The organism is Microbacterium sp. A93, from assembly GCF_051842835.1.
Window position 1 is genome coordinate 1 of the sequence record NZ_JBPXMT010000009.1, and the last position, 112,987, is coordinate 112,987.

Sequence of the window (112,987 nt, forward strand, 5' to 3'; positions counted from 1 at the left end):
CGGCCTGACCCAACAGCGCGGGCGCAGTGACCCCGATAGAAGCACTACCGGATACCTGCGCCCGTGCTACCGGATCGCTACACACCCGCTACCGAAAGAGCCGTCTATACAAACGTGTCCGGATCCATCGCCACGTCAGGGGCTACTGGCTCCTCTCGAACGCCGGCGCCCATTTGTTCGACCACGCGTCTGACCAGAACCTGTACGTCTGACTGGGCTTCCGTCCGCACGCGATTTCGGTAGTTCTCCAGAATCCACGCCCATGACTGATGGGTTGCAACAGAGTTCGACGTTCCCCTCCGGACAAACACCGTGCCAGCATGGAATACGGCTTTGGGCCGGCCGTTACCTGTCCATGTGCCGTCTTGGGAAATTACAGCGGGGAGGCCGTCCGGGGGAGGGGCAACATATATGAGGACCATCGGTCCCGTACCTGATCCTGTCCGGACCTGGGGATGAAATTGGGCCCTGATATCGACGTGGCTGTCGACGTAGCCCCTGACTATTTCCCCTAGGCTGGCAGAATCAAACATGGCCTTCTTCGGAGGTTCGATTTCGGAGACCAACTGCCCGTCATCGGTCGCGCCTACGACTATGTATCCGCCGCCGGGGAGGTTCATCATGGCGGCGCAGTCCTTGACGAAATCCAGCTTTTTCTTCGGCTCTGCAAGGACGAGCGTTTGCTTGAAGTCGAGCGCCGAGAATTCGGCTCCAGCATTCAAGAGTTCGTAGAGCTTCTCCTCATCTACCCGTCCATCACAAACGAACGGAAGTAACTGCCCGGCGAGATCGAAGCGGTCTGTCGCCGCGCCATTGCCCTCTGCAGCACTGCCTTGCATGGTCCCCCTGTGCTCGCGGATCCTTCCTAACTTACAAGTTAGGGATGCATAGCCGGCTCGCTCTATGTTCTTGGGTGTGTCTCATCGCGGATCCTGTTGGTCATAGAGTTTCCGGTTGCTGAGCTTCTCGAGTCGTCTTCCGATGGACCTGATGGCTGCCTTCTTTCGCCGGGCGTTCGCCCGGGACCGACTACCGTGGTGGGGTGAGCACGAACGAGTCATCCGCCGAGAACCCCCGTCCCGACGACCACGGGGCAGACCACGGAGCCCAGGTCTCCTCGATGTTCGACGGCCTTGCCGACCGCTATGACCTGATGAACCTCGTCATGACCTGGGGTCAGGAACCGCGCTTCGTCCGCCGGACCGTTGAACGCGCCGAGCTGCCCGACGCACCCGTCGTCCTGGACCTGGCCACCGGCACGGGCGACATCGCCCTGGAGGTGCTGCGGCAGTACTACGGTGCCACCATCACCGGCGCCGACTTCGCACCGGAGATGATGGAGGTCGGCAAACGGCGTCCCGGCGGCGAGCAGATCGACTGGGTCGAAGCCGACGCCATGGACCTGCCCTTCGCCGAGAACACCTTCGACGCCGTGACCCACGGCTACCTGCTGCGCAACGTGGCGGACATCCCCACCACGCTGGCCGAGCAGTTCCGGGTGCTCAAGCCCGGCGGGCGCATGGTCGCCCTCGAGACCTCCCCGGCCCCGGACAACATCATCAAGCCCTTCTCCACCGCCTACATCAAATACGTGGTGCCGCAGATCTCCAAGCTGATCACCCGGAATCCCGATGCCTACGAATACCTCTCCGCCACGAGCCGGGGCTTCAAGACCCCCGCGCAGATCCAGGGTCTGCTCGAGGACGCCGGATTCACCGACGTCGGCCACGAGACGTTCCTGTTCGGCACCTTGGCGATCCACTGGGCCACCAAGCCCCTCTGAACCTTCTCCCCCTCCATCACGGCACCAGTTGGTGTCGACTCCTCTGGCGAGTCTCGACCTGCAGCGCTCTCATGATCGGGGGCGGGGATCGGCCGTTCACCTTCCCCGCCTGCAGATCTAGTCTGGGATGAAGGCCGGTGCCCTGGCATCGGCTCGCTCTGGGAGGCATGTCATGCATGAGAACGAGAACGATAAGGTCCACCCTGTGGTCCGTGACAAGACCGGGTTGTCCCTCGGGTATCGCCTGCTCTGGAAGATCCGCTACGCGGCCAACGACGTCTACGGCCCGGCGAGCCGGCAGGCAGGCCTGAATCCCCGTGAGGGGCTCAGGGTGGAGCGCGCGCAACGGGTCGCGGCGGGCTATCGTGCCCAGGGCAAGGAACCGCCCCCCGCCGTCCAGCGCGCGGCGGGTGATGTGGACGCGCCCGCGTCCGAGAGATCCGAGTTCCTGGGCCACCACGGTCAGCCCCCGAAACCGTTCCAGGAGGGCTGGCGTTACATCATGGTGGATGAGGACGGGAATCCCGTGGACCCGGAGCAGACCGTGCAGACGGTCAAACGGACGCCCCAGCCCGAGGACCCGCCCCAGTCCGACGATCCCAGACCGCGGACGGACGATCCACCGCAGTCCGACAATCCCAGGCCCCAGACCGACGACTGACCGGCTGCCCGCGTGGTCCGGTGGTGGCGCTACGGTGCCCCGGGGTGGACGCGCTCCATCAGCGTCGCCATGAGCCGCTGCAGTTCGTGCACCTCATCGGCGTCCATCCGCAGCCGCCGCTTCATCTGAACGGTCTGCTCGGCCTGGCTGCGCAACGCACGCCCCTGCTCGGTGAGGGAGAGCGCCAGGCCGCGGCCGTCGTCGGCTCGGGCATGCCTCTAGGATGCCTGATGTGCCCGGCAGGCGGGCGGACGGTGCCCGGCCTCCCCGTGGCGGCGGCGGAGGGAGGCAGCATGGTGGTGGACCCGCAGCGGGTGGACCGGCGGAACGCCCGACGGCGGCGCGTGAAGACCGCGGTCCTGATGACCTGCGCGGTACTCGCCTTAGGCCTGGCGGTCCTGCCCCATCCGGCGATCACCGTCCCGTGGTTCGTGGTGCCGCTACAGTCCCTGGTCCCGGTGGTGTGCGTGGTGGTTGCAGCGCTGGCCGTGGTGATGGTCGTGGTGCGCCAGCACTGGGCCGCACTGCTCCTGCTGGCCGGCGTGCTGGCGGGACTGGTCCCGGCACTGGTGCCGATGGCGCCGCCCGAGGCTGCGAGCGGTGGTGGCGAGGCGGCAACGGAATTGACCCTGCTGAGCCTGAATGCCGAGTACGCCGGTGTGGACCCTGCCGCCCTGGCGGCGGTGATCAAACAGAACGAGGTGGATGTGCTCGTCCTGGTGGAGGCGGACGAGGGGCTGCTCGCCGGCTTGCGCGCCCGGGGTGCCCTGGACGGGCTGCCGCACCGCACGGCGGAGATTCCGGAGACGCCCCAAGGCGGGCCCGCCGGCGGCGCCGTGATCCTCTCGGCCCACCCGTTGCGGTCCGAGGGCGTGGTGCCACGGTTCGCCGGGTACCGTCATTTCGACCAACCGGTCGCGGTGGTGCAGGACCCAGGTTTGGGGCCGGTGCGCGTGGTGGGCATCCACCCGGTGCCGCCGATCGGGGCTGACTTCGTGCCCTCCTGGGATCAGACCCTGCGTGGTCTGGACGGCTGGCAGGCGGGCCGGTCGGATCTGCCCCTGGTGTTGGCCGGGGACTTCAATGCGAGCGGAGCCCACCCGCAGTTCCGTGCCCTGGCCGAGGGGTTCACCCCGGCGGCCGCCGCGGCCGGGCCCTGGCCGGGTCCGACCTGGCCGGTGGGCTCCTGGGCGCCGCCGTTCACGCAGATCGACCATGTGTTGCTGCGGGGCCTGGTGCCGCAAGACTACCGGCGGCTGACGTTGGTCGGGACGGATCACCGGGGCATCCTCACCACGGTGACGGCGGGTGGCCCGTAGGCGTGCCGCTCCGGAAGGTCAGGCCGTGGCGCTCAGTCCGCGGAGGGTGCGTTGGCGCGGAACAGCTCGGTCATCGCGTCCGCCACCAGTGCTGCCCGCTGCTCACCGAGCACGTCGATGAAGGCCGCATGGTTGATGCGGGCCGTCAGTGCGGTCAGGCGGTCGGCGAGTTCGCGGCCCTCCGGGGTGAACTCGAGGAAGGTCACCCGACGGTCGTCCGCGCAGGCGGCCCGGATGACGTACCCGCGGTGGGTGAGCTTGTCCGCGAGCTTGGTGAACCCCCCCGTGGAGAAGGAGGCCGCCTGGGCCAGTCGGGCCATCGGCGCGCGGTGCCCGGGCTGGCGGTGCAGGCTCAGCAGCACCTGCGTCTCCGCCGCAGTCAGGGAGAACTCCTCGTCGATGGCGTCGTGGATCCGGCGGTTGGTCACCTCGAAGCCGTTGATCACCCTGCCCCAGAGTTCCACGGCGCGGTCGTCCTGGGCGTGCTGCTGGGCTGCCGGTCGCCGGCCCGTGGTACTCATGACATATCCCCTTCTCGTCATTCCTTTCTTCACAATACCTTTCCAGGAAGCAGAATGGCAGTACGGCGCCCCACCGAAAGACCACATGATCCCCCGGAGGAGAACACCATGAGCAAGAAGGTCCTCATCACGGCCGGCGCAGGGGGCATCGGCTTCGCCACCGCCACCGCGTTCGCCGCGGAAGGCCACCGCGTGCACATCGCGGACATCAACGCCGAGGCCGTGGCCCAGGCCGTCCGGTCCCACGCGAACATCACCGGCTCGGTCACCGACGTATCCCAACCCGAGTCCGTGGAAGCCCTGTTCACCGGTTTGACGAGGGAGCTCGGCGGACTGGACGTGCTGGTCAACATGGCCGGCATCGGTGGACCGACCGTCCCCGCCGAGGAGCTTGCGGCCGCCGACTGGAATGCGATCCTGGGCGTCAACCTGACGGGCACCTTCCTGGTGACGCAGCGGGCGATCCCGCTGCTGAAGCAGTCCGAGGCCGGCACCATCGTGACCATGTCCTCCCTGGCCGGCCGCTTCGGCTACGAGAACCGCATCGGCTACTCCACCACCAAGTGGGGGCTGGTCGGCTTCGCCAAGACCCTGTCCCTCGAGCTGGGCCCGGATGGCATCACCTCGAACACCATCCACCCGGGCGCCGTGGCCGGCCCCCGCATGGACCAGGTCCTGGCCGGCCGCGCCGAGGCCAACGGCACCTCCCTGGAGGACGAGCAGGCCAACTCCCTGCAGAACCAGTCGGTGAAGCAGTTCGTCAGCGCGGCAGACATCGCTGCGCTGATCCTCTTCCTGGCCGGCCCGCACGGCCGCACCATCACCGGACAGCAGCTGCCGATCGATGGCGGTTCCAAGGCGGCCTCCTGATGACCCGGCCGGTTCCGCGGATCACCGCCTTCACCGCAGCAGTCCTCGTCTTCGGTGCGGTCAATGCCCCCACGGTGCTCTACGCGGAATGGCGCGCCGACTTCGACTTCTCCGCCACCGTCCAGACCCTCATCTACGCCATGTACGTGGGCGGGCTCATCCCCGGACTGCTGCTCACCGGCCGGTGGCTCCAGCGGCGCAGCCCCCGGACGCTGATGGTCCTGGCGGCGGCCGCCTCCGTGCTCGCCGCCCTGGCCCTTGCGGTGGCGGGCGGGGCGGGTGCCCTGTTGGCGGCCAGGTTCGTCCAGGGCCTGGCTCTCGGGGTGGTGATGACGGCCTCCAGTGCCGCACTCTACGGGGCCGTCCCACCGCGGGCGCGGTCCTACACCGCACTGTTGGTCACCCTGTCCGCCCTGGCGGGGGCCTGCCTCGGGCCCGTGCTGGCCGGCGTGGTGGCAGACCTCTCCGGGGGCACCACCCTGCCGATGCTGGCCGCAGCCGCCGCGGCGGCCGCCGTCCTGGTCCTGTTGCTCGTACACGGCCACTCCCCGGCCCCACCGACGACGTCGGCCCCCGCCGGTCCGTCCACCGGTCACCTGGTCCTGGGGGAGACCGGGGCGCTCGCCGTGGTCCCGGCAGCGTCCAGTACGCCGCCACCCCCGGCGGTGCTGCAGCCCCGAAGCCACCTGATGATCAGCCTGACCGCCGGGACCAGCTGGTCCATGGTCGGGATGTACCAATCGGTCGGACCGGGGCTGATCGAGTCGACGCTGGGCATCGAGAGCCTGACAGCCCTGGGCGGGATCGTGGCCGCGGTACTGGCGGTGGCCGGGATCGTGCAGGTGTCCGCCCGCAACGTGGCCATCCAGCAGGGCCGCCGGCTGGGACTGTCGTTCCTGCTGCTCGGAATCGGTGGCTTTGTCGCCATGCTGCTGACGGGGCAGGTGTGGTGGGTGCTCATCGCGGCGGCCGGGGCCGGCGTCGGGCATGGGTTCACGTTCTTCAGCGCCACGCAGGAGCTCGGCGAACTCAACCGCCGCCAGCCGCTGAAGGCAGCCGCGTCCTTGAGCCGCTACTTCACGATTGCCTACCTCTGCCTCGCGGCGTTCACGCTGCTGCTCGGGATGGTCGGGGACCTGTGGGCCATGGTGCCGGCCGCGGTGACCCTGATGGGGATCCTCGCCACCGGGTGCGTGGCGATGCTGTTCTCCCGCAACACGCCAGCCTCCCCCTGATCACGAGAGCGGTAACTGTCGACTGGCCTCGGCGATTCTGAACGCCAACTGCGGCCGTGATCGGGTGGAGGGGTGGCGGGGTCATCCTGTGGGTGGACCCGTGGCGGTTCAGGATCGGTCCCGGCTCCGACGACGCGGCAGGGGTGCCACGGCGAGAGTGAAGACATGATGAATCGACCCGCACCCCCGCACCCGCCCCTCCTCACCGCCCGGGGCCTGAGGAAGTCCTACGGCACCACCCATGCGCTGGACGGGGTGGACCTGACCGTTGCGGCCGGGGAGTCCGTGGCGATCATGGGTCCCTCCGGCTCCGGCAAGACCACCCTGATGCACGTCCTCTCCGGAATCCTGACGCCCGACGCCGGCTCGGTCCAGTTCACCGATGCCGGCACCCAGTCCACCGAGACGGTGGAGGTGACCTCCCTGAACGAGGAGGCGCGCGCGAAGCTGCGCCGCGAACGCCTCGGCTTCGTCTTCCAGGACGGGCTGCTGCTGCCAGAACTCACCGCCCAGGAGAACGTGGCCCTCCCGCTGATGCTCTCCGGGGTGCCCCGCGCGGGCGCAGAGTCCCACGCCGCCCAGTGGCTTGCTGCCCTCGGCCTGGACGGGATGCAGGACCGCCGTCTGGGGGAGCTCTCCGGCGGCCAGGTCCAGCGCGTGGCCATCGCCCGCGCCCAGGTGGCGGACCCGCACGTGGTCTTCGCCGACGAACCCACCGGAGCATTGGACTCCGCCACCTCCGCCTCGGTGCTCGGTGCCCTGCTCGACTCCACCGTGGGCCGCGGCCGCACCCTGGTGATGGTCACCCACGATCAGGCCACGGCTGACCGTTGCTCCCGCCTGGTACGGGTGCAGGACGGTCGGATCGTCGCCGACTCGGCCGCCGACACCACCACTATCACCGTGGGAGGTGCGCGATGAGGAACGAGACCGTCCGTCCCAGCACGCAGGCCGGCCTGCAGTCCAGCACGCAGCCCGGCCGCCCGGCCGGCGTTCAACCCGGCACCGCGCCCACCGGAAACCTGGGCGCCCTCCCGGGCCGGCCGCCGTCGGGCACGGGCCGCACGCCGGTATCCGGAACCGCCGCGGTGCTGAAGCTGTTCCTGGGCAAGTTGTTCTCCGACCGCCAGGTCTGGGGGCTGCCGGTGACCGCGTTCGCGATCGTCGGCACGCTGGCCCTGCTCGTGGCCGGCGGCGCCTCCTCCTTCTGGATGATCACGGGGGACCTGGCCGGCTTCTACCTGATGCTCTCCGTCTTCGCCCTGATGCTGCTCGTCTTCCCCCTGGTGGGCCTGGCGGGGTCCGCCGCCCGGCTGCTGGCCCGGCGGCGGGACGAGCGGCTCTCCTCCCTGCGCCTGCTGGGCGCCGGGACCCTCACGGTGCGGACCCTGGCCGTGGCGGAGTCCGTGGTGCTGGCCGCCGTGGGGCTGCTGATCGGCGTGGTTGGGTACCTCGTGTTCATGCCCCTGGTCGGGCTCATCCCCTTCGCGGGGCGGCCGATCGGCCTGGACGGCATGTGGCTCGGGACCGGGTGGCTGTTCGCCGTCGTCGGCGCCCTGCTGCTGATGGCAGCTGTCAGCTCGATGGCCGGGCTGCGCCGCATCGAGATCACCCCCTTGGGGGTGCGCACCCGGCAGCAGGCCGCAAAGGTCCACTGGGTCCGCGTGGTACTGGCCGTGGCCGGGCTGGGGATCGCCCAGGTGCTGCTCAACGCCTACGGGGCCGGGGACATGATGGTCGTGCTGATCATGCTGCTCGTCGGGTTCGGCCTGCCGATGCTGGCCCTGCACTTCATCGGCCCCTGGCTGGTGGGCCTGGTGACGCGGCGGACCTGGCGCCGCGCGGACACCGCCGAGAAGCTCGTGGCGGCCCGGAACGTGCTCGAATCCCCGCAACAGGCCTGGCGGCAGATCGGCGGCCTGGCGGTGACCACCTACATCGGCGTGGTCGGCGGCGCGGGCATGGGCCTGGCGAACGCGGTCTCCGCCGAGGGTGCGCGGCCCCAGGACCTGATCCTCGTCAGCGATCTGCAGACCGGGGTGCTGCTGACCATGCTCATCGCCTTCGTGCTGACGGCGTGCTCCGTGGGCATCACCCAGGCGGCGCAGGTGCTGGACCGGGCCGAGATGTACCGGGGCCTGGGCCGGCTGGGCATGACCGAACAGACCATGGAGGACATCCGCCGCCGCTCCGTGATGGGGCCGCTGTGGATCGTGCTGACCTTTACCCTCGTGGCCGCCGTGGTGACCACGCTGCCGGTGATCGGCGCGGCCATCATCTTCAGTCCAGTCTCCGTGGGCCTGGTGGCCACGGCCCTGGTGCTCGGCGTGGTGCTGGTCCGCCTGGGTGTCACCGCCTCCCGCCCCGCACTGCGCGGGGTGCTGGCCGAGGGCTGAGCCCCAGGCCACCACACGGTCGTCTGGACCAGCTCATCGTTCTGTCCCACGCTGCTCAGTCCGGTTGGCTGGACTCAGCCGCTCTCCGCACCAGGTCGTCGTAGACGGACGGGTCATCCGAGTCGACCACGAGGAATCCGGCACCCGGCTCGCCGACCTGGTGCATCTCGATGCCGGGGTTGTGGATGTCGCTGCCGTCGGGCAGGAAGAAGTGCGGGCTTCCCTGCACGGCATCCCGGCGGTGGAGGTAGGTGCGCATCATGGGTCCGCGGGCGCGGCCGTCATCGAGAGCCTCGCGGAGCCGGTCGACATCCACGTCCCGGCACCCGTCGGCGATGTCGAGGATCTCGTGCCGCATGCTGATGCACCGGCTGTCCCGCCAGAATCCCAGGCGCAGCGCCATGTCGAGCTGCTCGGCGGCCGTCGGTGACTGGTCCTTGGCGGCATGCACCGCCTCATTGGCGGGCAGGCTCGTCACCGGAAACTCCGAGGGGTCCCGCTGCCACGGTTTGAACTCCAGTTCCTCGGCCAGCGCACCGACCACCGGCTTCTCACCCTCGATGATCTTCGTGTTGAGCGCCATCTGGTTCACGTCTTCGAGCAGGAACAGCTGCGGGTCGAGGAAGAGCCTGCCGTCGAGACCGGCAGCGCTGCGCGCCCGGTAGAAGCGGTGGAAGGCGATGGTCGACCAGCCGCACATCACATCCGTGAAGGCCACGACGGTCGCGGTAGGAGCTGAGGGCTTGTCCATGGGCCCACCGTAAACCCCCGTGCAGCCCGCCGCACCCTTCCAACGACCGTCTCTTGGCGTCTCAGTTCACGGTGCTCTCGCCCAGGTCCACGGAGTCGGTGTGCTCGGTGCCGTCAGCGTCCGTCCAGGCCAGCGTCACGGTGTCACCCGGGTCCAACGAGCCGACCTGATCGGAGAGTTCAGCGGAATCGGCGACTTCGGTGCCGTCCAAGGCCGTCACGGTGTCACCGGCCACCAACCCCGCGGATTCGGCCGCGGACCCCGGGGCGGCCTCCACCACGAGGGCTCCCTCCACGCCGGGTGAGTCCGTCACCGTGACTCCGAGGGCGCCGGAGGCGCCGACCTGCACGCTGTCCGACTCCGTGCCGGCCACGATCTGGTCGGCGATGTCCAAGGCCTCGGTGACCTGCAGAGCGAAGCCGTTGACCTGCTCCGAGGTCTCCCCGACAGAGGCCGCCGTGCTCATCCCGACGACCTGGCCGTCGTCGTCCACCAGCGGGCCGCCGGAATAGCCGGGGACCACGTCCGCCTCCGTCGCGATCAGCCCGGTGAGGTCCTCGGTGTCGCCGAGGCTCTCCGCAGAGATGGACTGGTCCAGACCGGTCACCGCGCCGGAGACGGCGGTCAGGTACCCCTGACCGGAACCGTTGCCCACAGCGGCCACGTCATCCCCGGAGTCCACGCCGGAGGAGTCGACGCTGATGGTGTCCAGGCCGCTGGCGTCCTGCAGCTGCAGCACCGCGACATCATGGGCGGCGTCCCGGCCGACCACGCTGGCCACGAGGGTCTCACCCGTGTCCGCCACGGTGACCTCCACCTCGGAGGAGCCGTCCACCACGTGGTAGTTCGTCAGGGCCAGCCCATCGGCACTCACCACCATGCCCGTGCCGGCCCCCTCGCCGTAGGTGGTCTCCGTGTTGATCATGAGCACGCCGGGGGCGTCCTGGACCTCGACGCCGGCATCCACCGGGGTGCCCTCGGTACCTTGGGTGCGGTCTGCCTCGGCCGGTGAGGTCTCCTCCTCGGGCACCTCGATGCCCTCATGGACGTGGTTCAGGGACTCGGCCAGGGTGGCCGGGTCCGCGACGGTCTGCGCGGAGAACCCGCTCCCCGCGGGCTGTCCACCGGGCAGGCTACTGCCGGCGGTCGGGGAAGAGGCGACGGACGGGGGCGTGTCCGTGGTGACGGAATCGGCCACCACGCCGCCCACGGCGCCGGCCACCAGCAGTCCGGCCGCGGTCATCGCGGCCACGGACCCACGGATCCGGCGTGGCTTCTTCGGGGTGCAGTTCATGGCGTACTCCTGGGAGTCGGCTGTTTCTTGATCAGTCCACACACCACCACCGCAGTCTCCGCGCCACGTGTGCCGTTCCTGTGATCCAGCTGTGCAGGGCGTCCAGGAGCGCTCGGTCCGGCCCGGCCTTCTCCGTCGGACCGGGGCATCCAGCAGGAAGTTCAAATCTCAAGGAATGAATCGGGTGGGCCCGGGCGTTCTCCCTGACGTGACCGAGAACCCTGTGCCCCAGAATCCTGCCGCGCTCGCGGCCCCGCATCCCAACCCGTCCACCGAACGCGCCGACTCCGTGCCCGCCGGGACGCTCGAGTTCGGCCTGCACACCTTCGGGGACGTGACCCACTCGGTGGAGAGGCAACCCCTGAGCCACCCCGAGGTGTTGCGGAACGTGGTCGCCGAGGGCGTCATGGCAGACCAGTCCGGTGTGGACGTCATCGGCATCGGCGAGCACCACCGCCCCGACTTCACGGTCTCCTCACCCGAGATGGTGCTCTCCGCCATCGCCGGACAGACCGAGCACATCAAGCTGATCTCCGCCGTCACGGTGCTCTCCTCGGACGACCCGGTGCGCGTCTACCAGCGGTTCGCCACCCTGGACGCCGTCTCGAACGGCCGGGCCGAGGTCTCCCTGGGCCGCGGCTCCTTCATCGAGTCGTTCCCACTCTTCGGGTACGACCTCAAGGACTACGAGATGCTCTACGAGGAGAAGCTGGACCTCTTCTCCCACCTGCGCACCGAGCGGCCCGTCACCTGGCAGGGCAACACCCGTTCCGCGCTGCAGCGACAGTCCGTTTTCCCGACGACGGCGCACGAGTTCGGCCTGCCCACCTGGGTGGCCGTTGGGGGCACCCCGACCTCCGTGGTGCGTGCGGCCACCTATGGCATGGGGCTCGAGTTGGCGATCATCGGCGGGGCACCCGAACGGTTCCGACCCTTCGCCGAGCTCTACCGCCGGGAGATCGCCGCCCGCGGCTTCGACGAGCGCCGCGTGGCCCTGCACTCCCACGGCTTCGTGGGCGCCACGGACGAGGAGGCCGCCGAGCGGTACTACCCGCACTGGGAGGCCTCCATGCGCAAGATGGGCGCAGAGCGCGGATGGCCGGCTCCGTCTCCGGCCCAATTCCAGCAGGAGATCACCCACGGCGCTCTGCACCTGGGGTCCCCGGAGACGGTGGCCCGCAAGGTGGCGGCCAGCGTCCGGGCGCTGGGCGCCGGCCGCTTCGGCATGAAGTACGGCAACGGCTCCCTGCCGCACGAGTACATGATGGAATCGATCGAGCTCTACGGCTCGAAGGTCAAACCCCTCGTCCTGGACATGCTCTCCGGGTCCTGACCCACGGCACCACGAGTCCTGACCCACGGCATCACGAGAGCGCCAACTGTCGATCCGTTCGGCGTGTCTCGACCTCTGGCGCGGTCGTGATCCGGGGGTTTAGGAGGTGCGGTGGGTGCGGAGGGCGGCGGCGATGACCTGGACCAGGTGGCGTCCCTCCAGCCCGGCCAGGTCCGCGACCTGGGTGCGGCAGGAGAAGCCGTCGGCCAGGATGGGCTTGCCCGGGGAAGCCTCCGCCTTGGCCAGGATGCCCTTCCGGGCGATCGTCTCCGAGACCTCGTAGTGGCCCTGCTCCATGCCGAAGTTCCCGGCCAGCCCGCAGCAGCCGTTGGACAGCTCCACGTCCACGCCCATGGACTCCAGCAGGCCCCGGTCCGCGGCGTAGCCCATCACCGCGTGCTGATGGCAGTGCGGCTGGGCCAGCAGTTCCGCATCCCCGGCGGTGACCTGCGGCGGCATCCAGTCGCCGGCGGAGACCTGCTCGGTCAGCAGTTCGGCCATGGTCCGCACCGAATCCGCCACCTGCCGGGCCCCGGGCTCGTGGGGCAGCAGCTCCACCAGGTCTGAGCGCAGGGTCGCCGTGCAGCTCGGCTCCAGCCCCACCACCGTCCGCCCGGCCCGCACGTGAGGCAGCAGGATCTCCACGGTCTTCCGCAGCTTCACCTTCGCGGCGGTGAGCTGGCCCGTGGAGATCAGCGTCAGCCCGCAGCAGGCCTGCTCCCCGGCGGATTGGCCCACCACCTCGGCCACGCAACCCGCCGCCGCCAGCACCTGGAGGGCGTCGGCGGGGATCTCGGGGGACAGGGCGTCGGAGAAGGAGTCCACCCACAGCACCACGGGCCTCCCGGGGAGGTGCCGCGCACCGGAAGGTGCGCGGCCGGCGTCGTCCGCCGGGGTCGATCCGGCCTTCGCAGCCGCCTCCGACCAGCGGAACGGGGCCTTCGGCAGCGGCGGCAGGGACCGCCGGGGGTCCGCCCCCATCAGCGTCATCATGGCCCGCCGCACCACGGGCACCCTCCCGGCCGCGTTGACCAGCCCGGCCATCGGCGCCGCGAGCCGCAGCCAGAACGGCAACCGTCCCAAGGTGTAGTGGGACAGCGGCCGCACCTTCCCGGCGAACCGGCGGTGCAGGGATTCGGACTTGTAGGTGGCCATGTCCACGCCGGTGGGGCAGTCGGAGGCGCAGGCCTTGCAGGACAGGCACAGGTCCAAGGCCTCATGCACCTCGGGGGACTCCCACCCGAGGGTCACCACCGATCCGTTGAGCATCTCCTGCAGCACCCGGGCCCGCCCGCGCGTCGAGTCCTTCTCGTCCCCGGTGGCCAGGAAGGACGGGCACATGAAGGTGCCCTGCTCCCGCAGGTCCGCCCGGCACTTGGCGATGCCGATGCACCGGTGCACGGCATCGGTGACGGAGCCGTCGTCGTGGGCGAAGGCGAAGCCGTCCGCCGCGCCCTCCGTGGCGGAGGCCGGCCGTCGCAGGGAGGCATCCAGGGGATCTGGGTCCACCAGCACCCCCGGATTCATCAGCCCCGCAGGATCCAGCAACGCCTTGAACTCGGCGAACGCGGTCAGCGCCTCCGGGGAGTACATGACCGGCAGCAGTTCGCTGCGCGCCCGCCCGTCCCCGTGCTCGCCGGAGAGGGAGCCGCCGTAGCGGGCCACCAGGGCGGCGGCGGCCTCCATGAACTCGCGGAGCTGAGCCGTGCCGGTGGCGGTGCCGGCGTCGAAGGGGAAGTCGATGCGCATGTGGATGCAGCCGTCCCCGAAGTGACCGTAGGCCAGTCCGGACAGGCCGCGGGAATCCATCAGCGTCTTCAGCTCGCGCAGGTAGTCGCCGAGATGCTCGGGAGGCACGGCGGCGTCCTCCCAACCAGGCCAGGCCTGCGCACCGGTGGCGGTCCGGACCGCGAGCCCGGAGCCATCGGCCCGGATCTGCCAGAGCCGGGAGGCCTGCGGGCCCGAGGGCAGCACCACCGCCTCCAGACCATGGGCCTCGGCCACCATGGCCTCGGCGGCGGCCACCGCCGAGGCCTCGTCCGCCCCGCCGACCTCCACCATCAGCCAGCCCCCACCGGCGGGCAGGTCCGGCACGTCGGCTCCGGCAGGGGAGCGGCGCACCACGTCCACCATCTCCCCGGACAACCCCTCCAGCGCCAGGGGACGGTGGGGCAGCAGGTGGGGGACATCGTCCGCGGCGGCGGCCATGTCCGGGTAGCCGATCACCGCCAGTGCGGGTGCCGGCGCACGGGGGACCAGGTCCACCTCGGCTTCGAGCAGCACGCCGCACGTCCCCTCGGTCCCCACCAGGGCGGCGGCCAGGTCCCGACCGTTCTCCGGCAGCAGGTGCTCGAGGCTGTAGCCGGAGATCTGCCGGCCGAACCGCCCCAGCTCCGTGCGCAGCGTCTCAAGGTGCCGCTGGATGAAGGGTTCCAGGCCGGGCACCTGGTCCACGCCGTCCTGTCCCGGGACCACGTCCAGGATCCGGCCGTTCGGCAGCAGCCACCGCAGCCGACGCACGTTGTCCGCGGTGCGCCCGTAGGCCAGCCCGTGGGGCCCGCAGGCGTTGTTGCCGATCATCCCGCCGAGGGTGCAGCGGCTCGCCGAGGACGGATCCGGGCCGAACCGCAGCCCGTACGGCGCCGCGGCGGCCTGCAGGTCCGTCAGGATCACGCCCGGTTGCACGACGGCGGAGCGGGCCTCGGCGTCGATGGAGACGATGCGGTTCAGGTGTTCTCCCACGTCCAGGACCAGCCCCGGCCCCACGGCGTTGCCCGCGATGGAGGTGCCCCCGCCCCGCGGCGTCACGGGCAACCCGTGTCCGGCGGCGATCCGCACCGCCGCGATGACATCCGCGTCGTCCAGCGGACAGACCACCACCTCGGGGGCCACGCGGTAGTTGGAGGCGTCCGAGCTGTAGAGGGACCGGCGCAGCGGCGAGGTGTGGACCTCGCCGCGCACCTCCCGCTCCAGCTGGCGCACCACGTCCTGCAGGGTATCCCGGGTGACGGATCGGACGGCGGTGTCCACGTGCATGGGTCCTCCACAGGGTCGGTACAGGGTCGGGCAAGGTCGGTACAGGGTCGGTGACGGTGACGGCGGCGGTCGGTTCCAGCAGGTCCTTCTCCTGCACTGTGCCGGACGCCGCAGGTCATCACAAGGGTGTGAGGTCCTGCCGGAAGTACCCCGGGCAGGCCATACTGGTCCTATGAGTGATCCAGCCAACACTCCGGCCCGCCCCGCACCCGTGTCCCCGCCCGACTGGAAGCCCATCCTCGCCGCCCTCGGCAATGAGGCCGCCCGCAGTGTCTTCGCCCTGGCGACCCTCGGTGAGCTGGATGCGGAGACCCGGGCCGGGTTGAATGCCAAGGAGCAGAAGTCCGTGGTCGGCTGGATGTCCCTGGGGATCCTGACAGAGGACGAGGAGGGCGCCGTCACCGTGGACGGCTCCGCGGTGCGGGCACCTCTCACCGCGCCCGCCGCCACCGGGGCAGGGAGGGCGCGGGCCGGCGTCGGGAAATTCCTGGTGGCCGGGCGAGGACCGCGGATCGAGGCGATGCCGGCAGGATCGGCCGAGCGCGCCGAACTGTTGGCGTGGGTGCGCGACCACGCACTCGCGTCCGACGAGGTCCTGAGCGAGGAGCAACTGAACCAGCGGCTGCACGTCTTCCACCCGGATGTGGCGATGCTGCGGCGCTACCTGGTGGATGCGTCCCTGCTGGAGCGCACGGCCGCAGGGACCGAATACGCGATCCCGGCCGACTCCCGGATCCACTAGCCCGCCCTCTGCAAGCTGCAGGTCGTTGGATGCGGGGGTCAGACGCGGGGGTCAGACGTGGGGGTCAGGCGACGGCCTTGCGGATCGCGGCGCGTTCGGTGCGCCGGTCCCACCACCGGGAGACGAGGAAATAACCCGCGACCCAGGTGCCCAGGGCGGTCACGAGCCAGACCACCAGCGGGGCCAACACCCAGGCGCTCGCCCCGTCGATGGTGAGCCCGTTCGGCATCAGGGTGGCGATCCATATCGCCAGGAACGTCGAGACCAGCCCGACGCCTCCGAGGATGGCGGAGGCATACTTGCGGGCCAGGTTGAACACGAAGGGCGCCAGCAGAGCTTGGGCCAGGACGAAGACGAGAACGGCGGTGATGAACCCGGAAGGCTGCATCGAGACGCCGTCGATGAGGGCGCCGGCCAGCAGGAGTCCGACGGCGGCCATCACCAGGTTGATGCCCGCGTGGATCAGGAAGCGGATCATGGCGCGTACTCCTCGGGGATGAGGTGGGAGCGGCTTCAGGGCCGTCTGGGCGCACAACTCGTGTGCTCGGTGTGTCCATCACAGACCTCCCCGCGCCGCCGGTCAAGAACGCGCCGCCCCCGGCCTGAACCGTGATGATCTGGACTGCTACTGCTGGGCGGCCAGCGCCTCCCTGACGGTCCGGACCACCGAGAGGGCCGTCATCCCGGACGTCTTCGGGTTCTCGGGGCTCGGGGCCGATTCGAAGGTCAGCTCGATGCGGCCGGCCGGACCGGTGGCGAGGATCTCGTGCCGGCTGCGCTCGGCCTCCGGATCGGCGACCAGTTCTACCCGCACCCGGTCGAGGGAACGGGCCAGCAGCGTCGCGTCTTCGGCTTGTCCGGCCTGAGGCCCGACGCCGGCCCCGGCACCGGGTATGGGAGGGGTTCGGCCTCGCGTGGCCCAGGCCAACCCGACCGCCACATTGACGTTGGCCGGGAACTGCTCGATCGCGCCGGCGGGCCCGCCGGCGAACACGGTCACGGGGCCATCTCCGGGACGCAGCGCCCGCAGCTCGGCCTCCTGTTGATCGGTCATCCACGGCCGGAGCAGGGAGGTGGGGAGCTTGGAGGTGCGGATGCGCACTGCATCCAGCCCGCCGGCGTCGGCCGCGGCACCGAGCACATCGAAGCCGCCGATCGCCCCGTTGGTCACCCAGAGTCGCCCCGGTCCGGTCAGCAGTCGGCGTGCGGTCTCCGGGTCTGCCAGCGCGCCCACGCTGGTGAGAACCACATCGATCCCGGCGGCGATCACGCCCGGCCCGTACTCACCGGCGGGCTCCACGCCGGCGCACTCCACCACCAGGTCCGCCTCCGCCAACGCCTCGGCCCAGGTGGGGCAGTCCGTGTCCGCGCCGGTGGAGGACAGCTCGACCCCCGGGATGGCCCGATCGCGATGGGCGGACACCTCCCGCTCGGCCGCGCACAGCCGCAGCACGCCGGCCTCCCGCTCCGGGGCAAGCAGCGTGGCCACGTGGCGGCCGATGGCACCGAAGCCCAGCAGGAGTACCCGGGCCGGGACGGCGGGTGAAGCGGTGGGTGAAGCGGGGACGGGGAAGGCGGCAGGCGTCATCCCCACAGTCCACACCACGGGCGTCCCGACGCAGGGCATGTTGCGGCCCAGAACGACGTGCCGATCAGATCATGGTGCGGGCGGCCTGCTGCACGGCGGCGGTCAAGCGGTCCAGGGCCGCGGTCCCGGCCGACCAGCGTTGCCAGTGCAAGTCCACCCGGGACTGGCCGAGTTCCGGGATGGTGACCAGGTCCGGGTGGGTGCCCTCCAGGACCCCCTCAGGGAGCTGGCCCGCCGGGATCATGCCCCAGCCCAGTCCCGCGGCCACGGCGGCGTTGAACCCGCCCACGGTCGGCACCTGGTGGCGCGGGGGCTCGACGGGCTCGCCGCCGACGGCCGCCCGCCAGGCGGCGAGCCGGCTGCGTTGCAGGTTGTCCCGGGTGCCGAAGTCCTGCACGGGCACCGCCCCGAAATCCACGGTGCCGTCCTCCCCGCGGTACCTGTCCAGCAGGGAGGCGGCCGCCACCGGGTGGTAGTCCATGGTGCCCAGCTCCATGGAGATGCAGCCGGACACCGGGGCAGGGTGCTCGGTGATCGCCGCGATCACCGAGCCGGAGCGCAGCAGCTCGTGGGTGTGCTCCTGGTCCTCCAGGTGCAGCTGCAGCACCGCGTCATCCCAGGTGGCGGCCTGCCGCAGCACCTCCACGAACCAGGTGGCCAGCGAGTCCGCGTTGACCGCCACGGACAACACGGTGCGCCCGCCCGTGCCGCGGCCGAGGGAGCGCCGGGTCTCGTCCTCCAGCACGGCCACCTGCCGGGCGAGTCGCAGCATCCGGTCTCCGGCCGACGTCGTGCCCACCGGGACGGTGCGGGTCAGCAGCACCTGGCCCGCGTCCTTCTCCAAGGCCTTGATGCGCTGGGAGAAGGCGGAGCCGGAGATCTGCAGGGCGTCGGCGGCGGCGTCGAAGGTGCCCTCGTCCACGGCGGCGGCCAGGGCGCGCAGGTGATCGGTGTTCATGAAGCAAAGCTTAATACCCTGAAGGATATGCAGGTGGAACGGAAGGTGCAGGTCAACCTACCGTGATCGCTGTGACGATTTTCCTGATCGGTCTGCTGACCTGCCTCGCCCTCATCGTGGCCATCGGTGCCCAGAGCCTGTTCATCATCCGACAGGCCATCCGGCGCGACCACCTCGTGCTGGCACTCGCCGTCTGCCTGGTGGGCGATGTCGTGCTGATCACGGCTGGGACCGCTGGCGTCGGCGTGATCGCCGAGAACGCCCCGTGGCTGCTGGAGGTCCTCACGTGGGGCGGTGTGGCCTACCTGCTCTGGTTCGCGTTCTCCTCCTTCCGCTCAGCGTTCGGCGCCCGCCGCTCCATGACCGTGGACGAAGGCGAGGAAAGTGAGCTTGCGCTGGTAGGTGCCGGGGCCGGCGTCGGGCCTGGGGCCGGGAACCGGCAGGGGAGCGGAGGCGGACCGGCGACCGGGACGTTGGCCGTGGTCGCAGAGCGGCAGCGACTGTCCGTGCGGATGGAGCGCTCCAGCTCCACGCGGCGGGCGCTGAGTCCCGTGTGGACCGTGGTGCTGACCGCGCTGAGTGTCTCGCTGCTGAACCCGCATGCGATCCTGGACACCGTGGTCATGCTGGGCACCCTGGCCAACTCCTACGGTGCGGAGAAGTGGGTCTTCGCCGGCGGCGCGCTGGCGGGCTCGGCGATCTGGTTCCTGACCCTGGGGTTTGGCGTCCGTGCTCTGGCCCCGCTGCTGGACACCCCGCGGACGTGGAAGATCGTGGACATCGTGGTCGGCTCGGTGATGGTGTTCATCGCGGGGAGCCTGGCCTTGGGGTGATGCGGGATCAGATCCGCCGGCCCGTGTGGTCGTTCGTTCTGCCGCAGATCAGAATGCCAACTGTAGGTGCATGAGCCAAGGAGTTTCCCGGTCCCCGTGCGCCCCGGGAAATTTTCCCACAGGCTGTGAGATATCCGGGTCCCAGTTGAGCCACTCGGCGGAGAAAGCATGCCGAACAGGTTGATCTACGGGAGAGGTCTTTTCATCCTCGGGGATGCCGCGTGCAGGTCCTGGTGTGGCGACAGCTGGCGGCAAACTTTTCATGGAAGAGAGTGTCGAGCGAGAGTCGCAGATCGCGCCGCATCTGCTTAGCCACTGGGTCAGCTGCTGGTTTCGGCGTCCAGCTGCCTGCCAGCTGATGGTGATAAGTTTTGTGTCTCAGACATCGCCCCCCTCTGAGCTTCGGCTCAAGGGGGCGATTTTCATTATTCGTTATCTCGGTGATGCGTGGAATACACGAAGGAATTCAAAGATCGCGACGAAGCGCTCGCCTTCCTCACTCGCGTTGGGTACTTCCGTTCAGGCGCGTACCGATATGTCTTTCGGCAACTGCTGCCAGCCGACCAGATCGATGAGCGCCTTCACCAGTACCGGTCAGACGACTACATACCCGGTGCGAGCATGGCGCATGTCATGAAGCTGGAGGCTTTCGACTTCAAGCTAGCCCGGGTCTGTCAGGAGGGCCTCCTGGAATTCGAGGTTCGCCTGAGGGCTGCAATAGCCCACATGCTCGCGGCAGAGAACGTTGCCGCCCATGCGTCGAAGAATTTTCTGGATGCGCAGAATTGCGACAAACCCAGTGGTGACCGTACGAAGTTTGAAGCGTGGACGGCTACCTGGCGAGAAGCCGTTCGTTCCGGTGCCGAAGACGAAGACTTCATCAAGCACCACCTGTTGAAGTATCCGCAGCAGCCTGTGCCTATCTGGGCAGTCACCGAGGTGCTGAGTTTCGGAAATCTGCCGTTCCTCTTTGAACTCATGAAGACTTCAGATGCGCGCGAAGTGGCCCGCACATTCGGGTTTGTCCACCCTCGCGCCTTTGGTGCTGTGCTTCGCATGATGGTCGATTTTCGGAACGCCTGCGCCCATGGTTCCCGTCTCTTTAATCGAGCTTTCAAACGAACGCTGTCGCTCAAGTCGCACGAGACTCATGGCGACTTACTTTCGCACCTGCTCGAGCCGAGCTTCACGGCCACACCCAAACCGCATCAAAGGGTTTACATCTACGCAGCCGCTCTTGCGTTCATGCTCAGGTCACACACGAGCGGCACAGGCTGGCACCTGTCCTTCAAGACTCAGGTCAGGAAACTCAACATCGAGCTTCAAGCGCCAGATGGGTCCCAACTCATATCTCCGTACGTGAGCATGGGATTCCCCGCCGACTGGACGGAGTTGGACCTCTGGAAGCCAACGCCCTCAAGGGAACTGTAACCTGATCCGGCCGCGCATTCCTCGTGTTGGGAAGAGACCTCGCCCCGGCGCTGTTGCCCCTGATGATGGACACGTCGTCAACAAGGAGCGTTTCATGAGAATCGGCATCATCGGAGCCACCGGCATGGCCGGCCAGGAGATCTACCGGGAAGCGGTGCGCCGCGGAGAGGAACCCGTGGCGCTGGTCCGCGACGCCGCCAAGGCGAGAGAGCTGCTGGGGGCCGAGGCCGCCGTCGTCGAGAAGGACGCCTTCGACCTGACGGCCGCGGACCTGGCGGGCTTCGACGCGGTGGTGGATGCCTTCGGCACCTCGCCGGACCAGGCGCATACCCACAACGACCTGACGCGTCGGCTGGTGCAGGCCGCACCGACTACGGAACCCGGCTCCCCCCGCCTGCTGTTCATCCTCGGCGCCGGGTCCCTGACCAACCCGGAGACCGGCCAGCTGGCGATCGAGGACATCCGGAAGGCGCCCGGTTCCGAGGCCTGGATCAGTATCCCGGCGGCGGCCCTGGAGCAGCTGGACTACCTGCGCACCGTGGACTCGGCGGAGTGGGTGGGCGTCTCCCCGCAGATGATGTTCACCCCGGGCGAGGCCACCACCCCGCAGGTGGGCCAGGACGAGTTGCTCACCGCTGCGGACGGGGGATCCCACACCACCGCCGGCACCATGGCCGTGGGCATCCTTGACGAACTGCAGAAGCCGTCCTACCGCAACACCCGGTTCACCGTCTCGGACGCCTGATCCCCTCAGCGGCGCTGGGAGGGCTCGTGGCCGCGGGCGTCGAAGTCGTAGGCGCCGGGGCCGCGGAACCGTTCGGCGGGTACCGGCCTCCCGGCCATGGCCATGATGAGGTCCTTGGCGGTGCCCTCCACCTCCGGGCCGGCGCCGACCCAGTGGTTCACGTCCCGGGCCACGAGGGTCAGTCCGCGCGCGCGGGCCTTGGAAGGGACGGTGAAGTTCGAGGACTCGAAGAACTCGAGCAACGCCACCAGGACCTCCTCCGAGTAGTCCCGGTGCAGGCCGAGGGGTTCGCGGATGTCCTCACCGTGGATGACCACCTCACCCAGCCAGGCCGGCAGTTTCCCGGTGGGTGAGACCGTGGAGTCGATGGTGCCGCGGAACCGTTCGAGGGTGTCCGCCGGCGTGGGGCCCAGCCGCTCCTCGAGCCGGCGCTGGTTGTGCGTGTCCGCGTTGAAACCGGCCCCGACGATACTGCGGATCCAGGCCCAGAAGCCGATCGAGGCCCCGGCGGTCAGGTGCGCCACGACCTCCTCCACGGTCCAGGCCGAGGACAGGGACCTCCGCTGCCACTGCTCCTCCTGAAGGCCCGCCAGATCCTCCGCGAGGGCGGCACGTTCAGTGTGGATGAGCTCCCAGAGGTGGTTCACCCTCTCACCCTAGGACACCCCGCTACACTCGGCCCATGGATCAGCCCGAGGACCCCGCGACCCTGTCCCAGCTCCCACCGGCCACCCTTCCGTTCTCCCAGGTCAACGTGTTCTCGGCGGCACCGCTGGCCGGCAATCCAGTCGCCGTGGTGCACGCGGCCGACGGCGTGGGTGCGGCGGAGATGGCCGCCTTCGCACGGTGGACCAACCTCTCCGAGACCACGTTCCTGCTCGCGCCCACGGACCCCGCCGCCGACTACCGGCTGCGGATCTTCACCCCGGGCGGCGAGCTGCCCTTCGCCGGCCATCCCACGCTCGGCTCGGCGCATGCCTGGCTCGCGGCCGGCGGCCGCCCGGCCGCCGAGGGGCGGGTGGTCCAAGAGTGCGCGGCGGGCCTGATCACGCTGCGTCAGGACCGCCCGGACTCGCAGGATCACGACGCCGGCCGCCTCGCCTTCGCCGCCCCGCCCCTGGTGCGCTCCGGTCCGATGCACCCCGCTGAGGTGGACCGCGCCCTGGCCGAGGCGGGGCTGGAACCGGAGGACCTGGTGGACGCCGCCTGGGTGGACAACGGTCCCGGCTGGATGGGCCTGCTGCTCACGGACGCCGCAGCGGTCCTGCGGGCGGCCCCACAGCCCGGGTCTGAACTGAAGATCGGCCTCGTGGGACCGCACGTCTCCGCCCAGACCCCGGCCGACGTCGAGGTCCGCGCCTTCGTCCCCGGTCTGGGGATCCCGGAGGACCCGGTGACCGGCAGCCTCAATGCGGGACTGGCCCAGTGGCTCATCGGCACGGGGCGGCTGCCGGCGCACTATGTGGCTTCCCAGGGCACGGCCCTGGCGCGCGCCGGACGGGTCCACCTGGATCAGGACGCCGCGGATCCTGCGACCATCTGGGTGGGTGGGGACTGCGTCACGGTCCTTCACGGGACCCTGCGCCGGTAGGCCGGCCGGTAGGTCGGCCGGTAGACCAAAGTCTGCGGCCCGTGAGAGCATGACGCCATCGTGGAGCAGCTGCCTCACCGGCTCCGGTGCCGGTCTCCGCACTGCACCTGAACCGATCGGAAAGGATCGCTCTATGACGACTCATTACCACTCCCCGGAAGACCTCGACCAGCTGCGCGAGTACAAGGAACTGGCCGGACCCGAGTTCGCGGCCTATGCCAAGTTCGACGGGAGCATCGGCCGGGAGGGCGGTGCGATCGACCTCCTGCACCGTGAGCTCATCGCCGTCGGTGTCGCGATCTCCTCCCAGTGCCCGTACTGCATCCAGGTCCACGTGGGGCAGGCGAAGAAGGCCGGTGCCACCAAGGCCCAGATCGCCGAGGCGAGCATGATCGCCGCCGCGCTGGGAGCCGGCGCAGCGGTCACCCATGGGACCCTGGCGTTCCGCCTCTACGACGAGGCCTGAGCCGCCCCGTCCCGGTGGTCGGGGCCTACCGCCGGGCGCCCGTTCGGCGCCCCGACCGCGCGGTGCAACACGCCCCGCTGTCATCTTCAACCTTTTCGGCGCGGCCGCGAGAAGATGGGGGGATGCAGAACACAGTTCCGGACGGATCCAGCGTCACCCAGCCGATCGAGGTGGCCGCGGTCGTTCTGTACCGTCCGAACGGTGAGATCCTCACGGTCCGGAAGACCGGCACCACCATGTTCATGTTCCCCGGCGGCAAGCACCAGCAGGATGAGACGCCCCTGAGCACCGCCCTCCGCGAGCTGGCCGAGGAGACGGGGCTGACGGTCGCCTCGGAGGATCTGGAGTACCTCGGAGCCTGGGACACCCCGGCCGCGAATGAGGACGGGCAGCAGCTGCACTCGGAGGTCTTCGCCCTGCTGCGGCCCCTGGCCCGCAACGAGGTGCCCACGCCGGACGCGGAGATCGAGGAACTGGCCTGGATGGACCCGGCCGCGCCCCAGGCCCCCGCCGGCTACGGGATGGCCCCGCTGTTGCTGGCCGTCTTCGACCACCTCAAGGACCGCCGCCCTTTCTGACTGGCCGTCACCTTCTGACCGGCCGCCCTTTCTGATCGGCCGCCCTTTCTGAGCGGCGGAGCGGTCTCCGGTTCAGCCCCTGACGGCACCGCCATGCGGATCATGCTCGCGCAGGAACCGGTGCTGGACCCGGGCATCGACCACCAGCAGGAGGGCGACCACCGCAAAACCGGCCACGGCCAGCAGGGCGGCCGGGCCGGCGTCGTCCCCGGGTGCCGTCAGGGCCCGCGTCTCGTCCTGCCAGGGCCACAGGGTCCGCAACCCGCCGACCATGACGCCCGTCAGCAGGGCCAGGGTGATGGTGTGGTGGTGGTCCAGCAGCCACTTGAGCAGCTTCACCACCACCACCATGCCCAGCACCATGCCGAGCGCGAAGACCCCCAGATAGGCGAGGTCGAGCTCGTCCACGGCGCGCAGCGTGGGCTCGTAGAGGCCGAAGGTCAGCAGCAGGAACGAGCCGGAGAGCCCCGGCAGCACGAGCGCGGACACGGCCACCATGGCCGCGGGCACCAGCACCACCGGATGGGCCTCCACGGAGGCGGGTGGCAGGGAGACCAACAGGAAGGTGGAAACCGCGGCGAGCGCCCCGCCGATCAGGTGGAGCGGCCGCAGACGGGCCTCCGAGGGGTCCTTGCCCACGGCCACGCGGCGGAACCGCTCGGTGGTCAGGCCCTGCAGCATCATCCGGAACGGCACCGCCACGGAGGCCAGCACCATGCCGAAGAACAGGGCGCGCATCATCACGGGGTGGTTGTCCATGGCGTCGGCCATGGGTCCGGCCACGGTGAACACGGCCAGCACCATGGCGATCCCCACGGGGATGACCACGCGCCAGTGCACCCGGGCCAGGTGTTCGGCCGCACCGGTCCGCCGGTCCGGGCCGGTGATGAGATGGCGTACGGCGGAGATCACGTGGGCCGCCGAGTCGATGATGTGGTGGTAGATCCCCACCACGAGGGCCACCGTGCCGCCGGAGACGCCGGGCACGGTCTCCACCGCGCCGATCAGTGCGCCGCGGATCAGGTTTCCCAGCCACGACGTCGGCCGCTCGGGTGGGGCGGTCGGCTCGGCGGGGGGTGTGGAACGGGACATGACGCGGGAGACCTCCGGGGATCACTGCAGGCGGCGGGCGGCCAGACGGCACCCGAGTCTACCGACCGGGCGGATGGGGGCGTGCACGGCTCACGGCAACGGTGACCGGGCCGCCAGGAGGGCGCGCGTGAACGGGGCGGTCGGCTGGGCCCACACCTGTTCCACGGGTCCCCGTTCCACGATCTGCCCGCGGTGCATCACGGCGACCGTGTCGCAGACCTGTCGGATGACCGCGAGATCGTGGGAGATCAGCACCAGGGCGGTGCCGGTGCGCTCCTGCAGCTCGGTGAGCGTCTCCAGGATCGAGGCCTGGACCGTGACGTCCAGGGCGGAGACCGGCTCGTCCAACACCAGCACGGCCGGTTCGGCGGCCAACGCCCGGGCGATCGCCAGGCGCTGCCGCTGGCCCCCGGAGAGTGAGCGGGGGCTCCGGCCCAGCACGGAGGCGGGCAGCCGCACCAGTTCCAGCAGCTCCTCCGGGGTGCGGGCGCCGCCCGAGACCTTCAGCGCCGTACGCAGGATCCCCCCGCCGTTCCAGCGCGGGTCGAAGGAGCCCAGCGGGTCCTGGGGGACCAGCCGGACGAGGTGGCGCCGGGGCCGGCGCCGGCGCTCGGGCAGCTCGCTCCACGGCTCACCCGCCAACTCCACCCGGCCCGCATCCGCCTGTTCGGCGGCCACGAGGATCCGTGCCAGCGTGGACTTGCCGCTGCCGGATTCCCCGACCACCCCCAGTGCCTGACCGCGGCGCACGGTCAGGTCCACGCCGTCGAGGGCATCCACCGCGCCGCCGCCGGGCAGCCGGTAGCGTCGGTGCAGCCCCGTGGCGCGCAGCACCTCCGGGGCCTCGTCCGCCACCGGTGGCCGCTGGCGTGCACCCCGCGGGACGGCGGCCAGCAGGGCTTGGGTGACGGGGTGGGAGGGACGGCCCAACACCTGGTCGACGCCTCCGGACTCCACCACGCGGCCGCCGTCCAGCACCACCACGTCGTCGGCCAGCCGGGCCACCGCGCCGAGATCGTGGGTGATCAGCAGCACCGCCGTCCCCTCGTCCCGCAGCCGTCCGAGCAGTTCGAGCACGCCTCCGGCCACGGTGGCGTCCAGGGCGGTGGTCGGCTCGTCGGCGACCAGCAGCTGCGGCTCGGACACGATCGCCGAGGCGATGAGCGCGCGCTGGCGCATGCCGCCGGACAGCTCGCCGGAACGCTGGGCGGCACGGGTCGCGGGCTCATCCAGGCCGGCGTGCTCCAAAGCCTGTAGCACCCGGCGCCGCCGCTCGGTCCGGCTCATCCCGCGCAGCTGCAGGGACTCGCCCACCTCAGCCTCCACGGTGCGCAACGGATCGAGCGACTGCAGGGCGTCCTGCAGCACGAAACCCACGGCCGGCCCACGGAGCCGCCGCCACTGCCGTTCGCCCGCGCTGATGACGTCCTGACCGGTCACCGTGAACCGCTCGGCGGACACCGTGGCCGGGGCGCCGCCCTCCCCGGCCAGACCGACGACGCTGCGCGCCAGCACCGATTTGCCGGCACCGGACTCGCCGACCACGGCCAGGCACCGCCCCGGTTCCAGCCGCAGGTCCACGCCCTGCAGCACCTGCCCGACGCCCGGGAAGGCGACGGTGAGCCCGGCGACGTCCAGGATCGCGCTCATGCCCGCGCTCATACCGGCGCCACCCGGCTGAGGCGCCGGCCGAGCATCGTCAACGCGGCCGCAGCCACCGTGATCGCCAGGCCCGGCGCCACCGTGAGCCACCACGAGGTGGTGAGGTGCAGCCGGCCGGCGTTGAGCATGGCCCCCCACTCGGGGGAGGGCGGCAGGGCACCGAGGCCGAGGTAGCTCAGGGCGGAGACCCACACGATCGCTTGTCCGATTCCCAGGGTCCCCACGGCGATCAGCGGCCACATCGTGTTGGGCAGCACGTGCCGGCCAAAGGCCACCGGCGCGGACACCCCCTCCAGCCGCGCGGCGGTGACGTACGGGCTGTGCACCACCGAGCGGGCGCGGGCGCGCAGGATCCGGGCGTACCCGGGGGCGGTGGCCAGTCCCACGGCGAGCACCGAGGGACCCACCCCCGCGCCGAGCACGGCGACGAGCAACAGTGCGAGCACGAGGCTGGGCAGCGCGAAGAGCACCTCGATGACCCGGCTGAGCGAACCGTCCAGCCAGCGGGGGCCGAGGGCGGCGCCGAAACCCAGCAGCAGCCCGAGGCTCAGGCCGATCGCGGTGGCTCCGGCCCCGACCCCCAGGGACTGGCCCGCCCCGTGCACCACGCGGGTGTAGACGTCCCGTCCGGAGGCATCCGTGCCGAAGAGGCCGCCCGGCCCGGGCGGCTGGTAGGCCTGCGCCGGCGAGACCGCCGTCGGGTCACCGGGGGCGAACAGGCCCGGGACCAGGGCGGCCAGCAACATCAGGAGCACGACGCCGGCGCTCACCATCCCGCCCGGCCCCAGATTCGTGGCCCAGCGCCTGGCCCACCCACTCACGCGATCACCTCTGACGAGGGTGCCGTCCGGACGGCCTCGACCCGGCCGCGCAGGCGAGGATCGACCACGCGCTCGAGCAGGTCGGCCACGGACATGACCACCACGTAGCCCAAGGCGATGACCAGCACCACGCCGATCACCAGCGGCACGTCCCGGGCATGGGTGGCGTCGATCAGCAGGCGGCCCAGGCCCGGCCGACCGAACAGCGTCTCGACCACCACGGCCCCGGAGAGCAACGAGCCGAACGCCCAGCCGGACAGGGCGATCGCCGGCAGGGCGGCATGACGCAGCGAGTGCCGCCACAGCACCCACCGCTCCGAGGCACCCCGGGTGCGGGCCGTCGTCGCGAAGGGGGAGGTGTGCGCCTCCTCCAAGCCGTCCCGCATGACCTGCCCGAGGAAGCCGGCCACCGGGACGGCCAGCGTCACAGCGGGCAGGATCAGTGAACGCAGGGAGTTGTCGCTGCTCGTGGCGGGCAGCCAGCCGAGCCCGCCGGCGAAGAGCGCGATCAGCACGGCCCCCAACCAGAAGTGCGGCATGACCGAGGCGACCACCTCGCCGCCCCGCAGCAGGCCCATCGCCCGGCGGGCGAGCGGGCCGCGGGCGCGCACGGCCAGCGTGGCGACCGCCAGCGCGATGACCCAGGCGAGCACCAGCCCGAGGCCGGCCAGGGCCAGAGTGCCGGGCAACTGGTCTCCGATGAGCTCGGAGACGGGCCGGCGCCGCGCGTACGAGTCGCCGAGCTGGAAGGTGACGGTCCGGAGCAGCTGCAGCAGGTACTGCACGATCAGCGGCTCGTCGAGGGAGTACTCCTGCCGCACCCGGGCCATCGACTCATCGCTGGTCTGGGAGCCGGGGCCTCCGAGGATCGCCTCGGAGGGGTCGCCGCCTGCGGCCCGCAGGGCGAAGAACACCACGGTGGCCACGACCCACGCCACCAGGGCCGCCGCGGCCAGGCGACCGAGCAGCCAGCGCAGCACTGTCACGGCAGGACGGCCCCGGCCGCGCTCGCGTCCCGCGCAGTGATTCGCACGGCGCCGGTCATCCCTGCGTGAGCCGGGCGTTGATGAAGGTGGGGGTGGACACCGTCCCGAGGGTGGTCACGCCCGCCACGCCACGGGTGAGGAAGTGGTTCTGCTGGTCGTACAGCGGCAGGATGTAGTAGCCCTCCAGCACCTGCTGCTGGGCCTGCTCGTACAGTGCCGCGCGCTCGTCCGGGTCGGTGATCCGGGCGGCTTCCTCCAGCAGCGCATCCAGCTCCTCGCTGGTGACCTGGGAGAGGTTGGCGAAGTACCCGCTGGGCGCGGGCTCGGTGCCGGCGGAGTGGTAGAGGGTCCGCAGCACGTCAGGGCCGACCTTGGTGTACGGGGCGCTGACCGCCTCGTAGTCGTTGTCGCCGCCGTCCTCCGGTGCGGCCAGAGCGCCGTACCAGGCGGAGAGGTCCAGCGGGGTGAGGATGACCTCGAAGCCCACCTGACGGGCGTTGGCCTGGATCTGCTCGAAGAGGGCCTGCTCGGCGGCCACCGACTGGTTGGTGCTCACCGGGAAGCGCACTCTCAGGCGCTCGCCGTCCCGGACGCGGTAGCCGTCCGCATCGGTCTCGTCCCAGCCGGCCTCGTCCAGGAGGCGAGCCGCGGCCTCCACATCGGTGCCGAAGAGCGATGGGTCGCTGTAGGCCATCGGCTCCACGCTGGACAGCGGCGAGTGGGAGCGGGTGGCCACGCCCTGGTAGAGCGCCTCGATGCCCGGGTCCACGTCGGCGGAGCGGACGAAGGCCTCCCGCACCCGCTCGTCGTCGAACGGGGCCTGCCCGGAGTTCAGCTCGATCCGGTTCACGGATCCGGGCCGGGGCGCGTCCAGATGGCTGAACTGATCGCCGGATTCGGCCGAGACGATCGCCTCCGGCTCAGGGTTGTCGATGACGTGGACCTCGCCGGACTGCAGGGCCGCCCAGCGGGTGGCCGGGTCCGGCAGGAACCGCCACTCGATGCTCTCCAGGTGCGCGGGACCGCCGTGGTCTGCCTCCGGACCGTGGGAGGAGTAGTCCTCGTTGCGCTCGAGGAGCACGTGCTGCTGCGGGACCCCCTCGCTCACGGTGAAGGGGCCGGTGCCGATCGGGGCGGCGCAGTTCTCCTCCATGCCCCGCTCGAGGCCGGCGGGGGACTGGATGGCGGTCCACTGCATGCTCAGCGACTCCAGCAGCGCGGAGTCCGGTTCGCTGAGGTGGAAGCGCACGTGGGTGGCGTCCACCGGCTCCACCTCCGCGATCTTCTGCACGGCGAGGAAGCCGGTGGAGGAGGCGGTCTCCGGGTCCTGCAGGTGCTCGATGTTCACCTTGACCGCCTCGGCGTCCAGCGGCGTGCCGTCGGTGAAGGTCACGTCCTCGGCCAGGGTCAACTCCCACGTGAGACCGTCCTCGCTGACCTCCCACCCGGTGGCGAGCCAGGGCTGGATCTGTCCGTCCGCATCCCGGCCGACGAGCGGCTCGAGGTACTGGGTGCTGATCAGGGCCTGCGGGTAGTTGCCGCCCACGTGCGGGTCCAGGCAGGTGGGCTCGGCATCCCCGGTCGCATAGACGAGGGTGCCACCCTGAACGGGTTCGCCCCCACCGGCGGCGCCGTCGGAGCCGGTCTCGCCGCCGCCACAGGCCGCGAGCACGAGCGCCAGCACGGCCGCTCCGGTGGCCAGGCGGACTCCGCGTCGGATGGAAACGGGGGACAGCCGGGCAGCGGCCATAGGTTTATGCACCTTCACTCGTGATTGACACGTCAATCGTAGTCCAGGGGCCTGCGGCGGATTCATGCGGCGTCACGCCGGTCCGGTGCCGGTGGCACGGGCCCGCTGGTGACATGGGTCCTCTGGTGACACGGGCTGTCCTCCGGAACCGTCCGCGGGGGATGGCGGCCGGAGGCGCGACGATGCGACCATGTCCCGCATGCCCAGTGAACCTCCCGCCACTCCAGCCAGCGGCCCCGCCGCCACCCCGCCCGACACGCGACCGCCCAGCGGTGCCGAGGACGACGGCGGACTCCAGGCCGTCCTGCATCACTATCTGCAGTCCGCGCGGCGGGACCTGCGGTGGAAGCTCGAGGGACTCTCCGAGCGCCAGCTCCGCACCCCCCTGACGTCCACCGGCACCAACCTGCTCGGGCTGCTCAAGCACGTGGCCTCGGTGGAGGTCGAGTACTTCACGGACTGCATGGGCCGGCCCTCCGGGATCCCGATGCCGTGGCTGGCGGACGACGCCGAGCCGAACGCCGACATGTACGCCTCGGCGGAGGAGTCCGCGGCGTCGGTGTTCGCCTTCGCGGACCGCTGCGCCGCAGCGTCGGACGCGGCGATCGCGGAACTGGACCTGGCCGCCGTCGGGCACGTGCCGTGGTGGACGAACGGGACCGTGACGCTGGGCCGGCTACTGGTGCACATGGTGGCCGAGTACCAGCGGCACCTCGGGCATGCGGACATCATCCGGGAGCTGCTGGACGGCGCCGCCGGCCTGGCCCCGGGCAACTCGAACCTGCCTGGGGACCAGGAGGGCGCGGACCGCCAGTGGTGGGACGGCTACACGGCGCGGTTGAGGGCGCTGGCGGAGGCCGCGCCGGACACTGTGCCGGGCACCTGAGCCCGGGCACCTGAGCCCGGCCGGACGGGGCCTACTGCACCGGCACCTGAGCGATCTGGAAGGTGGCCCCGGCCGGATCCACCACGGTGGCGAGCCGGCCGAACGGGGTGTCCATGGGGCCGTCCACCACGGTGCCGCCCAGCTGGCGGACCTGTTCCGCGGCGGCGTCGGCATCCTCGACGATGAAATAGGCCCGCCAGAAGGACGGAGTGCCCTCGGGGAACCAGGCGCGCGGTGCCCCGCACAGTCCGGCCGTGGCGGCCTCGCCCGGATGGTTGTTGGCGTAGTCCACGTCCTCGCCTCCGGCCTCCTCGCCTCCGCCAGCGAGCGAGGTCGGTTTTCAGCCCCACACGGAGCGGTAGTACTCGGCGTCGGCGGCGAAGTCGAAGCTCATGACCTCGAACCAGACCGGTGCCCCGGCCGCCCCGTCCAGCACGAACCCCTCGAAACCGTCGGACTGCCACAGGCCCACGGACTCGCCGCCCGGGGTCGTGACGATGCCCATGGAGCCGAGTCCGGGCATCGGCATGGCGGGGACCACCACGTTGCCGCCGGCCGCCGCGGTGTCCGTGAGGGTCTTCTCGATGTCATCACTCTTGAGGTAGATGGTCCACGCAGAGCCCTGGTCCGGATAGTCGTCCTGCATGGACATGGCCCCACCGACGTGGGCGCCGCCGTTCGTGATCATGTGGTAATTGCCGTAATCCGGCCCCATGTTCTCGAACTCCCAGCCGAACAGGGTCTCGTAGAAGCCCTGCACCGCCCGCAGGTCCGGGACGCCGAGGTCCACCCAGACGGGCGAGCCTGCGGTGATAGGGGTGGACGTGGTCTGGGAGTCGGGGTTGTTCTCGGCCATGGTGGTCTCCTAGGGCAGGTTCTGGTGCTGGTGGTCGGACGCGGCTGGAGGGAGTGTTTCAACCGCCGGGCCTCAGGCCCGGGAGCAGACAGGGCAGGGCGCTGAGCAGCGGGAACTGCCAGGGGGCGGCGAAGTCCAGCCCGATCCGCACGGTGGCGGAGCCGGTCAGCGGCTGGGGGTGGACCCCGACGGCGGGGCGCGGGTTGGCCAGGTGCTCCACCGGTTCCGCGGTGGGCGGGACGGCGGTGGCCAGCAGCCACGGGGCGGCGGCCATGACGGGCAGCCGGAACGCACCCTCACCGAGACGGAGCACTCCGGTCACGGGCAGCCCGGCCGGCGACGGCGCCGGGTAGAACCCGATCCAGATGAGGGCCTCCACCCCGGGTCCGCCCCGCAGCCGGGGCGGCAGGTGCACGGTGCCCTCCACCGTGCCGACCTGGCCGGTGGCCGGGTTCGGCAACCCGGCGGCCACGTGGACCTCGGTGACACCGGGTGGGTAGAGGGTGAAGGGGCTCGGAGTCGACAGGGACAGGGAGACCGCCAGCCGGCGGAGTTCCGAGGGGGCCACCCCCACCTCTTCGCGGAAGCGGCGGGTGAACGTGCCGGGGGAGGAGAACCCGACCTCGTGGCAGATGTCCACCACCGAGTGGTCCTGGGTCAGGAGCAGTTCCTTGGCCCGGTGGAACCGCACGCCCGCGAGGAAGCGGTTGGGCGTGACGCGCAGGCTCTCGGCGAACATGCGGGTGAAGTGGAACTGGCTGTAGCCGGCGGCATCGGCCATGTCCGCCACGGTGATGGGCTCGGTGGCGTGCTCGGTGATGAAGCGGGCCGCCCGCCGGGACGCCGCCGCGTGGTCCCCGCTCTGGTCTTTCACGGACCCAGTGTGAAGCCCGGTCCGCAGTGCTGTCATCATGTCGCTCGCTGCCTGTTCCCTGCTGGGACCGTTGATCCCCGCTCCGCCCGTGCCGCCAGGCGGTTCAGCCCTCGGGCATCTCCGAGGACATCCAGATGATCTCCCACTGGTGGCCGTCCGGGTCCGTGAACGTGCGGCCGTACATCAGGCCGGCGTCCACCATCTCCTGGGCGGGGTTGGGGTCGCCGGGCGGGACCTCGGTGGCGCCTGCGGCCAGGGCGGCGTCCACGAAGGGATCGACGCTTTCCTTGGACTGGGCGTCGAGGGCGACGATGGCGCCGCTGGCGGCGTGGGGGTCCGCCACGGGTTTTCCCTGGAGGAAGCTGGCGTAGAAGTCCCGGGCCAGCAGCATCACGGTGACGTGGGGACTGAAGGACAGCGAGACGGCGTTCTCGTCCGAGTAGTCCTCCGAGATAGGCACGCCGACCGTCGTCCAGAACTCGCGGGCCGCCGCCACGTCCTGGGTGGGCAGGTTGAGGTACATGCTGGTGCCGATGTCGCTCTGGTCCATGGCATCGACCCTAGGACCGGCCCGGAACCCGTTGCGACTCCGATCCTGCGCAGCTCGGTCCAAGTTCCCCAGTTCCTCAAGGTCCCCCGCGGCGCCGAGATCGAGTAGGGAGGACACGCTGGCATCAGCACGATGATCTCAGCGTGTCCTCCCTACTCGATGGGTCGGTCCAGAGGCGCGGTGTGATGGGTCGGTCCGGAAGGGGCGACGCGGGTCAGGCCATGGCCAGCCCCTGCACCGGAGCCAGCTTGGCGGCCCGCTGGGACGGCGCCACGGAGGCGAGCAGCCCGGCGAGCACGGAGACGGCCACGATCACGGCGAGCTCCCACCACGGGACCACGGGCCAGACGATCGACTGGCCGATCCCCGCGGCCATCGGCCCGAAGACCGTGTGGGCGCCCATGCCGCCGTAGAACGTTCCGAGGGCACAGCCGATGAGGGCAGCCACCCCGGAGATCAGCACCGCCTCCAGCGCCAGCATGCCGCGCAGCCCGCGCCGCGTCAGCCCCAGGGCGCGCATCAGCGAGTTCTCCCGGGAACGCTCGATCGCGGACAGGGACAGGGTGTTGGCCACGCCGATCAGGGCGATCAGCACGGAGACCGCGAGCAGTGCGGTGACCACCATGAGCATGCCGTCGATCACCACGGAGAACAGCAGCCGGATGCTCAGGTCCCCGGAGATCTTGTCCTGCGAGACCCCGGCCGCCTGGGCGACGTCCGTGTTCAGCTGCTGCAGCCCGTCCATGGTGACCCCGTCCGAGGCGTCGAGCCAGAGCTGCGGAGCCGCGGACTCCTGGCCGGCACCCTGACCGGATCCCGCGGTGGTGTCCTCCTCCAGGCCGATGGAACGGGCGTCCTCGAGTGTCATCACGGGGCTGATGGCGGACGAGGCGCTGTGGATGACATCCAGTTCCACGGAGCCGGTGGCCCCAGTGACGGTCAGGGTATCCGCCTCGATGGTGTTGGGCACCAGGATGGTCCCGCGCTCGCCGAGACGCTCGGTGGCGTCTCCGGCGGGCATGCCCGAGACCACGGAACGCAGTTCGTCCGGGTCGGCGGCGAAGACGGGAGCTCCTCCGGCCTCCGCACCGGCATCGGCAGCCGTGGTTCCGGCCGGCAGTAGGATTGCGGCGGAGTCGATGCCGTCCACGCCGGTCACAGCCTGCTGGGCGGTCAGGGCCGCGGCGGCGTCCAGGCCACCGGCATCAGCGCCTGCACCCGGCTGCTGGGCGGTGGCATCCGCACCGTCCAGGGCAGCTGCGGCGCCCTCGCCGCCGACGAGCTGAACCTGCAGGTCCACCGGGAACTCGGCAGCGAAGATCGTGTCCATCTGCTGCTGGGCGGTGCGCCCGCCCGTGAGCATCATCGCCACCAGGGTGGTGCCGATCAGCAGGGCCGCCGCGGTGGAGGCGGTGCGTCCCGGGTTGCGCACGGAGTTCAGCCGGGCCATCCGGCCGGGGACACCGGCCGGCTTGGCGGCCAGGCCGGCCACGGACACCACGGCCGGCACGAACAGGATCGCGAGCATCAGCACGCCCACGAAGGACAGGGCACCACCGGCCACCGCGATGGCCAAGTTCGCGACCGCGGCACCCCAGACCAGCCCGGCCAGCCCGGCCAACAGGAACAGGGACCCGAACACCAGGCGGACGACGCCGGCTCGGTTGCCGACCGCTGCATCCTCCCGGGGGCGCATGGCCTCCAGCGGGGAGACCCGGGTGGCGGCCAGCGCGGCGGAGAACGAGGCGATGATGGTCAGGACCATGCCCACGGCCACGCAGGCGATCAGGTCCCGCGGGTTGACCTCGAAGGTCAGGAACCCGAAGCCCTGGTTGGTGGAGCCCCACGCCACCAGGGCGGCCACGATCCCGCTGGCCAGGGCCGAGCCGATGATGGCCCCGACCACGCCGATGATGCCGGCCTCGGTCAGGACCGCACCGCGCACCTGCCGGCGGGAGGCACCCAGGGCGCGCTGCAGGGCCAGATCGCGGGAGCGCTGGGCCACCAGCACCGAGAAGGTGTTGGAGATGACCAGCGCCGTCACCAGCAGGGCGATCACTGCGAAGGCCCCGAGGACGTACACGAAGATGTTGGAACCGGTCATCTGGGCGACCTGTTCCTGTGCCTGTACGTCCGGGGTGGCCACGGAGGCCTCCATCCCCTCTGCCGAGGCGAACTCCAGCAGAGCGGCCTGCACGGTGGCGAGGTCGGCCCCGTCCGCCAGCCGGATGAGGACGTGTTCGGCGTACTCGCGGCCCAGCATCTCCTCGACCTCTGCCGCGCCGGCCCCTTCCTCGCCGGCCGCGGCACCGGCCCCGGACGTCAGGGCCCGGACCATGTCGGCCCGGAGGGCTTCGGCCAGGGCATCGTCCATCTTCAGTTGGATGGCGCCGATCGCGTTGGGGTCCTGGGAGACCTCGGTCAGCCCGGTCACGGTGACCCTGCGGCCGGCCGCGTCCTCGGAGCTGCCGGACATCAGGAAGGTGGTGGAGCCGACGTCGAGCCCGAAGTTCTCGGCGGTGCGCTCATCCAGGGTGATCTCGGTGGTGGACCCGGCGGCCGGGTACGCACCGGTCACGAGGGGCTCGGCCACCAACGAGGTGTCCTCGGGGACCGTGGAGGCGAGGGCGTAATCGGAGTCGGGACTCCAGGTGCCCTGGCCCTCGGCGTCGGCCGGGCGCTGGACGCCCACGGCCGTGACCACGTGGGCATAGGCCTCCTGAACGCCCTCGACGTCCTGCAGCGGACCGGGTTCGGGGGAGGAGCCGGCCACCTCGGCCAGGGACTCCATGGTGCCGAACGTGTCAGCGGCCCCGGCGGCCGGGGCCATCACGAGGTCGGCCTTCGAATAGGTGGCCCCCAGTGAATTGCGGAGGCTGGCCGTGGAGGAAGATCCCACGAGCAGGGCGGAGGCCAGGAAGGTCACGCCGATGGTGATGGCCAGCAGTACCGAGATGTAGCGGCGGGGCTGGTCCCTCAATTGGGACAGTGCGAGTTTCAGCATGGCTCAGGCGCCCCCGACCATGTTCAGCTTCGCCAGCGATGCCAGAACGTTCTCCGGGGTCGGATCGGTGATCTCCCCGGCGAGCTGACCGTCGGCGAGCAGCACCACGCGGTCGGCGTAGGAGGCGGCCGAGGGATCGTGGGTGACCATGATGATGGTCTGGCCCATCTCCCGGGAGGACCGGCGCAGCAGGGAGAGCACCTCGGCGCCGGTGACGGAGTCCAGGTTGCCGGTGGGCTCGTCACCGAACACCACGTCCGGCCGGGTCAGCAGGGCGCGGGCCACGGCCACGCGCTGCTGCTGCCCGCCGGAGAGCTCGTGCGGCTTGTGCTTGAGGCGGTCGGTCAGGCCCAGGATGCCGACCACATCGGCCATCCAGGCCCGGTCCACCGGCTTTCCGGCCAGGTCCAGCGGCAGCACGATGTTCTGCTCGGCCGTCAGGGTGGGGACCAGGTTGAAGGCCTGGAAGACGAAGCCGATGCGGTCGCGGCGCAGCCTGGTCAGCTCGGTGTCCTTCAGGCCGGTGATCTCCTGGCCGCCCAGCATGATCGAACCGGAGTCCGCGGTGTCGAGGCCGGCCAGGCAGTGCATGAGGGTGGACTTGCCGGAGCCGGACGGTCCCATGATGGCGGTGAATGCCCCGGCGGCGAAGTCCACGTCCACGCCGGCGAGGGCATGCACCGCGGCCTCGCCCTTGCCGTAGGTCTTGAAGAGCCCGCGGGCGGAGGCGGCTGTGGAGCCGCGCGAAGCGGCACCGGAGGCGGATGAACCGGCCGCATGGCCGGCGTCGGGCGCTCGATGGTCAGGGGAGGTGGTGGCGGTAGTGGTGTCCATGCAAGCCACTCAACCGGATACGTGGCCGCCGCGGATCCACCGACGGGCCTGTTCCGTGGCCGTTCAGGGTCATCCTCCGGGATGACTCGGGGTCATCCCGGAGCCTCCGGCAACTGAGTAGCAAGGAGTGGCCCCGCCCGGGTGATTCCAGGGCCAATCCGTGGGACTCAGTTCGTGCGGGTCGGCTGGTCGCGGCGTCCGGCGTCACCACCGCAGACCGGTCCGACTGAGGCGGGGGTAGCATTCGCTGGGGCGGCGCCGGGACCGGCGGCCGCCACATCACATCATCTCGGTGAAGGGGGAGGCCGTCAGTGGATGTCCTCATGGCGGCACTGCCCATTGCGTTGACGCTCGGCCTGCTGCCGACCAGACTCCCCGCCTGGGTGGCCCCCGGCGCGGGCCTGGCGGCCGCCCTCCTGATCGCCGTGACCTGGTTCGGTGCGCCGTGGGTGGCCCTCGGCGAGACTTTCGGCGGCGGCGCCTGGACCGTGGTGGAGGTCCTGGCGATCATCGGCGGCGGGGTGCTGCTCTCCCGGGTCATGGACCGCACCGGCGCGCAGCAGCGGATCGCCATCTGGCTCTCGGCCGGCGGCGGCCCCACCGTGGCCTCAGCCCTGCTCATGGTCACCGGCGTGGTGCCCTTCATGGAATCCGTCACGGGCTTCGGCGTCTCCGTCATCATCGCCATCCCGCTGCTGCGGGCCCTCGGCTTCACGCCCCTGCGCGCCGCGCTGCTGGCCCTGTTGGGCCTGACGGTGGCGCCCTGGGGGTCCATGGCCCCGGGAACCCTGCTCGGCTCCGAGATCGCCGGGGTCTCGCTGATGGACATGGGCCTGGCCTCCGGTGTCTTCAACGTCCTGCCCTTCGTGGCCGGCGGCGCGCTCGCCGCCATGGTGGCCGGCCGCGGCTCCCACGAGGTGGGGGCCTTCCGCGGGGAGGCCGACGCCAAGGCCTATGCCACGTGGGCGGCCATGGGATTCGCCGCCGGGCTGGTGCAGAGCACGCTGGTTATGCTGAGCAACCTGCTGCTCGGCACCGCCGTGGCGGGCGCGGTGGGCTCCCTGCTGATGTCCGCCGGCTGGGCCCTGGTCATCAGCCGCGGCCGGCTCCAGCCCACCCCCTGGCGCTCCCTCGCCCCCTACCTGATCCTGCTGGTGGGGACGATCGCCGGCCAGGTCCTCGAACGGACGTTGTTGCCGAACGCTCTCGGCGCTGTGCTGGGCTCCCCGGCCCTGTGGTCCATCACCGGCGCCGTGGCCGGTATCTGGATCCTCAGGATGGAGAGTCACCACCGGTGGATGCTGCCGCGGGAGACGGGGCGGGTGTGGCTGGGCGCCGCCGTCCCAACCGGCCTCTACCTGCTCCTCGGCTACGCCGTCTCCGGGGGCGGCCTGGCGGAGAGCCTGGCCACCGCGCTGACCACGTTGGGCGGCGGATACCTGTTCCTGGTTCCGTGGATCGGCGGGCTCGGCGGCTACATCACCGCGTCCAACACGGGGGCGAACGCGATGTTCGGCGGCACCCAGACCGCCGCCGCCCATGCCCTCGGTGTGGACCCCCTGTGGGTGATGGCCTCGCAGAACTCGGCCGCGGGCCTGGGTTGCCTTACCAGCCCCGCCCGTATTGAGCTGGCCTACCGGCTGGCCAGCCAGGAGGACCACGCGGACCATCCCGGCCCGCGCGTGACCCGCGGCAACCTGCTGCGTGTCACCCTGCCGTTCTTCCTGGTGTGCCTGGTGATCTGGGCCTTCGCCGGACTGCTGTTCCTGCCGACCACCGGGTAGGTCCGGAGAGTGGGGCCCCGGCGTGACGGCGGCGGCCTACGGCTGGGCGATTCCGGTCCGGTAGGCCGTCACCACGGCCTGCACGCGGTCCCGGGCGCCGAGCTTGGCCAGCACGCGGCCCACGTGGGTCTTCACGGTGGCCTCGGAGAGGAAGAGACCTGCGGCGATCTCCTGGTTGGAGTCCCCGCGCGCCATCAGCCCGAGCACCTCGCGTTCGCGCGGCGTCAGGGAGTCCACGGCCGCCGACTCCCGCTGCCACCGCTGGTCCGCCGCGTTCTCCCGCCGCAGGGTTGGGGCCATGTGGTCCAGCAGCCGGCGCGTGGTGGACGGGGCGATCACCGCGTCCCCCCGGTGGACGGTGCGGATCGCGGCCAGCAGCTCCTCCGGCGGCGCGTCCTTGAGCAGGAACCCCGAGGCGCCCGCCTCGATCGCCTCCAGCGCGTACTCGTCCAGGTCGAAGGTCGTCAGGACCACCACGCGCGGGCCCACCGCGGCAGGCGCGGGGCCGGCGTCGTGCTCCTCGGGAAGCAGCGCCCGGGTGGCGGCGATGCCGTCCATCTCGGGCATGCGGATGTCCATCAGGACCACATCCGCACCGCGCACGGCGGGGGAGGCCACGGCGTCGCGGCCATTGGAGGCCTCCGCCACGACCGTCAGGTCCGGCTGTGAGTTGACGAGCATCGCCAGGCCCGAGCGGACCAGCTGCTGGTCGTCCACGAGGGCCACTCGGATGGGGTCCTGCTGGTGATTCACGGTCTCTGTCACGCTTCCATCATCTCCTGTGACTCAGATCTCCTGGTACGGCACCGTCGCGTGCACGGCGAAACCGCCGCCCTGCCGCGGGCCGGCCGCCACGGTGCCGCCGAAGAGCCCGATCCGCTCCCGCAGTCCCACCAGTCCCTGCTGCGAGCCCTGGGTGGACGGGGAGGCTGCCGCGCCGCGGCCGTTGTCCTGGACCTCGATGACCAGCCCCTGGCCCGTCCAGCGCAACCGCACGGTGGCGGCCGCGTGAGTGCCGCCGTGTCGGACGGTGTTCGTCAGTGCCTCCTGCACGGCGCGGTAGGCCGCGAGCTCCCCACCGGCGGGCAGGGCGCGTCGGGCGGTGCCCTCCACCGTGAAGTCCACCGTCAGGCCCGTCAGGCGGATGGTCTCCACGAGGGCCTCGAGGTCCCCCAAACCCGGCTGCGGATGGAACTCGGTGGCCTCGGGCCCGCGCAGCACCCCCAGCAGCCGGCGCATCTCCCCGAGGGCCTTGCGCCCCGTCTCCGAGATGGTGCCGAGGGTGTCCACCGCCACCCGCGGGTCCTGGGCGCCGGCGTACCGGCCGCCGTCCGCCTGTGTGATGACCACCTGCAGGGAGTGGGCCACGATGTCATGCATCTCCCGGGCGATGTGGTTGCGCTCGTCCGCCGCTGCCAGTTCCCGCTCCTGGGCGGCCTCCACCTCGAGCTGCCGGGCGCGGTCGCGCAATTGCTCCATGGCGAGTCGGCGGGTGCGGGCGAGGTCACCGAAGGCCCAGGCCGCGAGCACGATCGCCGCAGCCCCCACGGCGAAGGATACGGCGATCACGGCCTGCTGGGCGGGATCGCCATACATCGACATGTTGTTGGAGATCAGATCCGCACCCGGATCCAGGAAGGAGGGTGGGGCGTAGGCGATCTTCGCTCCGTTGAGCACGGCACCCGCCAGGGCCGTGCCGATGCCCGCCAGGGACGCCCAACGGGGGGCGTTGACGGCGAGGTTGTGGACCATCATGGGCACGGCGACCACCGAGGGCAACAGCTCCGGACCGAGCAGCAGCTGCAGCACGCAGAAGAACGCGGTGATCCCCGCCGCGAGCACGGGCCTCCACCGCCGAATGGCCCACGGGGCGAGCTGGCCCACGGAGATGAAGAAGGCCAGCAGCATCCAGGGCAGGCCGTCCACGTCCGGGACGGAGATCGGCGCGGCGGCCCCGATGGACAGGGTGGAGAAGGTCAGCACCAGCAGGCACGCCACCAGCACGTCCGTGATGACCGGGTGGGTGCGGAACCAGGAGTCGACGCGGCGCAGGGGATTCACGGGGTCAGGGCCTCCAGGATCTCCTCCGCCGGGGCGGTGCGGGTGCGCGCGGCCCCGACACCGGCCCACAGGCTGACGGATTCCGCATCACCGATCGCGGTGGCGGCGGCGCGCAGCGGCTGGGTGAGGTCGTTGACCTCCGGGTAGGCGGCCGGGGCGTCGGCGTGCTCGCGCATGAACCGGTTCTCCAGCCCGCGGGCCCAGCGCCCGGAGTAGGCGCGGGTCAGCGCGGTGCGGGCGGAGCCGTCGTCGTGGGTGAAGCGGGTGCCGGCGGCGGCCTGCTCCAGGGCCGCACGCTGCAGGGCGGAGGTGCCGGCCTGATCGGCCAGCAGGAAGGCTGTCCCGCACTGGGCCGCGGTGGCCCCCGCGGAGAGCACGGCGCGCACCGACTCCGCGTCCATGATCCCGCCGGCGGCGAACAGCGGAACCGAGGGCCCGACGGCGGCCCGCACCTCCGCCACCAGGTCCACCAGGGCGGTGGTCCCGGGATCCGCCGCGGGATCATGCACCGAGCGGTGACCGCCGGCCTCGGGGCCTTGCACGCAGAGCAGATCGGCCCCGTGCTCCAGGGCCCGGGTGGCCTCGGAGACCGTGGTGACGGTGACCCCCAGGGCGGAGCCGGAGGCGTGCAGTCGTTCGAAGATCTCCGGGGCGGGCAGCCCGAAGGTGAAGGTCACCAGGGACCAGCGGCCGGCTTCGGCGGCGTCCAGCTTGGCGTCCCAGCCGTCGGTGGCGTCCGGGTCCAGGGCGTCCGCGGCCGGCAGAACGGCGGGGTCCAGGGTGAGGCGCGACGCCTCGGCGAGCAGGCTGGAACGGTACGCGGCCACCTCGGCCGCGCGCCGTCGTCGTGCTGGGGATCCGGGCGCTGTGCGCTCCGCGGGGATGGCGGTGTTGGCCGGCTCGGGGACGAAGAGGTTCACGCCGAAGGGCGCCGTGATGGCCTGCCGGACCGAGTCCACGTCCTGGGCCAGTTTCTCCACCGGCCGCATACCGCCGGCCAGGAATCCGATCCCGCCGACGGCGGACACGGCCGCCGCCAACTGCCACGTGGAGGGGCCGCCGGCCATGGGCGCGGCGACCACGGGCACGGCGGGTACTGGCACGGCGGCCACTGGTACAGCGGGGGCCGCGGAGGAAGCCGGAGACGACTGAGACGACTGAGACGACGGGGGCATCGAAGAAGTCCTCATGGGTGGATTCTGGCACGCCGCACGATCGCCAGGGTGGCGGCGGCGACCGCCAGGCCCACGGCCACCATGATGACCAGGCGGGTGCTCTCTCCCAGGGTCGTCAGAAGGCCGAGTCCGCCCCCGACCGCGACGAGGGTGATCAGCAGGGCCAACAGTGCGGGGGCGTGGTCGGGCAGCTCGGTGCTGGACTCCGGCGGGGCGGAGGTGGAGGTGGCGGCTGCGGGGGCATAGGCGGGTGCGTGGCTCATGCTCTCTACCGTGCCCGCTTCAGGGGGTGTCCCAGAAGCCACTGCAGGGTGAACCTGCCGGCCAGCGTGTACGACTCCAGGATGACCCCGCCTTCAGGATGACCCCACCCCTCACCTTCAGTCGAGTTGGCGTGGGTGTATTGCCGAGACACCCACTCCAACTCGACACAAAATGCAGGAGGTCAGAGGATGCCGAGCATGCCGGCCTCGGGGGAGACGCAGGCCATGGGGTCCACCGAGGCCGTCAGCGCCGGGTTCCGGTTCAGCAGCGGCACGGTCCACTTCTCGCCGGGGTGCATGGTCTTCTCCCGCCCCTCCACGTTGAGGTGGATGGGCAGGGCGGAGCCCTCGAGCAGCTGCAGGGTGATGCAGTACTGGGTGATGCGCACGCTCAGCGGCTGGCGGCGGAACCGGATGGTGAACTGCACACCGGGCACCTCCAGGGGCAGCAGGGGGTGCAGCCACAGGGTGTCCGAGCGGGTCTCCACCCCGGCATAACAGCGGATGACCATGTCCACGGTGCCGGCCATGGCCCCCAGGTGGATGCCCTCCCGCGTGGTGCCGCCCTGGGTGTCCGAGAGGTCCGCCTCCAGGGCCTCCTGGAACAGCTCCCAGGAGCTCGAGCGGTCGGTCCGGGCCGCCACCCAGCCGTGGACCAGGCGGGACAGGGTGGAGCCGTGGGAGGTACGGGCCAGGTAGTAGTCCACCGTGGCCGTGAAGTCCTCGGAGGTGAAGTGGTAGCCCATCCGGTTCAGGATGCCCTGGAGCTCCTCGGAGGAGAACAGGTAGGCGAGCATCAGCACGTCCGCCTGCTTGGAGAGCTTGTAGCGGTTCGTGCTGTCACCCTCGGCCTGCAGGATCAGGTCCAGCCGGCCGATGTTCCCGTACCGGTTCCGGTAGGCGGCCCAGTCGAACTCCTCCAGGTCCTCGTAGCCATCGAACTGGCTCATCACGCCACCGTCCTGGAACGGCACACGCAGCTTGAGGCCCATGTCCGCCCACAGTGCCAGCTCGTCCTCGAAGACGTCCAGCCACTCGGTCAGCGGATCGTCCAGCCCGTCGAGCCACTGCACCAGCCGCACCGTCTCGGACAGCACCCAGGACAGCAGCACGTTGGTGTAGGCGTTGTTCCGCAGCCCGGATCCCGGGGTGTCCGGGTAGCCGTCGTGGTACTCATCCGGCCCCATCACGCCATGGAGCTCATACCGGCCCCGCTCCGGGTTGTAGTGCGCCATCGAGACGAAGAATCGGCAGATCTCCACGAGCATCTCGGCGCCGTAGTCCGAGACGAAGGTCTCGTCCTGGGTGGCCTCCACATAACGCAGCACCGAGTACGCCACGGCCAGGGAGACGTGCCGCTGGTGGTGGGAGTTGTCCGGCATCCATTCTCCGGAGCGCTCGTTCCACAGCTCGGTGGGCGTCTCCTCGCGGCCGTCGGAGCCGGACTGCCACGGGAACATGGCCCCGCGGTACCCTTCGGCGCGGGCGTTGGCCTGGGCCTCTCCGAGCCGACGGTAGCGGTACATCAGCAGGCCGCGCGTCAGATCTGGCCGGCGCAGGGTCAGCATGGGGTAGATGAAGATCTCGTCCCAGAAGATGTGGCCCCGGTAGCCCTCGCCGTGCAGGCCACGGGCGCCCAGCCCCGCGTCGAGGTCGCTGCGGGAGCCGAAGGAGGTCTGCAGCACGTGGAAGGTGTGCAGGTTCAGGGCCAGCTGGTGGCGCTGGGTGGTACCCGACCGCATCAGGACCTCCGTGGCCTCGAACCGGGTGGCCGGCGGCAACAGGTGGCCCTGCTGCTCGGGTGCGGGATCCAGCCGTACCGCGAAGCGGGACCAGTTCACCCCCCACATCTCCTCGTGGTAGGTCAGCAGCTGACGGAAGGAGCCGGTCCGTTCGATCCGCTTGGCCGCGTTGTGCCACACCGTGGAGATCGCGTGGTCGTGCGTGTTGGCCACCGCCGCGATCTTGTCGAACATCACCGGCACTCCCTCGGCCAGCTCGATCTCGATATCATGTCCGGCCACGAGGGGGCCCAGCTCCACCGGCGTGCGGACCGGTTCGGGCGCATCGGCGGGGTATTGGAAGCGGGTCCGGGCCGCCGTGGCCACGTGGACGCCGGACTGGCTGGTCACCGTCTCCAACAGCACGGTCTCACCGTCCAGTTCACGGGACTCAACCGGCTCCCAGTGGTCGGCGGAGAGCTCACGGTCATCCGCGACGTTCTGGTTGGCCACGCGACCGTCGATCATGGAGCGCACCGTGGCGGTGCCGGACCAGTCCTCGGCCACCACCGTCAGCTCCATGGCGGCCAGGTGGTGGCCCGCGAAGGACTGGAATTGGCGGGTGCTGACACGGGTGGTCCGCCCCTGGTCATCGCGGAACCGCATGGTGCGGGACAGCAGTCCGCGGCGCAGATCGAGCTCCTGGCGGTAGGAGACCATGTTCGGGTTGTGCGGGAGCAACTCCTCGCCACCGGCCAGGGTGACCCGCAGGAACGTCCAGTCCGGTGCGTTGACCATGTGCTCGGTCTCCACCGTCTTGCCCTGCACCGTGGACTGCAGCCGGTTGAAGACACCCGCCAGGTAGGTGCCGGGGTAGTGGGTGGTCCCGGCTGTGGTGCCGGGCACGGATCCGCGGGTGCCCCAGTAGCCGTTGGCCAGTGTGCACAGGGCCTCCCGGGTCCCCTCCTCGGCCGGGTCGAAGTGATCGTAGGCCAGGACCCAGTTCGGGTCGAAGGGCCGGGTGGTGCGCTGGCCCAGGTGCAGGGTGGAGATGTCCTCGACCACCACGTCCGCCCCGGCGTCCTTGAGTCGCTGCGGATCGAGGGCCCGGTCCACGCCGACCACCAGGCCGAAGCCGCCGTCGCGGGCGGCCTGCACGCCGGAGGCCGCATCCTCGAGGACGATCGCGTCCACCGGCTCCACCCCCAGCTGCTGGGCGGCGAGCCGGAACATCGCCGGATCCGGCTTGCCCGGCAGGCCGCGCTCCAGGGCGGTGTTGCCGTCCACCACCACGTCGAACATCCGCTCCACGTGGCCCGCACCCAGCACGACCCCGGAGTTCCGGGAGGAGGTGACCAGCGCCGTCGGCACCGCGTCCTGCCGCAACTGGGTCAGCAGGGCGAGGGTCTCCGGGAACACGGTGACCCCGTCCCGGTGCAGGACCTCCTCGAAGAACCCCTGCTTGCGCTCCGCGAGACCCTGCACGGTCAGCGCCTCCACGAGTACGCCCGGCCTCTCCGGCCTCTCAGGCACCTCAAGCGCCTCGGGCGCCTCAGGCACCAGCAGTCCACGGGAGGCGAAGAACGAGCGCACCCCGTCCTCGCGGGGTTTGCCGTCCACGAACTCCAGGTAGTCCGCGCGTTCGTCGAAGGGCCGCAGGGCCCGGGGAGCTGCCGCCACGGTGGCCTCGTTCTGAGGCAGGGCGCCCACCGCCGACAGGCTCGAGTCGAAGAGGTCCTTCCAGGCCCGGGCGTGGACGCCCGCAGTGTCCGTCACCACGCCGTCCATGTCAAAGATCACCGCACGGAAATGACGCAGCGCGTGGCGTCGGGCGGGGCCCGAGAGCTCGATGGGACGGGTCAGTGGATGCATGAATCCAGCCTAGCCATCAGGGGCCCCGGCCCCAGAATCGGCGCTGAACGGTCCGGCGGCCCGCGTGAGCGGTCAGTTGAGTGGTCACTTGTTGTGGGGTGGGGGCGGCTGAAGGCGGCGACAACTGATCACCCACGGGAACTGACCACCCACGGTGAGGGGCGGGGGTCTCAGCGCCGCTCCAGCAGCATCAACACCTCGTAGTGCGCCGCCTGCGGGAACATGTCCAGCAGCCGCGCCCGCACCGGCCGGTACTCGGGCAGGTGCTCCAGGTCTCTGGCCAAGGTGGCCGCGTTGCAGCTGGAGTACAGCACGTGCCGGACCCCGGAGCCCTCCAGCCAGTCGGCCAGCTCCGCACCGATGCCCCGCCGGGGTGGATTGACCACGACGGCGTCCGGCACCTGATCGGGTGCCTCACCCAGGACCGTGGCATCCCCGACGGCGAAACGCACCCGGTCCGCCACGTCCAGTTCGCGGGCGGTCACCTGGGCGGCGGCGACGGCGTCCGGCGAGGTCTCCAGGCCCCACACCGAGCGCTCGGTGCCGGCGGACAGGGGGCCGACCGGGCCGGCGTCGTGCCCCCGGACCTGCGCGAGCTGGAAGCCGAAGCCGCCCACGCCGCAGTACAGGTCCCAGACGCTGGTGGCCTCCGTGGCATCGAGCCACTCGGAGGCCAGCGCGTAGAGGGCGGCGGCCAGAGCGCTGTTGGTCTGGAAGAAGCCCTGGGGGCGAAGGTTCAGGGGGATGCCGTTCAACGGCATCCGTAGGGTGGGCTCCCCGGCGAGGTGGATCTCCTGAGGACCTTCCAGCACTGCGCGGTGCTCTGGCAACAGATTCGCCGTGATGACCTGGGCGTTCGGCAGGAACCGCTGCAACGCGGGGACAGCGGCGCGCAGTGCCGGCAGCTGGTCCGTGGAGCGGAGGACGAAGCGGATCATCAGCCCGCCGGTGGGGGAGAGGGTCAGGATCACGTGTTTGAGCTCGCCCGTGCGGGTGCCCACGTCGTACGGGACCAGCCCGGAGGCGGTGATGACCTCCGCCACAGCCGGGAAGGCGGCGCCGAGGGCGGGCTCGTAGAGGCCGCAATCGCGCAGGTCCACCCCCGTGCCGTCGTGATGCTTGGGATGCTGGCGAGGATCGAGGATGCCGAGCCGGGGCGCCTCGGCGGTGCCGGTGACCACCATCTTGGCCTTGTTCCGGAAGCCGGACTCCGCGGAGGGGACCGGCTCGCCCCACAGCTCGCCGCCGTCCGGGGCGCGGGTGCCGGCCACCGGGTCCAGCAGGGCACGGACCCCGGCCTGTTTGGTGGCCAGTTGCTCGGCGTAGGGCACCCCCATCAGGGGGCAGGAGCGGCACTCGCCGGCGTCGAAATGGGGGCATTGCATGATCCCCCAAGGGTAGTGGTGCCGCATCCGGCTGGCGTGCGGATGGAGTGCGACGGGTGCGCGGCAGGTGCGCGGCCGGTGTCCCGGCGGGTGTCCCGGTGGGGTCCACGGGTCCCACGGGCGGGCCCGCCGAACTTTTTTTCACCGCGGACCCATCCGGGCCGGGGGTGGCTCCGAACACCCCACGACAGCCCGCCCGATGTGGTGGCGGGAAGGACCGGTGGACCGTCAGGGTCCATGCACTAAAAGGAGTAGGTCATGAAGACGACGATGCGAAACACCATGCTGGGCCTGGCCGCCGTTGCGGCTCTCGGGTTGACCGCCTGTGGCGGCCCCACGGAGGAACCGGCGGCCTCCGAGGACGCCTCGATGTCCTCCTCGCCCTCCATGTCAGAGTCCATGGAGGCTTCCGAGTCGGGCGCCCCCGGTGCCTCCGAGTCCATGATGGACCCGGCCGCCAACCTGGTGGGCCCGGGGTGCGGCGCCTACGCCGAGGAGGTTCCGGACGGAGCCGGCTCGGTGGAGGGCATGGCCATGGACCCGGTGGCCACTGCGGCCTCCAACAACCCGATGCTGACCACGCTCACCTCGGCCATCTCCGCTGAGCTGAACCCGGACGTGGACCTGGTTGACACCCTCAACGGGGACGAGTTCACCGTGTTCGCCCCCGTGGATGACGCCTTTGCCGCCATCCCCGAGGCGGATCTGAACGCCGTGGTGGAGGACGCCGACATGCTGTCCTCGGTACTGACCTACCATGTGGTGCCCGGCCAGCTGTCCCCGGACGAGATCGAGGGGATGCACACCACCGTCCAGGGCGAGGACCTCGAGGTGACCGGCAGCGGTGATGAGATGACCGTCAACGATGCCAACGTCATCTGCGGCGGCGTCCAGACCGCCAACGCGACCGTCTACCTGGTCGATTCCGTCCTGATGCCCGCCATGGACTGAACGGACTGAACGGACTGGACGTCACCGGCCGGCCCGGAACCGCGGTCGCGGGACCGGGCCGGCCCCTTGCCGTAGAGCCGAGGGAGAGAAGAATGAGTGCCATGACCGGGACCTCCGAACTGAGTCCATCCACCCGGTGGCCGTCCCGCCGGTGGCCCTTCGCCGCCTCCGGTGCCATCGCGGCAGCCCTGCTGTTCGGGGTGGCCGAGTTGATCTCCGTGCTGTTCTCCCCGGCCTCCTCACCGCTGGTGGCCGTGGGGGCCGCCTTCATCGACGTGACGCCGGCCTGGCTGAAGGACGTCGCCATCGACGTCTTCGGCACGGCCGACAAACTCGTGCTGTTGGTGTCCATGGGCGTGGTGGCTCTGGTGGTGGCGGCAGGGCTGGGGTTGCTGGCGCGCCGGAGGCTGGCCGTGGCCTCCGCACTGTGTGCGGCCATCGCCATCCTCCTGGGTGTGGCGGTGATGTCCCGGGCAGGAACCGGGGTGGCCGATCTGGTGCCGACCGTGGCTGGAGGGGTGGCGGGTGTGGCGGCCCTGAACGGGCTCGTGCGGCTGGCACACCGCAGTCTCCCGGGCGGCGACCCTGCGGCAGCCGCCTCGGAGCGCCCCGGGGAGGCGGCCGGACGGTCCGCACAGGGGCCGGCGCGGCGCACCTTCCTCGTGGCCGCGGGCCTGAGCACGGTGGTGGCCGCGGCGGCCCTGGCTGGTGGCCGCGCACTGTCCGCTGCGGGCAGCGCGGTGGAGGCCACCCGGGACGCCCTGAGGCTGCCGGGAGCGCGTCGGGCTGCGGCCGCGCTGCCCGACGGCGTGGGGGCCCCGGTGCCCGGGATGCCTCCCTTCGTCACCCCTAACGGCCAGTTCTACCGCATCGACACGGCCCTGTCCGTGCCCCGGATCGATCCCACCACCTGGGAGCTGCGGGTCCACGGCATGGTCGAGGAGGAGTTCACCCTGGGCTTCGCCGAGCTGATGGAGAAGGACCTGGAGGAGACCTGGCTGACGCTGACGTGCGTCTCGAACCCGGTGGGCGGCGAGCTGGCCGGGAACGCCAAGTGGCTGGGCTATCCGATCAGGGAGCTGCTCGCGCGGGCCCGGCCGCTGGCCGGTGCGGACATGGTGCTCTCCACCTCGGCCGACGGCTTCAGCGCCTCCACGCCGCTGGAGGTCCTGACCGATGACCGCGCAGCACTGCTCGCCGTGGGCATGAACGGGGAGCCGTTGCCGCTGGAGCACGGTTTTCCGGTGCGCATGGTGGTCCCCGGGCTGTACGGCTACGTCTCGGCCACCAAATGGGTGGTGGACCTGGAGCTCACCCGCTTCGCGGACCGAACCGCCTACTGGACCCAGCGCGGTTGGTCCGAGCGAGGGCCCATCAAACTGGCCTCGCGGATCGATGTGCCGCGGGGTTTCGAGACGGTACCGGCCGGCGGGGCCGTCCTCGGCGGCACGGCGTGGTCGCAGACGACCGGCATCGGGGCCGTCCAGGTGCAGGTGGACGAGGGGGAGTGGCAGGACGCCACCCTGGCGGCTGAGGCCACGGTGGACACCTGGCGCCAGTGGTCGTTCGAGTGGGCCGGCGAGCCGGGTGAGCACACGGCGAGGGTCCGCGCGGTCAACCGGGACGGTGAGGTCCAGACATCAGAGCGGGCCGACACCGTACCGAACGGGGCGAGCGGCTGGCACCAGGTCCGCTTCCGCGCCGAGTAGCACTCCGCCCCGGGGTCCAGTACTCCGGCTCAGTACTCCGGTTCGGCCCGCAGGTCCGGCCGGCCGTGCCGTTCGGCCAGTCGTTCCAGGGCCTCCTCGGCGGCCTCGGCCAGGACCGAGTCCGGATCCATGAGCAACCCCTGTAGGGCGGTGGCGGCGCGCTCGCCACCGACCTCCCCGAGCGCCAGGGCGGCCGCGCTGCGCACCCGGGGTTCGGGATCGCCCAGCAGTGACTCGACCGTCCCGGCGGCGTCCACCAGCTCCGGGGCCCCTTGGGCGGCCACGATGCGGCAGCACGCCTGCCGCACGGCCGGGCTCTCGTCCGTCAGGCCGGCCAGCACGGCCTGCGCGGCCCGGGGGTGCCAGTGATACCGGAGGACGCGGGCGCCGAGCCACCGGGACAGGTGCGGGTCCAGGGCGAGCTCCGGATCCAGGTGGGAGGCCTCCCCGCGGATCAGCGCGATGTCCGGATCCCCCGGATCCCCCGGCTGGGCGCGCCCGGTCAGCAGGCGCACGGCCCAGTCGGCCAGCTGCGGGCCACCCACCTGCCCGACGGCGGCCGTGAGCCGGGCGGCCTGCCCGCCTTCCGGTGCGGCCGGCAGCGAGACGTCCCAGTATCCGCGTTGACTGCGGTCCATCAGTGGTCCTCCTGTGTTTCGTGCGCTTCGTGTGCCGCGTGTGCCGCGTGTGCCGCGTGTGCCGCGTGTGTCTCGTGGTCGAGCAGGTGATTGGGCAGCCGGTTGCCCTGGGCCTGTCCCCGGATCCGCAGCAGGGTCCGGGCGTGCTGCCACAGCCGGCGGTCCTCGTCGCTGACGGGCTCCCACGCCGGCACCGGCACGGAGGTGCCTTCCCCGTCCCGGGCCACCATGACGGTGATGCAGTTCGTGGTCGGCTCCAGCCGGCCGCCCTTCGGATCCCCGGAGCGGACCTCCACGGCGATGTGCATGCCCTTGTGGCCCGTGTAGATCAGCCGCGCCTCGACCTCCACGAGGTCACCGATGTGCAGGGGGTGCAGGAAACGGATGCCCCCGGAGAAGACGGCCACGGTGTCCCGGCCGCAGTACCGCGAGGAGCAGAGGTAGGCGGCCGTGTCGATCCACTCCATGACGATCCCGCCGTGGACCTTACCGCCCCAGTTCACGTCCGTGGGGGCGGCGAGGAACCGCAGCAGCACCTTCTCGGCCGTTCCCGCCTCCGTGTAGTCCTGCCGGCGCAGCTCGGCCGCGATCTCGTCCCGGACCGGGATCCGCGACCTCGCGTAGTCACGGGCCAGCTCCTGCTCCAGGGTGCGCGGGACGAACTCGGGGACAGCGGTGGAGTGGCCCTCGCCATCCACGGCTACGAAGATCACCAGGCAGCGGGCCCGTTCGGTGAGGAGCCCCGACTTCGGATCACCCGAGCGGACGGTGGTGTTGATGTGCATGGAGGACCGGCCCGTGTAGAGCACGGTGGCGGTCACCTCCACCATCTCGCCGACCTGGACGGGGTGCTCGAAATGGATGTTGCCCACGTAGGCCGTGACGCAGTAGCTGCCGCTCCAGCCGGTCGCGGTGGCGAAGGCGGCCTTGTCCACCCACTCCAGCACCCGGCCGGCATCCACGGTGCCGGACTTGCCTCGATCAGTGGGGGCCGCGAGGAACCGCAGGGTGACCTCGTGCTGGCGGGCCACGGCCGTCTCCGGCCCCGCAGCGGCCGGCGACGGGCCGGGCGAGGGGGTGGCCGGCGTCGGGAAGTTCTCCATCCCACCATTGTGGCCGACCATCCCGGCGGCTGAGGGACGGCTGGGAGACAGCTGGTGTTTGACGAAGAGTTTCCACTTGGTGAGATTCTGATGGACGTGGCATCCATCACAGATGCTAATTTTGTTTACATGCCCACCCACAGCTCCATCGCCCTGCAATTCAGGGCCGAGTCCTATGACCACCCTGATGGAACCGTGGACGCTGGAACCGTCATGACCTGGATCGACAAGACGGCCTACGCCTCGGCCGCCTCCTGGTCCGGCACCAACGTGGTGTCCTCCTACGTGGGCAACATGTACTTCGCCCATCGCGTGCCCGTGGAGACCCGGGTGGTGGTCCAGGCCCGCGTGGTCCTGACGGGGCGGACCAGCGTGCACGTGCAGACCCGGGTGGTCCTGCCGGAGGTCAAGGACGCCCACGGCAAGGCCACCGTGAGCACGGAGTGCGTCATGATCTACGTGGCGGTGGACGCTGAGGGCAATTCGATCCCGGTGCGCCCCTGGGCGCCCGAGACGCCCGAGGAGGAGGAGCGGCAACGGCTCGCCCAGCTGCGCGGCTCCGTCCGCCGCGAGGTCGAGGAGTCGATGGTCGAGGCCCCGATGCCGGCCGCGGACCTGACCGGTGAGTCCGTGGTCCTGAGGTTCGTGGCGAACACCCGGGAGGTCTACCCGGGGGAGAAGGTCCAGGGCGGAGCGGTGATGCGGTGGATCGACGAGGCCGCCAACGTGTGCGCCTCCCGGTGGTCCGGTCAGCCCGTGGTGGCGGTCTTCGCCGGCGGCGTGCGCTTCTACCGGCCCGTGCGGGTGGGGAATCTGGTGGAGCTCGAGGCCCGACTGGTGCACACCAGCTCGCGGTCCATGCACCTCTCCGTCCGGGCCCGCGCCGGAGACCGCCGGGAGCGCGAGTCCGCCCTGATCGCCCACGGGCTGACCGTCATGGTCTCTACGGGCCCGGACGGCCGCGCCGCCCCGGTGCCCCAGTGGTCCGCCCGGACCGAACACGACCAGGACCTGGAACGGCGCGCCCTGGAGCTGGTGGGGATGCGCAACAAGGCCGCCCACGAATGGGCCGGCGGCTAGCACCGGCCGCGGGGTGCTGCGCCCCCGGACCCGGTGCCAGCGCCATGGCCAGAAGGTATCCCCTGCGCGTGCCGCGGGGATAGGGTCCACGCATGGACGCCGGATCCGTGAGGAGCGAACCATGACGAACCCGGGCCAGCCGGCCGCGCTGAGCGAACCTTCCGACCCCGAACTCTGGGACGGGCTCATCCTGTGTGCCACCTGCGGGGTGGAACAGGCGGCCGCCCACCCCGAGGGGCTGCCCGCCGTCTGCACGATCTGCGCGGACGACCGCCAGTGGATCCCCGCCGGCGGGCAACGCTGGACCACCGTGGGTGAGCTCCGCGACGCCGGGGCGGGCCTCGAGGTGGCCGAGCTGGAACCGGACCTCTGGGCGCTGCGGGTGCGGGCCGGCGTCGGAATCGGCCAGCACGCGAAGGTGGTGGTCACTCCGGCGGGCAACCTCATGGTGGACGTGCCCACGTACATCGATGCCGCCGCGGTCCAGCACGTCCGAGGACTCGGCCCGCTGGCGGGGATCATCGCCTCCCACCCGCACATGTACGGGGTCCAGTCGGCGTGGTCCGAGGCGCTGGCCGGCCCGGAGGGGCCCGTGCCGGTGTACGTCTCCGAGCCCGACGTCGGCTGGCTGGCCCGGCGGCCCGTTGCCGTCCACGTGTGGTCCGGTTCCCTCTCCCCGCTGGCTGGGCTTCCCGGGGTGAGCGCCTCCCAACCGGGTGGGCACTTCCCGGGCTCCGTGGTGGTGCACTGGCCCGGCCGGGACGGGGCCGGGGTGCTGCTCGCGGGGGACACCGTGGGGGTGGCCCGGGACCGGAGGTGGGCCACGTTCATGCGGTCCTTCCCGAACTACCTGCCGCTCTCCGGTGCCGTGGCCGAGCGGATCGCCGCCCACCTGGACCGGTACCGCTACGAGCGGCTCTATGACAACTTCTCCGGGGTCCTGGGTGTTCCCGGCGGCGGGGCCTCCAGGGTGGTGCGCCGCTCGGCCAGCCGGCACGCGGACTGGGCCGAGGGCCGGATGGACCACCTGACCTGACCGGGCACCTGACGCACCCGGCCGGTGGGGTTGACCCTGACGTGGCGTGAGGATGTTCAGTGGGGGATATGAAGAAGACGAGGGGCCAGGGAGCACGCGCGGACATCGAACCGCGGCGGTTGCGCCGGCGGCACGGAGCAACACACCCCGAGGTCGCGCTGATGACGGTGGGCGAGACCGCCTCCACCACCGGCGTCACCGTGCGGACGCTGCACCACTATGACCAGATCGGACTGGTGTGCCCGGCCGCGCGGTCCTCCGCCGGCTATCGGCTCTATGCCCCGGAGGACGTCGAGCGCCTCCAGCAGGTCGTCGCCTACCGGCGGCTGGGCCTCGGGCTGGAGGACATCGCCGCCGCCCTGGACAGCTCGACCGGGCCGGAAGGGGACCCGTCAGCGGAAGGGGCCGGCCGGCGTCGTGCCCTGGAACGCCAGCGCGAGCTGGTGGAGGAAAAGATCACCGAACTTTCGCGGCTGCTCGCCGCACTGGACACAGCATTGGAGAAGGACATGAAGGACCTCGACCTGACCGAGACCGAGATGCGCGAACTCTTCGGAGACGCCTACACGGAGCGCTTCGAGGAGTACCAGGCCGAGGCCCGGGACCGCTGGGGCCAGACCGAGGCCTGGGCCGAATCGCAGCGCCGGACGGCGGCCTACACCCAGGCCGACTGGGAACGGATCAGCGCCGAGACGGAGGAGAACAACCGGCTGATCCTGGCCGCGATGGATGCAGGACAGCCCGCTGACTCGGACCAGGCCATGGACGCCGCCGAGGCCGCGCGGGTGCACCTGGACCGGTGGTTCTTTCCGGTGGACGGGGAGTTCCACCGCAACCTGGGGGACATGTACGTCCAGGACCCGCGGTTCGCGAAGACCTACGGTGACCTGCGGCCCGGGCTGAGCCAGTACCTGCGGGACGCGATCCACGCCAACGCGGACCGGCTGCAGGGCTGAGTGGCTCCAGGGCTGAGTGGCAAACAGGGGCTGGGACGCAGGGGCCTGTTCCGATCCTGCGGCATCGGTTCACTGTCAGCGGACCGTGGCCTAATCTGCGGGTACGTCAGGCATGATGGTCGTGGACCATGTTCGGATCCGCCATCTGCGCCACCCGAAGCCCCTCCCGTCACTGCCGCCTCTGCAGACGTGGCGCCCGTGTGCTCGACGACGGTCCCACCGATATCCCTCCCGCCTGAGCGACGGTGAGGACAGAACGAACCGGAAGCGAAACCCATGCTGTGGAAACTCGTCCGGCACTACGGCAAGCCCTACTGGGCCCACGTCGTGGCCGTCCTGGTGCTCCAGTTGGCCGCCACCCTGGCCACGCTGTACCTGCCCAGCCTCAACGCGGACATCATCGACAACGGGATCGCCACGGGCGACACCGACTACATCTGGCGCGTGGGCGCCGTCATGCTGGCCGTGGCCCTGGCCCAGGTCATCACGGCGATCTCGGCCGTCTGGTTCGGCGCGCGGATGTCCATGTCGATCGGCCGTGACATCCGCCAGGCCATCTACACCCGCGTGGACCACTTCTCCGCCGAGGAGATGGGCCACTTCGGCGCCCCGACGCTGATCACCCGTGGCACCAACGACGTGCAGCAGGTGCAGATGGTGGTGCTGATGGCCCTGAACTTCATGGTCATGGTCCCGATCATGTCCATCGGCGGGATCGTGATGGCCATCCAGGAGGACCCGGGCCTGTCCTGGCTGGTCTGGGTGTCCGTACCCGTGCTCCTGGTGATCGTGGGACTGCTGGTGCGCCGGCTGATGCCGCTGTTCGAGAAGATGCAGACCAACATCGATGACATCAACGGCGTGATGCGCGAGCAGATCATGGGCATCCGCGTGGTCCGGGCCTTCGTGCGTGAACGCCACGAGGCCCAGCGCTTCACCGACGCCAACGAGACCCTGACCCGGACCTCCATCAACATCGGCCGACTGTTCGTCCTCATGGGGCCGGTCATCACGATGGTGCTGCACCTGGCCACCGCCGCCGTGCTGTGGTTCGGTGGCCAGCGGGTGGACGCCGGGCTCGTGGAGGTCGGCGCGCTGACGGCGTTCATGCAGTACCTGCTGCAGATCCTCATGGCCGTGATGATGGGCACCTTCATGTTCATGATGTTCCCCCGCGCCGTGATCACCGCGCGGCGGATCGGCGAGGTCCTGACCACCACCGGCTCCGTGCAGGAGCCCGCGTCCCCCACCGAGCCGCAGCGCCGCGACGGCACCGTCGAGTTCCGCGACGTCACCTTCTCCTACCCCGGCGCGGAGGCCCCCATCCTGGACGGGGTCTCCTTCACGGCCGAGGCCGGCAAGACCACCGCGATCATCGGCTCCACGGGGTCCGGGAAGTCCACGCTGGTCAACCTGATCCCGCGGCTCTACGACTCCACCACCGGCTCCGTGCTGATCGACGGTGTCCCGGTGGACCAGATGTCCCGGGCCTCGCTGACCGCGGCCGTGGGGCTGGTCCCGCAGAGGCCCTACCTGTTCTCCGGGACGGTGGCCGAGAACCTGCGCTTCGGCAAGCCGGAGGCTACCGAGGACGAACTGTGGAACGCCCTGGACACCGCCCAGGCCACCGGGTTCGTGAGGGACCGGACCACGGGCGAGGGTGAGTCCGCCGCCGCAGGACTCGCCTCCGGCATCTCACAGGGCGGCACCAACGTCTCCGGCGGCCAGCGCCAACGCCTGTGCATCGCCCGCGCTCTCGTGGCCAAGCCCAGGGTTTACCTGTTCGACGACTCCTTCTCCGCCCTGGACGTCACCACCGACGCCCGGCTGCGCGCCGCCCTGGCGGGCTACACGGACGGCGCCACCACCCTCATGGTCGCCCAACGCGTCTCCAGCATCACGGAAGCCGACCAGATCATCGTCCTGGAGGAGGGCCGGATCGTGGGCCGCGGCACCCACCACGAACTCCTCGAGAGCTCGGAGACCTACCGGGAGATCGTGGATTCCCAGATCAGCGCGGAGGAAGTGGCATGAGCAAGCGCGAACACACCCCGTCTGCCCAGAGCCGGCGCCCTGAGGACCTGTTCCCCGCCGTCCAGCGCCCCGCCTACCGGTCCACCGTGGCCGCCAGGCCACAGGGCGACGGCGCAGCGGACGGTGCCGGGGCCGGCGTCGTGTCCGAGCAGGAGATCGCCGAGCTGCAGGACAACGTGGGCGGTGACGAGTGGGGCGGCAACTCCGCGCCGCGCAAGGCGAAATCCTTCTGGCCCTCCCTCGGGCGCCTGTTCGGCACCCTGAGGGACCACAAGCTCGGGGTGGTGCTGACCTTCGTCTTCGGCGCCATCTCCACCGTCCTCACGGTCTGGGCGCCCGCCATCCTGGGCCAGGCCATGGACGTGATCTTCAACGGCTGGCTGGGTGACGGCATCGACTTCACTACCCTGTCCCGGCTGCTGGCCGTGGTGCTGGGCATGTACGTGGTGGCCTCGCTGTTCGACTGGCTCCAGGGCTTCGTGCTCAACGAGATCGTCATGCGGGTGGTCTACCGGCTGCGTCAGCAGATCGAGGACAAGGTCAACCGGCTGCCGTTGAGCTACTTCGACACGCGTCAGCGCGGCGACCTGCTCTCCCGCACCACCAATGACGTGGACAACGTGCAGACGGCCATGCAGCAGGCCTTCGCCTCCCTGTTCTACGCGGTGATGACCATCATCGGCATCACCATCATGATGTTCGTGCTCTCCTGGCAGCTCGCCCTGATCGCCCTGATCGCCCTGCCGGTCGCGGCCGTGGTGGTGGGCCTGATCGGCTCGAAGTCCCAGAAGCTGTTCGCTGCGCAGTGGAAGAACACCGGACGGCTGAACGGGCACATCGAGGAGTCCTTCACGGGTCACGAGCTGGTGACCGTGTTCGGCCGCCAGGGTGCCATGCGCGAACGCTTCGACGAGCACAACGAGGACCTGTACGAGGCCTCGTTCCGGGCCCAGTTCTACTCCGGCATGATCATGCCGATCATGCAGTGGGTGACCTACCTGGGCTACGTGGGGATCGCCGTGGTCGGCGGGTTGCGCGTGGCCACCGGACAGATGTCCCTGGGCCAGGTCACCGCCTTCATCCAGTACTCCCGCGAGTTCAACGCCCCGCTGGGAGAGATGGCGGGCATGGCGAACATGCTCATCTCGGGTGTGGCCTCGGCCGAGCGGATCTTCGAGCTGCTGGATGCGGACGAGCAGGACGAGGACCTCTCGGTCCAGACGGAGAAGGGCACGACGCCGGCCGGCAGCATGGCCGGCAAGGCACCCGGGCAGCTGGCCCAGCCCGTGCACGGGCACGTGGAGTTCGACCACGTGCAGTTCTCCTACACCCCGGGGGAACCGCTCATCTCGGACCTGTCCCTGGATGCCCGGCCGGGGCAGACCGTGGCGATCGTGGGCCCCACCGGCGCCGGCAAGACCACCCTGGTGAACCTCATCATGCGGTTCTACGAGATCGACGGCGGCCAGATCCGGCTGGACGGGGTGGACACCGCCACCCTGGACCGCGGGGTGCTGCGCGGCCAGATCGGGATGGTGCTGCAGGATGCCGTGCTGTTCGGCGGGACCATCCGGGAGAACATCCGCTACGGCCGGCTGGACGCCACGGACGAGGAGGTCGTGGCGGCCGCCACGGCGACCTTCGTGGACCGCTTCGTGCACACCCTGCCCGAAGGCTATGACACGGTCATCGAGGCGGAGGGGGCCAACATCTCCGCCGGTGAGCGCCAGCTCATCACCATCGCCCGCGCCTTCCTCGCCGATCCCGCCCTGCTGATCCTGGACGAGGCCACCTCCTCCGTGGACACCCGCACCGAGGTGCTCGTCCAGGAGGCCATGGCGGCCCTGCGCTCGGAGCGGACCTCGTTCGTGATCGCGCACCGGCTCTCCACCATCCGGGATGCCGACGCGATCCTGGTGATGGAGCACGGGGACATCGTGGAACAGGGCTCGCACGAGCAGCTGCTCGCCGCCGAGGGCGCCTACTACCGGCTGTACATGTCTCAGTTCACCCAGGGAGTGGACCTGGACGCCGAGGAGGCCGCCGTGTCCACGGTGACCGGCGCCGTGCCCCAGGTGGACCCGGGCGCCGAGGACCAGCAGCGGTAGGTTCCGGCCGTCGCGATGAAGGGTCATCCGATTTCACGCAATCCAGGCGCTCGTGGGGGCCGGAACTGCGTGGAATCGGATGACCCTTGCGTTCTGTGCCCCGGATTGGGGCCACCCTGGGCGGCGTCGATAACATGACCACATGACCGACATCCCGCGGCAGGCGCCCCCGACCCCCCACCACGGGCAGCCGGGCATCCCGCCGGGGTGGCCGGGACGCCGGCCGCAGGACCGGATCGTCCTGGACCCCGGAAAGCCCTCCTGGATGGACCTGGTCACCGTGCTGGCGTACCTCCTGATCTTCATCCTCGGCGGGGCCGTGCTGGTCACCCTGATCCCCGGCTTCCGCGAGCAGTTCACCCAGCCGGACGGCAGCCTCAACGAGGGCTCCTTCACCTTCACGATCAACCTGATCTCCTACACGGTCCTCACGGTGCTGGCCCTGATCGCCTGCTGGCGCCCCTTCGTGGACTCCCTGCGCACGTTCAAGCGGTACGGGTGGCTGAAGATCGGGCTCATCCCGGTGATCTGGTTCGCCTGCATCATGGTCAACGCGGCCGTGGTGATGTCCGCCGGCGGGGACATCAAGAGCGCCAATCAGCTGGCGATCGAGGAGATGACCACCCAGGTGGACTTCCTGCCCATGATGCTGGTGACCGTGTTCATGGCGCCGTTCGTGGAGGAGTACATCTTCCGCCACCTGATGATCGGCAAGCTCTCCCGCTGGGTCAACGTCTGGGTGTGCGTGGGGATCTCCATGGTGCTGTTCGCCTCGATCCACTTCATCAGCGCCGGCTTCAGCTTCGACCCGGTGCAGATCGTCCCCTACCTGACCCTGGCCGCCGCCATCACCGTGGCCTACGTGCTGACCGGTCGATCACTGGCCTACGCCACCATCCTGCACGTGTTCAACAACCTCGTCTCGATCGTGGTGGCCTACACCGTGCTGCCTCTGCTGTCCGAGGGGATGTGACCGCAGCACCCCGGGACCCCCGCCCGGTCTCCCGCCAGATCCTGGCGCTCGCGGTCCCCGCCTTCGGTGCGCTGCTGGCCGAACCGCTGTTCCTGTTGGCGGACACCGCGATCATCGGCCATCTGGGCGTGACGGAACTGGCCGGCGTCGGCATCGGCACCACCATCCTGCACACCGTGACCGGCCTGATGATCTTCCTGGCCTATTCCACCACCCCGGCCGTGTCCCGGTTCCTGGGTGCCGGCAACCTGGGTGCCGCGATGGACCGGGGGCGCGACGGCGTGTGGCTGGCCCTGCTGCTCGGCGCGATCCTGGGCGTGGCCGGCTGGATCGGCGCCCCGTGGCTGGCCGGGCTGATCGGGGCCGAGGGGGCGGTGTTGGCGAACGCGGTGGCCTACCTGCAGTGGTCCATGCCGGGCATCCCGGCCATGCTGGGGGTCCTGGCGGCCACCGGCATCCTGCGTGGCCTGTTGGACACGAGGACCCCGCTGGTGGTGGCCGGTCTCGGCTTCGGGCTGAACATCGCGCTGAACTTCGCGCTGGTCTACGGGGTGGGCCTGGGGGTGGCCGGTGCAGCGCTGGGCACCTCGATCGTCCAGTGGGGCATGTTCGCGGTCTATCTGGCGGTCCTCTACCCCCGCTTCCGCACAGCCGGAACCCACCTGACGCCCTCGATCGCCGGCATGCGGGCCACCGCCCAGGTGGGTTCCTGGCTGCTGCTGCGCACCGTCAGCCTCCGGGCGGCGATCCTCGTCACCGTCATGGCGGCCACGGGACTCGGCGTGGCCACGCTCGCCGCGCACCAGCTGGTCTTCACCGTCTACTCGACCCTGGCCTTCGCGCTCGACGCCCTCGCGATCGCCGCCCAGGCCCTGATCGGCCGCGAGCTCGGCGCGGGCCGGCGCGAGGACGCCCGGGCCCTGACGGGCACCATGATCCGCTGGTCGATCTGGTTCGGGGTCATCACCGGCGCCGTGCTCGCCGTGCTGGCCTGGGTGCTGCCCCCGCTCTTCACCCCGGAACCCACCGTCCAGGCCGCCGCCACCGCCGGGCTGCTCGTGCTGGCCGCCTCCCAGCCCATCGGCGGTTATGTGTTCGTCCTGGACGGCGTGCTCATCGGAGCCGGCGATGCCCGCTATCTGGCCCTGGCCGGCATCGTGAACCTGGTGGTGTACCTGCCGGCCCTGGCCGGGTTGGTCTGGCTCGCCACGGGTGCCGGGACGGCTCAGGCGCCCGACGGCGGCGCGCAGCTGGCGCTGCTGTGGGCCGGTTTCGCGGGGGTCTTCCTGGGCGCCCGCGCCGTGACGCTGGGACTGCGGGTGCGCTCGGATGCGTGGATGCGGACCGGGCAGGGCTGAGCGGAGCCGCCCCGACGCCTAGAATGGCCGGGTGTCTGCCGTCAAAGCCCCCATTGAAACCGCCGCGATCATGTGGAAGCCCATCCTGATCCGCGCGCTCATTGCCGTCATCTTCGGCCTGACCACCGTGTTCCTGCAGGAGCCCGGTCTGGGCGTGCTGAAGTACGGACTGGCGGCCTACTTCGTGTTCTCCGGCACCGGACTCTGGGAGTACCTGCGCCGCGATCCGGTGCCCGAGAGGATGCGCGGGCCGCTCTCGATCGCCGCGGCCGTCCTGATGGTCGGGGCCATCGCCCTGCTCTTCGCCGGATCCGTCTTCGTGGCCGGGATCATCGCCGCCGTGGCCCTGATCGGCTCCGGCGCCGCCGAGCTGGTCGCGTGGGCGCGGCACCGCAGGGACTTCGTCCCGGCCCGGGACCAGCTGTACACGGGGTTGGTGGGCGCCCTGTCCGGCGTCGGGCTCCTGCTGTTCCTGAACCTGGACGCCCACGGGCTGCTCGGCATCGTGGGCGGTGGGGCCATCATCATCGCCGTGGTGCTGGCCATCTCCGGCTTCGGATTCCGGCACGACGCCGGCCCGGCCGCCCGCGCGGAGGCGGAACCGCGGGCGCCGCGGAAGTAGCCCTCCGGCCCCGGACGGACCCGTTCTCTACACGCCGTAGAATGGTGGGGTGCGCCGAGGCCCACCGGCCCGCGCACCGGACCGCAGCAGACCAGGAGATCAGTACGTGAGCACGCCCCAGACCGGCCCCCAGCCCGAGGACCAGCGCCCCGGTGGTGCCCCGACGGACAGCCGCGAGGGCAAGCACGGCTTCCTGCAGTCGATCAAGGGGCCGCTCTGGTTCTCCTTCGCACTGGCCCTGATCGGCGGTGCGGTGGTCACCATGGCGTCGTCCGGCGGAACCGACAACCCGGTGCGGTTCGACCTCGGGCTGATTGCCTTCGGCGTCTTCTTCATGGTGTCCCTGGTGGTGGTCGCGATGCTGCAGCTGGCCGCCAAGGACAACCCGGAGCACCTCTCCCGGGGCTCCGGAGTACACCGCTCCTCCGAGGAGCTGCACCGCAAGGCGGTGGCGAAGCGCAAGGCCGAGGCGCAGCGCAAGCGCGAGGAGTCCGGCCCCGAGCGGTCCGGCGGGACTACTTCTTCTTAGCCTTCTTCTTGCCCGCCTTGCCGGTCTTCTTGCCGGTCTTGAGGTTCTCCGGGGCGGGTTGCCCCGCCGCCTCCTCGGGAGCCGGCGCGGCCTCCGCGGCGCGGCGCGCCCGATAGGCCTTCACGTGGGCGCGGTTGGCGCAGTTGGCCTCGTCGCAGAACTGCTTGGAGCGGTTGCGGGTCAGGTCCACGAAGGCGTTGCTGCAGTCCTCGCCGGAACACGTCCGCAGCCGACTCAGCTCCCCGGCCACCGCCATATCGGTGAGGGCCAGGGCGAAGGCCGTGGACAGGGCCTTGTCCGGCGCGTCACCCTCCTGACCGGCGACCAGGACGGCCGGGGACCGGACCGTGGAGTCGGTGGGCAGGACCGCGCGGACGGTTCCGGCCGCACCCAGCAGGGTGTTGATGCCCTCGAGCGCGGCGTCCACGTCCTGTGCCGCGGCATCCTGCCAGACCCCGGCGACGACGGCCCGCAGCTTGCGGATGGAGCGCAGGGTGGCGCTGGAGGGGTCATCCTCGAACCCCCAGTCCGGCAGGATCGAGGGGAGGGGGGAGGGGAGTCCTGCGGGTCCGTCGAGCCGGTCGGGCAGTTGGCGGCCGCCTCGGAAGCCGGGTGCCGTGTTGGCGAGCGTGGCAGCTTGGGCCAGGCGCGCGGTGGTGGTGGCTGAGAACATGGTGCAGTGACTCCTTTGATCCTGACGGGCGTCCGGGGATGGATGCCGCAGGGCGGTGACAGCACTGTACTTCGCGTTGGAGGTTCTCGTCTGCGGAAATGGCCGAATCACGTGGTGTTCAAGAGCGCTCCACGTGGGCCCAGACCCGGTGTGCGGTACCGGTGTGCGGTGCCGGTGGGGACGACACATGGTGCCACAGCGCGGGGACGGGGCCTCTGGCTGGGGTATTTTGTACGAAGTTCGCCCAGCGCGCCGCCCGAGGACCATCCCGGGCCGCGGGACCGGCATGGTCCGGAACCGCACACAGTCCTAGGAGCCCTGAATGAGCAAAGAACAGTCCACGGCCACAACGAAGTCGGCCGGACACGTCATTGTCGATACCCTCGAAGCCCACGGTGTCAAGCGGATCTATTCCGTTCCGGGCGAAAGCTACCTCGATGTCCTGGATGGTCTGCACTATTCCTCGATCGAGAACGTCATCTGCCGCCACGAGGGCGGCGCCGCCTACATGGCCGAGGCCGACGGCAAGATGAACTCCGTCCCCGGCATCGCCATGGTGACCCGCGGCCCCGGCGCCGCCAACGCCCACGTGGGGCTGCACACCGCGTGGCAGGACTCCACCGCCATGGTGCTGTTCGTGGGGCTCATCCCCTTCGAGCACCGCGGCAAGGAGGCCTTCCAGGAGTTCGAGCCGCAGGCCTGGTTCGATTCCGGGGCCAAGCGCGTCATGATCCTGGACCACGCCGACCGGGCCTCCGAGATCGTGGCCGAGGCCATGTTCGCGGCCTCTTCCGGCCGCCCAGGACCGGTGATCGTGGGTCTGCACGAGGACATCATCAAGGAGCAGATCAGGCCCGAGCTGCACCCGAACATCCCGGTGGCCACCGGCGGGATGACCGTGGAGGACTGGAAGGCCCTCAACGAGGCCCTGCAGGAGTCGGACAAGCCCCTGTTCATCACCGGCGGCAATGACTGGACCCATGAGGGCGCCGAGGCCCTGACCGCCTGGCTCGAGGAGCACTACATCCCGGCCGCCGCCGAGTGGCGCACCGAGGGCACCGTGCCGTTCACCTCCCCCTCCTACGTGGGCCCGATCGGCTACGGCCGCCCGAAGCCGACCTATGACCTGCTGGAGGAGACCGACCTCATCATCTTCGTGGGCACCGTCCCCGGTGACGTGGTGACGGACGGCTTCACCATCCGGCAGAACTGGGACAAGAACAACTTCCTGGTCACCATCGACCCCTCGCTGCGCGGCCGGTCCGGTCCCGTCTCCCACCAGATCGTGGCCAAGCCGGACGTCTTCATCCGGGACCTGGTCCGCATGGACCTCGCCGTGAAGGACACCTGGAAGGAATGGACGTCCCGCATGCGCGGCGAGCAGGAGAAGTTCGCCGCACTGCCGCCGGCGGAGCCGTCCACGGGCAAGGCCCGGATGGACACGCTGATGGCCAACCTCGTGCCGTCACTGCCCGAGGACTCCCTCATCACCTTGGGTGCCGGCGAGCACACCAACTGGGCGCACCGCTATTTCCCCACCAACTCCTACGCCTCCATGGTCTCGGCCCGCAACGGCTCCATGGGCTACTCGGTCCCCTCGGCCGTGGCCGCGTCCCTGAACTACCCGGGGCGCCGCGTGGTGACCATTGCCGGTGACGGTGAGTTCCTGATGAACGGCCAGGAGCTGGCCACCGCCGCCCAGTACGGGGCCACCCCGCTGGTGGTCGTCATGGACAACCAGGAGTACGGCACCATCCGCACCCACCAGGAGCGTGACTACCCGAACCGGGTCTCCGGCACGCAGCTGAAGAACCCCGACTTCGCGAAGATGGCGGAGGCCTTCGGCGGTTTCGGTGTGCGCGTGGAGCTGGATGCTGATGTCCCGGCCGCGGTGGAGGCCGCCACCCGGGCCATCGACGAGGACGGCGTCTTCGCCCTGATCCACCTGATCGTGGACCAGCGAGTCCGGGCCTACTGAGCCCACGCTGACTGCGGGTCTGCGCGGGCGCGAGCCCTGGTGGCCCGCGGGCCCGGACGTCCCGGACGGTGGCCGCCCCTTCTCGGGGGCGGCCACCGTCGTCTCAGCCGGCCTCCAGCCGACTCTGGGCCTGCACCGCCCGCCGGGGCGCCGATAGTGACGTGGGCCACGGCGGGAGATACCGTGGATGCACCCCTACCGCCAGGAGGTCGCACCATGGCGTCCCCGTCTACGGAATCAACCCGCACCGCGCAGACCGCAGATCGTGCCGTCGGCGCGGCCGATGCCAGCTCGGTGCTGGACGCACGCCCGGAGGTTGACGGCGAGACCATGTCCCGCGTCGGCATGACCCAAGCCGCCCTGGACCTGATCCGCTCGCTCCAGCAGGTCCACGGTCCGTTGATGTTCCACCAATCGGGAGGCTGCTGCGACGGCTCCTCGCCGATGTGCTTCCCGGACGGGGACTTCAAGACCGGCGGCTCGGACACCCTGCTGGGCACCTTCGAGCTGCCCGACGGCACGGGACTGCCGTTCTGGATGAGCCGCGAGCAGTTCGAGTACTGGAAGCACACGCACCTGACCCTGGACGTGGTGGACGGCCGCGGCTCGGGATTCTCGGTCGAGGCCCCGGAGGGCAGGCGCTTCCTGATCCGCTCGCGACTGATGGAGATTGCGTGACCCTGCCGCTGTCCGGCCCGGCCTACCAGCAGGCCGTCGAGCGCGCTCACGGTGAGCTGGCCACCCTGACGGCGTCCCCGGGCGGAGGACTCGGCCAGCTCCGGGGGGAGGTCGCCGAATCGTGGCGCCGCTCCCTGGTGGTCCTCGGCGGCCCGGCCGGGCGCAGGGAGCCCCGGATGGTCAGCGACGACGCACTGCGGGACGTGCGGCAGGAGCATCCGTTGTCCCCGGTGCTGCCGATCATCCGCCGGCTCCTGGTGGACCCGGCCCAGGACGCAGGGCTGATCGTGGCGCTGGGCAACGCCGAGGGGCAGTTGCTGTGGGTCGAAGGGGATCCGGTGGCCCGCCGCCGTGCGGAGGACATGGGGTTCCTCCCCGGGGCGGACTGGTCCGAGGCATCGATGGGGACCTCGGCGCCGGGGGTTGCACTGTACTCCGGCCGACCGGTGCAGGTGAGCCGGGCTGAACACTTCCATCCCGTGGTGCACCCCTGGAGCTGCTCGGCGGTGCCGTTGCGGGACCCGGCCAATGGCAGGATCGTCGGCGTCATCGATCTGACCGGCGGTGATGAGGCCATCTCGCCCCTGGCCCTGCCGCTGCTGAGCGCTGCAGCCGAGGCGGTGCACTCGGCCTGGCGGGACCATGCGCTCCCGGCCCCGGTGGCGCTGCCCTCGCTGGAGCCCGACGCCGGCCGCGAGACCCTCGTGCGCGTCACCGGGGGGCTGCCGCCTCGGCTCTCCGGCCCCGGTGGTGCCTCGTCCGAGGTCTCCGGCAAGCACGCCGAGATCCTGACCCTGCTGGACTGGCACGGCTCAGGGCTGGACGGCGCGGCGTTGGAGGACCTCCTCTACGGCCATCAGGCCGGGACCACTCTGCGGGCGGAGATGCACCGGGTGCGCCGTTTTCTGACCACCACCCTGCCCTCGGTGTCCATCCGTTCGCGGCCCTACCGTTTGGACGGCCCCCTGGTCACGGACGCCGTACTGGCCCGGGATGCGTTGCGCCGCGGCGAGGTGGGCGCCGCCCTCTCCCAGGCCGCCGGGCCGGTGTTGCCTCGCTCGGTGTCTCCGGGCATCACCGAGATCCGACGCCAGCTGGAGGCGGACCTGCGGGAGTCCGTGCTGGAGAACGCGGGGATCGAGGACCTTTGGTCCTTCGCCGGGCGTCCGGAGTCGGCTGGCGACCTGGAGGTGTGGATGACGGCGCTGCAGCTGCTGCCGGCCGACTCCCCGCGCCGTTCCCTGGCCGTCAGCGCCGTGGAGCGGCTGCAGGCCGAGGGGGTCTAGCGGCGCCCAGCCCTGGCAGGCCCTGCCGGCGGGATGCAACGTTGATGCAACCTGACTGTGACTAGCCTCACAGTCAGTAGGACAACCATCCCCGCGATACAGGAGCTGACATGACCATCTACGCGAATCCGGGTACCGACGGCTCGAAGGTGACCTTCAAGCCCCGCTACGAGCACTTCATCGGCGGCGAGTGGGTGGCGCCGGTGAAGGGCCAGTACTTCGAGAACTCGACCCCGATCACCGGCAAGACCTTCACGGAGGTCGGACGTGGAACTGCGGAGGACATCGAGGCCGCCCTGGACGCCGCCCACGCCGCGGCACCGGCCTGGGGTGCGACGTCCCCGGCCGAGCGGGCGGTGATCCTCAACAAGATCGCCGACCGCATGGAGGCCAACCTCGGGATGCTCGCGGTGGCCGAGACCTGGGACAACGGCAAGGCCGTCCGCGAGACCCTCAACGCGGACATCCCGCTGGCCATCGACCACTTCCGGTACTTCGCCGGCATCATCCGTGCGCAGGAGGGTTCGCTCTCCCAGCTGGACGAGGACACGGTGGCCTACCACTATCACGAGCCGCTCGGCGTGGTGGGCCAGATCATCCCCTGGAACTTCCCCATCCTCATGGCCACCTGGAAGCTGGCCCCCGCCCTGGCCGCGGGCAATGCCGTGGTGATGAAGCCCGCCGAGCAGACCCCGACCTCCATCCTGGTGCTGGCCGAACTGATCGGGGACCTGCTGCCGGCCGGGGTGTGGAACATCGTCAACGGCTTCGGCCTGGAGGCCGGCAAGCCCCTGGCATCCAACAAGCGCATCCGCAAGATCGCCTTCACCGGTGAGACCACCACCGGGCGGCTGATCATGCAGTACGCCTCCGAGAACCTCATCCCGGTCACCCTCGAGCTCGGCGGGAAGTCCCCGAACATCTTCTTCGAGGACGTGCTGTCCACTGACGACGCCTTCTGGGACAAGGCCCAGGAGGGCTTCAGCATGTTCGCCCTCAACCAGGGCGAGGTTTGCACCTGCCCGTCCCGTTCGTTGGTCCAGGAGTCCATCGCGGACCAGTTCCTGGAGGCGGTGGTGGAGCGGACCCGCGCCATCAAGCAGGGCAACCCGCTGGACACCGAGACCATGATGGGGGCCCAGGCCTCCAACGACCAGCTGGAGAAGATCACGTCTTACCTGGACATCGGCCGCCAGGAGGGGGCCGAGGTGCTGTTGGGCGGCGAGCGGGTGGAACTCGAGGGAGAGCTGGCTGGGGGCTACTACGTCCAGCCCACGATCTTCCGGGGCAACAACTCCATGCGGGTGTTCCAGGAGGAGATCTTCGGACCCGTGGTCTCGGTGGCCACCTTCTCCGACTTCGACGACGCCATGACGATCGCCAACGACACCCTCTACGGGCTCGGCGCCGGTGTCTGGTCCCGCGACGGCAACACCGCCTACCGGGCCGGGCGGGCCATCCAGGCCGGCCGCGTCTGGGTGAACAACTACCATGCGTACCCCGCGCACTCGGCGTTCGGCGGGTACAAGTCCTCGGGCTTCGGCCGGGAGAACCACAAGATGATGCTCGACCACTACCAGCAGACCAAGAACCTGCTCGTCTCCTACTCGGAGAACAAGCTCGGCTTCTTCTAAGCCCTGATCCCTTCCCTGAGCAACACCACTGAACAACACAACATGTGCCTATTACTAAGGAGTCTGCCATGAGCACGATGAAGGCTGCCGTCGTCGAATCGTTCGGCAAGGATCTCACCGTCAAGGACCTGCCCATTCCAGAACCAGGCCCCGGCCAAGCTCTGGTGAAGCTGATCTCCACCGGTGTGTGCCACACCGATCTCCATGCCAGGGATGGTGACTGGCCCGTCCAGCCCTCCCCACCGTTCATTCCCGGACACGAGGGGGTCGGCATCGTCGAGAAGGTCGGCGACGGCGTGACCGAGGTGTCCGTGGGGCAGATGGTCGGCAACGCCTGGCTCTCGGGTGCTTGCGGCACCTGTGAGTACTGCCGGACTGGCTGGGAAACTCTCTGCGAGAACCAGATCAACGGCGGATATGCAGTGGACGGCTCATTCGGCCAGTACATGCTGGTGGACGCCAAGTTCGCCGTCATCATCCCCGAGGGCGCCGACCCCTACGCCGTCGGTCCGGTGCTGTGCGCCGGCGTGACCGTCTACAAGGGCCTGAAGCAGACCGAGGTCCGCCCGGGCCAGTGGGTCGTCATCTCCGGCATCGGTGGGCTCGGGCACATCGCCGTGCAGTACGCCGTGGCCATGGGCATGCGGGTCGTGGCGGTGGACGTGGCCGACGATAAGCTGGCCCTGGCCCAGGAGCACGGCGCAGAGGTCCTGGTCAACGCGAGCGTGACGGAGCCGGCCCCGGAGATCCTGGAAAAGACCGGTGGAGCCCACGGGGTGCTGGTCACGGCGGTACACCCGAAGGCCTTCGGGCAGGCCATTCACATGACCCGTCGCGGCGGAATCATCGTGTTCAACGGCCTACCCGCGGGCGACTTCCCCGCCCCCATCTTTGACATCGTCCTCAAGGGACTGACGATCCGTGGTTCCATCGTCGGAACGCGCCAGGACATGGTGGAGGCACTGGACTTCTACTCCCGTGGATTCATACACCCGACCTACACCAAGCGACCGCTGAGCGAGGTCAATGCGGTCTTCGACGAGATGCAACACGGGAAGATCTCCGGCCGCGTGGTCCTGGACTACTCCGCCTCGTGACGGACCTCTGAGGCCTCGTGGACAGGGGCGGGCCCCGGGTGATCCGGCTGCGTGAGGGGGACGCATCAAGCCGGGCCCGGGGCCCTGTCTCATTCATCACTCGCACCTTGATGAGGTGCTTTCCACAGTAGGGGCCGGACCTGTTCGCGCACTTGGATGCGGCTGAGAGTGCGCTGGCAATCCGGCCCCGCGCTCCGGCGAGGTGCCCCCGCGGCGTGCCTGCCGGCGTCGTGCCCGGGGTCCTAGAGGTACCGTCCGGCGAGGCGGGTGAGGGAGGCGCGGATGCCGTTGGCGTTGTCCTGTGGGCGGCGGGTCAGCTCGTAGCCACGGGCCACCACGTGCCGGGTCCAGGAGTAGTCGAAGGTCTCGGTGACCACGGTGCTGCCGTCACCCTGGTCCTCGAACCGCCACCGCCACCGGTGCCCGCCCGGGTGCTTCCACTCCACGACCTCGTCCTCATCCGCCGCCGTCACCACGAGCGTCATGGTGTAGGGGATGCCGAACATCTTCATGGCCACCGAGAACTCGTCCCCGACGCTCAGCCGGTCCGGCCCGGACTTCGCGTACTGGACCGTGGCGGAGCCGTCCACCTCGTGGTGCCGATGCGGATTGGCCAGGATCGGGTACAGCTCGGAGGCCGGGGCGTTGACGCGGATGCGGTAGCTGACCTGCAGGGGGCCGGTGTCCACGGGCTCGGGCCACCCGGCCTGCGGGGCCGAGGTGGGCAGGCCGGTCTCGGGGTTGATGGCGGGGTGGATGGTGGGTTCCGGCTCGTTGCTCATGGTTCCAGTGTAGGAACCACCTGATTCGGAGGTGTCTGATTCACATCGGAGGTCCTGTCCGACTGATCCTTCCTCCCGACGAAGGACAGAAGGGACCGCCCCGCCAGATCAGCGCAGGCTCCCAGCCCGAAGAGGAATGCCAAGGACGGCAGACGGCCAGTGTTGATGGCCTCATGCACGTCAGACAACTGTTCCGAAAGGATGGGGATGGTATCGGCAACAAACCATCCGTTCACCACTTGCTGCTGCGGTGCTCCTTCGGTGTTGTTGTCATTGATCGTCTTCACTGCCTCAGCGGACGAAATATCCGATGCCCGGTCCTCGCCGGTCGAGGACGGCGTGGCGACGAACCAGATGGTGATGGCCAGTAGGGCGACTACTGTCCACAAGCCAGCACGGTAGAGATCCGCGACTTGCCCAGACTGCGCCGCAATCAACTTCCACCACTTCCGTTTCGGTGCATCAGACCAGCCAGGAGAACGGGCAGAAAGAGGGGCGATTGCTGGGCTGGTGGACGGGGCGGGAGGAACGTGCTGTGAGGGTGTGCTCATGAGATGTCCTATGCTCGAACGTCAGTGGGAGGGGACCACTGTTTCAGTAGAGCGCATTCCAGGGACCGGATAAGCCGGGGCTGTCCGCGGCTAGGGTGGACCTGTCACCCCTGCACCGACGGAGATCCAGCCATGCCCGACGCCGCCCCCTTGCCTGAGCGCGCACCGAGCCATCCCGAGGTGGCTCAGAACCTCGCCGTGGCCCGGACGGGATCGACCCCTGAGGAGCGCCAGTCCGTGTGGCGCACCCTGCGGCGGCCCGGGTGGCTGAAGACGGAGCTGCTGTCCGGGATCGTGGTGGGCCTGGCCCTGATCCCGGAGGCCATCGCCTTCTCCATCATCGCCGGGGTGGACCCCCAGGTGGGCCTGTTCGCGGCCGCGATCATGGCGATCTCCATCTCCTTCCTCGGCGGCCGGCCGGCCATGATCTCCGCCGCCACCGCGGCCACGGCCCTCGTCATCGCCCCCGTGGTGGCCAGCCACGGCGTGGAGTACCTCTTCGCCACCGTCATCCTGGCCGGGGTCCTGCAGGTGGTGATGGGCCTGGCCGGCGTCGCCCGGCTGATGCGGTTCATCCCCCGCTCCGTCATGACCGGATTCGTCAACGCGCTGGCCATCCTCATGGTCCTGTCCCAGCTCCCGGACCTGATGGGTGTGCCCTGGCCGGTCTATGCGCTGGTGGGCCTGGGACTGCTGATCATCTTCCTGTTCCCCCGGCTGACGGGGGCGGTACCGGCGTCTCTGGTCTCCATCCTGGTGGTGACCGGCCTCGTGCTGGTGGCACAACTGGCGGTTCCGACCGTGGGGGACAAGGGCGAGCTGCCGCAGGCGCTGCCGATGCTGGTGCTGCCACAGGTGCCGTTGACCCTCGAGACGTTCCAGGTGATCGCCCCCTACGCGGCCGCCATGGCCGTCGTCGGGCTGATGGAGTCCCTGATGACGGCCAAGCTGGTGGACGACGTCACAGACACCGGCTCCTCCAAGACCCGCGAGTCCCTCGGCCAGGGCGGGGCAAACATCATCGCCGGGTTCTTCGGCACCATGGGCGGCTGCGCGATGATCGGCCAAACCATGATCAATGTGAAGGCCAACGGGGCTCGGACCCGCCTGTCCACCCTGGCAGCCGGGGTGATGCTGCTGCTGCTCTCCGTCCTGCTGGGGGACGCCGTGGGGAGGGTGCCCATGGCCGCGCTGGTGGCCGTCATGCTCTACGTCTCCTGGGCCACCTTCGAGTGGCACTCCATCCGGCCGGCCACCCTCAAGGCCATGCCCAAGTCGGAGACGGCGGTCATGCTGGTCACGGTCGCCGCCACGGTGGCCACCTCCAACCTCGCCATCGGGGTGGGCCTGGGCGTGCTGACCGCCATGGTGCTCTTCGCCCGCCGGGTCGCCCACTTCGTCACGGTGCGCCGCACCGTCCAGGAGTCCGACGCCGGCTTGGTCACCTACCGGGTGGACGGCGAGTTGTTCTGGGCCTCCTCGAATGACCTCTACACCCAGTTCGACTACCTCGGGGACCCCGGGCGGGTGGCCATCGACCTGTCCCGATCCCACCTGTGGGACGTCTCCACCATCGCCAGCCTGGAGGCCATCACCGAGAAGTACGAGCGCTACGGCAAGACCGTCGAGGTGGTGGGGCTGAACGAGGCCAGCATTGCCATGCGGGACCGCCTCCGCGGGAAGTTGGCTCCGGGCGAATAGGCGGTCGGCAGCAGGTCTGGACGGCCGGATGCCACAATGAGCACCATGCAACCCGACCCCCTCGATGCCCGGCTCATCCAGTTGCTGACCGACGAGCCACAACTGCCGATCCTCGAGTGCGCCCGGCGGCTGGGCGTCGCGCGGGGCACCGTGAGCAGCCGACTGGCCCGGCTCCAGGGGCGGGGCGTGGTCTCGGCGATCGTCCCGCAGGTGGACCCGGCCGGCTTCGGCTACGACCTCGTCGCCTTCTGCTTCGTGGACATCTTCCAGAACGTGGGCCACGGGCCCGTGACGGACGCGATCCTCTCGGCCATCCCCGAGGTCACCGACCTCTACACCGTCACCGGGGACCATGACCTGCAGCTGCGGGTGGTGGCCCGCGATGGACAGGAGCTGCAGGGGGTGCTGGACCGGATCTCCCAGGTGCAGGGAGTGTCCCGCACCTCCTCCTCCCTGGCCCTGCGCACCCACGCCCAGGGGCGCACCCTGCCGCTGCTGCACGCGGTGGCCGGGACGGACCCCGGCGGTACGGCCCCGACCGGCGGATAGGCACGCGGCACCACGGCGGGTGTGACACTGGACAGACTGTCCAGCACGCGGGGAACAGGACCGAACAATCTGTACACCCTGTTCAGCCTCAAGGTGATCGATTGCGCAGCGCCGTGCCGGAGCGCACACTTCTCGGTATGACCGCCGTGAACCAGACCCTGATGCCCGACCACACCGAGACCGGACGGGGCGTCCGGCGCGCCACGGTCCCGCAGGCGGTGGCGGGCGTGGTCCGGGAGCGAGCCGAGGTGCTCTTCGGCCTCATGGGCAACGGCAACGCGCACCTGATCAGCGAGCTGACCAGCACCGGGTTCCCGTTCGTCACCGTCCGGCACGAGGCCGGTGCGGTGGCCGCCGCCGATGCCTATCACCGTGCCTCCGGCCGCATCGGCACCGCGAGCGTCACCTATGGGGCCGGTTTCACGAATACCCTGACGTCTCTGGCGGAGGCTGCGCTGGCCCGTATCCCGCTGCTGCTGATCGTCGGGGACAGCCCGACCACCGGCCCCCGTTCCTTCGACATCGACCAGGTGGCCATGGCCGCCGCCGCCGGGGTCGAGACGGTTCGCCTGGACGCCCGGGATCCGGCCGCACAGGTCCGCGCGGCCTACGATCGCGCCGAGGCCGGCCGGCGGCCCGTGGTCGTCGCGATCCCGTATGACCTCGTGGAAGTCCCGGTGGAGGCCTTCGTCGAGGCCAACCAGTCCGCGATCGATCAGCCCGCCGGGCTCACCCAGACGCCGGTCCCGGAGGCCCCGTCCGCGGCCGGGTTGGAGCCGATCCTGGCCGCCCTGCGTGGGGCGGACCGTCCGCTGTTGATGGCGGGCCGGGGCGTGCTGGATTCTCCGGACGCCCCGGAGGCCCTGCGGGAGCTGGCCGACCGCCTGGGTGCATTGTTGGCGACCTCGGTCATGGCCCGGAACATCGCCGGCCCGGAGGGCGATCTGGGCATCGCCGGTGGTTTCGGCCGCCTGGAGCGGGTGGACCTCATGCGCCAGGCCGATGTGGTGCTGGTCCTGGGCGCGAGCATGAACCCCTTCCAGATGCGGTACGGCACCGTCTTCGGCCCGGAGGCCACCGTCCTGCAGGTGGACGTGGATCCGCACCGACGCCACGAGCGCACCGATCACTTCCTCGCCGGTGACACCGGAATGGTGCTGCGGGCGCTCATCGCGCGTTTCGGTGCCAGCCCGGTGGAGAACGGACGGCACGACGGCGGCTGGCGGGCCCGCCAGCCCATCCCCGCGTCCCCGAGGTTGGCTCTGCCGACCAACTCCGCTCCCGAGGCCGCGATCGACGCTGCCCCCGAGGGTCTGGCGCCCGACGGCCGGCTGGACCCGCGCACCATGGCGCTGGCGCTGGAGGAGATCCTGCCCGGGGAGCGGACCTTCGTGCAGGACGGGGGCCACTTCATCGGGTGGATCCCCCTGATGTGCTCGGTGCCGGACCCGCGCTCGCACCTGTTCGTCGGCACGGCCTTCCAGTCGATCGGGCTGGGCTTCCCCTCAGCCGTCGGCGCCGCGGTGGCCCGGCCGGACCGGACCACCGTGCTGGTGACGGGAGACGGTGGCGGCCTGATGGCCCTGGCCGACCTGGAGAGCTTCGTGAAGCAGGCCCGCTCCGGCGTGGTCGTGGTCTTCAACGATGCCGCCTACGGTGCGGAGCTGCACCAGTACGCCTCCCGAGGGCTCCACGAGCAGGCCATGCTCATCGACGAGGTGGACTTCGCCGCCGTGGGCCGTGCCTTCGGTGCCGAGGGGATCAAGGCCCGGAGCCTGCAGGACCTCGACGTCCTGCGGGGCTGGGTGGAGCGTGGCGCCGAGGGCGTCTTCGTGCTGGACCTTCCGATCTCCCAGGACGTGGTGGCCGAGTACATGACCGAGTCGATGGCCGGCGCGGCGCCGGCACCCCGGCCGTTGCCGGTGGAGTGACGGCCCGTGGAGTGGTGGCCAGTGGACAGAAGTCCGCAGGGGTGGCCAAGGTCACCAAGAATCGTATACGATCTGTGGTGAACGAGATGCACGTCACCACGGAGGCAGCACATCATGACCGAGACACCCGCCCTGGACCACGCCGCGCAGTCGCCCGGCCCGGTGGACTTCACGGCCCGTCAGAACCGGCCTGGCAAGGTCATCGCCCTGCACCTGAACTACCCCTCGCGGATCGCCCAGCGCGGCCGGTCGCCGAAGTTCCCCGGCTACTTCCTCAAGGCCGGGACCTCCATCGCGCGCACCGGAGATGCCATCGAGCGGCCGGCGGGCACCGAGCTGCTGGCCTACGAGGGCGAGATCGCCCTGGTGATCGGTGAGAGGTGCCGCCGGGTGACACCGGAACAGGGCTGGTCCAAGGTCTCCGGCATCACCGCCGCCAACGACTGGGGCCTGTACGACCTCCGGCACGCGGACAAGGGCTCCAACGTCAAGAACAAGTCCGGCGACGGTTACACCCCGCTGGGCCCGAAGATCATCCCCGCCGCCGGCCTGGACCCCGAGAACCTGCGCGTACGCACCTGGGTCAACGGCGAGATCGTCCAGGACGACACCACCGCGGGCCTCGTCTTCCCCTTCGGCCAGCTGGTGGCCGACCTCTCCCAGCTGATGACCCTGGAGGCCGGTGACGTGATCCTCACCGGCACCCCGGCCGGGTCCTCCGTGGCCCAGCCGGGCGACGTCGTCGAGGTCGAGGTGGACGCCCCCACCGCCCCCGGTGCCCCGAGCTCCGGCCGGCTGGTCACCACGGTCACGGCCTCCGAACACCCCCTGGCCTCCTACGGCCACGGACCGCAGGTGGACGACACCCAGCGCGAGGAGGCGTGGGGTTCCCGCAAGGCCGCAGGCCTGGCCGCACAGCCGGCCACCGCCCCCGGTGAGACGGCCGGTGGCGGTGACGGGGCCGGCGTCGGGCACCTGCACTACGTGCCCTCCGCCCCGGTGGCCGACCGCAGCCTGCTGACCGCGCAGCTGAAGGCGAAGATCAACGAGACGGCCGTGGCCACCATCACCGCCCAGCTGCGCAAGCGGGGCATCAACAACGCCACGATCGACGGCGTGAAGGCCACCCATCCCGGCCAGCGCATCCTCGGCTACGCCAAGACGCTGCGCTATGTGCCCAACCGCGAGGACCTCTTCAAGGCCTTCGGCGGCGGCTACAACGCCCAGAAGCGGGCCATGGACTCGGTCGAGCAGGACGATGTGGTGGTCATGGAGGCCCGCGGCGAGAAGGGCACCGGCACGCTCGGGGATGTCCTGGCCCTGCGCGCCAAGGTGCGCGGCGCGGCCGCGGTGGTGACCGACGGCGGCGTCCGGGACAGTGCGGCCGTCGCCGAGGTGGGCTTGCAGGTCTACTCCAACGGCACCCACCCCTCGGTACTCGGCCGGCGTCACGTGCCCTGGGAGGTGGGGGGCACCATCGCCTGCGGCGGCACCGCGGTCCAGCCCGGGGACATCGTCATCGGGGACGACGACGGCGTGGTCATCGTGCCGCCGGCCCTCCTCGCCGAGGTGGTCGAGGACGCCTGGGAGCAGGAGCAGCAGGACGCCTGGGTCTATGAGCAGGTCGAGGCCGGCCACCCGGTGGACGGGCTGTTCCCGCCGAACGCCGAGTGGAAGGCGAAGTATGAGGAGTACCGCGCGAGCCGGGACGGCCGGTGACCATGACCTCCAAGGCGGATCTGGCCTACCGGGAGATCCTCTCCGGCATCAACGCCGGGCGGCACAGCCCCGGGGCGCGTTTGGTGCTGTCCCAGCTCGCCACCGAGCTGAACATGTCCGTGGTCCCGGTGCGGGAGGCCATCCGGCGCCTGCAGTCGGAGTCGATCGTGGCCTTCACCCGCAACGTCGGGGCCACCGTGATCGGGATCGACCCGGAGGTCTACCACGACACCATGGAGACCCTGGCCCTGGTGGAGGGGTTCTCCACCGCCCAGTGCGCCCCCCTGGTCACGGCCGAGGAACTGGGCCGGGCGCGGGAGCTCAACGAGCGGATGCGGGCGCTGCTGACGGACTTCGACGCCCGTGAGTTCACCGCACTGAACAAGGAGTTCCACTCGGTCCTCTTCGAGCACCACCAGAACCCCCACATCCTGGACCTCGTCCACCGCGGCTGGGCCCGGCTGGCCGCCCTGCGGTCCTCCACCTTCGCCTACGTCCCCGGCCGGGCCAACACCTCGGTGGCCGAACACGACCACCTGCTGGACCTGATCGCTGACGGCGCCGACTTCGCCACCGTGGAGGAGGCCGCCCGTCGGCACCGACTCAACACCCTGAACGCCTATCTGGACCACGTCGCCGACACCGCCGACACCGCCGACGACACCGACACCCCGTCTGTCTGACGACCGAGAGGACCATCATGACTGCCCAGAGCACCGACTTCGTTCCCGCGAACCTGCCCTCAACGATCCAGCACTACATCGGGGGACAGCACGTCGACTCGATTGACGGCGACACCTTCGAGGTGTTGAACCCCGTCACCAACAAGCCCTACCTGAAGGCGGCCTCCGGCAAGGTCGCCGATGTCGACGCCGCAGTCGCCGCCGCGAAGGACGCGTTCGAGAACGGTCCCTGGCCGTCCATGCTGCCCCGTGAGCGCTCCCGGGTACTGAACAAGATCGCCGACATCGTGGAGACCCGCGGTCAGGAACTGGCCGAGATGGAGTGCTTCGACACCGGACTGCCGATCTCGCAGGCCCTGGGCCAGGCCCGGCGCGCGGCGGAGAACTTCCGTTTCTTCGCCGACCTGATCGTGGCCCAGCACGACGACGCCTTCAAGGTCCCGGGCCGCCAGGCCAACTACGTCAACCGCAAGCCGATCGGCGTGGCCGGGCTGATCACCCCGTGGAACACCCCCTTCATGCTGGAGTCCTGGAAGCTCGGCCCGGCCATCGCCTCCGGCAACACCGTGGTGCTCAAGCCGGCGGAGTTCACCCCGCTGTCCGCCTCCCTGTGGCCGGGCATCTTCGAGGAGGCCGGGCTGCCGACCGGCGTGTTCAACATGGTGCACGGTTACGGCGAGGAGGGCTTCGCCGGGGACTCCCTGGTCAAGCACCCGGATGTCCCGCTGATCTCCTTCACCGGTGAGTCCACCACCGGGCAGCTCATCTTCGCCAACGCCGCCCCCCACCTCAAGGGACTGTCCATGGAGCTGGGCGGCAAGTCTCCCGCCGTCGTGTTCGATGACGCCGATCTGGACACCGCGATCGACGCGACCATCTTCGGCGTGTTCTCCCTCAACGGCGAACGCTGCACCGCCGGCTCCCGCATCCTGGTCCAGCGCGGCATCTACGACGAGTTCGTGGAGCGCTACTCGGCCCAGGCGAAGCGTGTGAAGGTCGGCCTGCCGCACGAGGAGTCCACCGAGGTGGGGGCCCTGGTGCACCCGGAGCACTTCGAGAAGGTCATGTCCTACGTGGAGATCGGCAAGTCCGAGGCCCGCCTGACCGCCGGCGGCAGCCGTCCCGAGGAATTCCCGGAGGGCAACTTCATCCAGCCGACCGTCTTCGCCGACGTGGCCCCGGACGCCCGGATCTTCCAGGAGGAGATCTTCGGACCGGTGGTGGCCATCACCCCCTTCGACACGGACGAGGAGGCCCTCGAACTGGCGAACAACACCAAGTACGGCCTGGCCGCGTACATCTGGACGAACGACCTGAAGCGGTCCCACAACTTCGCCCAGAACGTGGAGGCGGGCATGGTGTGGCTGAACTCCAACAACGTCCGCGACCTGCGCACCCCCTTCGGCGGCGTCAAGGCCTCCGGCCTGGGCCACGAGGGCGGCTACCGCTCCATCGACTTCTACACCGACCAGCAGGCGGTGCACATCAACCTCGGCGAGGTCCACAACCCCGTCTTCGGCCGCCAGGAGGAAGCCGCCGAGGAGCTCCAGGCCTGAGCGGCCACCCCACCCGGCACCCCGTCCCCTCCCTCCACGGCACCACCCCACCAGAGCAAGGATCGACATGACACACCTCAGCGATCGGACCATGACGTCCTCCGGCTTCTATGTCTCCCAGGAAGCCCCCATCACCGCCGACAACCCCGTCCCGACCCCGCAGGCCCCGGCCCCGGACATCCTGCGCTGCGCCTACATGGAGCTCGTGGTCACCGACCTGGCCGCCTCCCGCGAGTTCTACGTGGACGTGCTCGGCCTGACCGTGACCGAGGAGGATGAGGAGGCCATCTACCTGCGCTCGCTGGAGGAGTTCATCCACCACAACCTGGTGTTGCGCCAGGGCCCGGTGGCCGCCGTCGCCGTGTTCTCCTACCGGGTGCGCAGCCCCGAGGAGCTGGACAAGGCCGTGGCCTTCTACGAGGAGCTCGGCTGCCGCGTGGAGCGCCGCAAGGACGGCTTCACGAAGGGCATCGGTGACTCGGTGCGCGTGGAGGACCCCCTGGGCTTCCCCTACGAGTTCTTCTACGACGTCGAGCACGTCGAGCGGCTGGCCTGGCGTTACGACCTGTACACCCCCGGGGCGCTGGTACGCCTGGACCACTTCAACCAGGTCACCCCGGATGTCCCCCGCGCCACGAAGTTCATGCAGGACCTGGGCTTCCGCGTCACCGAGGACATCCAGGACGACGAGGGCACGGTGTACGCCGCGTGGATGCGCCGCAAGCCGACCGTGCACGACACCGCCATGACCGGTGGCAGCGGCCCCCGCATGCACCACGTCGCCTTCGCCACCCACGAGAAGCACAACATCCTGGCGATCTGCGACAAGATGGGCGCCCTGCGCATCTCCGACCGGATCGAGCGAGGCCCCGGCCGGCACGGGGTGTCCAACGCCTTCTACCTGTACATCCTGGATCCGGACGGCCACCGCGTGGAGATCTACACCCAGGACTATTACACCGGAGACCCGGACAACCCCGTGATCACCTGGGACGTGCATGACAACCAGCGCCGCGACTTCTGGGGCAACCCCGTGGTCCCGTCCTGGTACACCGAGGCCTCCCTCGTGCTGGACCTGGACGGTAACCCGAAGCCGGTCGTCGAGCGCACGGAGAGCTCCGAGATGGACGTCACCATCGGTGCCGACGGGTTCTCCTACACCCGCGAGGGCGATGCGGACGGGACCTACACGGGCGAGGCCGCCAAGGGCTTCAAGCTCGGGAACCAGCTGTAGGGGAGGGGTGACGCTCATGCTTGACCACGCCACGCACGCCGCCATCGCCGACGAGCTGCACGCCGCCGGCCAGGACCGCCAGCCCGTGCCGCTGCTCACGGCGCGCTATCCCGAGATGGAGATCGAGGACTCCTATGCGGTGCAGGGCATCTGGGCCCAGCGCCAGCAGGAGGCCGGCCGGAAGAAGGTGGGCCACAAGATCGGCCTGACCTCCAAGGCCATGCAGGACGCCACCGGGATCGACGAGCCCGACTACGGCGTCATCTTCGACGACATGGTGATGGAGTCGGGTCACGTCTACGAGTGGTCCCGCTACACGCACCCACGGGTGGAGATGGAGCTGGCCTTCGTCCTCAACCAGACCCTGTCCGGGCCGGGCGTCACTCTGCTGGACGTGCTGCGCGCCACGGAGTACGTGGTGCCGGCGCTGGAGGTGTTGGACTCCCGGATCGAGATGGCCGGCCGCACCATCGTGGACACCATCAGTGACAACGCCGCCATGGGGGCCATGGTGCTCGGTGGCCGGCCGGTCGCCGTGGACGCCGTGGACCTGCGCTGGGTCTCCGGGATGCTCTCGCGCAATCAGGAGATCATCGAGACCGGTGTGGCGGCCGGGGTGCTGAACCACCCGGCCAACGGCGTGCACTGGCTGGCCAACCGGATCGCCGGGCACGGGGACGTGCTCGAGGCCGGGGAGATCATCCTCGCCGGCTCCTTCACGCGGCCCATGTGGGTCTACGCGGGAGACACCGTCTATGCCGACTACGGAGAACTGGGGACCGTCACATGCCGCTTCGTCTAGAACCACAGCCGAGCCTGAAGGACCTGTTCACCCCCGCGGCGCGAACGGCCCGAGGTGACCGGCCGGTCGCCGGCATGTTCGTCAACTCCGGGGATCCGACGGCCACCGAGATCTGCGCCTCGGCCGGCCTGGACTATGTGCTGCTGGACAGCGAACACGCGCCGATGGGGCTGGAGACCATCCAGACGCAACTGCGGGCCATGGCCGGCTACCCGACCATCCCCGTGGTGCGGGTCCCGGCCCTGGACGCCGTGCTGGTCAAGCAGTACCTGGACCTGGGCGCCCAGTCCCTCGTCGTCCCGATGGTGGACACCGTGGCGGACGCCGAGGCGGCGGTGCGCGCCATGCACTATCCTCCCCGCGGCATCCGCGGCGTGGGCTCGGCCCTGGCCCGCTCGGCGCGCTGGAACCGAATCCCGGACTACCTGCACCGGGCCGGCGACCTCATCACCCTGGTGGTCCAGGTCGAGTCCGCCGCCGCCGTCACCGCGGCCGCACAGATCGCGGCGGTCGAGGGGGTGGACGGCATCTTCATCGGCCCGTCCGACCTGGCCGCGTCCATGGGGCTGATCGGCCAACAGAACCATCCGGACGTGGTGGCGGCCGTGACCTCCGTGATCAACCAGGTGAAGGCGGCCGGGAAGTTCGTCGGCGTCAACGCCTTCGCACCCGAGCAGGCCCGGGACTACGCGGCGGCCGGAGCCGACTTCGTCAACGTCGCCGCCGACGTCGCGATCCTGGCCCGCGCCACCGAAGCCCTCGCCGACACCTGGTGCCCCGCACCATCCCTCGACTAGAACCACCTGCCACCGCTCTGCCACAGACCGCCACAGACCTGCCAAGGAGTCGTCATGCTCTTCCACCACAACGGGTACGTTTCCACGGACCCCCGCGTGCAGCCCGCCGCCGGCGTGGGCCTCAACCGATCTTCCGACCTGCCGGACACCATGGACGTGCTCGTGGTCGGGTCCGGACCCGCCGGGATGACCACCACCGCCACGCTGGCGAGCTTCCCGGACGTGATGACCTGCCTCATCGACCGGCGGCCGGGCCGGCTGGAGATCGGCCAGGCCGACGGCATCCAGGCCCGCAGCGTGGAGACCTTCCAGGCCTTCGGTTTCGCGGACGAGATCGTCGCCGAGGCCTTCCACCTGACGGAGATGAACTTCTGGAAGCCGGACCACGAGAACCCCGGGCACATCGTCCGCAGCGCCCGGGCCCAGGACGACCCCACCGGGGTCAGCGAGTTCCCGCACCTGATCGTCAACCAGGCCCGCGTGCTCGACTACTTCGCCCGCTTCGCCCGGAACGCACCGTCCCGTACTGAGCCGTACTTCGGCTGGGAGTTCGTCTCCCTCGAGGTCGGCGAGGGGGAGTACCCGGTCACCGCCACCCTGAGGCGCACCGGCGAGACGGCCCAGGCCGGCGTCGAGCCCGGCCAGGAGCGCGTGGTGCGCGCGAAGTACGTGGTGGGCGGGGACGGTGCCCACTCCAAGGTGCGCCGTGACATCGGCGCGCAGAACGTGGGCGCGGTGTCCTACCACGCCTGGGGCGTCATGGACGTCCTGGCCGAGACCGACTTCCCGGATATCCGGACCAAGTGCGCCATCCAGTCCACGCACGGCTCCATCCTGCACATCCCGCGTGAGGGCGGCTTCCTGTTCCGCATGTACGTGGACCTGGGGGAGGTGGACCAGGACGACGCGGGTGCCGTCCGGAAGACCCCGATCGAGTCGATCATCGCCCAGGCCAACCAGATCGTGGCCCCCTACACGGTGGAGGTGAAGGACGTGGCATGGTGGAGCGTGTACGAGGTGGGCCACCGGGTGACCGAGCGCTTCGACGACGTCCCCACCGAGCAGGCCGGGCAGCGCCGGCCGCGCGTGTTCATCGCCGGCGACGCCTGCCACACGCACTCCGCCAAGGCCGGCCAGGGCATGAACGTCTCCATCCAGGACGCCTTCAACCTGGGCTGGAAGCTGGGGCAGGTGCTGACCGGGGTGGCCACGCCGAAGCTGCTGGCCACCTACTCGGCGGAGCGGCAGCCGGTGGCGCAGAACCTCATCGACTTCGACCGTGAGTGGTCTTCGATGATGGCCGCCAAGCCGGAGGACCTGGAGAGTGAGACCGCGCTGGAGGAGTTCTACCAGAAGACCTTCGAGTTCCCGGCCGGCTTCATGACCGAGTACCCCGAGGGCCTGCTCACCGGTCCGGTGACCCACCAGGGCCTGGCGACCGGATTCCCGGTGGGCAAGCGCTTCAAGGCCAATCCGGTCAAGCGGGTCTCGGACACCACCCCGCAGAACCTGGGCCACCAGCAGGTGGCCGATGGCCGGTGGCGGATCTACGCCTTCGCCGATTCGGCCGTGTCCTCCGCGCCCGATTCCGCACTGCGGACCTGGGCTGACTGGATGGCCTCCGCGGACTCCCCGGTGCAGCGGTACACCCCGGCGGGGAAGGACCAGGACGCACTGTTCGACGTCTACGCCGTCTACCAGCAACCGCATGAGCAGGTGGAACTCATGCAGACCCCGGCGGTCTTCCGCCCGAAGGTCGGCCGGTTCCAGATCTCCAACCTGAACAAGGTGTTCGGGGTGGACCCGGCGGACGACATCTTCGAGGCCCGCGGTATCAGCAGGGACGGCGCCGTGGTGCTGGTCCGTCCCGACCAGTACGTGGCCGGGGTGTTCCCCCTGACGGCGACACAGGAGCTGGCCGACTTCCTGGCACCGATCTTCACCGTCTGACCCGGGTCCAGGTGGTCAGCGTCCGAACCGCGTCAGCCGCAGCGAGTTCGCCACCACCAGCACGGAGCTGGCGGCCATGGCGGCGCCGGCGACCATCGGGTTGAGCAGGCCGAGGGCGGCCACCGGGATGCCGAGCGTGTTGTAGGCGAAGGCCCAGAACAGGTTCGACTTGATGATCCCCAGGGTCTTGCGGCTCAGCTGCACGGCCTGCACCACCTGACCCAGCGAGGAGCCCATCACGGTGATGTCCGCGGCCTCGCGGGCCACGTCCGTACCGGAACCCATGGCGATCCCGAGATCCGCCTGGGCCAGCGCCGGGGCGTCGTTCACGCCGTCGCCCACCATGGCCACCACGTGCCCGGCCTGTTGGAGCTCGGTCACCTTCGCCACCTTCTCCTCGGGGCGCACCCCGGCGAAGACGTCCTCCGGGGAGATCCTGACGGCGGCCGCCACCTGGGCGGCCACGGCGGCGTTGTCCCCTGTCAACAGGATCGGGCGCAGGCCCAGGCGCGTGAACTCGGCGATGGCCGGGGCCGAGGACTCTTTGATGGTGTCCTGCAGCGAGATGATCCCGGCGATCCGGCCGTCCACAGCTACCCAGATCGCGGTGGCACCGGCGTCCTCGGCTTCGGCGAGCTGCTGCTGCTCGGCAGCGGTCAGCGCCCCGGAGTCCAGCTGCGTGACGATGTAGCTGGAGCGGCCCGCTGCCACGGTGTGCTCCTCGACGGTGCCGCGCACGCCCCCGCCGGCGGCCGAGCTGAAGCCGATGACCTCAGGGATCCGGCCCGTGGCCGAGCCCGCACGGGCCGCGTCCACGATCGCCGTGGCGATCGGGTGCTCCGAGTGGGATTCGACCGCACCGGCCAGCGCCAGGAGGCGGCCGGCGTCGTGCCCGTTAATCTGCTCCCCCAGCGGCGTCACCGAGGTGACGGCGAGGTCACCGGCGGTGACGGTGCCGGTCTTGTCCAGCACGATGGTGTCCACGGTGCGGGTGTCCTCGAGGACTTCGGGGCCGCGGATGAGGATGCCGAGCTGGGAGGCGCGGCCGGTGCCGGCCAGCAGGCCGACGGGCGTGGCCAGACCCAGCGCACAGGGGCAGGCGATGACCAACACGGCGACGGCGGCGCGGAAGGCCGCGTGCAGGTCGCCACCGGAGAAGACCATCCACGCCACGAAGGTGAGCACCGCGATGACCAGGACGATCGGCACGAAGACCGCCGAGATGCGGTCCGCCAAGCGCGCGATCGGGGCCTTGCCGGTCTGGGCGTCGGAGACGAGGCGGCCCATCTGGGCGAGCGTGGTGTCCGAGCCCGTGCGGGTGGCCCGGACCAGCAGCCGGCCGGAGGTGTTCACGGTGGCGCCGGTGACGGTGTCCTCCGGGCCGATCTCCTCGGGGACCGATTCGCCTGTGATCAGGGAGGTGTCCACGGCCGAGTGGCCGGAGATGACGAAGCCGTCCGTGGCGACCTTCTCGCCGGGGCGGACCACGAACTCGTCGCCCGGGACCAGATCGGCGGCGAGGACGGTGGACTCCACCCCGTCGCGCAGCACGGTGGCGGTCTTGGCGCCGAGGTCCAGCAGCGCCTTCAGGGCGTGGCCGGCCTGCTTCTTGGCGCGGGCCTCCAGCCAGCGGCCCAGCAGCAGGAACGTGGTGACCACGCCGGCCGTCTCGAAGTAGATCTGGTGATCGGCCATCGAGGCCATGTCCCCGGCGCCCAGGGCGGCGCCGGCGTGCGCGGTCATGGCCGGGTCGAGTAGGAGTTCGACCGTGGAGAAGGCCCAGGCAGCCAGCACACCGAGCGAGATCAGGGTGTCCATGGTGGAGGAGCCGTGGCGTGCCGCCTTGAACGCGGCGGTGTGGAACGGCCAGGCGGACCAGAAGGTCACCGGCGTGGCCAGGATGAGGGCCACCCAGCCCCAGTGGGGGAACTGCAGGACCGGGAACATCGAGATCAGGAACAGCGGGAGGGTGAGGATCGCGGCGACGATGAGCCGGGGCCTGATCACGTCCCCGGTGGGCCCGTGGTTCATCTGGTCGTCAGGGGCTGCGTGATCGGTGTGATCGGTGTGATCGGCGTGATGGACGTGGTCACCGGGCCGCTCGGAGTCACCCTCCCCGGGCGCAAGGTGACCCGGCCCCCGCCGCGGTGACGTGGATGCGTCACCCTGTGCCGGGGAGGCTGCCGGACGGCGCAGGGAGGCGGTGTAGCCGGCCCGGTCCACGGCCGCGAGGATCTCCTCGTCCGTGATGGAGGAGGGGGCCATCACCGCAGCGGACTCCAGAGGCAGGTTGACGGTGGCCGTCACCCCGTCGATCTTGCCGAGCTTGCGCTCCACCCGGCCAACGCAGGAGGCACACGTCATGCCCGTGATGTCCAGGTCCACCCTCCGGGCGGACTCGAGGGGCTCGGAGGTGTCCTGTGCGGCGGTGTTCATGGTCCGTCCTGTCTGTGGTCTCTGCCCCGTGGGTGCTGTTCGTCCTGCTGGTCCGTAGCTCGGGCTGGAGCCCGAGTCGGGGCTCAGGCCAAGTCCAGCCCAGGGGTCGCGATGGCGTAACCGGCTTCCTCGACGGCTGCCTGCAGGTCTTCGGGGGCGACGGTGCCTGTTCCGGTGGTCACGGTGGCCATGGAGGTCCCACCGGCCACGAGTTTGACCTCCACCGCCGTGACGCCGGGCAGTTCCTGCAGTTCCTCGGTGACGCTGGCGACGCAGTGGTTGCAGGTCATGCCGTTGATCTTGATGTCGATGGTGCTCATGGCGGTTCTCCTGGGAGTCAGGGTGGACATGGTGATGGTGATCTGGGACGGGGCGTCAGCGCATGAGGCGCGCGATGGCCGCCGTGGCCTCGGCGACCTTGGCCTGGACGGCCTCGTCGTTGCCCGTCTCCCGGGACTCGCGGGCGGCATCGGCCACGCAGTGACCCATGTGGTCTTCCAGCAGCCCGAGGCTGACGGCGTGCAACGCCTTCGTGGCGGCCGCCACCTGCGTGAGGATGTCGATGCAGTACTGGTCCTCATCCACCATCCGGGAGATGCCGCGGACCTGCCCCTCGACGCGGCGCAGGCGCTTGAGATAGGCATCCTTGTTCGGGCTGTACCCATGGTGGGCGTGCTCGTCCGTGGACTCAGGCTGGTCGGTGATGTCCGTGCTCATGCCTGAACCATATACCCCCTATGGGTATCGGATCAAGTACCCATGGGGGGTATCGGTGTCGCCCGGGGTTCGCCGGGATCGGCGGGCCGGACACCCAACTCCCGCATCAGCCCCAGGACCCGGCTCTCGAGGTCATCGCGCATGGCACGGATGTCCTCCAGGGATCGGCCCACGAAGCTGGGGATGTCCCAGTCCCGGACGTCCTGACCGGGCAGCTGCTCCACCTGCTTGGCGCAGGCGAAGGTCACCACGTACTGGGCGGCCCGGTGCACGTCCTGGGAGAGGGGCTTGGGATATGCATCGGCCAGCGGGATGCCGATCTCCGTCATGACGGCCACGGCGTCCTCGTGCAGGTGTCCAGCGGGCACCAGGCCGGCGGAGCGGGCGGTGATGCACCCGGCGGAGTGCTTGAGCAGTAGGGAGGCGGCCATCTGTGAGCGCCCGGCGTTGACGTCGTCGATGAACAGGACGCGGGGCAGCGGCGACTCGATGATGCCCTGGGCGATGCCGAGGGAGCGCAGCTGGCTGTCCGCGAAGTTGCCGGCCAGCAGGGGCAGATAGGCCTTCACGGTGGCCCGCCGGTCCATCTCCCGGTAGGACTCGGTCAGGATGCGGTCCACGGTGGGGCGGTCGGCCACCCGCGCATAGCGTTCATGCAGGTGGGCGGCGGTCCGCTCCAGCACGTGGCGGTCCAGAGCCGGGATGGAGGGGGCGGTGCCGGGGCCGCTCGGCGGCGACGCCTCCTGGAGGGCGTGCTTCCCGTTCATGACAGCTCCTTCGCGGGGCGTGTGGGTCAGGCGGCGGCCGCAACCTCCTGGGCCATCACGTCGCCTTCGGCGGGCCGTGCGGCCAGCCGGCGCAGGTGGTCCTCGGCCTGGCGGATGCCCAGGGTGGGCAGGTAGGTCTTCAGCCGTGCGGTCCGGTCCAGCTCGCGGTAGGCGGCGTTGACCGTGGAGCGGACCACGTCCGGCTCCAGGTCGGCATACCTCGCCTGCAGGGCCCGGATGGCACGGCCCAGCACGTGGGCATGCAGGATGTGGTTGGCCCCGGTGGGCAGCGCGCCGTTCATGCCGTTTCCGGCAGGGGCGGGGGCGAGGGCCGCGTGGCGGCCGTTGGGCCGGTCGACGCTGCTCTGCGCCGCGGCCGATGTTGTCTGGGTCATGACACGGGTGGTCATGGGCACCTCCTTCACTGATCCCGGCGACCTCTCGTCGGCGGGTCCGCCCTCCCTGCAAGATGAACAGCAGGTGAACGGAACATGAATCATCATAGTCGATCCGGTATTGTCCCGGTAGGACGGGGCTGCGATGTGCGTCACCCTGTCGTCATTGACCGCCATGTCAGCGCCCTGTCGGTGCCTGATGTGACCCCTCTGCGTCCACGATTCGACCCGGGTTACTCCGGGCATGCCAGAATCGGCGAACGTGACGGACTCCAGTGCAACCCCGCAGGCCGCCACCGGTCGTACGCCCCTGACGGGCGTCCCGGAGGCCGGCTCCGGACTGCTGTCACGGCTCCTGTCGATTCGCCGCCTGACCAGTCCGGTGGCCCGCGAGTCGCTGGCGATCTGGGTGGCGATCGCCGCGGGGGTGGCGGGCGCCGCCGTCGGGATCCTGGTCTTCGTGGGGCGCCGCGCGCCGCTGTCCGGGGATTTCTCGGTGGGCACCGCCGCCGCCATCCTCACCGCCGTCGCCGCGGGCCTCGCCTGCCTGGTGGGGCTGGCCCGCTCCACCCGCACCACGCACCAGTGGATGATCCAGCGCCATTGGGCCTGGATGGTGGCGGACGCGGTGGGGCTCGTGGTGGTGCACGCCTCGATCGCCGTGATGGCCTGCCTGGCCCTGTTCCGCCTGTTCCAGGAGTCCTTCACGGGACTGACGGTGGACGGGATCGCCTCCACCGTCCTGCTGATCCTCACGGGCTCCGTGGCCGGCTACCTGGGGTTCAACTCCTCGGCCCGGATCTCCACGCGCTCGCTGTCCACCCTGCTGGCGCTGTTCATGGCCTCCGGCATGATCGTCTCGATGCTGCTGGCGGAGAACCCGTTCTGGTGGCATGCGTTCTTCTCCGAACTCGGGACGGGGCAGGCTGGCATCCTGTCCTTCTGGACCTTCAACACCACGCTCACCGTGTCCGGCCTGGTGCTGACCACCCTGTCCTCCTTCATCACCCAGGACCTGTTCTCCTGGGCCCGCGCCCGCGCCCGGCGGGGGGTCCGCAAGGCCCGGATCGGGGTGTTGCGGTGGTCCCTGTTCATCATCGGACTGTGCATGATGGGCGCCGGCGTGGTCCCCATCAACTTCTCCGACCCCGTGCACTCGACCTTCATCCGCGTCCTCGGCGTGGTGTTCATCGTCCTGCTGGCCTCCATCCAGCTCTGGCTGCCCGGTTTCCCGGCCGCGGTCTACGTGGGCACCTATCTGATGCTGTCCCTCGCCGTGATGGCCACTCTGCTCTGGCTCCCGCTGCGTTACTACAACCTCACCGGCTTCGAGCTCGCCATGGGCGGGGTCATCTACGCCTGGCTCGTGGTCTTCATCCGCAACCTCGACGCCGTGCTCACCGAGGCCGGCCTCGGCGACCGGGCCCGCGAGGCCGCCGTTGAGGAAGCGGCAGTGGAGGCAGCCGAGGCAACCCAATTCGGCGAATCTGAGGGGACCAGACAATCGGGGGAGGGCCCGGCGCTGACGTCCGGCACGGCATCCGGCACGACGCCGGCCCGGCAGCCGGACGGCCGGCCCGCCTACCGCGGGTGGCAGGTAGGACCCGAGCGCGGAAGGTCGTCAGGGTCCGGTGGGCCCAGCGGCGACGCCGGATCCAACGGGTCACCGTGATCGGCCGATCGCGCTCCGCCCCGGCCACCACGGTGGGCCTGGCCCGGGAGGCCGTGGTGCTCGCCGGAGCAGGGGCCGCGATCCTGCTGCAGGTGGCGCACCGGCCAGTGGGGGCCGGCGTGGCCCGCCACTCCGACTTCGCCGCCGATCCGCTGAAGCGGCTGCGCCACACCCTCCAATTCGTCTACGCCGCCGTCCTGCCGGAGGCCGAACCGGCACGGGAACGCATCGCCGCCTGGGTGGCCGCCGCGCACGCCCCGGTCCGGGGCGCCGACGCCGAGGGCCGGAGCTACTCCGCAGCCGATCCGCAGGCGCAGCTGTGGGTCACGGCCACCCTCTATTGGGCCGCCGAGCAGGCCCGCTGGCGGATCTGGGGCGAGCTGGACCCCGAGGACGCCGAGCGGATCTACCGCGACTACGCCGTGCTCGGCACCCTGCTGGGGATGCCGGCCGGTCTCTGGCCCCCGGACCGGGCGGCCTTCCAGCGGTACTGGCAGGCCGCCGTCGTGCGCCTGGAGGTGACGCAGGAGGCGCGGGACATCACCCGGGGCCTGTTCGCCGCTGAGCAGGCCCCCTGGTGGCTGCGGCGGATGATGCCGATGGTGCGGTTCGTGACCGCGGGGATGTTGCCGGGGCGGATCCGGACGGAACTGGGGCTGGACTGGGACGGGGTCCACTCGCGGCGGGAGGCCCGGCTGTGGGGCGCGGTCCGCACCGTGTACCCCGTGATGCCGCGCCGGCTGCGGCACCTGCCCGCGGCGCTGGTACTGCGCACGCTGGGGCCGGCCGGCGCTGGCACAATGCTGGGGTGACCACCTCGCCTACGTCCCGCTCCCGCCCCGCGGCCAGCTCCTGGGTCTACCTAGCGGTCTGCGTGGTCCTGGTGTCCCTCAACCTGCGCACGCTCTTCTCCAGCCTCTCGGCGATCCTGCCGGAGATCATGGCGGTCACGGCGCTGCCGGCGTGGGGCGTGACGCTGCTGACCACCGTGCCGATCACGTTGCTGGGCCTGTTCGCCCCGCTCGCCCCGGTGCTGGCGCACCGCTTCGGCACCTGGCAGGTCCTCGGCGGCTCCCTCGTGCTGCTGGCGGCCGGCCTGGTGCTGCGCGCCGTCCCGGTGCCCGACGGCGGCGCGATCGTCCCGCTGCTGGCCGGCACCGTGCTCTCGGGAGCCGCGATCGCCCTGTGCAACGTGGTGCTGCCGAGCATCGTCAAGCAGGACTTCGCCGACCACGTGGGACTGATGAGCGGGCTGTACACCACCTCGGTCTGCGGCTCGGCGGCCTTCGGCGCAGGCCTGACCTACCCGCTGTACAGCTCGCTGGGGACCTGGCACCTCGCGCTGGGTGTCTGGGCCGTGCCCGTGGTGCTGGCGGCGGTGCTGCTGGTGCCGGTGCTGCTGCGGCACCGCTCCACGGCGCTGGTGTCCACCTCGACCACCGGGCGCAGCCCGCTGACCTCGCCCGTGGCCTGGCAGATCACCGGCATGATGGTCTGCCAGGCCATGACCTCCTTCACCTGCTTCGCCTGGCTGGCGCCCATCCTGCGCGAGCGGGGGATCGACGGGGGCACGGCGGGGGTGATCGTGGCCGTCTCGATCGTGCTGCAGATGGCGGGCTCCCTGTTCGGTCCGGTGTGGGCGGCCCGGCTGCGTTCGCAGTCCGGGCTCAATGTGATCGCGGCCGTGCTGACGGGCACGGGGTTCATCCTCGCCATCCACGGGCCGCTGGGTGGGATCTGGCTCTGGACCGGGGTGCTCGGGGTGGGGCAGGGGGCGCTGACGGCCCTGGCCCTGACCATGATCACGCTGCGCAGCAGCACCTCCCACATGGCGATCCGCGTCTCCGGGATGATGCAGGGGCTTGGCTACGGCCTGGGCTCGGCCGGCACCTTCATCACCGGGCAGATCTTCGCGTCCACCGGCTCCTTCGGCCCCGCCGCGTGGCTCTTCGCCGCCTCCGGCCTGGGGGCGGCCGCCTTCGGGTGGCTCGCCGGCCGGGACCGCACCATCCAGGGGTAGCCGGCCGGCCGTCGTCGGGCCCCGGCTCCCCACTTTCAGTCGAGTTCGGGTGGGTACCACCGACCAATACCCACCCGAACTCGACACAAAGCGGAGGGTGGGCCGGCTCGAGCCGGAATTGGACACCCATGGGAGAATGGCGGGGATGGCAGACACGTCTCGTCCCCGCGGAGGGGACCACCGCCCGGACCGCACCTCCCGGAGCACCGCCGCGCGCTCGGCTGAGCCCGCCGACGCCCGTCTGGAGCACGCGCGGGACGGCAAGCTCAAGCTCAACCGCCCGAAGCGGGGCCTGATCAATGAGACCGAGGCGAAGCAGATCGCCGAGGACCGCGCCCGGTTGCAGCAGCAGGGCATCGGCGGACCGCTGGACGGCCGCATGCTCTCCAACCCCGCCGCCGAGACGGAGCGCCCGCAGGTCCGCCCGCAGACGGAGGGATGGACCCAGCCGACCGCCGACGACGGCCGGCCGCTCCTGCAGTTCAAGCAGCCCCGCGTGGCGCAGCCGAAGACCCACCTGGCGGACCTGACGCTGGCCGAGCGCGAGGCCAAGGTCAAGGAGATGGGACTTCCGGGTTTCCGGGCCAAGCAGCTCTCCACCCACTACTTCACGCACTTCACCTCGGACCCGCAGCGGATGACGGACCTGCCCGCGGGGCAGCGGGAGCAGCTGGTGGGCGAGATGATGCCCCCGCTGCTGACTGAGGTCCGCAGGCTCACCACGGACAACGGGGACACCATCAAGTTCCTGTGGCGCCTGTTCGACGGCGCACTGGTGGAGTCCGTCCTGATGCGCTATCCGGGGCGGGTGACGCTGTGCGTGTCCAGCCAGGCCGGCTGCGGCATGAACTGCCCCTTCTGCGCCACCGGCCAGAACGGGCTGACCCGCAACATGTCCACGGCGGAGATCGTGGAGCAGGTGGTCCGCGCCAACGAGGTCATCGCCGAGGGCGGACTGGGCGGGCTGCGCAAGGACGGTGGACACAACGCCGAGCGCGTGACCAACATCGTGTTCATGGGCATGGGTGAGCCGCTGGCCAACTACAAGCGCGTGATCGCCTCCATCCGCCGCATGGTGGACCCCGCCCCCGCAGGCCTGGGGATGTCTGCCCGGCACATCACCGTCTCCACGGTGGGGCTGGTGCCGGCCATCAACAAGCTGGCGGCCGAGGGGATCCCCGTGACCTTCGCGCTGTCCCTGCACGCCCCGGATGATGAGCTGCGGGACGAGCTGATCCCCGTGAACTCGCGGTGGAAGGCAGACGAGGCCATCGACGCGGCCTACAACTACTTCGTGCAGACCGGCCGGCGCGTGTCCATCGAGTACGCGCTGATCAAGGACATGAACGACCACGCCTGGCGGGCAGACCTGCTGGCCAAGAAGCTCAACGCCCGCGGCCGCGGCTGGGTGCACGTGAACCCCATCCCGCTGAACCCGACCCCCGGGTCCATCTGGACCTCCTCCGAGCCGGACGTGACGGATGAGTTCGTCGACCGGTTGAACGATGCCGGCATCCCCACCACGCTGCGGGACACCCGGGGCAAGGAGATCGACGGCGCCTGTGGTCAGCTCGCCGCCGAAGGCGACGAGGACGAGGTGGCGGAGGGCACCGTGACCGAGGCCGGGCCGGGCTCAGGCCGGCGCGGACGCGGCGGCGCCGCGGAGTCGATCGACATCCGCGGCTGACCCTCCACCCCTCCTGCTGCAGTTCTTGGGGCCCGACGGCGGCCGGTACGTTGCGCTGGGAGGCGCGGAGCCGGCGTCGGGCCGGGGGGCTGCTCAGGCCTGGACGAGCCGGGCCATGTGCTCCAGGGCCAGGCGGTAGCCGTGGACTCCCGCACCGGCAATGACCGCCTCGGCCACCTTGGAGACGTAGGAGTGGTGGCGGAACTCCTCACGGCGGTGGATGTTGGTGATGTGAACCTCGATCACGGGCAGCGCCGCGGCCAGCAGGGCGTCCATGATGGCGATCGAGGTGGTGGTGTAGCCCGCCGGGTTCAGGATGATGCCGGAGCCCGACGCCCGGGCCTCCTGGATCCAGTCGATCAGGACGCCCTCATGGTTCGACTGCCGGAACTCCACCGTCAGACCGAGACCCGAGGCGGTCTCCTCGCACAGCTCACGCACGTCGTCCAGGGTCGCCGTGCCGTACTTCTCCGGTTCGCGCTGTCCCAGGAGGTTCAGGTTGGGGCCGTTGAGCACGAAGACGGTCTTGCTGGTGGACGGGGTCATGATCGCTCCTGGAGGGTGGGGCCGCTGCGCGGCCGGCGGTGAATCCGGAGAGGACGGGGCCGGATGGTCCGGCCCCGTCCTCGGTGGCGTGTGGTGTGTGGTGTGTGGCGTGTGGTGCGGCCAGTGTCTCAGACCGGTGTGGTCAACTTCGAGCCGTGGTGCAGTCCGGCCTCGATCTCGGCGTCCGAGACGGGGTTGCCGAGCTCGGCCAGTGGCGTCTTGTAGGTCTCCCGGGTGGTCAGGGCGACCAGGGTCGCCAGGATGGTGGCGCCGGAGACCAGCCAGGCGGCCGGGCCCCAGTTCGCGTAGTTGTCACCCACCAGGACGGAGGCGATCATCGGCGTGAAGCCGGAGACCAGGATGCCCACCTGCAGGCCGACCGCGACGCCGGAGTAGCGCACCTTGACATTGAACAACTCGGAGAACCAGGCCGGGTAGACGGCGTTGGAGAGCGCGTAGGTCACGCCCAGGATGGTGGTGGAGGCCACGAACACCAGGGCGATGTTGCCCGAGGCGATGGCGTTGAAGTACACCCAGATCATCACGGCGGTGGTGGAGGTGCCCGCGATGAAGGTCGGCTTGCGCCCGATCTTGTCCGAGAGGTACGCCGCCGCTGGGGTGGTCACGATGGCCACGATATTGCCGACGATGGTCACCCACAGCATGGTGGAGGAGTCGATGCCCACCTGGGTGGCGTAGGACAGTCCGAAGGCCTGCATCAGGGTGTTGGTCACGACCTGCAGGGACAGGAGGGAGATCTGGACGAACTGCACGGGGTGGGTGCGGAGCATGACCAGGAAGGGGGCCTTCTCCTGTTCGCCGGCGTCCTTGGTCTCCTGGAAGTCCTCGGGCTCCTGCAGGCTGCGGCGGACGACCCACGCCACGACGAGGACGAGGATGGAGGCGAGGAACGGCAGGCGCCATCCCCAGCTGAGCATGGCCTCCTCGTCCATGGCGGTGATCGGCAGGAAGGCCAGGGACGCCAGGACGATGCCGGCGGCGATGCCGGAGATCGAGAAGGACGGGAAGAACCCGCGCAAGCCCACGGGGGCCTCCTCCGTGCTCAGGGCGGAGGCGCCGGCGATCTCCGCGCCGGCGGACAGGCCCTGGGCCAGGCGGAGCGTCACGAGCAGGGCCGGGGCCCAGAGGCCGATCTGCTGGTACGTGGGCAGCACGCCGATGAGGAAGGTGGCGACGCCCATCAGCATCAGGGTGGCCAGCAGGATGGCCTTGCGTCCGACCCGGTCACCCAGGTGCCCGAAGATGATGGCGCCGAAGGGGCGGGCCACGTAGGCCACGCCGAGGGTGCCGAAGGAGGCCACCAGGGTGAGGGCGTCGCTGCCGGTGTCCGGGAAGAAGATGTGGGGGAAGATCAGCGAGGCCGCCGTGGCGTAGACGAAGAAGTCGTAGTACTCGAGGGCCCCTCCGAGGAAGGCCGACCAGCCGGCACGCTTGGCACGGGCCATACGGTACTTCCGGTCCTCGGGCGACAGGGTATTCAGCTGACCGCTGGTGTCACGGTGTGCCGTGTGGGTGGTGCTCATGGTTGCTCCCATGTTGGGGACGGTTCTCCGGCCACTCCGCGTGGAGACCGGGCGCGCCCACTGAGGGGCGGGAAAGGGGCCGGTGCTCCACATGGCCTGCGCGACCCAGGGTTGTGAAGGGGGTCACGCGACTGTCACTGAAGACTGCCTCCCGCCGAGGGCGACGGCAAAAGATAGCCCATTGAATGGGTTGTCTGGTCTAAGCTGGGCCCCATGGCCAACTCGACGTCCGGCGAATCGGTGATCAGCCGGGTGGCTCGGCTGCTGGACAGCTTCGATGCCGAGCACCCCGAACTCTCTGCCGCCCAGCTCTCCGCACGCACGGGGCTGTCCGCCTCCACCGCCCACCGTCTGGCCTCGGACATGGCCCAGGCGGGGCTGCTGTTCCGAACGGGGCGCGGGCGCTTCCGGATCGGCCTGGCGCTGTGGGAGGCGGGGCAACGTGGGTCCCGGTTCCAGGCCCTGTCCCAACTGGCGCTGCCCTTCATGGAGGCCATCCACGTCACCTTGAAGCACAACGTCAGCCTGTCCATCCTGGACGAGCCGGCGGGGGAGATCATCTACCTGGAGCGGCTCACGCACCGGGGGGCCCGGGAGGACCTCACCCAGGTGGCGCTGCGGCAGCCGGTCCTGGCCGCCTCGCCGGGGCAGGTGATGCTGGCATTCTCGCCGCCGGAGGTGCGGGAGCGCATCTTGGCCATGCCTTGGGATTCCAGCACGCTCCAGTCAGGGATGACGGAGGGTCACCTGAGGCGGCGCCTGGCTCAGGCGCGGGTGGATGGCTATGTCCATCTGCCCGGGGTGTTGGTGGGCTCACTGTCCGGCCTGGCCGCTCCCGTGCTGGACGCCCACGGTGCGGTGGTGGGTGCCGTGGCCATCGTCCAGACGCTCTCCGACGTCAACCTGAGGGTCCAGGTCCCGGTGTTGCTCTCCGCCGCCCGGGGCTTGTCCGGCATGGTCGGCAGCAGCCTGCCTCGCGTGTGAGCCGCCGATGCGGCGTGTGACCCCCTTCACCGTATATCCCATTCAATGGTTGCACGTGTGGCGCGGCCGGTGCGAATGGGATGACATGGGAAGGTCCCTGCGGCATGCAACACCACCGCACCACCGCACCACTGCTCCAACGACGAATGAACGGTCCCACCTGATGCCCACCGCCACCGGTCGCCTCCTCGGCGTGGCCCAACTGTCCCTCCTCTCCGCAGCCCCGCCCCGGCTGGTCCAGCTGGCGGCGGATGCCGGGTTCGACTTCGTGGGAGTCCGAGTACGTCCCGTCACGGCGGCGGAGGTCCCCTTCGACGTCCAGCCCGGCTCTCCGATGCTGGTCGAGACCCTCTCCCGGATGGCGGATACCGGCGTGGGGGTCCGCGATATCGAGTTCCTGCTGCTGGACGGAACGGACCAGCGGGACGCGTGGATGCGGATGTTCGAGGCGGGGCAGGCGCTCGGGGCCGAGTCGCTGACCGTGGCCTGCGGGGATCCGGACCTGGCCCGAGCCCGGGACACGCTGGCCCAGATGGCCGAGGACGGCCAGCCCTACGGGATCAGCCCGGGGCTGGAGGCGATCAGCTACCAGAGCGTCCGGTCCATTCCGGTGGCAGACGAGATCGCGGTCCACGCCGGCTGCGACCTCGTGGTGGACACCCTGCACGTCGGCCGGTTCGGGGCCACCGCCGCCGAGCTGTCCGCGGCCGCGAGCCGAGCGCCGATGGTCCAGCTGTGCGACGCCCCGGCCGAGCGCCCCGCCACCCGGGACGCCCTGGTGGCGGAATCGCGGTCGGCACGGCTGGCTCCGGGGGAGGGCGGGCTGGACCTGCTCGGGGTGGTGGCCGCCCTGGAGGCGGGGCTGGCCACGACTCCGCGCGCCGGAACCCAGCTCCCCGTCTCTCTGGAGGTCCCCAACGACGAGGCGGTGGCCCGGCTGGGGGAGGCCGGATGGTTGGAACACCTGCACTCCTGCGCCCTGCGCCTGCTGGATCAGCAGGCGACGCGGGCCCCGTCAGCGGACCCTGATGCGGCCACCGCGGCAACTCCGTCCGAGACCACCGCTGCAGCAAGGACCAGATGATGAGCACCCTGGAACAGCACCCCCTGACGGACGACGAGGCCCTGGCCCTGGGCATCCCGGTCGAGGACACCGACGTCCTGGTGGCCGGCTCCGGCGCCGGCGGGCTCGCGGCCGCGGTGACGGCCGCGTATCACGGCCTGGACGTGATGGTCGCGGAGAAGGCACCCGTGTGCGGCGGTGCCACGAGCTGGTCCGGCGGCTGGGCCTGGACCCCGGGTACCGCCCTGGCCCGGGCTGAGGGCGTGGACGAGGACCGCGAGCAGTTCCGCGCCTACCTGCGCGCGGTGCTCGGGGAGCGCTACACCGAGGCCGCAGGGGAGAAGGTCGAGGCCTTCCTCGAGGCCGTGCCGCACATGGTCGGCTTCTTCCACACCAAGACCTCCCTGCAGTTCGTCACCGGGGCGAAGATCAATGACATCTACGGCCACCTGCCCGGGGCCGGTACCGGCAACCGATCGGTGGGACCGAAGCCGGTCAACGCCCGCGAGTTCGGGCCCGCGCTGTTGAAGAAGATGCGCCGCCAGCTCTACACCACGTCCTTCTTCGGGATGGGGATCATGGCGGGCAAGGACCTGTCCACCTTCCTCAAGGCCTCCCAGCTCAAGCCGGAGGGCTGGGTCCACTCGGTCAAGCGCGTGGTCCCGCACGTGCTGGACATGGCCACCAAGGGCCGGTCGATGCACCTGGTCAACGGCACCGCCCTGACCGGGCGGCTGATGAAGTCCGCAGACGACCTCGGGGTGGACCTCCGCGTCAACACCCCGGTCCAGCGGCTGGTCCGCTCCGCCGGCGGGCGCATCACCGGTGCCATCATCGGAGGGCCCGACGGCGGCCGGTACGTCCGCGCGCAGCGCGGCGTGGTGTTGGCGACCGGAGGGTTCCCCCACGACGTGGGCCGGCGCCGTGAGCTGTTCCCGAAGACTCCCACGGGCAACGAGCACTGGACCCTGGCCCCGGAGGAGACCACGGGAGACGGCCTGGACCTGGCGCTGGGCGCGGGCGGGGCGTTCGATACGGACATGGAGGCCCCGGCCGCCTGGTGCCCCGTCTCACTGGTGCCCTACCCGGGCAACAGGCACGGCGTCTTCCCGCACATCATGGACCGCGCCAAGCCCGGCTCCATCGGCGTGCGCCGGGACGGGACGCGCTTCGTCAACGAGGCCAACGGCTATCACGACTACGTCAGCGGTCTGCTGGACGCCACGGGTGACGGGGAGGCCGTGGAGTCCTGGCAGATCGCCGACTCCACCGCGATCCGCCGCTACTCCCTGGGCTTCGCCAAGCCGATCCCGATGCCGCTGACCCCCTACCTGAAGACCGGGTACCTCGTGAAGGGGGACACGATTGCGGACCTGGCGCGCCAGTGCGGGATCGATCCGGCGGGGCTGGAGAAGACCGTGCGGGAGTTCAACGAGAATGCTCGGCGTGGTGAGGACTCCGAGTTCGACCGGGGAGCCACAGCCTTCAACCGCTACGGCGGTGACCCGGAGGTCGGGCCGAACCCCTCGCTGGCCCCGTTGGAGAAGGGCCCGTTCTACGCGGTGCATGTGCGGCCCGGCTCCTTCGGCACCTTCGCCGGGATCTCGGCGGACACCCGCTCCCGCGTGGTGGATGCCGCCGGCGAGCCGATCCCGGGCCTCTACACCGCCGGCAACGACCACGCCTCGATCATGCGGGGCTTCTACCCCGCCGGCGGCATCAACCTCGGCCCGGCCCTGACCTTCGGGTACATCGCCGGCCGGGACCTGGCCGGGACGACCGTCTACGAGGATGATGGGTCGACGGCACCCGGAACAGACGCAGCACCGGCCCCCGCAGCGGGTCCGGAGGGAAGGAACGCATGAGCACCGTGGACGAGTCCTATCTGGTCGGCCTGATCGGGGACGGGATCACGGCCTCGCTGACCCCGCCCATGCATGAGCGGGAGGGGCGCGAACACGGATTGCTCTACCTCTACCGCCCCGTGGACGTGGCCGCACTCGGCGTCGATGGGCAGGCGGCCCAGGATCTGGCGCCGCAGCTGCTGGAGTACGGGCGCAAGTTGGGCTTCAACGCCTTCAACATCACCCACCCCTTCAAGCAGACCATCATGGAACACCTCGACGAGGTGGATGAGGACGCGAGGAACCTCGGCGCCGTGAACACCGTGGTGTTCCGTGAGGGCCGTTCGGTGGGCTACAACACCGACTTCTCGGGGTACATCACCGGGCTGGGGAACGCCCTGGCCGATCCGGACCTGAGCGAGGTCCTGCAGCTGGGTGCGGGCGGTGCCGGCTCCGCCATCGCCTACGCCCTGCTGCGTGCCGGTGCGAAGCAGCTGACGCTGATCGACCTGGACGCCGAGCGCGCCGCCGCCCGGGCCGCGGACCTGCAGCAGCAGTTCCCGGACCAGAGGGTCCACTCCCGCCCACATACCGAACTGCAGGAGGCGCTCACCACCGCCACCGGGTTGGCCCACTGCACCCCCGTGGGCATGCACACCCACCCCGGGATGCCGATCGAGGCCTCTTGGCTGCGACCGGAGATGTGGGTCTCCGAGGTGGTCTACCTGCCGGTGGAGACCGAACTGGTGGTGGCGGCCCGCGCCGCCGGCTGCCAGGTGGTGGACGGTGGTCGGATGGCCGTGGGGCAGGCCCTGGACGCCTTCGGGCTGATGACCGGCCGGCAGGCGGACCCGGAGCGGGTGCGCGGACACTTCCTGGAACTCGTGGCCCGGCACCAGGCCTGAGAACCGACGTAGGGTTAAGCCATGAGTCAGACCACCTCCTCGGAACCCGCCGCCGGTCCCCTGCCGTATCCTGCCCGCATGCACAAGACCTCGATCGCCACGGTGTGCCTGGCCGGCACGCTGGAGGAGAAGATGCGGGCGTCCGCGGAGGCCGGATTCGACGGGATCGAGGTGTTCGAGCCGGACCTGGTGGCCTCCCCGCTCTCCCCGGAACAGGTGCGGGAGCTGGCCGAGGAACTCGGGCTGACCCTGGACCTGTACCAGCCGTTCCGGGACCTGGAGGGGGTGCCCGAGGAGCAGTTCAAGCAGAACCTGCGCCGCCTCGAGGCCAAGTTCCAGCTCATGCGGCGCCTCGGGGTGGACGTGATCCTGCTGTGCTCCAACGTGGGCACGGCCACGAGCTGGGAGGATCCGGTGGCGGTGGAACAGCTGGGCCGGGCCGCGGACCTCGCCGCCGGATACGGCATCCGGATCGCCTACGAGGCCCTGGCCTGGGGCCGCTTCGTCAACACCTACGAGCACGCCTGGTCCCTGGTCAAGCAGGCTGACCGGCCCAACCTCGGCATCTGCCTGGACTCCTTCCACATCCTCTCCCGCCGTGGTGACGTCACCGGCTTCCGGGACATCCCGGGGGAGAAGATCTTCTTCGTCCAGATGGCGGATGCCCCCATCATGCTGTTGGACGTGCTGTCCTGGTCCCGGCACCACCGGAACTTCCCCGGCGAAGGCGGCTTCGACCTGGTCACCTTCATGCGGGAGCTCTACGCCACCGGCTACACCGGTCCGGTGTCCCTGGAGGTCTTCTCGGACATCTACCGCCAGACCGAGTCCGTCCGCACCGCCCGCGAGGCCATGCGGTCCCTGCGGTGGCTCGATGACGCCCAGGCCGGGGACGCCCCGTCCCACCCGACCGGCTGGGACTTCACCGAGGTCCGGGCGGCCGAGCCGGCCGACCTGGCGGAGGTGCTGATCCAGCTGGGCTTCGAGGACCGGGGCCGTCACCGCACCAAGGACGTGCGCCTGTACTCCGCCGGAGCGGCCCGGGTGGTCACCAACGACCGTGCCGAGGCCCCCCTGGAACACGCCGGGGGCTCGGTCATCGCCTCCGTGGGGCTGCAGGTGCCGGACCCGCGTGGCACCGCCGACCACGCCCGCGAGCTGCACTACCCGAAGGCCTGGCGCGCCAATCGCGCCGATGAGATGGTCCTGCGCGGCGTCCAGGCCCCGGACGGCACCGAGGTCTTCCTGGCGCCGACGTCCTCCGCCGCACCCCAGTGGGTCGGGGAGTACGGAACCGGGACCGAGGGGGTCGGCGAGGGGGACGGACTGATCCTCGGGATCGACCACGTGAACCTGGCCCAACCGTGGCAGTGGTTCGAGGAGGGCGTGTTGTTCTACCGCTCGCTGTTCGGGCTCGCCGCGCAGGTGAGCAATGACGTGGCGTCCCCGCAGGGGCTGGTGCGGTCCGAGGTGATGCGGACCCCGGACGGTGCGGTGCGTATCCCACTGAACCTGATCCCGCACGGGCTGGACCCGGGCCGCTCCGCGGGGTCGCGGTCCGTGAGCGGCCACGTGGACCGTGACGAGCTGCGCCTGAAGGCCGCGTACCCGCAGCACGTGGCGTTTCTGGCCACGGATGCCATCGAGGTGGCGCGGCGGGCCCGTGGCCGCGGCCTGCGGATGCTGCCGGTGCCCTCCAACTACTACGAGGACCTGGCCGGCCGCTTCGAGCTGGACGAGGACTTCCTCGCCGAGATGCAGCAGAACGATGTCATGTATGACCGGGACGAGGGCGGGGAGTTCCTGCACTTCTACACCCGGACGGTGGGCACCGTGTTCTTCGAGGTGGTCGAGCGCCGCAGCGGCTATGACGGCTACGGCGCCGGCTCCGCACCCGTGCGGCTGGCGGCCCAGTACGACCTGGACCGCCACTAACCTCCAGCTGCGGGGTGGGGTCAGTGGACGGGGGCGTCCTCCGGCGCGCGCTCTCCGACCAGCACATCCGGTTCCTCGTCGGCCGGGACGGACGTCACGAAGAAGGATCCGGCGAAGGCCACTAGGGAGATCACGGCGCCCCAGACCATGGCGTTGTGGATGCCCGTCATCAGGCCCGCCCCGGACTCGCCGCCGCTGGACGCCCCGGCGAGGGTCGCCGTCGTCATCACCGTGATGAACACCGCCGTGCCGGCCGCGCCGGCCACCTGCTGCAACGTGGACATGATGGCCGAGCCGTGCGAGTACAACCGGCGGGGCAGGGACCCGAGGGCCGCCGTCATGAGCGGGGAGAACATGAAGGACAGTCCGCCGTTGAGCAGCATGTGCCAGGCGATGACCGTGCTCTGGGCGCTGTCCGCGGTCAGGGTGGTCATGCCCCACAGGGCGGTGGCCACCACGGCGGTACCCGGGATCACGAGGGGGCGGGCGCCCACCCGGTCGAAGAGCCGGCCGACGATCAGGCCCATGACACCCATCAGCAGGCCGCCGGGCAGCAGCGTCAGGCCGGTGTGCATGGCGTCCAGGCCCAGCACGGACTGCAGGTAGATCGGCAGCACGATCAGGGTGCCGAACATGCCCATCATCCCGATGCACATCATGACCAGGGAGATCGTGAAGGTGGGGGTACCGAAGGCCCGGACGTCTAGCAGGGCGTGGTCCCGCAGCGCGAGCTGGCGCCACGTGAACACGGCCAGGGACAGCAGGCCCACCACCAGCGGGATCCACGGGGACACCAGGGCGCTGCCCTCCGCGGCGGAGCCGATGCTGCTCAGGCCGAAGACCAGCCCGGCGAAGCCGAGGGCCGCCAGGATCACGGAGAAGACGTCCAGCGGCAGCTCGCGGGTCTCGGTGACGTTGCGGATCAGGGCCGCCCCGAGGGCGAGGGTGATCCCGGCGATCGGCAGCATGACCCAGAACATCCAGCGCCAGTCCAGGGCGTCGAGGATGACGCCGCCGAGGGTGGGCCCGGTGGCCGGGGCCACCGCGATGACGATGGAGATCACGCCCATGGTGCGGCCACGGCGATTGGCGGGCACGAGGTTGAGCACCGTGGTGAACAGCAGCGGCATCATGATGGCGGTACCGACCGCCTGGACCACTCGGCCGGCCACGAGGACCAGGAACGTGGGCGCCAGCCCGGCCAGCAGCGTGCCCAGCAGGAAGCTCACCATCGCCACGGTGAACACCGTGCGCAGCGGCAACCGGGTCAGCAGGTACCCGCTGACCGGGATGACGGCGGCCATGGTCAGCATGAAGGCGGTGGTGATCCACTGCGCGGTGGAGGCGCTGATGGCGAAGTCACGCATCAGTTCCGGTAGGGCCACGGACATGACGGTCTCGTTCAGGATCACCACGAAGGCGGCGACCACGAGCAGGGCGATCACCCGCGTGGCGCCGGCGGGGACGGCAGGCCCTGCCGGCGTGGGGGTCTTCGGGGGGTTCTCGGCAGCCGATGCGGACACGGCGTTCCTCTCTGAAAAATGCAAGCGGGAGCCGGTGGGCTCCGGTACTCCAACCTCGTACAGTGTGCCGGTATTCCCGGGCGGATGGCGCATCCGATCCTGGGGTGGGGTCTGAGGCGTTCGTCACGCGGTGGCCGGCGGGGGCGGGCCACACGATGCTACCCTCGGCCGCATGACGCTGCCCGAGGACTGGATCGAACACCGCCGCGAGGACGGTGAACCCGTCGGATGGATCGTGCCCGACGACGGCCGGTTCCGTCCCATGGACCTCCTCGGCCGCCCGGTGGGCGGGCCGGTGGACTGGCTCGAGGCGGAGGAGGCACTCGAGGACCGAGGCCTGGCCTTCCTCGCCGGACCCCACCTGTTGCGCCGATCCGAGGGCGGTGAGCGTCCCGTGCAGATCAGCCAGGCCGGTCCGGACGGCATCGTGGTCGTGGCCGACGAGTACGGCTCCGCCTCGGCGGTGGGCGCCCGGGCCGAGGTCTTCCACCTGCCGTTCCCGGCGCCGGAGACCCTGCGCGAGCCCGGCGCGGGGGAACCAGCAGGGCATTGAGGGGAACCAGCAGGGGCTTGAGTGGTCTCCGCCGGGCCGGGGGCTGGTGCCTCTGACCGGCCCGGCGGAATCTGTGGGGCGGGTTAGCCGTCCAGTGCAGCCGTGCGGTTGCGGCCCAGGAGCAGGGCCTCGTGGTATCTGGCCTCGGCCGCCGAGGCCTCTGCGGCATAGCGCCTCGTCGGCGCGCTGACGTGGACCTCTTCGGTCTCGAGGACGGCCTCCGCCATCACGGGGCTGAAGGCCGCTGGCCGGTCATCGGTGGGGTCGTATCCCGCTTCCAGGAGAACGTCCTCGTAGGCGCTGAGGATCCGATCCGTGAGGACTTCGGTGGCTTCCACAAGGTTCACGCTGGTCATGGACTTCCCCTGAACTGCCGTCTGGCATTGGCTGCTGCCGGTGGGTGTTGACCGGTCGGACGGGTGTCACGAGCGGTGATTCAACAATGGCGTGTTTCCGGCGGGCCCACACCGTGAGAACTACCCCCTTGGCTACCCGCCTGTGCCCGGTGGCCACCCGCCTGTGCCCGGGCATCACGCCCGCGTGCCACCCGTCGGGAGGCCGGCCGGAGGGGGTTGCGGCAGACGCCGGGAATATCCGGGCGCCTACGGGTGGAATTACGCGTTGCAGTACCCGTAGGGTGTGGCCCACCATCGGTGGTGGCGGCGAAGGGAATCGGTCCATGGTCGTGACTAAAGCGGGCAACGGTGCTGTGACCGGATTGACCGCACTGACCAGTTTCATCGGTCGCCGCGGCGAGCTGGCGCAGGCCAGGGAACGGATGGCCCAGTCGCGTCTCGTGACGTTGACGGGGCCGGGCGGTATCGGCAAGTCCCGGCTGGCGGCCGAGCTCGCCCACCGGGCCCGCAAGTCGTTCCGGGACGGCGTCTACTTCGTCGAGCTGGCCAACCTGCCGGCCGGTGCCGCCGTCGCCCCCGCTGTGGCCTCGTCCCTGCAGGTACCGGACCAGTCCGCCCGGGCGGCGACCGACCGTGTCCTGGACTTCCTGCGGGACCGCGAGCTCCTGATGGTCCTGGACAACTGCGAACACGTCCTCGCGGACACGGTGGAGCTGGTCCAGCAGATCCTCGCCGAGGCACCGGGGGTCAGTGTCCTGGCCACCGGCCGGGAACAGCTCGGGTTGGCCGGAGAGTTCATCACCGAGGTCCCGCCCCTGGCCGTTCCCGGTGAGGACTTCGGGATCGATGCGCTGAGCCTGGGACGGCTCGAATCGGTGATCCTGCTCGTCGACCGGGCACGGACCGTGGACGCAGGCTTCGCCGTCACCGAGGACAACCAGGAGGCCGTGGCCCGGATCTGCACCCAGCTGGACGGCATGCCACTGGCTATCGAGCTGGCGGCCACCCGGTTGCGCTCGCTCAGCATCCACGAGCTGGCCGATCGTCTCGACCAGCGTTTCACCCTGCTCAACCGCGGCGACCGGGGATCGGTGCCGCGGCAGCGGACCCTCGAGTCACTGATCGACTGGAGTTATCAGCTGTGCGCCGCGGAGGAGCAGTTGCTGTGGAAGCGGCTCTCCGTGTTCCAGGGTGGCTTCGACCTCGAGGCGGCCGAGGACATCTGCAGCGGGGACGGCCTGGAGTCCGGACAGGTGTTGGACGTCCTGGACCGGCTCGTGGCGAAGTCGGTGGTGCAGACCAAGCGGTCGGCCACCCGGATGCGCTACCTGCAGCTGATGACGGTGCGCGAGTTCGCGGCGGAACGGCTGGTGGATGAGCGCCCGGCAGGCGGGGGCGCCACCGAGACGGACCGTCTGCGCCGTCGGCACCGGGACCACTACCTGGAGCGGGCCGTGAGGATGGTCGAGGACTGGGCCGGGCCCGATCAGGCCAGCTATCTCGGTCGCTCCCGCGATGACCACGCCAATCTGCTCTCCGCCCTTGACTGGTCCCTGTCCACCCCGGGGGAGGAACCGGCGGCCCTGAAGCTCGGCGCCTTCCTGAAGTACCACTGGATCGCCGGCGGGTTCCTGGCCGATGGCCGTGAATGGCTGGACCGCGTGCTCGCCCGGGCCGGGGGGCACGGAGAGACCACGACGCCGGAGCGCGGCTTCGCGCTCACCGTGCTCGCCTGGGTGGCACTCATCCAGGGCGACACCCACGCGGCCGCGGCCTCCCTGGACGAGGCGCGGGTACTCGCCACCGCCCTCGGGGACGCGGAGCTGGCCAACCACGTGCGGACCTGGACCGCCAACGTGCACATGTTCCGCGGCGAACTGGACGAGGCGATCGCCCTCTACCTCCGGGCCGTGGAAGAGTTCCGCGCACGGGGCCTGGTCGGGGACCAGCTGACCTCGCAGTTCCAGCTGGGGATGGCTCAGGTGATGAACGGTGACCCGGGGTCCTCCCTGGCCACCTGCCACGATGCCCTGGCCACCGCCCAGTCCCACGGTGAGCTCTGGTCCACCGGGTACGCGCACTGGGTCTGCGGCCTGTGTCACTGGCATCAGGGCGATCTGGCCGAGGCCCGGGTGGCCGGGATGGCCGCCCTGGCGGTCCAGCGGATCTTCCACGACACCATCACCATCGCCCTGGTGACGGACCTGCTCTCCTGGGTTGAACAGGCCGATGCCGGGGGCGTGCGCTCCGAACGGGCCGAGGTGCTGTCTGCGGCGGCGGGGTCCATGTGGCGCTCTCTGGGTACCGACATCTCGGCGTTCGGGCCGCAGCTGGAATCCCAGGCCGTCCGCGGCCGTCCGCCACGGCGTGCCGGGAAGCCCTCCAACGCCCTGCGGGAGGCGTCCGTTGCCACGGCCGAGCAGGTGATCGCGATCGCGCTGGGCGACCCGCCGCCGTCGTTCGGTTCTGATCCAGACCGAAGGGACGAGGTCCCCAATCCGCTCACGCCGAAGGAGAACGAGGTGGCCGGCTATGTGACCCAGGGGATGACCAACCGGCTGATCGCCCAGAAGCTCGTGGTCTCACCCCGGACGATCGACGGGCACGTGGAACGCATCCTGTCCAAGCTCGATTTCACCTCCCGGGCCCAGATCGCGGCGTGGGTCGAGGGCGGCCGGGGCTAGCCGCCGCCCTGCGGGGTGAGGACGCGGGAGGTAGCCGGAGTATTGCGTCAGCAGTAAATGACGTAATGTCGAATGAACTGTGCAGTCCACCCGAAAGAGGTCCGCATGTCAGCGCCTGTCCCATCACGTACCCGCCCGCCGCGCCAGCCCAAGCCGCCGGTGCTGCTGGAGGTGGTGGCCACCCGGCGGCTGAGCCCACATCTGGTCCGGTTGACCCTCGGCGGGGAGGGGTTCTCCGATTATCAGGACCGGGACGCCACGGACAAGTACATCAAGCTGATGTTCGCGGACCCGGCCCTGGGCCTGACGATGCCCTATGACATGGAGGAGCTCCGCGAGACCCTGTCTCCGGAACAGATGCCGGTGCGCCGCACGTACACCGTGCGGTCGGTGGACCACGCCGCCGGCACCCTGGACGTGGACTTCGTGGTGCACGGCGAGGGCGGCTTGGCCGGCCCCTGGGCGGCCAACGCCCAGGTCGGTGACCCGGTGACCTTCGGCGGGCCGGGTGGGATGTTCCTCCCCGACCCGGACGTGGACTGGTACCTGCTCGCCGGGGACGAATCCGCCATTCCCGCGATCTCCTCGGCTCTGGAGGCGATGCCCGCGCAGGCCACGGGGATCGCGATCATCGAGGTCGCCGGGCCCGAGGACGAGATCCCGCTGAGCACACCGGAGGGCATCGAGGTGCAGTGGCTGCACCGCGGCGACATCTTCAGCCCGGAGTCCACCACCTTGGCGCACACGGTCATCGAGACGCCGTGGCGCGAGGGCTCCGTCCAGGTGTTCGCCCATGGGGAGCGGGAGATGGTCAAGGACCTGCGCCGGTACCTCGCCGATGTCCGCGGCGTGGACCGGAAGAGCATGTCCCTGTCCGCGTACTGGGCTTACGGGCGTGCCGAGGAGGCGTTCCAGGCCGAGAAGAGCGAGCCCATCGGGCAGATCTTCCCCGGGGCCTGAGCCCGGGACACCGACGCGCACCTACGCTGGTTCCAATCCCGACGCCGGCCCCGCCGGCCCCGCCGGCCGGGCTGACAGAAGCCGGGCCAACAGAAGGAGTTCCGATGGGACACCACCACGGCAGCCACCACGGGCGCCCCCGCGACCAGACCGGCGGAGCCGATCCGGCCGAGCAGGAGGCCTACGAGCGGTACCTGGCGGCCCGGCAGGACTACGAGGTCGCGAAGTACGAGTACAAGGCCGCCAAGTATGCGCTGAAGGCGGCCCGGATGCGCGGTCCGGCCGGCTCCGATGGCGGCCGGAGCGGGCGCGAGAGGCAGGGGCGCGGGACGCTGGGACCGGTGGAGTCCCGCGACTCCATGGACCGCTCGATGGAACGCGTCAAGCGCCGTCAGGTGGTGCTGGAGGTGGTGGCCACGGAGCGGATCGGGGAGCGCTTCCAGCGGCTCACCCTCGGCGGTCCGGGGTTCGCCGACTTCCGGGACAACCACTTCACGGACAAGTACGTGAAGATCCTCCTCGTGGACCCGACCCTGGGCCTGGAACCGCCCTATGACGTGCAGGCTCTACGCAAGGAACTGCCCCGCCACCAGAGGCCGGTCCGCCGCACCTACACGGCCCACTCGGTGGACGCCGAGGCACAGACCCTCGTCATCGACTTCCTGCTGCACGGGGACGCCGGCGTGGCCGGACCCTGGGCCGCGCGGGCGGCGGTGGGGGAGAAGGTGGCGTTCTCCGGACCCGGTGGAAAGTACGCCCCGGACGTCGCGGCGGATGCGCATCTGCTGGTCGGCGACGAATCGGCGCTGCCGGCGATCTCCGCCGCCCTGGCCGAACTGACGGAGAAGGCCCCGGCCGCCGTCGGGAAGGCCTTCATCGAGGTGGGCGGCCCGGAGGACGAGTGGGAACTGACCGCGCCGGAGGGCATGGACGTGGTCTGGCTACACCGCGGCCGGGACTACACGCCGGCCCACTCGGAACTGGCCGCCACGGTCCAGGATCTGGCACCGGACCAGTGGCCGGCCGGCCGCGTGCACGCCTTCGTCCATGGGGAGAAGGCCATGGTCAAGCGGCTGCGCCGGCACCTGACGGAGGACCGCGGCGTGGACCGGCGGATGCTGTCCCTGTCCTCCTACTGGACCTACGGCACGGCCGACGCCTGAGCGTCTAGTCCGCCGATACCGTTGAACGCTCGGCCATGACCTCGGCGATCTGGCCGACGCAGGGCTCGTTCTGCAGGGACGTGGTGTCCCCCAGGGCGGTGCCCTCGTAGAGCTGGGTGAGCAGGCGGCGCATGATCTTGCCCGAGCGGGTCTTGGGCACGTCCGGGACGAACACCACCTCGCGCGGCTTGGCCACCGGGCCGATCATGGTGGCCACGTGCTGGCGCAGCTCCTCCGCGGATTCCTTACCCACGCCGGCTCGGGCCACCACGAACGCGACGGCGGCGTGCCCGGTCTTCGGATCGGGCACCGGGCAGACGCCGGCCTCCACCACGCCCGGGTGGGACACCAGCGCGGACTCGATCTCGATGGTGGACAGCCGGTGTCCGGAGATGTTGATGACGTCGTCGATACGGCCGAGGATCCACAGGTCCCCGTCCTCGTCATACTTCGCCCCGTCCCCGGCCAGGAACCAGCCCTGCTCGGCGTAGTCCTTCCAGTAGGAGGTGAAGTAGCGCCGCGGGTTGCCCCACACGGTGCGGGCCATGGCCGGCCCGGTGCGGGTGACCACCACCTTGCCCTGCAGGCCGGGGGCAACGGGCTCGCCGGCCTCGTCCACCACGGCCACATCCACCCCGGGCAGGGGGCGGGAACCGCAGCCGGGCTTGAACCGTTCGTCGGTCTGCCGCGGGGAGAGGATGGTCGCCCCGGTCTCGGATTGCCACCAGGTGTCCACCATCGGCACGCCCACGGAACCGTCGCGCGCCACCCGCGCGCCGCCGTCGTGCGTCTCGGCCTGCAGCCGGCCGTCCAGCTCGACCAGCCGGTCCCGGCCGATCTGGGTGCGCGCCCAGGTCCAGGCCTCCGGGTTCACGGCCTCGCCGACGGTGCCGACCAGGCGGATGCTGCTCAGGTCGTATTCCGCGGGGATGCCCTCGGGGAACCAGCCCATGAGGGACCGCACGAGGGTGGGCGCGGTGTAGTAGGAGGTCACGCCGTACCGCTCGATGACCTCGAAGTGGCGGCCCGGGTGCGGCGCGTTCGGCACTCCCTCGTAGAGGACCTGGGTGACGCCGTTGGAGAGTGGGCCGTAGATCTCGTAGGTGTGGGCGGTGACCCAGGCCAGGTCCGCCGTGCACCAGTGCACGTCCTGCTCACGGGCGGACTCGTCCGGGTTCGAGAACAGGAAGTCGTGGGACCAGGAGGCCTGGACGAGGTAGCCGCCGGAGGTGTGCACCAGCCCCTTGGGCTGGCCGGTGGTGCCGGAGGTGTACATGATGAACAGCTCGGTCTCGGCGTCGAAGGCCTCGGGGGTGTGGGTGGCCGGTTGCCGGTCCACGATCTCGTGCCACCAGACGTCTCGGCCCTCGGTCCAGCCGATCTCACCGTCGCCGGTGCCGACGGTCGTGTGTCCGGTGCGGTTGAGCACCAGCACGTGCTCGATCGCGTTGTCCCCGGCGACGGCGGCGTCCGCGTTGGTCTTGACCGGCACGGCCTTCCCGCGGCGGAACTGGCCCTCGGAGGTCACCAGCAGTTTGGCGCCCGTGTCCTCCACCCGGAACTTCAGCGCCTCGGCGGAGAAGCCGCCGAACACCAGGGAGTGCACGGCACCGATCCGGGCGCAGGCCAGCGTGATGACCACGGTCTCCACCAGCACCGGCAGGTAGATGACCACGCGGTCGCCCTTCCCGATGCCCAACTCGATCAGCGCGTTCGCGGCCTGGCTGACCTCCCGCTGCAGCTGCGCGTAGGTGACGGCACGGCGGTCGCCCGGCTCGCCCTCGAAGTACAGGGCCACCTTCTCACCGCGCCCGGCCACCACGTGCCGGTCCACGCAGTTCGCCGCGACATTGAGTCTGCCGCCCTCGAACCAGCGGATCGCCGGTCCACGCTCGGTGAGCGGGTCCGGTGCCGTCCAGGAGTGGGTGGTGTGCCATTCGGTGTCCCAGTCGAGGCGGCGGGCGGCCTGGTCCCAGAAGTCCAGGCGGTCCTGTTCGCTGACCGGCTCGCCGTCGCCGAGCCCGCCGTGGAGCAGGTGGGCGGGGCGGCCCGGGTGGATGGTGGTGTCGGCGGAATTCACGACGGCGGCCGGCAGCGGGGCGGGCAGGGCGGCGGTTTCGGCGCTGGTGGCGTTCGGGGCGGCAGACAAGGGTGGAACCTTCTTTCCATCGAATCTGGCGGTAGCACCTGGTGGCCGACGCAGCTCTCCGGGAGGGGGCGGCGAGGACCACGGGTTGCTGCGGCGTCACGGAGCCAGATCTCTCAGCCGCTCGGGATGGTCGTCGTCCACTCTAGGACCGGCACCGCCGCGGGGCGAAACGGGTGAAGCAGTGCTAAGCGGTGGCGGGGCCGGCCACCATCGGATACGGCCCCCTGACCTTCCCGTTTAGCCGTCGAAGAGTCCCGAGGGGATGTCCCGCGCCGTGTGCAGCACCCGGTGGACCCGGACGGCATCGCCATCGTCGGTGTAGAGAGTCAGATACGGGAACCTACGCAGGGCCATGGTGCGCAACTCGGGGATATCCACCTCGGCAGCCAGGCGCGTCGACTCCAGCTGCGGATGCTCGCCCATGAGGACCTTCGCATCTTCCAATGCGTCGACGAAGGCCAAAGCCGCCGTCGGAGCACCTTGGCCCAAGTAGTGCTCGATGGCGGCGGCGATGTCCTCATCGGCACGCCGAGTGGTCACGACCCGGCGCGCGCTCACGACCCGGAGAGTCGGATCCGCTCACGCATCTGCTCAAAGTGCGCCTCGTCCATCTCCGACCCCGGCCCGGAGCCCATCCCGTCCACCACCAAGGCACGCAGCTGCGTCCGCGCCTGCTCAC

Annotated in this window: 99 protein-coding genes and 1 riboswitch (1 of these 100 cut by a window edge); of the genes, 56 read left to right on the plus strand and 43 right to left on the minus strand. The window is 70.4% G+C overall.

Annotated elements, in window-relative coordinates; genetic code table 11:
* Positions 1-104: 104 nt before the first annotated feature.
* The gene (locus tag ACSU1G_RS21250; RefSeq protein WP_439282014.1) at positions 105-839 is read right to left on the minus strand and encodes an AlbA family DNA-binding domain-containing protein; all 735 of its coding nucleotides are present in this window, start codon (positions 837-839) and stop codon (positions 105-107) included.
* 203 nt (positions 840-1,042) lie between these two features.
* On the opposite strand from ACSU1G_RS21250, the gene ACSU1G_RS21255 reads away from it, so the two are divergent.
* From ACSU1G_RS21255 to ACSU1G_RS21265, 3 genes are all read left to right on the plus strand, one after another.
* Entirely contained in the window at positions 1,043-1,783 is a 741-nt protein-coding gene (locus ACSU1G_RS21255) for a ubiquinone/menaquinone biosynthesis methyltransferase (RefSeq protein WP_439282015.1), read from the plus strand.
* A gap of 172 nt (positions 1,784-1,955) precedes the next feature.
* The gene (locus ACSU1G_RS21260; RefSeq protein ID WP_439282016.1) at positions 1,956-2,444 is read left to right on the plus strand and encodes a hypothetical protein; all 489 of its coding nucleotides are present in this window, start codon (positions 1,956-1,958) and stop codon (positions 2,442-2,444) included.
* A 44-nt stretch (positions 2,445-2,488) separates the two neighbouring features.
* Positions 2,489-3,763, plus strand: a complete 1,275-nt coding sequence (locus ACSU1G_RS21265; protein WP_439282017.1) for an endonuclease/exonuclease/phosphatase family protein — start codon at positions 2,489-2,491, stop codon at positions 3,761-3,763.
* A gap of 32 nt (positions 3,764-3,795) precedes the next feature.
* Here the strand turns inward: ACSU1G_RS21265 and ACSU1G_RS21270 are convergent, their stop codons facing one another.
* Positions 3,796-4,284 (minus strand): MarR family winged helix-turn-helix transcriptional regulator, encoded by a 489-nt coding sequence (locus tag ACSU1G_RS21270; RefSeq protein ID WP_439282018.1) that lies wholly within the window; start codon positions 4,282-4,284, stop codon positions 3,796-3,798.
* Between the two features lie 108 nt (positions 4,285-4,392).
* Here ACSU1G_RS21270 and ACSU1G_RS21275 point away from each other — a divergent pair, with 108 nt between their 5' ends.
* From ACSU1G_RS21275 to ACSU1G_RS21290, 4 genes are all read left to right on the plus strand, one after another.
* The gene (locus ACSU1G_RS21275) at positions 4,393-5,154 is read left to right on the plus strand and encodes an SDR family oxidoreductase (RefSeq protein WP_439282019.1); all 762 of its coding nucleotides are present in this window, start codon (positions 4,393-4,395) and stop codon (positions 5,152-5,154) included.
* On the plus strand, positions 5,154-6,389 hold the full coding sequence (locus tag ACSU1G_RS21280) for an MFS transporter (protein WP_439282020.1): 1,236 nt from the start codon (positions 5,154-5,156) through the stop codon (positions 6,387-6,389). Before ACSU1G_RS21275 ends, ACSU1G_RS21280 begins: the two co-directional genes overlap by 1 nt.
* 165 nt (positions 6,390-6,554) lie before the next feature.
* Complete coding sequence (locus ACSU1G_RS21285; RefSeq protein ID WP_439282021.1) at positions 6,555-7,310, plus strand: ABC transporter ATP-binding protein; 756 nt, start codon at positions 6,555-6,557, stop codon at positions 7,308-7,310.
* Positions 7,307-8,785, plus strand: a complete 1,479-nt coding sequence (locus ACSU1G_RS21290; RefSeq protein WP_439282022.1) for a permease — start codon at positions 7,307-7,309, stop codon at positions 8,783-8,785. Before ACSU1G_RS21285 ends, ACSU1G_RS21290 begins: the two co-directional genes overlap by 4 nt.
* Before the next feature lie 55 nt (positions 8,786-8,840).
* Here the strand turns inward: ACSU1G_RS21290 and ACSU1G_RS21295 are convergent, their stop codons facing one another.
* Both ACSU1G_RS21295 and ACSU1G_RS21300 read right to left on the minus strand, forming a co-directional pair.
* Positions 8,841-9,536 carry a DsbA family oxidoreductase gene (locus ACSU1G_RS21295; protein ID WP_439282023.1) on the minus strand — a complete coding sequence of 232 codons (696 nt, stop codon included), beginning with the start codon at positions 9,534-9,536 and terminating at the stop codon, positions 8,841-8,843.
* 61 nt (positions 9,537-9,597) lie between these two features.
* The gene (locus tag ACSU1G_RS21300) at positions 9,598-10,830 is read right to left on the minus strand and encodes a S1C family serine protease (protein ID WP_439282024.1); all 1,233 of its coding nucleotides are present in this window, start codon (positions 10,828-10,830) and stop codon (positions 9,598-9,600) included.
* A 208-nt stretch (positions 10,831-11,038) separates the two neighbouring features.
* Between ACSU1G_RS21300 and ACSU1G_RS21305 the strand changes: the two genes are divergently transcribed.
* Positions 11,039-12,163 carry an LLM class flavin-dependent oxidoreductase gene (locus tag ACSU1G_RS21305; protein WP_439282025.1) on the plus strand — a complete coding sequence of 375 codons (1,125 nt, stop codon included), beginning with the start codon at positions 11,039-11,041 and terminating at the stop codon, positions 12,161-12,163.
* Positions 12,164-12,262: 99 nt separating this feature from the next.
* Here the strand turns inward: ACSU1G_RS21305 and ACSU1G_RS21310 are convergent, their stop codons facing one another.
* Positions 12,263-15,199: an FAD-binding and (Fe-S)-binding domain-containing protein gene (locus ACSU1G_RS21310; protein ID WP_439282026.1), complete on the minus strand. Its 2,937-nt coding sequence runs from the start codon at positions 15,197-15,199 to the stop codon at positions 12,263-12,265.
* A 172-nt stretch (positions 15,200-15,371) separates the two neighbouring features.
* Here ACSU1G_RS21310 and ACSU1G_RS21315 point away from each other — a divergent pair, with 172 nt between their 5' ends.
* Positions 15,372-15,941, plus strand: a complete 570-nt coding sequence (locus ACSU1G_RS21315) for a DUF2087 domain-containing protein (protein ID WP_439282027.1) — start codon at positions 15,372-15,374, stop codon at positions 15,939-15,941.
* A 64-nt stretch (positions 15,942-16,005) separates the two neighbouring features.
* Here ACSU1G_RS21315 and ACSU1G_RS21320 read toward each other — a convergent pair whose 3' ends face one another.
* From ACSU1G_RS21320 to ACSU1G_RS21330, 3 genes are all read right to left on the minus strand, one after another.
* Positions 16,006-16,419: a phage holin family protein gene (locus tag ACSU1G_RS21320; protein ID WP_439282028.1), complete on the minus strand. Its 414-nt coding sequence runs from the start codon at positions 16,417-16,419 to the stop codon at positions 16,006-16,008.
* 147 nt (positions 16,420-16,566) lie between these two features.
* Positions 16,567-17,529 (minus strand): aspartate dehydrogenase domain-containing protein, encoded by a 963-nt coding sequence (locus ACSU1G_RS21325; RefSeq protein ID WP_439282029.1) that lies wholly within the window; start codon positions 17,527-17,529, stop codon positions 16,567-16,569.
* Between the two features lie 64 nt (positions 17,530-17,593).
* Positions 17,594-18,487 (minus strand): ArgP/LysG family DNA-binding transcriptional regulator, encoded by an 894-nt coding sequence (locus ACSU1G_RS21330; protein ID WP_439282030.1) that lies wholly within the window; start codon positions 18,485-18,487, stop codon positions 17,594-17,596.
* Between the two features lie 71 nt (positions 18,488-18,558).
* Here ACSU1G_RS21330 and ACSU1G_RS21335 point away from each other — a divergent pair, with 71 nt between their 5' ends.
* From ACSU1G_RS21335 to ACSU1G_RS21345, 3 genes are all read left to right on the plus strand, one after another.
* Positions 18,559-19,320: a LysE/ArgO family amino acid transporter gene (locus ACSU1G_RS21335; protein ID WP_439282031.1), complete on the plus strand. Its 762-nt coding sequence runs from the start codon at positions 18,559-18,561 to the stop codon at positions 19,318-19,320.
* Between the two features lie 447 nt (positions 19,321-19,767).
* Positions 19,768-20,751, plus strand: coding sequence for an Abi family protein (locus tag ACSU1G_RS21340; protein WP_439282032.1), 984 nt, complete (start codon positions 19,768-19,770; stop codon positions 20,749-20,751).
* Between the two features lie 94 nt (positions 20,752-20,845).
* Positions 20,846-21,496, plus strand: a complete 651-nt coding sequence (locus ACSU1G_RS21345) for an NAD(P)-dependent oxidoreductase (protein ID WP_439282033.1) — start codon at positions 20,846-20,848, stop codon at positions 21,494-21,496.
* A 5-nt stretch (positions 21,497-21,501) separates the two neighbouring features.
* Here ACSU1G_RS21345 and ACSU1G_RS21350 read toward each other — a convergent pair whose 3' ends face one another.
* Positions 21,502-22,143 carry a maleylpyruvate isomerase family mycothiol-dependent enzyme gene (locus ACSU1G_RS21350; RefSeq protein ID WP_439282034.1) on the minus strand — a complete coding sequence of 214 codons (642 nt, stop codon included), beginning with the start codon at positions 22,141-22,143 and terminating at the stop codon, positions 21,502-21,504.
* A gap of 35 nt (positions 22,144-22,178) precedes the next feature.
* Between ACSU1G_RS21350 and ACSU1G_RS21355 the strand changes: the two genes are divergently transcribed.
* The 3 genes from ACSU1G_RS21355 to ACSU1G_RS21365 all read left to right on the plus strand — a co-directional run bounded on the left by ACSU1G_RS21355 (position 22,179) and on the right by ACSU1G_RS21365 (position 24,131).
* Positions 22,179-23,087, plus strand: coding sequence for a PhzF family phenazine biosynthesis protein (locus tag ACSU1G_RS21355; RefSeq protein ID WP_439282035.1), 909 nt, complete (start codon positions 22,179-22,181; stop codon positions 23,085-23,087).
* Between the two features lie 133 nt (positions 23,088-23,220).
* Entirely contained in the window at positions 23,221-23,553 is a 333-nt protein-coding gene (locus ACSU1G_RS21360; protein WP_188804594.1) for a carboxymuconolactone decarboxylase family protein, read from the plus strand.
* A gap of 122 nt (positions 23,554-23,675) precedes the next feature.
* Positions 23,676-24,131: an NUDIX hydrolase gene (locus tag ACSU1G_RS21365; protein WP_439282036.1), complete on the plus strand. Its 456-nt coding sequence runs from the start codon at positions 23,676-23,678 to the stop codon at positions 24,129-24,131.
* Between the two features lie 72 nt (positions 24,132-24,203).
* On the opposite strand, the gene ACSU1G_RS21370 is transcribed toward ACSU1G_RS21365, so the two are convergent.
* The 5 genes from ACSU1G_RS21370 to ACSU1G_RS21390 form a co-directional block, all read right to left on the minus strand.
* Positions 24,204-25,223 carry a DUF368 domain-containing protein gene (locus ACSU1G_RS21370; RefSeq protein ID WP_439282037.1) on the minus strand — a complete coding sequence of 340 codons (1,020 nt, stop codon included), beginning with the start codon at positions 25,221-25,223 and terminating at the stop codon, positions 24,204-24,206.
* Positions 25,224-25,313: 90 nt separating this feature from the next.
* Positions 25,314-26,873 carry an ATP-binding cassette domain-containing protein gene (locus tag ACSU1G_RS21375; protein ID WP_439282038.1) on the minus strand — a complete coding sequence of 520 codons (1,560 nt, stop codon included), beginning with the start codon at positions 26,871-26,873 and terminating at the stop codon, positions 25,314-25,316.
* Between the two features lie 8 nt (positions 26,874-26,881).
* Positions 26,882-27,706 carry an ABC transporter permease gene (locus ACSU1G_RS21380; RefSeq protein ID WP_439282039.1) on the minus strand — a complete coding sequence of 275 codons (825 nt, stop codon included), beginning with the start codon at positions 27,704-27,706 and terminating at the stop codon, positions 26,882-26,884.
* Positions 27,703-28,692, minus strand: a complete 990-nt coding sequence (locus tag ACSU1G_RS21385) for an ABC transporter permease (RefSeq protein WP_439282040.1) — start codon at positions 28,690-28,692, stop codon at positions 27,703-27,705. The genes ACSU1G_RS21380 and ACSU1G_RS21385 overlap by 4 nt, the downstream gene beginning before the upstream one ends.
* Before the next feature lie 55 nt (positions 28,693-28,747).
* Complete coding sequence (locus ACSU1G_RS21390) at positions 28,748-30,442, minus strand: ABC transporter substrate-binding protein (protein ID WP_439282041.1); 1,695 nt, start codon at positions 30,440-30,442, stop codon at positions 28,748-28,750.
* A 199-nt stretch (positions 30,443-30,641) separates the two neighbouring features.
* Between ACSU1G_RS21390 and ACSU1G_RS21395 the strand changes: the two genes are divergently transcribed.
* Positions 30,642-31,328, plus strand: a complete 687-nt coding sequence (locus tag ACSU1G_RS21395; RefSeq protein ID WP_439282042.1) for a DinB family protein — start codon at positions 30,642-30,644, stop codon at positions 31,326-31,328.
* Positions 31,329-31,359: 31 nt separating this feature from the next.
* On the opposite strand, the gene ACSU1G_RS21400 is transcribed toward ACSU1G_RS21395, so the two are convergent.
* From ACSU1G_RS21400 to ACSU1G_RS21425, 6 genes are all read right to left on the minus strand, one after another.
* Positions 31,360-31,620 (minus strand): VOC family protein, encoded by a 261-nt coding sequence (locus ACSU1G_RS21400; RefSeq protein ID WP_439282043.1) that lies wholly within the window; start codon positions 31,618-31,620, stop codon positions 31,360-31,362.
* A 48-nt stretch (positions 31,621-31,668) separates the two neighbouring features.
* Positions 31,669-32,184 carry a VOC family protein gene (locus tag ACSU1G_RS21405; protein ID WP_439282044.1) on the minus strand — a complete coding sequence of 172 codons (516 nt, stop codon included), beginning with the start codon at positions 32,182-32,184 and terminating at the stop codon, positions 31,669-31,671.
* 58 nt (positions 32,185-32,242) lie between these two features.
* Positions 32,243-33,058: a helix-turn-helix transcriptional regulator gene (locus ACSU1G_RS21410; protein ID WP_439282045.1), complete on the minus strand. Its 816-nt coding sequence runs from the start codon at positions 33,056-33,058 to the stop codon at positions 32,243-32,245.
* Between the two features lie 103 nt (positions 33,059-33,161).
* Positions 33,162-33,608, minus strand: coding sequence for a VOC family protein (locus tag ACSU1G_RS21415; protein ID WP_439282046.1), 447 nt, complete (start codon positions 33,606-33,608; stop codon positions 33,162-33,164).
* A gap of 214 nt (positions 33,609-33,822) precedes the next feature.
* Positions 33,823-36,612, minus strand: coding sequence for an FtsX-like permease family protein (locus ACSU1G_RS21420; protein ID WP_439282047.1), 2,790 nt, complete (start codon positions 36,610-36,612; stop codon positions 33,823-33,825).
* Positions 36,613-36,615: 3 nt separating this feature from the next.
* Positions 36,616-37,446, minus strand: coding sequence for an ABC transporter ATP-binding protein (locus ACSU1G_RS21425; protein WP_439282048.1), 831 nt, complete (start codon positions 37,444-37,446; stop codon positions 36,616-36,618).
* Between the two features lie 323 nt (positions 37,447-37,769).
* Here ACSU1G_RS21425 and ACSU1G_RS21430 point away from each other — a divergent pair, with 323 nt between their 5' ends.
* A complete protein-coding gene (locus ACSU1G_RS21430; protein ID WP_439282049.1) occupies positions 37,770-39,230 on the plus strand; it encodes an SLC13 family permease in 1,461 nt (486 codons plus the stop codon).
* Positions 39,231-39,266: 36 nt separating this feature from the next.
* Here the strand turns inward: ACSU1G_RS21430 and ACSU1G_RS21435 are convergent, their stop codons facing one another.
* The 6 genes from ACSU1G_RS21435 to ACSU1G_RS21460 form a co-directional block, all read right to left on the minus strand.
* Positions 39,267-39,995 (minus strand): response regulator, encoded by a 729-nt coding sequence (locus ACSU1G_RS21435; protein ID WP_439282050.1) that lies wholly within the window; start codon positions 39,993-39,995, stop codon positions 39,267-39,269.
* A gap of 21 nt (positions 39,996-40,016) precedes the next feature.
* Positions 40,017-41,291, minus strand: coding sequence for a sensor histidine kinase (locus ACSU1G_RS21440; protein WP_439282051.1), 1,275 nt, complete (start codon positions 41,289-41,291; stop codon positions 40,017-40,019).
* Positions 41,288-42,394, minus strand: coding sequence for an NAD(P)H-dependent flavin oxidoreductase (locus ACSU1G_RS21445; protein WP_439282052.1), 1,107 nt, complete (start codon positions 42,392-42,394; stop codon positions 41,288-41,290). Before ACSU1G_RS21445 ends, ACSU1G_RS21440 begins: the two co-directional genes overlap by 4 nt.
* Before the next feature lie 83 nt (positions 42,395-42,477).
* A complete protein-coding gene (locus ACSU1G_RS21450) occupies positions 42,478-42,729 on the minus strand; it encodes a hypothetical protein (protein ID WP_439282053.1) in 252 nt (83 codons plus the stop codon).
* A 182-nt stretch (positions 42,730-42,911) separates the two neighbouring features.
* The gene (locus ACSU1G_RS21455) at positions 42,912-46,322 is read right to left on the minus strand and encodes an HAD-IA family hydrolase (protein WP_439282054.1); all 3,411 of its coding nucleotides are present in this window, start codon (positions 46,320-46,322) and stop codon (positions 42,912-42,914) included.
* A gap of 170 nt (positions 46,323-46,492) precedes the next feature.
* On the minus strand, positions 46,493-47,707 hold the full coding sequence (locus ACSU1G_RS21460) for a methyltransferase domain-containing protein (protein ID WP_439282055.1): 1,215 nt from the start codon (positions 47,705-47,707) through the stop codon (positions 46,493-46,495).
* Positions 47,708-47,965: 258 nt separating this feature from the next.
* Here ACSU1G_RS21460 and ACSU1G_RS21465 point away from each other — a divergent pair, with 258 nt between their 5' ends.
* Together ACSU1G_RS21465 and ACSU1G_RS21470 are read left to right on the plus strand one after the other, a co-directional pair.
* The gene (locus tag ACSU1G_RS21465; protein WP_439282056.1) at positions 47,966-48,658 is read left to right on the plus strand and encodes a fasciclin domain-containing protein; all 693 of its coding nucleotides are present in this window, start codon (positions 47,966-47,968) and stop codon (positions 48,656-48,658) included.
* Positions 48,659-48,759: 101 nt separating this feature from the next.
* A complete protein-coding gene (locus ACSU1G_RS21470; RefSeq protein ID WP_439282057.1) occupies positions 48,760-50,367 on the plus strand; it encodes a molybdopterin-dependent oxidoreductase in 1,608 nt (535 codons plus the stop codon).
* 29 nt (positions 50,368-50,396) lie between these two features.
* On the opposite strand, the gene ACSU1G_RS21475 is transcribed toward ACSU1G_RS21470, so the two are convergent.
* Complete coding sequence (locus ACSU1G_RS21475; protein WP_439282058.1) at positions 50,397-51,005, minus strand: HEAT repeat domain-containing protein; 609 nt, start codon at positions 51,003-51,005, stop codon at positions 50,397-50,399.
* Positions 51,005-52,108, minus strand: coding sequence for an acyl-CoA thioesterase (locus ACSU1G_RS21480; RefSeq protein ID WP_439282059.1), 1,104 nt, complete (start codon positions 52,106-52,108; stop codon positions 51,005-51,007). Before ACSU1G_RS21480 ends, ACSU1G_RS21475 begins: the two co-directional genes overlap by 1 nt.
* A 129-nt stretch (positions 52,109-52,237) precedes the next feature.
* On the opposite strand from ACSU1G_RS21480, the gene ACSU1G_RS21485 reads away from it, so the two are divergent.
* From ACSU1G_RS21485 to ACSU1G_RS21525, 9 genes are all read left to right on the plus strand, one after another.
* Positions 52,238-53,188: an acyl-CoA thioesterase gene (locus ACSU1G_RS21485; protein ID WP_439282060.1), complete on the plus strand. Its 951-nt coding sequence runs from the start codon at positions 52,238-52,240 to the stop codon at positions 53,186-53,188.
* Positions 53,189-53,309: 121 nt separating this feature from the next.
* Positions 53,310-54,224, plus strand: coding sequence for a hydrolase (locus ACSU1G_RS21490; protein ID WP_439282061.1), 915 nt, complete (start codon positions 53,310-53,312; stop codon positions 54,222-54,224).
* 68 nt (positions 54,225-54,292) lie between these two features.
* A complete protein-coding gene (locus tag ACSU1G_RS21495) occupies positions 54,293-55,180 on the plus strand; it encodes a MerR family transcriptional regulator (protein WP_439282062.1) in 888 nt (295 codons plus the stop codon).
* A gap of 276 nt (positions 55,181-55,456) precedes the next feature.
* A complete protein-coding gene (locus ACSU1G_RS21500) occupies positions 55,457-57,214 on the plus strand; it encodes an ABC transporter ATP-binding protein (RefSeq protein WP_439282063.1) in 1,758 nt (585 codons plus the stop codon).
* Positions 57,211-59,322: an ABC transporter ATP-binding protein gene (locus ACSU1G_RS21505; RefSeq protein ID WP_439282064.1), complete on the plus strand. Its 2,112-nt coding sequence runs from the start codon at positions 57,211-57,213 to the stop codon at positions 59,320-59,322. The genes ACSU1G_RS21500 and ACSU1G_RS21505 overlap by 4 nt, the downstream gene beginning before the upstream one ends.
* A gap of 142 nt (positions 59,323-59,464) precedes the next feature.
* The gene (locus ACSU1G_RS21510; RefSeq protein WP_439282065.1) at positions 59,465-60,295 is read left to right on the plus strand and encodes a lysostaphin resistance A-like protein; all 831 of its coding nucleotides are present in this window, start codon (positions 59,465-59,467) and stop codon (positions 60,293-60,295) included.
* Complete coding sequence (locus ACSU1G_RS21515; RefSeq protein WP_439282066.1) at positions 60,292-61,653, plus strand: MATE family efflux transporter; 1,362 nt, start codon at positions 60,292-60,294, stop codon at positions 61,651-61,653. Before ACSU1G_RS21510 ends, ACSU1G_RS21515 begins: the two co-directional genes overlap by 4 nt.
* A 31-nt stretch (positions 61,654-61,684) precedes the next feature.
* Positions 61,685-62,275, plus strand: a complete 591-nt coding sequence (locus tag ACSU1G_RS21520; protein ID WP_439282067.1) for a hypothetical protein — start codon at positions 61,685-61,687, stop codon at positions 62,273-62,275.
* A 106-nt stretch (positions 62,276-62,381) separates the two neighbouring features.
* Positions 62,382-62,804, plus strand: a complete 423-nt coding sequence (locus ACSU1G_RS21525) for a hypothetical protein (protein WP_439282068.1) — start codon at positions 62,382-62,384, stop codon at positions 62,802-62,804.
* Here the strand turns inward: ACSU1G_RS21525 and ACSU1G_RS21530 are convergent.
* A complete protein-coding gene (locus ACSU1G_RS21530; RefSeq protein ID WP_439282069.1) occupies positions 62,791-63,477 on the minus strand; it encodes a CGNR zinc finger domain-containing protein in 687 nt (228 codons plus the stop codon). The two genes, ACSU1G_RS21525 and ACSU1G_RS21530, sit on opposite strands and share 14 nt — an antisense overlap.
* A 322-nt stretch (positions 63,478-63,799) precedes the next feature.
* On the opposite strand from ACSU1G_RS21530, the gene ACSU1G_RS21535 reads away from it, so the two are divergent.
* The 5 genes from ACSU1G_RS21535 (at position 63,800) to adhP (ending at position 70,150) form a co-directional block, all read left to right on the plus strand.
* Positions 63,800-65,455, plus strand: a complete 1,656-nt coding sequence (locus ACSU1G_RS21535; protein WP_439282070.1) for a thiamine pyrophosphate-dependent enzyme — start codon at positions 63,800-63,802, stop codon at positions 65,453-65,455.
* Positions 65,456-65,785: 330 nt separating this feature from the next.
* Entirely contained in the window at positions 65,786-66,133 is a 348-nt protein-coding gene (locus tag ACSU1G_RS21540) for a DUF779 domain-containing protein (RefSeq protein WP_439282338.1), read from the plus strand.
* Positions 66,130-67,419: a GAF domain-containing protein gene (locus ACSU1G_RS21545; protein ID WP_439282071.1), complete on the plus strand. Its 1,290-nt coding sequence runs from the start codon at positions 66,130-66,132 to the stop codon at positions 67,417-67,419. Before ACSU1G_RS21540 ends, ACSU1G_RS21545 begins: the two co-directional genes overlap by 4 nt.
* 110 nt (positions 67,420-67,529) lie before the next feature.
* Entirely contained in the window at positions 67,530-69,053 is a 1,524-nt protein-coding gene (gene adh, locus ACSU1G_RS21550; protein WP_439282072.1) for an aldehyde dehydrogenase, read from the plus strand.
* A 68-nt stretch (positions 69,054-69,121) separates the two neighbouring features.
* A complete protein-coding gene (adhP, locus tag ACSU1G_RS21555; RefSeq protein WP_439282073.1) occupies positions 69,122-70,150 on the plus strand; it encodes an alcohol dehydrogenase AdhP in 1,029 nt (342 codons plus the stop codon).
* A gap of 242 nt (positions 70,151-70,392) precedes the next feature.
* Here the strand turns inward: adhP and ACSU1G_RS21560 are convergent, their stop codons facing one another.
* Together ACSU1G_RS21560 and ACSU1G_RS21565 are read right to left on the minus strand one after the other, a co-directional pair.
* Complete coding sequence (locus tag ACSU1G_RS21560; RefSeq protein ID WP_439282074.1) at positions 70,393-70,932, minus strand: SRPBCC family protein; 540 nt, start codon at positions 70,930-70,932, stop codon at positions 70,393-70,395.
* Positions 70,929-71,483, minus strand: coding sequence for a hypothetical protein (locus ACSU1G_RS21565; RefSeq protein ID WP_439282075.1), 555 nt, complete (start codon positions 71,481-71,483; stop codon positions 70,929-70,931). Before ACSU1G_RS21565 ends, ACSU1G_RS21560 begins: the two co-directional genes overlap by 4 nt.
* 132 nt (positions 71,484-71,615) lie before the next feature.
* Here ACSU1G_RS21565 and ACSU1G_RS21570 point away from each other — a divergent pair, with 132 nt between their 5' ends.
* From ACSU1G_RS21570 to ACSU1G_RS21615, 10 genes are all read left to right on the plus strand, one after another.
* Positions 71,616-73,184 (plus strand): SulP family inorganic anion transporter, encoded by a 1,569-nt coding sequence (locus ACSU1G_RS21570; RefSeq protein WP_439282076.1) that lies wholly within the window; start codon positions 71,616-71,618, stop codon positions 73,182-73,184.
* Between the two features lie 45 nt (positions 73,185-73,229).
* Positions 73,230-73,733 (plus strand): Lrp/AsnC family transcriptional regulator, encoded by a 504-nt coding sequence (locus ACSU1G_RS21575; RefSeq protein WP_439282077.1) that lies wholly within the window; start codon positions 73,230-73,232, stop codon positions 73,731-73,733.
* Positions 73,734-73,870: 137 nt separating this feature from the next.
* On the plus strand, positions 73,871-75,664 hold the full coding sequence (locus ACSU1G_RS21580; RefSeq protein ID WP_439282078.1) for a thiamine pyrophosphate-binding protein: 1,794 nt from the start codon (positions 73,871-73,873) through the stop codon (positions 75,662-75,664).
* 114 nt (positions 75,665-75,778) lie between these two features.
* Positions 75,779-77,383, plus strand: a complete 1,605-nt coding sequence (locus tag ACSU1G_RS21585) for a fumarylacetoacetate hydrolase family protein (protein WP_439282079.1) — start codon at positions 75,779-75,781, stop codon at positions 77,381-77,383.
* Positions 77,384-77,385: 2 nt separating this feature from the next.
* A complete protein-coding gene (locus ACSU1G_RS21590) occupies positions 77,386-78,066 on the plus strand; it encodes a GntR family transcriptional regulator (protein WP_439282339.1) in 681 nt (226 codons plus the stop codon).
* Positions 78,067-78,083: 17 nt separating this feature from the next.
* Positions 78,084-79,622 carry a 5-carboxymethyl-2-hydroxymuconate semialdehyde dehydrogenase gene (gene hpaE, locus ACSU1G_RS21595; protein ID WP_439282080.1) on the plus strand — a complete coding sequence of 513 codons (1,539 nt, stop codon included), beginning with the start codon at positions 78,084-78,086 and terminating at the stop codon, positions 79,620-79,622.
* Between the two features lie 67 nt (positions 79,623-79,689).
* The gene (hpaD, locus tag ACSU1G_RS21600) at positions 79,690-80,856 is read left to right on the plus strand and encodes a 3,4-dihydroxyphenylacetate 2,3-dioxygenase (protein WP_439282081.1); all 1,167 of its coding nucleotides are present in this window, start codon (positions 79,690-79,692) and stop codon (positions 80,854-80,856) included.
* Between the two features lie 16 nt (positions 80,857-80,872).
* The gene (locus ACSU1G_RS21605; RefSeq protein ID WP_439282082.1) at positions 80,873-81,658 is read left to right on the plus strand and encodes a 2-keto-4-pentenoate hydratase; all 786 of its coding nucleotides are present in this window, start codon (positions 80,873-80,875) and stop codon (positions 81,656-81,658) included.
* Positions 81,643-82,455 carry an HpcH/HpaI aldolase family protein gene (locus ACSU1G_RS21610; protein ID WP_439282083.1) on the plus strand — a complete coding sequence of 271 codons (813 nt, stop codon included), beginning with the start codon at positions 81,643-81,645 and terminating at the stop codon, positions 82,453-82,455. Before ACSU1G_RS21605 ends, ACSU1G_RS21610 begins: the two co-directional genes overlap by 16 nt.
* 54 nt (positions 82,456-82,509) lie before the next feature.
* On the plus strand, positions 82,510-84,405 hold the full coding sequence (locus ACSU1G_RS21615; protein ID WP_439282084.1) for an FAD-dependent monooxygenase: 1,896 nt from the start codon (positions 82,510-82,512) through the stop codon (positions 84,403-84,405).
* A gap of 15 nt (positions 84,406-84,420) precedes the next feature.
* Here ACSU1G_RS21615 and ACSU1G_RS21620 read toward each other — a convergent pair whose 3' ends face one another.
* The 5 genes from ACSU1G_RS21620 to ACSU1G_RS21640 all read right to left on the minus strand — a co-directional run bounded on the left by ACSU1G_RS21620 (position 84,421) and on the right by ACSU1G_RS21640 (position 88,735).
* Positions 84,421-86,841, minus strand: a complete 2,421-nt coding sequence (locus tag ACSU1G_RS21620; protein WP_439282085.1) for a heavy metal translocating P-type ATPase — start codon at positions 86,839-86,841, stop codon at positions 84,421-84,423.
* 83 nt (positions 86,842-86,924) lie between these two features.
* Positions 86,925-87,161, minus strand: coding sequence for a heavy-metal-associated domain-containing protein (locus tag ACSU1G_RS21625; RefSeq protein WP_439282086.1), 237 nt, complete (start codon positions 87,159-87,161; stop codon positions 86,925-86,927).
* Between the two features lie 55 nt (positions 87,162-87,216).
* Positions 87,217-87,558 (minus strand): metal-sensitive transcriptional regulator, encoded by a 342-nt coding sequence (locus ACSU1G_RS21630; protein ID WP_439282087.1) that lies wholly within the window; start codon positions 87,556-87,558, stop codon positions 87,217-87,219.
* A gap of 32 nt (positions 87,559-87,590) precedes the next feature.
* A complete protein-coding gene (locus ACSU1G_RS21635) occupies positions 87,591-88,325 on the minus strand; it encodes a low molecular weight phosphatase family protein (RefSeq protein ID WP_439282088.1) in 735 nt (244 codons plus the stop codon).
* A gap of 26 nt (positions 88,326-88,351) precedes the next feature.
* A complete protein-coding gene (locus ACSU1G_RS21640) occupies positions 88,352-88,735 on the minus strand; it encodes a three-helix bundle dimerization domain-containing protein (protein ID WP_439282089.1) in 384 nt (127 codons plus the stop codon).
* A 229-nt stretch (positions 88,736-88,964) separates the two neighbouring features.
* On the opposite strand from ACSU1G_RS21640, the gene ACSU1G_RS21645 reads away from it, so the two are divergent.
* The 4 genes from ACSU1G_RS21645 (at position 88,965) to rlmN (ending at position 94,099) form a co-directional block, all read left to right on the plus strand.
* Positions 88,965-90,392 (plus strand): hypothetical protein, encoded by a 1,428-nt coding sequence (locus ACSU1G_RS21645; RefSeq protein WP_439282090.1) that lies wholly within the window; start codon positions 88,965-88,967, stop codon positions 90,390-90,392.
* Positions 90,389-91,204 (plus strand): oxygenase MpaB family protein, encoded by an 816-nt coding sequence (locus ACSU1G_RS21650; protein WP_439282091.1) that lies wholly within the window; start codon positions 90,389-90,391, stop codon positions 91,202-91,204. The genes ACSU1G_RS21645 and ACSU1G_RS21650 overlap by 4 nt, the downstream gene beginning before the upstream one ends.
* Positions 91,201-92,412 carry an MFS transporter gene (locus ACSU1G_RS21655; protein WP_439282092.1) on the plus strand — a complete coding sequence of 404 codons (1,212 nt, stop codon included), beginning with the start codon at positions 91,201-91,203 and terminating at the stop codon, positions 92,410-92,412. Before ACSU1G_RS21650 ends, ACSU1G_RS21655 begins: the two co-directional genes overlap by 4 nt.
* 379 nt (positions 92,413-92,791) lie before the next feature.
* Positions 92,792-94,099 (plus strand): 23S rRNA (adenine(2503)-C(2))-methyltransferase RlmN, encoded by a 1,308-nt coding sequence (rlmN, locus tag ACSU1G_RS21660; protein WP_439282340.1) that lies wholly within the window; start codon positions 92,792-92,794, stop codon positions 94,097-94,099.
* A 93-nt stretch (positions 94,100-94,192) separates the two neighbouring features.
* Here rlmN and aroQ read toward each other — a convergent pair whose 3' ends face one another.
* Together aroQ and ACSU1G_RS21670 are read right to left on the minus strand one after the other, a co-directional pair.
* A complete protein-coding gene (gene aroQ / locus ACSU1G_RS21665; protein ID WP_439282093.1) occupies positions 94,193-94,645 on the minus strand; it encodes a type II 3-dehydroquinate dehydratase in 453 nt (150 codons plus the stop codon).
* A 128-nt stretch (positions 94,646-94,773) separates the two neighbouring features.
* On the minus strand, positions 94,774-96,189 hold the full coding sequence (locus tag ACSU1G_RS21670) for an MFS transporter (protein WP_439282094.1): 1,416 nt from the start codon (positions 96,187-96,189) through the stop codon (positions 94,774-94,776).
* Positions 96,190-96,402: 213 nt separating this feature from the next.
* Here ACSU1G_RS21670 and ACSU1G_RS21675 point away from each other — a divergent pair, with 213 nt between their 5' ends.
* The 5 genes from ACSU1G_RS21675 (at position 96,403) to ACSU1G_RS21695 (ending at position 102,920) form a co-directional block, all read left to right on the plus strand.
* On the plus strand, positions 96,403-97,173 hold the full coding sequence (locus ACSU1G_RS21675) for an IclR family transcriptional regulator (protein ID WP_439282095.1): 771 nt from the start codon (positions 96,403-96,405) through the stop codon (positions 97,171-97,173).
* A 163-nt stretch (positions 97,174-97,336) separates the two neighbouring features.
* Positions 97,337-98,257, plus strand: a complete 921-nt coding sequence (locus ACSU1G_RS21680; protein ID WP_439282096.1) for a sugar phosphate isomerase/epimerase family protein — start codon at positions 97,337-97,339, stop codon at positions 98,255-98,257.
* Complete coding sequence (locus ACSU1G_RS21685) at positions 98,257-100,101, plus strand: FAD-dependent oxidoreductase (RefSeq protein ID WP_439282097.1); 1,845 nt, start codon at positions 98,257-98,259, stop codon at positions 100,099-100,101. Before ACSU1G_RS21680 ends, ACSU1G_RS21685 begins: the two co-directional genes overlap by 1 nt.
* On the plus strand, positions 100,098-100,985 hold the full coding sequence (locus ACSU1G_RS21690; RefSeq protein ID WP_439282098.1) for a shikimate dehydrogenase: 888 nt from the start codon (positions 100,098-100,100) through the stop codon (positions 100,983-100,985). Before ACSU1G_RS21685 ends, ACSU1G_RS21690 begins: the two co-directional genes overlap by 4 nt.
* A 21-nt stretch (positions 100,986-101,006) precedes the next feature.
* Complete coding sequence (locus ACSU1G_RS21695) at positions 101,007-102,920, plus strand: TIM barrel protein (protein WP_439282099.1); 1,914 nt, start codon at positions 101,007-101,009, stop codon at positions 102,918-102,920.
* Positions 102,921-102,940: 20 nt separating this feature from the next.
* Here the strand turns inward: ACSU1G_RS21695 and ACSU1G_RS21700 are convergent, their stop codons facing one another.
* Entirely contained in the window at positions 102,941-104,443 is a 1,503-nt protein-coding gene (locus ACSU1G_RS21700) for an MDR family MFS transporter (RefSeq protein ID WP_439282100.1), read from the minus strand.
* Between the two features lie 172 nt (positions 104,444-104,615).
* Between ACSU1G_RS21700 and ACSU1G_RS21705 the strand changes: the two genes are divergently transcribed.
* Positions 104,616-104,996, plus strand: a complete 381-nt coding sequence (locus tag ACSU1G_RS21705) for a hypothetical protein (protein WP_439282101.1) — start codon at positions 104,616-104,618, stop codon at positions 104,994-104,996.
* 83 nt (positions 104,997-105,079) lie between these two features.
* Here ACSU1G_RS21705 and ACSU1G_RS21710 read toward each other — a convergent pair whose 3' ends face one another.
* Complete coding sequence (locus ACSU1G_RS21710) at positions 105,080-105,352, minus strand: hypothetical protein (RefSeq protein ID WP_439282102.1); 273 nt, start codon at positions 105,350-105,352, stop codon at positions 105,080-105,082.
* Positions 105,353-105,675: 323 nt separating this feature from the next.
* Here ACSU1G_RS21710 and ACSU1G_RS21715 point away from each other — a divergent pair, with 323 nt between their 5' ends.
* From ACSU1G_RS21715 to ACSU1G_RS21725, 3 genes are all read left to right on the plus strand, one after another.
* Entirely contained in the window at positions 105,676-108,036 is a 2,361-nt protein-coding gene (locus ACSU1G_RS21715) for a helix-turn-helix transcriptional regulator (protein ID WP_439282103.1), read from the plus strand.
* A gap of 105 nt (positions 108,037-108,141) precedes the next feature.
* On the plus strand, positions 108,142-108,996 hold the full coding sequence (locus ACSU1G_RS21720; RefSeq protein WP_439282104.1) for a siderophore-interacting protein: 855 nt from the start codon (positions 108,142-108,144) through the stop codon (positions 108,994-108,996).
* Positions 108,997-109,100: 104 nt separating this feature from the next.
* Positions 109,101-110,159 (plus strand): siderophore-interacting protein, encoded by a 1,059-nt coding sequence (locus tag ACSU1G_RS21725; RefSeq protein WP_439282105.1) that lies wholly within the window; start codon positions 109,101-109,103, stop codon positions 110,157-110,159.
* 4 nt (positions 110,160-110,163) lie between these two features.
* Here ACSU1G_RS21725 and ACSU1G_RS21730 read toward each other — a convergent pair whose 3' ends face one another.
* The 3 genes from ACSU1G_RS21730 to ACSU1G_RS21740 form a co-directional block, all read right to left on the minus strand.
* A complete protein-coding gene (locus ACSU1G_RS21730) occupies positions 110,164-112,308 on the minus strand; it encodes an AMP-binding protein (protein ID WP_439282106.1) in 2,145 nt (714 codons plus the stop codon).
* A gap of 13 nt (positions 112,309-112,321) precedes the next feature.
* A riboswitch (SAM riboswitch) is annotated at positions 112,322-112,441 on the minus strand.
* Between the two features lie 104 nt (positions 112,442-112,545).
* On the minus strand, positions 112,546-112,866 hold the full coding sequence (locus ACSU1G_RS21735) for a type II toxin-antitoxin system RelE/ParE family toxin (RefSeq protein ID WP_439282107.1): 321 nt from the start codon (positions 112,864-112,866) through the stop codon (positions 112,546-112,548).
* Positions 112,863-112,987: the 3' portion of a type II toxin-antitoxin system ParD family antitoxin gene (locus ACSU1G_RS21740; protein ID WP_439282108.1), read on the minus strand. The gene runs 103 nt beyond the window's last position; 125 of the gene's 228 nt are visible here — the last part of the coding sequence; its start codon lies off the right edge, out of view; it ends in the stop codon at positions 112,863-112,865. The genes ACSU1G_RS21735 and ACSU1G_RS21740 overlap by 4 nt, the downstream gene beginning before the upstream one ends.

Excerpts from the sequence above, each read along its gene's own strand:
- ACSU1G_RS21250 (WP_439282014.1), bottom strand. The coding sequence starts at position 839 with ATGCAAGGCAGTGCTGCAGAGGGCAATGGCGCGGCGACAGACCGCTTC.
- ACSU1G_RS21260 (WP_439282016.1), top strand. The coding sequence starts at position 1,956 with ATGCATGAGAACGAGAACGATAAGGTCCACCCTGTGGTCCGTGACAAG.
- ACSU1G_RS21270 (WP_439282018.1), bottom strand. The coding sequence starts at position 4,284 with ATGAGTACCACGGGCCGGCGACCGGCAGCCCAGCAGCACGCCCAGGAC.
- ACSU1G_RS21275 (WP_439282019.1), top strand. The coding sequence starts at position 4,393 with ATGAGCAAGAAGGTCCTCATCACGGCCGGCGCAGGGGGCATCGGCTTC.
- ACSU1G_RS21280 (WP_439282020.1), top strand. The coding sequence starts at position 5,154 with ATGACCCGGCCGGTTCCGCGGATCACCGCCTTCACCGCAGCAGTCCTC.
- ACSU1G_RS21285 (WP_439282021.1), top strand. The coding sequence starts at position 6,555 with ATGATGAATCGACCCGCACCCCCGCACCCGCCCCTCCTCACCGCCCGG.
- ACSU1G_RS21290 (WP_439282022.1), top strand. The coding sequence starts at position 7,307 with ATGAGGAACGAGACCGTCCGTCCCAGCACGCAGGCCGGCCTGCAGTCC.
- ACSU1G_RS21295 (WP_439282023.1), bottom strand. The coding sequence starts at position 9,536 with ATGGACAAGCCCTCAGCTCCTACCGCGACCGTCGTGGCCTTCACGGAT.
- ACSU1G_RS21300 (WP_439282024.1), bottom strand. The coding sequence starts at position 10,830 with ATGAACTGCACCCCGAAGAAGCCACGCCGGATCCGTGGGTCCGTGGCC.
- ACSU1G_RS21310 (WP_439282026.1), bottom strand. The coding sequence starts at position 15,199 with ATGCACGTGGACACCGCCGTCCGATCCGTCACCCGGGATACCCTGCAG.
- ACSU1G_RS21315 (WP_439282027.1), top strand. The coding sequence starts at position 15,372 with ATGAGTGATCCAGCCAACACTCCGGCCCGCCCCGCACCCGTGTCCCCG.
- ACSU1G_RS21320 (WP_439282028.1), bottom strand. The coding sequence starts at position 16,419 with ATGATCCGCTTCCTGATCCACGCGGGCATCAACCTGGTGATGGCCGCC.
- ACSU1G_RS21325 (WP_439282029.1), bottom strand. The coding sequence starts at position 17,529 with ATGACGCCTGCCGCCTTCCCCGTCCCCGCTTCACCCACCGCTTCACCC.
- ACSU1G_RS21330 (WP_439282030.1), bottom strand. The coding sequence starts at position 18,487 with ATGAACACCGATCACCTGCGCGCCCTGGCCGCCGCCGTGGACGAGGGC.
- ACSU1G_RS21345 (WP_439282033.1), top strand. The coding sequence starts at position 20,846 with ATGAGAATCGGCATCATCGGAGCCACCGGCATGGCCGGCCAGGAGATC.
- ACSU1G_RS21355 (WP_439282035.1), top strand. The coding sequence starts at position 22,179 with ATGGATCAGCCCGAGGACCCCGCGACCCTGTCCCAGCTCCCACCGGCC.
- ACSU1G_RS21360 (WP_188804594.1), top strand. The coding sequence starts at position 23,221 with ATGACGACTCATTACCACTCCCCGGAAGACCTCGACCAGCTGCGCGAG.
- ACSU1G_RS21365 (WP_439282036.1), top strand. The coding sequence starts at position 23,676 with ATGCAGAACACAGTTCCGGACGGATCCAGCGTCACCCAGCCGATCGAG.
- ACSU1G_RS21370 (WP_439282037.1), bottom strand. The coding sequence starts at position 25,223 with ATGTCCCGTTCCACACCCCCCGCCGAGCCGACCGCCCCACCCGAGCGG.
- ACSU1G_RS21375 (WP_439282038.1), bottom strand. The coding sequence starts at position 26,873 with ATGAGCGCGATCCTGGACGTCGCCGGGCTCACCGTCGCCTTCCCGGGC.
- ACSU1G_RS21390 (WP_439282041.1), bottom strand. The coding sequence starts at position 30,442 with ATGGCCGCTGCCCGGCTGTCCCCCGTTTCCATCCGACGCGGAGTCCGC.
- ACSU1G_RS21395 (WP_439282042.1), top strand. The coding sequence starts at position 30,642 with ATGCCCAGTGAACCTCCCGCCACTCCAGCCAGCGGCCCCGCCGCCACC.
- ACSU1G_RS21405 (WP_439282044.1), bottom strand. The coding sequence starts at position 32,184 with ATGGCCGAGAACAACCCCGACTCCCAGACCACGTCCACCCCTATCACC.
- ACSU1G_RS21415 (WP_439282046.1), bottom strand. The coding sequence starts at position 33,608 with ATGGACCAGAGCGACATCGGCACCAGCATGTACCTCAACCTGCCCACC.
- ACSU1G_RS21420 (WP_439282047.1), bottom strand. The coding sequence starts at position 36,612 with ATGCTGAAACTCGCACTGTCCCAATTGAGGGACCAGCCCCGCCGCTAC.
- ACSU1G_RS21425 (WP_439282048.1), bottom strand. The coding sequence starts at position 37,446 with ATGGACACCACTACCGCCACCACCTCCCCTGACCATCGAGCGCCCGAC.
- ACSU1G_RS21430 (WP_439282049.1), top strand. The coding sequence starts at position 37,770 with ATGGCGGCACTGCCCATTGCGTTGACGCTCGGCCTGCTGCCGACCAGA.
- ACSU1G_RS21450 (WP_439282053.1), bottom strand. The coding sequence starts at position 42,729 with ATGAGCCACGCACCCGCCTATGCCCCCGCAGCCGCCACCTCCACCTCC.
- ACSU1G_RS21455 (WP_439282054.1), bottom strand. The coding sequence starts at position 46,322 with ATGCATCCACTGACCCGTCCCATCGAGCTCTCGGGCCCCGCCCGACGC.
- ACSU1G_RS21460 (WP_439282055.1), bottom strand. The coding sequence starts at position 47,707 with ATGCAATGCCCCCATTTCGACGCCGGCGAGTGCCGCTCCTGCCCCCTG.
- ACSU1G_RS21465 (WP_439282056.1), top strand. The coding sequence starts at position 47,966 with ATGAAGACGACGATGCGAAACACCATGCTGGGCCTGGCCGCCGTTGCG.
- ACSU1G_RS21470 (WP_439282057.1), top strand. The coding sequence starts at position 48,760 with ATGACCGGGACCTCCGAACTGAGTCCATCCACCCGGTGGCCGTCCCGC.
- ACSU1G_RS21475 (WP_439282058.1), bottom strand. The coding sequence starts at position 51,005 with ATGGACCGCAGTCAACGCGGATACTGGGACGTCTCGCTGCCGGCCGCA.
- ACSU1G_RS21480 (WP_439282059.1), bottom strand. The coding sequence starts at position 52,108 with ATGGAGAACTTCCCGACGCCGGCCACCCCCTCGCCCGGCCCGTCGCCG.
- ACSU1G_RS21485 (WP_439282060.1), top strand. The coding sequence starts at position 52,238 with ATGCCCACCCACAGCTCCATCGCCCTGCAATTCAGGGCCGAGTCCTAT.
- ACSU1G_RS21490 (WP_439282061.1), top strand. The coding sequence starts at position 53,310 with ATGACGAACCCGGGCCAGCCGGCCGCGCTGAGCGAACCTTCCGACCCC.
- ACSU1G_RS21495 (WP_439282062.1), top strand. The coding sequence starts at position 54,293 with ATGAAGAAGACGAGGGGCCAGGGAGCACGCGCGGACATCGAACCGCGG.
- ACSU1G_RS21500 (WP_439282063.1), top strand. The coding sequence starts at position 55,457 with ATGCTGTGGAAACTCGTCCGGCACTACGGCAAGCCCTACTGGGCCCAC.
- ACSU1G_RS21505 (WP_439282064.1), top strand. The coding sequence starts at position 57,211 with ATGAGCAAGCGCGAACACACCCCGTCTGCCCAGAGCCGGCGCCCTGAG.
- ACSU1G_RS21510 (WP_439282065.1), top strand. The coding sequence starts at position 59,465 with ATGACCGACATCCCGCGGCAGGCGCCCCCGACCCCCCACCACGGGCAG.
- ACSU1G_RS21530 (WP_439282069.1), bottom strand. The coding sequence starts at position 63,477 with ATGTTCTCAGCCACCACCACCGCGCGCCTGGCCCAAGCTGCCACGCTC.
- ACSU1G_RS21535 (WP_439282070.1), top strand. The coding sequence starts at position 63,800 with ATGAGCAAAGAACAGTCCACGGCCACAACGAAGTCGGCCGGACACGTC.
- ACSU1G_RS21540 (WP_439282338.1), top strand. The coding sequence starts at position 65,786 with ATGTCCCGCGTCGGCATGACCCAAGCCGCCCTGGACCTGATCCGCTCG.
- adh (WP_439282072.1), top strand. The coding sequence starts at position 67,530 with ATGACCATCTACGCGAATCCGGGTACCGACGGCTCGAAGGTGACCTTC.
- adhP (WP_439282073.1), top strand. The coding sequence starts at position 69,122 with ATGAGCACGATGAAGGCTGCCGTCGTCGAATCGTTCGGCAAGGATCTC.
- ACSU1G_RS21560 (WP_439282074.1), bottom strand. The coding sequence starts at position 70,932 with ATGAGCAACGAGCCGGAACCCACCATCCACCCCGCCATCAACCCCGAG.
- ACSU1G_RS21565 (WP_439282075.1), bottom strand. The coding sequence starts at position 71,483 with ATGAGCACACCCTCACAGCACGTTCCTCCCGCCCCGTCCACCAGCCCA.
- ACSU1G_RS21570 (WP_439282076.1), top strand. The coding sequence starts at position 71,616 with ATGCCCGACGCCGCCCCCTTGCCTGAGCGCGCACCGAGCCATCCCGAG.
- ACSU1G_RS21575 (WP_439282077.1), top strand. The coding sequence starts at position 73,230 with ATGCAACCCGACCCCCTCGATGCCCGGCTCATCCAGTTGCTGACCGAC.
- ACSU1G_RS21580 (WP_439282078.1), top strand. The coding sequence starts at position 73,871 with ATGACCGCCGTGAACCAGACCCTGATGCCCGACCACACCGAGACCGGA.
- ACSU1G_RS21585 (WP_439282079.1), top strand. The coding sequence starts at position 75,779 with ATGACCGAGACACCCGCCCTGGACCACGCCGCGCAGTCGCCCGGCCCG.
- ACSU1G_RS21590 (WP_439282339.1), top strand. The coding sequence starts at position 77,386 with ATGACCTCCAAGGCGGATCTGGCCTACCGGGAGATCCTCTCCGGCATC.
- hpaE (WP_439282080.1), top strand. The coding sequence starts at position 78,084 with ATGACTGCCCAGAGCACCGACTTCGTTCCCGCGAACCTGCCCTCAACG.
- hpaD (WP_439282081.1), top strand. The coding sequence starts at position 79,690 with ATGACACACCTCAGCGATCGGACCATGACGTCCTCCGGCTTCTATGTC.
- ACSU1G_RS21605 (WP_439282082.1), top strand. The coding sequence starts at position 80,873 with ATGCTTGACCACGCCACGCACGCCGCCATCGCCGACGAGCTGCACGCC.
- ACSU1G_RS21610 (WP_439282083.1), top strand. The coding sequence starts at position 81,643 with ATGCCGCTTCGTCTAGAACCACAGCCGAGCCTGAAGGACCTGTTCACC.
- ACSU1G_RS21615 (WP_439282084.1), top strand. The coding sequence starts at position 82,510 with ATGCTCTTCCACCACAACGGGTACGTTTCCACGGACCCCCGCGTGCAG.
- ACSU1G_RS21620 (WP_439282085.1), bottom strand. The coding sequence starts at position 86,841 with ATGAACACCGCCGCACAGGACACCTCCGAGCCCCTCGAGTCCGCCCGG.
- ACSU1G_RS21625 (WP_439282086.1), bottom strand. The coding sequence starts at position 87,161 with ATGAGCACCATCGACATCAAGATCAACGGCATGACCTGCAACCACTGC.
- ACSU1G_RS21630 (WP_439282087.1), bottom strand. The coding sequence starts at position 87,558 with ATGAGCACGGACATCACCGACCAGCCTGAGTCCACGGACGAGCACGCC.
- ACSU1G_RS21635 (WP_439282088.1), bottom strand. The coding sequence starts at position 88,325 with ATGAACGGGAAGCACGCCCTCCAGGAGGCGTCGCCGCCGAGCGGCCCC.
- ACSU1G_RS21640 (WP_439282089.1), bottom strand. The coding sequence starts at position 88,735 with ATGACCACCCGTGTCATGACCCAGACAACATCGGCCGCGGCGCAGAGC.
- ACSU1G_RS21645 (WP_439282090.1), top strand. The coding sequence starts at position 88,965 with ATGCCAGAATCGGCGAACGTGACGGACTCCAGTGCAACCCCGCAGGCC.
- rlmN (WP_439282340.1), top strand. The coding sequence starts at position 92,792 with ATGCTCTCCAACCCCGCCGCCGAGACGGAGCGCCCGCAGGTCCGCCCG.
- aroQ (WP_439282093.1), bottom strand. The coding sequence starts at position 94,645 with ATGACCCCGTCCACCAGCAAGACCGTCTTCGTGCTCAACGGCCCCAAC.
- ACSU1G_RS21670 (WP_439282094.1), bottom strand. The coding sequence starts at position 96,189 with ATGAGCACCACCCACACGGCACACCGTGACACCAGCGGTCAGCTGAAT.
- ACSU1G_RS21675 (WP_439282095.1), top strand. The coding sequence starts at position 96,403 with ATGGCCAACTCGACGTCCGGCGAATCGGTGATCAGCCGGGTGGCTCGG.
- ACSU1G_RS21680 (WP_439282096.1), top strand. The coding sequence starts at position 97,337 with ATGCCCACCGCCACCGGTCGCCTCCTCGGCGTGGCCCAACTGTCCCTC.
- ACSU1G_RS21685 (WP_439282097.1), top strand. The coding sequence starts at position 98,257 with ATGAGCACCCTGGAACAGCACCCCCTGACGGACGACGAGGCCCTGGCC.
- ACSU1G_RS21690 (WP_439282098.1), top strand. The coding sequence starts at position 100,098 with ATGAGCACCGTGGACGAGTCCTATCTGGTCGGCCTGATCGGGGACGGG.
- ACSU1G_RS21695 (WP_439282099.1), top strand. The coding sequence starts at position 101,007 with ATGAGTCAGACCACCTCCTCGGAACCCGCCGCCGGTCCCCTGCCGTAT.
- ACSU1G_RS21705 (WP_439282101.1), top strand. The coding sequence starts at position 104,616 with ATGACGCTGCCCGAGGACTGGATCGAACACCGCCGCGAGGACGGTGAA.
- ACSU1G_RS21710 (WP_439282102.1), bottom strand. The coding sequence starts at position 105,352 with ATGACCAGCGTGAACCTTGTGGAAGCCACCGAAGTCCTCACGGATCGG.
- ACSU1G_RS21715 (WP_439282103.1), top strand. The coding sequence starts at position 105,676 with ATGGTCGTGACTAAAGCGGGCAACGGTGCTGTGACCGGATTGACCGCA.
- ACSU1G_RS21720 (WP_439282104.1), top strand. The coding sequence starts at position 108,142 with ATGTCAGCGCCTGTCCCATCACGTACCCGCCCGCCGCGCCAGCCCAAG.
- ACSU1G_RS21725 (WP_439282105.1), top strand. The coding sequence starts at position 109,101 with ATGGGACACCACCACGGCAGCCACCACGGGCGCCCCCGCGACCAGACC.